Here is a 115,343-nt window from a genome sequence, read left to right on the forward strand (position 1 = left end):
AGCAGAGCAAAAATAAGATGCTCGTCCTCAAATTTCACTTCTGTTTTCTGTGGATGGATGTTGACATCTATTTTCTCCGGATCAAGCTCCAGGAACAGGAAAAACGAAGGAACATATCCAGGTTGAAGAAGTCCTTCAAAGGCTTCCTGTACTGCTTTATTGAAGTATGGACTTCTGAAATATCTTCCGTTAACAAAAAGGAACTGTTCCCCTCTTGCTTTTTTAGCGCCTTCAGGCTTGGCAACAAAACCATGAAGTTTACACCAGATAATATCTTCTTTAATGGGAATTAAAAGCGGCTGTAATTTTCTTCCGAAAACATCCACAATACGCTGCATCTGACTTCCTTTTCTCAGTCTGAAAACAGCTTCATCATCATGGAACAGTGAAAACTCAAGGTTCTCATGAGCGAGTGCAACGCGCTGAAATTCATCAATTACGTGTCTGAATTCAATATTATTATTTTTCAAAAACTTCCTTCTTGCAGGAACGTTATAGAAAAGGTTTTTTACCAAAAAGTTTGATCCGTCTGCTGTCTGAACCGGGTCCTGAAACTGGAAAACACCTCCTTCAATATAGATATTAGTCCCGATGGAAGTATCTTTCTGTTTCGTTCTCAGTTCAACCTGGGAAACCGCTGCGATAGAAGCCAGTGCTTCACCGCGGAAGCCTTTTGTGGCAATCTTAAAGATATCTTCTGTTCCTTTGATTTTGGAGGTAGCATGTCTTTCAAAAGCCATGCGGGCATCTGTTTCAGACATTCCTTTTCCGTCGTCCACCACCTGAATAAGGTTTTTTCCGGCATCTCTGATGATCAATTCAATTTTCGTTGCATCGGCATCAATAGCATTTTCCAAAAGTTCTTTCACGATGGATGCAGGCCGCTGCACCACCTCTCCTGCTGCAATTTGGTTGGCTACATGATCCGGTAAAAGCTGAATAATATCTGACATAAAAACGTAAATCAACTTACAAAAATAGTTAATGGAAACGGGAATTAAAATACTAAAATCGTGATTTAATATTTAATTATCAACATTTTTACCTATTTATCCCCAACCGATTTTTTTAATGTTTGTAATGAAGGACGTTAGCTAGTTGATCCGTCTCACCCTGAAACTTTCATTTTAACAGTCATCAAAATATGATTAAAAATAACAGAAATACTGACCCAGAAGTTGATTTTTCAGAAAAACACCCTTATTTCATAATAAAATAAGGGCATTTACAGCTAGTTTATACAAAAAATTAATAGTGTGTTTTCTATTTTAATCCTCAAAGACAAGCTTTCTTTTCTTCTCTCTTTTTGGAATACCATGGATTTTCTCATACAGGTAAGCAAAAATATTAGGCTTTCTGTAAATCCTGTTGTATCTGTACTTCGTGTTGAAGTGACGGATATGAATTTTATAAGCATCGTAACCGATAACAATCAGAAGACATATACTGATGACATAGAAGACTCTGAATTCCAGATAATAATATGTTAACCCTGAGAATACCGCTCCCATCACATAGGCAAGCATGATACTCATCAATAGTTTTGCTCTGCCAATCAGTTCACCGTTTCTCCTGTATTTTTTTTGGGTAAACATGGATACCAGAATTCCCAGGTCGGTCGTTGTTCCCGTAAGGTGGGTCGTTTTTACAGAGAAATTGGAGATACTTGCCGTTAACCCATTTTGAAGTCCGGTCGCGAAAAGCATTAATGCTACTAAGTATTCTGTTTCTTCTAATGTTTTCTGATAGTAAAACTGCCCGTATATTCCTACAAAAAGCAAACATATAATTTCCAGCACAATGGGCATAGAATGGGCAAAATATTTACTTTTCTTATTAAAATTGATGACAATAAAGTTGGACAGAAAGCTTCCGAAGAAGAACAAAAAGATCCATCCTCCCACAACTCCCACCTGCGTCCAGTTTCCTTTACTGATTTCTGCAGCCAAAATAGCGTAGTGTCCCGTTACATTCGATGTAAAAGAGAGGAATATCAATAGGGATGCGATATTTATAGTACCTGCCGTAAAGGCAGTCAGCGTCCCCAACCTGATATTGTCTCCCAGTGTCCTGCTGTTACTATAATTTCTTAACATTTTTAATCGTTTTTAAATTGTGTTTAATTGTTAGACCTCTACAAAGATCTCTGCCAGTCTTCCTCTTTCCGGAAGTTTTTCTCTTACTTCAACAGTAATTTCATGAGATTTCAGCTCTTTGCATTTTTTGATATAAGGAATCAGATCGAATTTGCCTTTTCCTTTGCTTTTGATAGATGAAGCATAGTAAGCTTCCTCAATATTTTCCGCCTTTACATACTGGTTGAATGTTCTTTGGAAACTTCCTGTAAAGACATCACAGATGATTTTATTAACCAGATGAGGATATTTATTACTGATAATTCCAAAGGCATCGCAGAATTCTGCAGGCCTGATTTTATTGAATACAGATGTTTTGGTGCTGAACAAAAGGTCTCTGATAGAATCTCCGGAATCATACCCGGAAGTCAGGAGGATATTATATTGGTTTTGATCTTCAGCGGCATCTTTCTCTTTAAGTACTTTTTTCAATATATTCAATGACTCAAGAGAGTAATCTGTTGCAATTAAAATTGTTTTAGTCATGTTCTTATTATTTTGTATTGTGTTTATCTTTTTTGATGATACAAAACTAGAACGACCAAATTAGAAGATCTTTGGAACGGAATTAAAATGTGATTAAAGAGATTAAAATGAGATTAGAAAATTGTTAAGGGGATTTAATATTGGAAAAAATAAAAATCAAAAAACGGAAATAACAGCCTGTTTTTCAGAACCAAACAGACTAAAACAGGTAGAAAAAATGCTGAAATAGCAGTTCTTACTTATCTGTCACTTCGCCTTTCTGCATCATGCTATAGAAGTTCGGGAACTTCATCTGTACCGTTGTTCCCTGGTTTTCGTGCGAACTTACGATCAGTTCACCGTGGTGCATTCTTACGATGTTTCTCGCCAATGGAAGCCCGATTCCGTAGCCTTCGTAATTATTGGTATTAGAAGCTCTGAAGAAAGGATCATAGATTTTGTTCATTTCCACTTCCGGAATTCCGATACCATTATCTTTTACAATGATGTACACATCCGAATTGGTAGCTCCCAGAGAGACTTTAACCTGCTGGAAATTAGAATATTTACAGCCATTACTGATGATATTGGCCACCGCAAGATGCAATAGCTGCTCATTCCCCTGTACCTTTAATTTCTTCGGATTATCGGGAAGCATACTGATATCCAGATAGATATTATTTCGGGAATCAATTCTTCTGAGGGTTTCAATAACGTCCCAAAGCAGCTGATCAATTCTTACTTTATCCATTTTCTGGATTTTCCCATCAAATCCGGTTTGGGCAATCATTAATAAAGCTTTGATCTTTTTATCCAATTTTTCGGCTTCATCCAGAATGATTCCTAGGGTCTCTTTGTATTCATCTGCCGTTCTGCTGATAGAAAGGGCAACATCAGCTTCGCCCATAATAGAGGTAAGCGGAGTTCTTAACTCGTGAGAAACATTTCCGATCAGGTGATTCTGGGTTTCGAAAGAAGTTTCAATGCGGTTGAGCATATCGTTGAAAGTATCCACAAGTTCGTTAAGTTCTTTATTATCAGGCTGAGACTCCAGTCTTAAGTGAAGGTTTTCAGAACTGATCTCTTTTACCTTTCCAGTGATTTTTAAAATGGGTCTGAATAAAGTTTTAGATAAATAAAAAGAGAAAATCATACTAAAGAACAGAGACAGCACAATACAGGTAAGCAGCGTTCGCTTTAAAAAACCCAGATAATAAACGACATAATGGTTTTTCGCAGAGGCGATTGCAATATAATCTTTATCATCATATTTGAAGCTCTGTCCTATATAATAGAATTCTTCATCATTATAATTGGACTCTCCTTCTTTGATAATATTTTTAAAGAAATAGGCAGGAATATGAACTTCCTGAGATATTTTTTTGAAATTGGAGTCTGTAGGAACGGCAAAAACATAGTCTTTTTCCATGGGAAGTTCCTCATCATTCAGGCTGCTGAGAACATAGTTTTCCGGAAGGTCGAGATGATCTTTGCTTTTTTCGATCTGAACAATCGTTGCCGTCCTGATCTTCAGCAGTTCATAAAATCTCTGGTGTGAAAAATTAACGATAGAAAAATACACCAAACCACTGAACAGCAAAATGATGGCGGTAAAAACCAACATCAAAAGTACCATCGTTTTGGTTTGATTTGTAATGACTCTATTAAACATTCATTATGTTTTTTTCAATACATACCCCATTCCTATGACGGTATGAATCAATTTATTATCATCCTGGCTATCCAGTTTCTTTCTTAAATAATTTACATAAACATCTACCACATTGGTTCCCAGCTCGTAATTTACGCCCCAGACGGCATCCAGAATTTCTGCTCTTGAAATTACTTTTTCAGGATTATTCAGGAAATACAGTAGTAATTTATATTCTGTGGAAGTAAGGGAAATATCTTCCCCTGCACGGGTTACTTTCTTGGTATAATCATTCACCATCAGATCCGAAAACTGAAAGACATGTTCATTATCCGGCTCCGGTTCAGCAATTTCCAGTGGACCGTTGTTATTGCTTCTCCTTAGTAAAGACTTTACACGGGCTACGAGTTCAATGAATTTAAAAGGTTTCACCAGATAATCATCTCCACCACTTTCCAATCCGAGAACAATGTTTTCAGAAGTTCCCAAAGCAGTCAGAAATAAAATCGGAACACTTTGATTGGTTTTTCTTATTTCTTTACATACGTCCAGCCCATTCATTTCCGGAAGCATAATGTCTAAAATTACCAGATCGAAATCATTAGCCTGCACCAGCTGCACTCCTGTACGACCGTCAAAGGCAACAGAAATTTCATATCCATTTTCCTGAAGTCCCTTTTTAATAAAGGACACCACACTGGTTTCGTCTTCGATAAGAATAATTTTTTTCATAGATGAAATAAGGAGTTTTACAAAAATAGGGAAATTTTCCGGGGGAGAAAAAGTGAAAGAATCTGAGGAAGCGAGAAACAAATAATAATTTTCAATGAATTGATTCCCTCCTGTATCAAAACTCTATGGAATAATATTACCTTTGTTTTTAATATAACGGTGAAAAAATAATCAGGTTAAATTGCACACAGTATGAATGACTTTTTAATAGGTATCGGTAAGAGATTAAAGGATATTAGAAAAAAGAATAATTTAACTATTAATGAACTGGCTTTCAAAGCCAATGTGAGCAACGGTCTTGTTTCCAGGATTGAAAATGGAAGAACGATTCCTTCTCTTCCTGTTTTATTGGATCTGATTCAGTCGCTTGAGATTGATGCCAGTTATTTTTTTGAAGGGGTTGAGAAAAAATCCAACGCCAAATTCATCTATGTTCCCAAGGAAAGCCAGCAAGTCATTGAAAAAGAAGTAGAAGCTGAGGGATTCAAGTATATGCATATCTTCAGCAAGAGTCTTCATTCTTTAGGTTTTGAAGCCGTGTTACTAACTCTCGAACCCAATTCTAAAAGAGAAAAGGTCATTACGGATGCCTGGGAATTCAAATATATTCTGAAAGGAGAAGTGAAATACGTAATTGATAATGAAGAAATTATCCTTAAAGAAGGGGATTCACTTTATTTCAACGGTAAGTTTCCTCACGTTCCGGTAAGCATCAGTGATGAAAGCTGTGTGATGCTTGTTCTTTATTTTTATACTGCTTAGCTGCATTCTTTTTTAACGCAAAGCTTTTTATTATTTTGCTTTTGTCATTCTGACGAAGGAAGAATCTCTTATTTGCATTCAATAACGCGAGATTCTTCATTACATTTCATTTCATTCAGAATGACAATTGTAGTGCAGATTCCTTACAAATACACCTATAATAATGAAGCTTCATCAACGATAACGCCATAACCTTTGCACACTTATAATGTGGTATTATAATTATTAAACTTTGCGTTTAAATCTTATTCCAATTTTTACATCATTCTTCAGTTTTGGATTTCCGAAACACACAAAAGTTTACAAATATGCAACTTTTGTTTTTCTGTTTTCTTCCAAGATGAACGAAATATGAACTAAAACAGACCAATTTTCAACTGATTTGAGTTCCTTTTATTATTAGGAAATATTTACTAAAAACGTTGAAACAGTCACTTTAAAGCTTGTTTTATCGAATTCTCAAAGGTTAACTTCTATTGGTTTTAAAGTAAAAAAAGCGTAACAAACATGGTTTATTTGTTAAACAATACTTAATACAAAATATTTATATATATTAAAATTATTAGCGTGATTTGCATAAAAAATTTAATATATGTAAAAATGAAAACAAAATTAGAGAAATTACTTACCCTTGTTTTTGTCTGTTTCATTGTCTTTGTTTCAGCGCAAAAACAGTTAATTATAGGAACTGTTCTTGACGACAGCCAGCCTCTCCCCGGGGCCACAGTCAAAATAAAAGGCTTATCTAAAAATATAACGACTGATATTGAAGGAAAATTTACCATCAACGATATTAAAGAAGGTCAATACACATTGCAAATCAGCTATATAGGATATGAATCTTCAGATATTACTATTGATCTGAAACCAGAAGAAACGATTGACTTAGGAATTATCAAACTCTCCCAACCCAGAAAAAATATTGATGAAATTGTCGTTACCGGAACGTTAAAAAATACGGAAGCGAGAGCTTTAAACCTTCAGAAAAATGCCATTAATATTACCAATGTGATCGCTTCAGACGGAATTGGAAAGCTCCCGGACAGAAATGCAGCAGAAACCGTGCAGCGTGTGCAGGGAGTTTCTATTGAAAGGGATCAGGGAGAAGGAAGATTTGTTTCCCTGAGAGGACTTCCCCCATTCTGGGCATCCACAACCATCAATGGAAACAGACTTCCCACTGCAGAGGAAGAAACGACTTCCAGAGCAACGGCATTCGACTTCTTTCCTACGGAACTGATCTCCTATGTACATGTAAACAAGTCTTTTACCCCAGATATGGAAGCTGACGGAATAGGCGGTGGTGTCAATTTTATCACGAAAACTCCACCCATGAAAACAGAGTTCAAAGCAACGGTGGGAAGCGGTTATAACGCAAAGTCTGACAAAGGAGTTTACAACCTTGGATTTTTGTATGGAGGAAGAACAAAGGATAAAAAATTCGGGTATCTATTCAACTTTGCGCATTTTATCAGAAACTGGTCTACAGATAATTTTGAAGCAAGAAGAAGTGGTGACGAAGGGGTTTTCAGGCTGGAACTTCGTGATTATAACGGAGTCAGAAAAACAACGGGAATCAATACCGCTTTTGAATATGTGTTGTCTCCAAAAACAACCTTCTATTTAAAAGGAATGTATGGTACTTTATCGGATGATGAAACCCACTATAAACACAGAATCCGTTTTGATAAATTCAGCAGTACTAATAATACGGCAAGAGTGGAGCTTCAGAATATCCACAATTTACTGATAACGGAACTTACTTCTGTTTCTTTGGGTGCCCTTCATAACTTAAATAAAGGAAAAATCGACTGGGATTTATCTTACTACGACAACCAATTCAAGTACGGAAATATTCCTGATAAACAGAACAATTCTTACTATGTGATCAAGTACACTCAATCTGGTGTAGGTATCAATCCTGATTATATTTCCAATCATGGAAATGGCCCCAGAGCCTATTGGAAAGCTGACGGTGGTAAATTAGATTATAAAAATCCTGATGCGTTATTTGGTTTCTACAGTGATCCGAACTTTAAAATGGATGCTTCACAGATGAGATTTACAGATCTTGAATTTTATAAAGTTTTTGTAGAGGAAAAGGATAAAATCGTAGCGGCATTCAACCATGAGATCAATGCTTCTGATAAACTGACTTTAAAATATGGTTTTAAATACAGAGATAAAGAGCGTAATGCAAAATTCTCTGATATTTTCTACAACTGGAGCAGCGGAACAACACCTCTTCTGTCGGATTATTCTCAATACATCACGACACAGCCCAACGGACCGAAATATTTAAGTGAAATGAATGCCCACATCGGCAACACATTTGGTCCGGTACTTTCTACCACAGGAATGAACCAATTCTGGTATGATCAGCAGGGTAATCTGAAGATCAATACTGCTGATTCTGAAGCATTGGAATACAATAAAGCATTAGGAAGAAACTTTGATGTATTTGAAAAACATGCAGATGCTTATGGAATGGCAACCTATAAACTGAATGATAAAATCATCATTTTAGGAGGAATCAGATTATCCAATACCAATACAAAAGTAAGAGGATACAGTGTGAATGATAACGTTCTGACACCGGTAGAAAACACTAAAAACTATCTGGCTGTTCTTCCGATGATTCATTTAAAATATACATTAAATGATAAAACCAATCTTCGTTTTGCTGCGACAAGAACATTCTCAAGACCGAATTTTGGAGATCTTACTCCGAGAGGAACTTATATTGAAGCAGACAACGAGTTCAAAGGGGGAAACCCAAATCTTAATCCGACCTATTCTTTAAATTTTGACCTGATGGGAGAATACTATTTTTCCAATGTAGGAATTCTGAGTGGCGGAGTCTTCTATAAATCTATCACAGATCCTATTTTTCAGGACTCTTTTATCGGAAATTATAACGGAATCAACGGCGTACAATTTACAGCTCCAAATAACGGGAAAGCAGCGTGGCTAGGAGGAGTTGAGTTGGGAATTAATAAAAGATTTGACTTCCTTCCAGGGTTTTTACAATACTTTGGAGTACAATTGAATGCTACCTTCATGACTTCCGAAATGGAAAAGCCAAGCGGAAGAACGGTAGCACTTCCCTACCAGGCCAAAGAGTTGTACAATGCGCAACTTTTCTTTGAGAAAAAAGGGTTCAATGCAAGACTGGCTTACAATTATAAAGGAAAATATGCTGTAGAATATGCTGAGGAGGATATCAACGATTCTTATTATGGTAAATACAGCAATCTGGATTTCGGGGGTTCTTATCAATTTACCAAATATCTGACTTTGTATGCGGATGTGAACAATATTCTGAACAAACCTCTGATTTACCACTTCGGTAAAAGCGAAGACCGCCCGGAGCAGGTGGAATATTATGGAGTACGATTCAACCTTGGAATAAAACTGAATTTCTAAACCATTATCATGGCCAGAACCATCAATAAAAAAACATTAGTAACACTGAAGGCCGCATTTGCTGCTTTCGGTGTTTATTTCTGCATGTACGGTTTCAGGAAACCTTTTACCGTAGCTTCTTTCGAAGGACTTTCTTATTTTGGGGTAGATTATAAGATTCTGATTATCATCGCCCAGGCAGTAGGATATTTTATCTCGAAATTCATTGGAATTAAATTTATTTCGGAACTGAAATCTCAGAAAAGAATTACTTATCTTTTTACTTTCATTGCTATTGCTGAGCTTGCTTTGTTAGGGTTTGCAGCCGTTCCTGCTCCTTACAATATTCTGTTTATGTTTATCAACGGTATTCCACTGGGAATGATCTGGGGAATTGTTTTCTCTTATATTGAAGGACGAAAAACCACAGAAATCATCGGACTATTTTTATGTTCAAGCTTTGTGGTTTCTTCTGGGTTTACAAAATCTGCAGGAAAATTTCTGATGGATAATTTTTCCGTTTCAGAATTCTGGATGCCTTTTTCAGCCGGACTTATTTTCATAATTCCACTGATTCTTTTCGGGTTGCTTCTTGAGAGAATTCCCCAACCTTCGGAAGAAGATATTTTACTTAAAAACAAGAGACAACCATTGAATGGTAAGGAAAGAAAAGCTTTGATCCAACAGTTTTTTGTACCGATTGTTTGTATCATATTTTTATATATAAGTTTAACGGTTTTAAGGGATTTCAGAGACAATTTCAACCGTGAGATCTGGGACGGACTGAATTTTACTTTCGACAGTTCTATTTTCACTTTAACTGAAATTCCTATCGCCGTAATGGTTCTGGTGATTTTAAGTTTTATGGTAAAAGTAAAAAACAATAAAAAGGCATTTGCCTATTATCATTACATTCTTTTTGCGGGAATTCTTACGGTAGGGCTTTCTACGTATCTGTTCCAGCAAGGTTCTCTGTCTCCTTTTTTATGGATGACGGTTTCAGGTTTTGGAATGTACATCTGTTATATTCCTTTCAATGGAATTTATTTTGACCGGATGATTGCCGCTTTTGAAATTAAGGGAAATGTAGGTTTTCTGATCTATATTGTGGATTCCTTCGGTTATCTGGGAAGTGTTTTGATTCTGCTGTACAAAAATTTCGGATCGGCCCAGACTTCCTGGTTACATTTTTATATCAACTTAAATTATATCATCACCATAGCGGTTTTCGTTCTTTCCGTGATTGCTTTTCTGGCTTTCAGAAAAACGTCAAAACCCAACTCTAATTCTAATCAATTCATCAATTTCGATACGTCGAAAATTTTATAAACTATACGACAATGACAACAAAATTTGATTTACTCGTTGTAGGAGGTGGAATTTTAGGAACATTCCATGCTTATCATGCGCTGAAGAAAAATCTTAAGGTAGCTTTACTGGAAAGAAATTCTGTTCCTCAGGGTGCCACGGTAAGAAATTTCGGACAGGTAGTACCTTCCGGAATGGATCTTAAATGGCAGAATTTCGGACGAGAAAGCCTTGCCATCTACCATGAACTTCATGATCAGGCAGACCTTACCATCAGGCAAAATGGCTCCATCTATATTGCTTCCAATGACGAAGAACTTCAGCTGATTGAAGAACTTTATGAAATCAACAGAAATAATGATTATGAATCTGTTTTATTATCAAAAAATGACTGCATCAAGAAATTTGACGGTCTTCGTTCCGACTATTGCAAAGGAGGTTTGTTTTTCCCACAGGAACTTTCCGTAGATTCTGCAGATATGATTGTAAAGCTTCACAAGCTGCTTCAGGAAAAAATGGGATTACAGATTTTCTACAATACAACTGTACTGGAAACCCATGAAGATGATCAGAAATGTACAGCGGTAACTGCAGATGGAACGGAATTTAACGCTTCCAAAATCATAATCTGCGGTGGACACGAGTTCAAAACTTTATATCCTAAAGCATTCAATAACAGCGATCTGGAAGTGAGTAAGCTGCAGATGCTTCAAACAAAGCCTCAAGGAATTTATTCGCTTCAGGGAAATATTCTTACAGGTCTTTCTGTGAGAAGATATGAATCTTTTAGTGAGTGCCCTTCTTTTCAGAAAATCAAGGCCTTAGAAGACCCGAACTCATTCGAAAAGAAGTATGGAGTTCATATTTTATTCAAACAAGCTCTTGACGGTTCTGTGATCATAGGAGATTCTCATGAATATGCAGATGCTAAAAATGCAGATGATCTGGGGTATGATCTTAATATGGAGATTGATGAATTCATGATTCATGAGGCCAAAAAAATTATTGATCTTCCTACCTATGAAATTCAGAGAAGATGGTTCGGAATCTATTCCCAGTGCAAAACAAAAGATATTTTTGAGCACAGCCCATCTGCCAATATTCATATTGTAACAGGGATCGGAGGAAAAGGAATGACGGGAAGCGGTGGCTTTTCCAAATTTAATATTGAAAAAATTTACGCATAACATTTACATGAAAAATATAGAATTATTAGTTCTGGATATGGCCGGAACAACAATTGATGAGGATAATGTAGTTTACAAAACGCTTACCAGTGCCGTGAATGATTATGGCTACAAAGTAAGCCTGGAAAAAGTATTATCCAGCTGTGCCGGAATGGAAAAACTGGAAGCTATCACAAGTCTTTTAAAGGAAATCAATGGGAACGAAGAAGATGCTCCTGCTATTTTTGAGAATTTTTCTGACCAGCTGAAAGAATCTTACCAAAATCTGGATGTAAAACCCATCAACGGAACGGAAGATTTCTTATTGAATATGAAAGCTCAAAATAAGAAAATCGTTTTGAATACAGGTTATACCTCAGAAATCGCCCATCAGCTTTTGGATAAACTCAACTGGAAAGAAAGTATTCATTTTGATGCTTTAATTACCGCTGATGATGTTTCAGAAAGCCGTCCAAGCCCTGAAATGATTCATCTTGCCATGAAGAAATTTAATATCACTGAAGCCTATAAGGTTTTAAAGGCAGGTGATTCTGTGATTGATATTGAAGAGGGAAAAAATGCTGGTTGCGGACTAACAGTAGCGGTTCTTTCAGGAGCTCAAAGTAAATCAGAGCTTGAAAAGGCTGCCCCTGATTATATTCTGAATACGATTTCTGAAGCTGAAGGTATTCTTTAAACACTTTTTCAGATTATTTTTAAATACTTCTTGACACAAATGTTTTCATGGTTTTTCTATTGGAAATGTTTGTGTTTTTACCACCCCCGTCAAATTTCCAATTTGACAAAGGTTTTCACAAAAGTCAAATGGTTTGGCTTTTGTCATTCTGAACGAAATGAAATGTAGTGAAGAATCTAGTGTTTTGAAAATCAATAAGATTCTTCCTTCGTCAGAATGACACTTTTGAAACAGCCTCGATATAGTACATCCAATTGAAGATTTTTAAAAAGCTTTTTTCGGGAACTTTTTAATTATCAATTAATTAACTTTCAGTTCATAAATGTTTACAAATAGTAAACTAATTTTACAATAGTTAAAAAATAAATTACTATTTGTAAACTTTCACAATTCTAAAAACCCTTTTTCCCCATGAAAACAAAACTATTCTCAATGGCTGTTGTAATGAGCTGTTTCCTTGGAGCTCAGACTAAAAAAGTCCTTTTTATCGGTATTGACGGATGCCGTGCAGATGTCATGATGTCTACGCCTACACCAAACATTCAAAACCTCATCAGTCAGTCTATTTATTCTATCGACGGACTTTGTGCCGCCACTACCTGGAGCGGAAACGGATGGAGCACCATGCTGACGGGTGTATGGCACACCAAACACAATGTTCAGGACAATAATTTTACCAGCCCGAACTATGTTAATTATCCGGATTTTTTAACAAGAGCAGAGACTTATAATCCCGCTCTAAGAACCATTTCTCTGGCTCATTGGTCACCGATCAACGATAAAATCATCCAAACTGCAGATGTAAAAAACAATCTGGCAACGGACCTTGCCGTGAAAAATGCAGCCGTTACAGCTTTGCAGAATGATAATCCGGATATTCTTTTTGTAGATTTTGATGATGTAGACCATGCCGGGCATTCTTATGGATTCTCATCCACTGTTTCTCAATATGTCAATTCTATTAAGACTACGGACTCTTATATTGGAGAAATTGTTACTGCAATGAAAAACAGGCCTTCTTATAACAACGAAGACTGGCTGGTTGTATTGACTACAGATCATGGAGCTATTGAAAGTTCTCACGGAGGTGGAAATCTTACCGAAAGAAATATTTTCACGGTATATTCCAATCCTGGATTTACTCCACAGCAGATCAGCAAAACTGTTCTGGAATCCAATAAAACATTTAATCAGTTGAATTTCCCGGCGGGAACTTATGCAAAGCCAGCAAGCCAGACTCCTTTTAATTTTGGAGCTAATCAGGATTTTACGATTGAATTTTGGGTAAAACCCAATGCAGCTTACTCCAGTGATCCGGTGATGATCAGTAATAAAAACTGGGCGAACGGAAAAAATAAAGGATTTGTTTTCTCAGGTTATTCAGGGCAGACTTTCAAAATGAATATTGGAGATGGAACCAACAGGATTGATCTTGTTGGCGGAAAAGTAGAAACCAATAAATGGAAACATATTGCGGCAAGCTTTGACAGAGATGGTCTTGTAACATTGTATGAAGATGGTGTTCCGGTAACTTTTGCAAAAATGAACACCATCGGCAATATTGATTCCGGACTTCCTCTAACATTAAATCAGGATGGAACGAATGCTTACGGAATCAATCTGGCGGCTTCTTATAAAGATGTAAGAATCTGGAAATCTGCTCTTCCCAATGATGTTATCGTGAATTGGGCGAACCAGGATATTACAACTTCGCATCCTTATTATTCTCAATTATTAGCTAACTGGAAGTGTAATGGAACTTCAGGAAATACATTGACAGATTCCAGCCCGAATGCCAATAACATGACTGTGACAGGTTCTCCTACTTATAATGCGGGTACAGTGAATAATTTTAAGGTGTATGATTATACCTCAACAACGAGAGAAACAGATCACTTCCCTACGGTATTGAACTGGCTTTGTATTCCGGTGCAGTCTTCATGGGGAATAGATGGAGTAAATAGAATCCCGGCATGTTCCAAAGAAATATTGGCAGCAAAAGAAACAAAAGCAATCGCTGATGATTTTAAAATTTATCCGAATCCTGTTTCTACCTTCATTGGAGTCCAGTATCAATCTGAAGATAAGGAAATTAAAGCAGAAATCATCGACAGTAAAGGATCAAATGTTTTAACAGCACAGTTAAAGTCTTCAAGAGGTTTTTACGATGAAAAAATCAATATCGGAAATCTTCCAGCTGGTGTGTATTTCATTAAAATCAACGGAAGCAAAAAGTCATTAACCAAGACATTCATCAAGAAATAAAACAGTAAAGCAATTAGATTTAAATTTGATATTAGAACAAGGATATTCCTATCCGAGTTCTAATATTTTTTTTTGTTTATATCCTGAAAATCAACTCCATTCTGACATCTGCACGGTCGTACTCAGCATGACCAATAGGTGTATGGATAAAGCCAAGCTTTTCATACAACTTAATAGCCGGAACCAAAATAGAATTGGTAACTAAAAACACTTTTTCTGCATTTAATTCTTTCGCTTTTTCCACTAAAGCATTTCCCAGCAGATAACCTAATTTTTTCCCTTGGGCTTTAGGACTTACTGCCATCTTTGATAGCTCAAAAACAAGAGGGTTATCCTCTGTTTTTACCAAGGCACAGGTTCCTACAACTTCTCCATCCAGCAAAGCAAAGGCTATATGTCCGCCTTTATTTAAAATTTCCTCTTCGGGATGATCCAGAAGCTTGTAATCTCCTGCTTCCATCACAAAAAACGTTTTGATCCATTCCTCATTCAAAGCTTTAAAAGCTTCTTTATACTGAGGTTCATAGGCTATAATTTTTACTTCATTTTTACTATCATTCATCGCTATAAGGTTTATTAAATTCTGTTTTTTATCATTTTTCCCAGCTTTTCCAGGTCACTATCCACTCTGTCTGTCCATTCTAACGCATAGTTTAAACGCATACAGTTCTGATACTGATTATATTGTGAAAAGATTCTTCCCGGGGCAAAGTTTACTTTCTGACTGACAGCCAAATCATAAAGATCTTCCGTACAGATTCTCTTATCCAGTTCCAGCCAGAGCATAAAACCGCCTTTGGGTTCTGAGATTTTTGTATTATCCGGAAAATATTCAATCACCGATTTCTGGATCTGAAGGTAATTGGCGTATAATTTCTTTCTGAACATTCTCAGGTGATGATCATATCTCCCATGAGCAAGGAAATCAGCAATCACATCCGAGAATAAAGAAGGTCCACTCACCGTCTGAACCAGTTTTTGACGAATAATTTTCTCTTTAAATTTTCCCGGTGCTACCCATCCTACTCTAAAACCAGGTGCTAATGTCTTGGAAACCGAGCCTACCCACATCACAATTCCTGCTTCATCATAAAACTTACAAGGTTTCGGTCTTCCTGCTCCGAAATAGATGTTTCCGTAGACATCATCTTCCACCAAAGGAACATTGTGCTCGGTAAGCATTTTAACCAGCTCTTTTTTGTTCTCGTCCGGCATCTGAAATCCCAACGGATTATTATAATTTACCACAAAACAACATGCAGAGAGCTTGGGAAGCACTTTCTTTAGAGCATCCAGGTCCACTCCTGTAATAGGATGCGTAGGAATTTCTACTGCCTTCAGTCCCAATAATTGAATGGCCTGAAGAATTCCAAAATACACAGGGCTTTCCACTGCGACAGAATCGCCTGGTTGCGTAACGGCCATTAAGCAATTATAAACGGCATTCATCGCTCCGGAAGTGATTACCAGATCATCTTCTGTGATTTTCCCTTCCATGACCATGGACCATTTGGCGATTTCACGACGTAGCACTTCGCTTCCCTGCACAGGTTCGTAATTGGTTCCGCTGTCACTTTTCCTTTTCATCACATCAATCATGCACTTTTTCATCTTGGCTACCGGAAGAAGGCTTTTCCCGGGAATTCCAAGCGCAAATTGTGTAACATCTGTCCCTCCGATACTCCCGAATACCTTGTCAATCAAATCCTGAGGAGTATTTTTACCTTCTGAAACCTTCATCTGTGTCACAGAAGGCAGCGCCAGTTTTCGCTGGGAAGTCTGGCTTACATAATATCCATATTTGGGACGTGATTCTACCAGAGAGCGGCTTTCGAGTTCCATATACGCTTGTTTTATAGTATTCAGACTTACATTGTATAATTTCTGGGCACTTCTCAATGAAGGCAGCCTGTCTCCAAACTGCAGGGTTTCGCTTTTAATCTGCTCTGTGACAGAATTGGCTATTTTAAGGTACAGAACATCTTTAGACATAGAATCTGGGTTTTACGTAAATGTACAATTTTATCCTGTTTTTATTCAGGATTCAACCAACTGATCATACTGTTGATACTGCTTTTTAACTGTTCCGGATCCTTGAAATTGGATGTATTATTATTTTTGCAATATCTTTCAGCGCGGGAATAAAAATTCCTTTTTTCAGTATCTGTCATTCTGTTTTTATCATAGATTTTAAAAGATATTTCATCTTTTTCATTGATGATAAGACTGGCAAAAGCAACAGTTTCTTTTCCATTTTTAGCCAAAAGAAAAGGAAGTCCGAAATTCTGGTCTGCTTGCTTCAAATTCTGCGTTTGCAGAAAAATGTTCTTCAGCTCCAACATATCTGATACATAAGCCTCAGCATATTGAAACTGTTTCTGATGTTGAGTGATTGTTTCCATATTTTCTTCTTTAGCTAAACAAAATTATGGAGTATTTAATTTTGGATACAGATACAGAACTATAGAATATTATGGATACAGATTTTTTATTTGATCTTTTTACTCTCGCAGATAAAGCAGATTTTCTCTTGAAGAAATCCTAATTCACACAATTGACAATAGCATAGAAATAAAAAACAGACTGCTTCTATCCGAAACAGCCTGTTTACAACTATTTAAAGTTTCATGGTTATTGTTCTGCTTTTTTAAGGGCTTCTTTGATTCCTTCCAGTCCGTCACCAAATTGGGCAAGCAGTGCTACAATCTGCGACATTCTATCATTCTCACCCAATCCTTTCAGGGTTTTATTTTTAACAAAGGTTTTCTTTATTTCATTCCAGCGTTCGGTTTCTTCTTCTGAAAGAATTCCTATCAGTTCTTTCATTTTCAACATATTGGCTTCTGCCCCGGTTGTCAGCGTCTGAGATTCATTTTGATAATGATTCAGCACAATCTGAATGACTTCATTATCTTTAAGAATCGGTTGTATCTGTGCAATCAGCTTGTTCATATTACGGTAAGATCCCTGCAATTTGAATGGTGGTTCATTTCTGTAATCGTCTGACATGGCCGCGGATGCGATATATTCTCTGTTCACCTTCAACACCATATTTCTCACCCTGATGGTATTTTTCAGTACTGTTCTGAAATCTGATATTTCACTGGAGCTGAAATTTCCTTTCAGGTTATCGGCAGGATTATCGGTAATCACACAATCATAGAGTTCATACAGGTTTTCCATTCCCGGATTGGTCAGCCTGGTCAGATATTCATTCGACATTAAAGCATTTTCAATAAGGCTCAGGTCAAAAAGGTCTGTTTTCGATCCGGATATTTCTCCTAAATTGTAGGTATCTGAACGGTTGGCCAGCATATCTGGAATTTTAAACTTTTCTCCACTTTCCGTATAGGGGTTTCCAGCCATGACTAGGCAGAATCTTTTGGATCGAAGGTCATAAGTTTTACTTTCCTCATTGTAGATTCCTTCAATCTTTCTCTGTCCGTCTGCAAGAGAGATGAATTTCTGTAAAAACTCAGGATTACAGTGCTGGATATCATCAAGATAAAGCATAACATTGTCTCCCATTTCCAGCGCAAGATTCAGTTTTTCAAGTTCCTGTCTGGCACCTGCATTTCTTGCTTCAGAAGGATCTGTTGATACAATATCGTACCCTAAAGACGGTCCGTTGATCTTCATAAATACGAGCCCCATACGCTCTGCCATATATTCCATCAGGGTTGTCTTTCCGTATCCAGGAGGAGATACCAAAAGAAGCATTCCCATTCTGTCTGTTCTTTTGTCTGAACCTGCTGTTCCCAATTGCTTCGCAAGGTTGGCTCCAATGAGAGGAAAATAGACATCATTGATCAGTTTATTTCTCACAAATGAGCTTAAGACTTGAGGCTTAAAGGTATCCAGCTTCAATGCTTTTTTCTTTTCATCTACCCAACTGTATTTCAATTCCTGAAGACGTTTGTATTTCGGAACGGTAGCGGTATTAAAGTGACTCAGTCTGGATACAAATTCAAAGTAGTTAAGATGATATTCCGTGTCTTTTTCAAGAGATTTCAGCTCTTTTATGGCGACTTCATAAGCAATGTGTTTGATATTTTTCGGATCAAACTTTTGGGTAATGATAAATGCTGCGGCTTCCTGTATGATATTTTCACCAGCCTCCGGATCAAATGCCTGTAATGCACTCTCAGCAATGTAATAACATGCTGAAGGATACTGATATATAGCCTGTATCTGAGTAATGAACTCCAGATCTTTGCCTTTTTCTTTGAGTTCTTTCAGGAACAATTCATACAAAGCAGCAGCTTTTTCTGAGATCAGGAAGCTTTCTTTATCTTCTTTTTTCAGGTATATGGCAGCATTGATATAATCCGTTTCCAGAAAAACACCATGTGCTGATGCAAAAGATTTCATTTCTTCCGAAATTTCTCTGCTTAAGTACTCAAATCCCTGTTTTACAGTGAATGATTGAGTAATAATGGATGCTACCTCAAACTGTTTGGTATAGTATTCTTTCCTTTCACTTTCAAGGAAAAACCAGAAAAGCTGGGCTAAAGTTCTCTCCTGTGCTGTAAACCTCATCAGTCCAAGTTCATTATGGATCTGCTGAAGTTTCAAGACAATAGTTTCAGCATCTTTATCATGAATTCCTTTTACCAGTCCTTCCCCGAAATGTTCTGCAGTAAACTGCTGTACTGCCTTTTCATTTTCAATCTCCGAGGTTATTTCCTTGTGAGCGGAAAATACATTCCAGGCAAGGTATTCAAATCTTTTTACCTTGTTGTTTTCTGAAACAAATTCCTGGTTCCAGACTTCTTTGAATTCACCTGCTGTGAAGTTCAGCGGTTCATAAAAACTTGTTCCGGTAAGATGATAATAATATTGAGCATTCCTCAATACCAGCGTAAGATCCAGCTTCTGCTGGTTGACCGCAAATTTATAGTCTCCCAGTGCAATGACGCTTTCTCCGTCTGCATAGATCTCTTTTTTATCTTTCAGTTTTCTTACGGCTTCCTGCTGCTGGTTTTTTAACAAGGTCTGAATCTCTTCCGACTTTGCCGAGTCTTCCCATTCTGCAAGTTGTCTGGAGAGGTCTCTCACTTTCTCCACCATCAGATCTGCTGCAAAATAGCCATTGATCTCATTTTCAGAGTCAAAAGATTCTGCTTTGGTCTGTACCGATTTCAGGATTCTCTGTGCAGCATCAAAAAGGTTCTGAGTCCTTTTATTTCTTGCTTCGGTAAGCTGTACCCTTTTATTCTGGAAATGTCCGTAAACTTCTTCTCTTTTGGCTCCTATCTGTTGAATGAATTCTTCGAAATCAATAAATTTCGTTTCCATTTCTTCCAACTGGATGGAAAGTTTGGTCAGATATTCATCACATTTCTCAGGAGTTTGTGAAAGCTCCAGAAAATTGATCACAGACTGGTCAAATAAGGTAATCTGAGCCTGGAAATCTGAAGCCAGCTCTTTCCCTGAAATTTCTCTTTTTCTTTTGCTGAGTTCAAGTCTTTCCTGATTCAGTCTGGCAAAAATCAGAGAGATGTTTTCAATAATCTGGGTAGACTGGGAGGTGTCTTCAATTTTAAGGTTATTAACGATATCTACCAATAATTCCAGCTGCCCGGAAAGGGTATTGATATTTTCTTCAATTGTTCTGGCATCAATGGCTTTCTGTAATCCAATGATATTGTCAGAAATCTGCTGTGCTCTTTCTTCGTATGGCAATAATGCACCTTCCTGAAGCAGAAATTCTACGCAGGCATTTGACAGTTCTGTATAACGGTCTGCAAGGGATTTTTCCAATCTATCCAGCAAAGCTGTGTCTGCATATTTAAGCTCTCTTGCTCCTGTCACTTCTCCTCTTAAGGCTCTGATCTGAGAAAGAGCATCAATATATTCTGTAAGCTGGGAATAGTGAAGCCTTTTGGTATCATCAAGAATTTTCTCACAGGCCTGTTTTATCTTTTCTAAAGCTTCTTCTGTATTCTTCCTTTGCTCTACTACTTTTTCGTATTCATTGATGGCCGAATGCGCAATCGCTCTGATCTCCTTCAATGGTACATCAAGCTTCTGAACCTCATCTTCACCAAGAAAATAGTAAGTATCTAGAATAAAAGTAGAGAGCTTTACGATATCATCATACAAGCCACTGTAAGAATCTTTTTTGTTCAGAAGGGTGATCAGCTCCTGACTCTCCGCCATTACTCTTACAATATCTTTATTTCCTATTTTGTACAGTAAACTGTCTGCTTTTTCTATATTGGGCAACAGTTCTTTTGAAAAAGGAGTCTGCCAGATCTGAGACAGATGATGTTTGGTTGTTTCGATGCTTTCTCTGAGGTAGATCAGTTTCCCGTCCTGCAAAAACGTAAATCCACTACAACGAATCGGCGTTTCTATGGTCTGGGTGATAATATTGTAAGAAATAAGCTGATAGTTATTCGTTTTATCATCATAAAAAACATACAAAAAGTTCTCTCCGTTCGGTTCTGTAATGGTTTTCAGATAATAAAGTCTGTTCTGATCCTGAGAAATCACTTTTAATCCTCCGGTCTGAAGGGCATATCCGTTTGAAAATAATACCCCTTGATTTTCCGGAAGCAAAAGCCCTGAATATTTAAGAGCATCTGCTCTGGAAACGGTTTTTTCTTTATGGTTATAAATGAAATAGCGTTCTGTTTCCTGATAAGGCTTTATTTTAAACAAAACAAGATTGTCCAGATCACAGAAATGAATCTCTGCATCATCCAGATTCTGATCTTTGTGAATTACATCTTCGGAATAAATTCCTTTTCCGGTATCCGTATTGTCTTCTACTTTGATGGTAATATCTCCACCGATGCTTTCTACAAAAACTTTATCTGCTAAAGAAATATGAGGATGTTTTCCGGATCTCTGCATATCTCTGGTTGCCTTTGTCCATACAAAGCCATGCTGCTGAGGATATGAGGTTTCGGAGGCACTTCTCGAATCTACATAGATCAGTTGATTCTCTTTGATCAGCCATTTAAAGGCTTTGATATCTGTGGTACTTTCCGACAGTTGAAAAACCATATAAAGATAGTTTTCCGTGAAGGTAAATCTGGCAAAGAAAGTATTTCTGTAATATTTGTAAAGGTTTTTAAACTCGTCAATGAAAACCTCATCATTGATCAGGGTGTGATCCTGAGGTTCAAACCGGTCATTATTGATGGTATATATTGAAAAAACGTCCGAAATATTGATTTCCGTCTGAAGTCCAAGGTGCGCATTAGACCCGAAAATCAGGTGGTCACCCAGTGAATAGATATCTTTGGCAATACAGCTGTGATCCGTAGAAATTCTTTCATTGGCTACAAGCGAAAAATCTACTCCGCCAAATATATTTTTACGGTTTTCATTAAGCTGCTGAAGTCTCTGAATCAGATCATTCTTCTGCTCATTTAAACGGTTCTGAATAATTTCGTAAGTTCCGGAATTAAGTTGTTCTGACATCGTTTTTATTTAGGTTGTCATGGCTGCTGCACGACAGCAGGTCTTTGTATAACTTTTGGTACTTTGAAAATTTTTTTTTGATATAAACCTAATAGGTTTGAGGCTTTAGAGCATCATTAATTATCTAAAGCATTCCTTAATTAAACATGGTTGTTGTTCACCGGTTTGTGCTCCACTCCCAGGTGTTTAGCCATGTCCATCGCTCTTTCCAGAATTCCCTTTTCCTGTTGATTGGCTACGCCATTCAGTTTAAAAATCAGGGAAGCAATGCTCATATTTTTGATGTCATCGGAGGAGATTTTATATTTATCCACCATACCCATTACTTTTCCAATGATGTTTTCTCCGTCACCCAGAAGGTTTTCTTTTACAATCTGTGCATTTTCGCTGTGGCTGATGAATTTATCCAATCCTTTTCCTGCAGAAACTTGTCTGATAACGTTGTCGAAGAAAGTATTATCACCTCCTACGATATCAATTTTTGCAGATTTGAAAGCTTCCGCCAGTACCATAGACTGTGCTTCTGCGATATCTTTCTGAATAGCGATCTGAGCCAGTTCCACATCTTTTTCTTTGGCAAGCTGAAGACGGAATTCCTCGTGATCTTTTCCGGCATCGTTCAGTTTCTTCATGGCTTCTGCTTTCTCTGTGATTCCTGCTGCTTCTGCCAATGCTTTTTCTTTGATGACTTCTGCCTGGGCAATTCCTTCTTTTTTATTGGCATCGGCTTTTTTCTCAATAACAGTAGCTTCTGCCACACCTTGTCTTTCTGCAGCATCTGCTTTCGCATGCATTACCTGAGCTTCTGATAGTCCTACGGTTGCTTCTTCTTTTGCTTTCGCATCTGCAATAATCTTGCGTGCTTCAGCTTCTTTTTCTGCAGCATCTCTTTTCGCCTGTGCTTCAATTACATATTTCTGCGCATCTTTTTCTGCTGCCAATCTGCGGGATTCTGCGGCTCTTGTTTCCTCGATCAGCTTTTTCTCTGCTTCCTGAGTGGCAACGGTAATTTCTACCTGCTTGTTTCTTTCTGCTGTTTTGAAGGCTTCCAGATCTTTGATTCCCTGCTGCTCTTCCACTACGGTTTTCTCCATGGTTAATCGCTCGCGGATCGCATCCTGAATACTTTTCTTCTCTAGCTCTATTGCCTTCTCTTTTTCAATCTGAGCAAGAGAGACAATTCTTTCTCTTTCTGTAGCTTCAAGGGCTTTGTCTTTTAATACTCTTTCTGTTTCTACCAGATCTGCACGTTCTTTATTTTTAGCAGCAATAACGACCTGACGAAGTTTATTTTCTTCTGCAATCTGCAATTTTTCTTCTGTAGCGATACGAACGGTTTCATATCTCAGACGTTCTTCTTCTTCTACTTTCAGAATTTCTGCATTTTCGCGGGCTTTGATATTGGCCACTTCTCTTTTTTGAGATTCTTCTTTTTCTGCCAGCTGTTTTTCAAGTTCCAGAATGGCTTCTCTGGCTTCTACATTTTGTTTTGTAATGGTTTTTTCTTCATCACGACGAACCTGATTGGCTTTAATATTTTGGGTCGCTGTAAGTTCAGTAATTTTCTTAATTCCTTCAGAATCAAGGATATTATCTTTATCTAATTTATCAATTGAGGTCTGCTCAAGGTAGTCTATCGCACAGTCATCCAGCACATATCCGTTAAGATCTGTTCCAATGATATCAAGGATTTCCTGACGGAATTCACTTCTTGCTTCGTATAATTCTGTAAAATCAAATTTCTTTCCTACCGTTTTAAGAGCTTCTGAAAATTTAGCTTCAAACAATTCTCTTAATGTCTGGGCATCTGAAGCACGCTGACAACCAATCGTCTGACCTACATTCACAATATCATCTACTGATTTGTTGACACGGATAAAAAATGCCACCTGAATATCTGCTCTCATATTGTCTTTACAGATCAAGCCTGCTCTTCCCTCTCTTGAAATCTCCAGTTTTTTGACGGAGATATCCATAGATTCCATACGATGAATAATGGGAATGACAATACCGGCATTAAAGAAGACTTTTGTACCTCCATAACCAGTTCTTAAAATAACGATTCCCTGAACGGTTTTTTTATACATCGATAAAATCCAGAAAATCAATCCGATTGTTGCTACGACGGCAACAATAATTCCAGCAATTAAAGGTAAGTTCATAGTTTTATAAGTTTATAGTTTATATAGATGTGTTTTTTTGTTTTATAAGAATTGGAAGATGATTCCGAGGATACAATTCAGCAAGATCAAAAAAATAGTCAGCATGGTTATTAGTTTTTTATTTTAATATCTTATTGATTTCTGTACGTAGTAAATCCTTTTTTCAGGTTCTTCATCTACAATCATAACCCGGGTTCCGTGCTCCAGCCTGCTACCGTCCTGGCTTCTCACCATCAGCGTCATAGGATCGCTTCCGATGAAGACTTCCATCATTCCTATTTTATCATCCTGAATGCTGGATTTTAAGCGTCCTTCTCTTCCTAAAAAGGCATAGGATAATTCCCCTTTATGATTGATCTCTTTAAAAAAGGGATTCAGGGGCTTTAGGATTATTTTGGTTAATAGCATTCCCCCAATCATCATTGGAAAAAGAATCAGTATTCCTGCCCAAGTGGGAAGTGGAATGAAATAATTCAGATAAAATGATCCCAGCCAGGTAATCAGCAATGAAAGCGTAAGAAAGTATGTTACCGGAACAATATCCAGATTCAAAAATTTCAGGAAATGCATCCAGGCTGAAGGATCATGATCAGGAGCGTGGAGATGACCATCCGGAACTTCTATATCTGCATCAGCATCCAGATCGGAATGAATGCCTACATCGATATCCAATCCTGTAAGAATGGTAAAGATCCAGTAGACCACTGATAATCCAAGAAGGACGGTCAGCACCGTATTCACCGGAGAAAATGCTATAGTTAAAAATTCCTGAAAGGTCATATATTAGCCTTTTTTAAGGGTTTCTTTTAATCTGTTTAAAGCTTCTTCAGCTTTTGTATCATTACTGTTTACCATGGCATCGATCTCTTCATCAATGCTTTTTCCTGATTTTGAAAAATCAGAATAGGCTTCTGCAAGGGCTTCCTGCTGTACGACACGATCCTTCAGTTTTTCCAGCATACTCACTGTACTTCCGGTGTCCATCTGGGTCATCTTCTGGTTGATATCTTTCGTGGCTTCACTTACCTGAACTCTTGCTTTCAGGGTTTTCAATTCGTTTTCCCATTTGGCAATGCTTGATTTCAGATGGTTGATATTGCCCTGTAACTTTTCGCAGTCATCAAACAGTTTTTCATGTTCTTTATGAAGAGCTGCTGCATTTTCCAAAGAAGAGGTCTGTTTTTTCAATGCTTCTTTAGCAAGGCGGTCTGCCTCAGCAGTTTCCACTTCTCCTTTTTCTGCTTTCTGAACAATGACTATGGCTTTATTATAATAGTCTTTTGCGGTTTCCTCTGCTGTCTCTGCTTCATTCTTTTTGCGTATGGCAAGAGCTTTCAACTGGGCAAGAGCTTCTATACTTTTTCCCAGCTGTTCTTTCATTTCACGGATACCCTGTTCCGTTAAATTGATCGGGTCTTCAAAGCTGTCGATCACAGAATGGATTTCTGCTTTTCCTATCGTTAACAATCTTTTAAAAATGTTCATTTTAAATATCTTTTGTGAATTACTTACTCATTTCAAGCATTTCTGTTGTAAATTCCCCCACAAGGATCCCTAAAGAGTTGATGGAAGCCATCACTTCGTTTTGTGCCATATTATCGGTTGGTAGTGTATCTCTGAAAATCACTCTTCTTCCGGTTGCGTCCAGTACAAATGCTCCGTGAACGATGTCTCTGTTTTTCTGAAGGAGTCTCAGAAATATTTTTTCGGATGGATTTTTGATTTCAAAAAGGAACTGTTCCATGATCAGAATAGAGTCTGATATTATAAGGATCATGTTTTTTATCCCGTTGGATTCTTTTTCGATGATTAAGATTCTCTGAGCCTCATCTTCCAACGTGATGTTAAACTCATAATCTAACAACCACTCTTTGACCGTTCTGAATATTTGATTTCTCATGATGGCTGGTTTAGTGTTTTATTTTTCGTCTACACAAATATAAAATAAAATTTTCAAATTGCAAATATTATTAGCAAATAATTGTTTCAGATTCTCTATCTTTGCAAAAAAGATTAGACAAAATGAGCTTCTTTGGAACTAATATTAAAAAAATAAGACAGGTGAAAGGACTAAGCCAAAAGGCTTTTGCTGATTTATTTGATTTAAACAGAGGAGTGATAAGCTCTTATGAGGAAGGACGTGCCGAACCTAAGATAGAAACTATACTAAAGGTAGCGAATCATTTTAATCTTAATCTTGATAAATTACTGACAGAAACCCTTCAGGTAAACCAGTTAGTAAGCGTTTCTGATATAGACCAACTGATGCTTTTCCCGGAACTGGCTATTCAAAACAGCAAAGGAGCAAAGACAAACACAGAAGAAAATAATCCAAACACGGCAATATTGCAAAAAATATTAGCATCCGTTGATATGGTCTATGAATTTACTTCTGAAAAAACCTTGCTTCCACAATATGAATACGGCGACATTCTATTTCTGAACAAAGCAGATCCGAAAACAGAACCTATCAGCAACCTTCTTATTTATCAGAACGAAAACCTTATGTATCATACTGATAATCAGAAAACAAATAATAAAGAACAGGAATATTATAAGATTGTAGGATACGTTTCTTTAGGGGAGAAAAATATCTTCACCAGTATTTTTGAGAGGCTGGAAAGACTGGAACGTAAAAAAAGAATCTAGCAAACTCTTATTAAAATAATAAAAACAAAAAAAGCCCTCCGTAATCTCTTACAGAGGGCTTTGTACCCCAGACGGGACTTGAACCCGTACGTCCTTGCGGACACAGGATTTTAAGTCCTGCGTGTCTACCAGTTCCACCACCAGGGCATGGTGTGGGCAAAAAAAAAGATTCGAACCAAGGGTTCCAACCTTCTTACTAACTCCGGAGAGCTTTTCGAATAGTGCGGATGAAGGGACTCGAACCCCCACGCCTCACGGCACCAGATCCTAAGTCTGGCGTGGCTACCAATTACACCACATCCGCTGGTTTTGCTGATCTGAATACTCAGATTCAACCTGATTTCTTACAAATATAAGATTTTTATTTAAAGAACACTCTCTATTAAAACAAAAAACCCTCCGTAAGATATTACAGAGGGTCTTGTACCCCAGACGGGACTTGAACCCGTACGTCCTTGCGGACACAGGATTTTAAGTCCTGCGTGTCTACCAGTTCCACCACCAGGGCATGGTGTGGAGCGAAAAACGGGATTCGAACCCGCGACCCCAACCTTGGCAAGGTTGTGCTCTACCAGCTGAGCTATTTTCGCATAGTGCGGATGAAGGGACTCGAACCCCCACGCCTCACGGCACCAGATCCTAAGTCTGGCGTGGCTACCAATTACACCACATCCGCTGGTTTTTTATATTGTAAGTTTTAAAGAGCTTGCTTCGTTTTTGTGAGTGCAAATATAGGACAATTTCCTTTACTACCAAACTTTTCAGGAAAAAAAAATAAAATTTCCATATTTTTTTTTCATGCCTTCTTTTATTACATTTCATTTTCATACTTTTACATCGTTAATATTTACGATATGGAATTACAAGGAACGGTAAAGAAACTTTTTGATGCTCAAACATTTGCGAGCGGGTTTCAAAAAAGAGAAATGGTTATTTTGACCCAGGAACAGTATCCACAGCCGATAAACATAGAATTTTTATCTGATAAAATCAGTTTATTAGATAACCTTAAGGAAGGAGAAAACGTAAAGGTAGGAATCAACATCAGAGGGAGAGAATGGGTTTCTCCGCAGGGTGAAACTAAATACTTCAACTCTATTACAGGGTGGAGAGTAGAGAAAGTTTTTGACAATGGTTCTGAACCTACTCAGGCAACGCCTCAGCAATCTGCTTCTCCTGTTTCTAACGAGAATCCGTTTGCCGGAGATGACGATGATGATTTACCTTTCTAATTAAAGAATAAAAGATCAAATATAAATCCTGCTTTTTGAAGTGGGATTTTTTTTCTAAAAATGGTCCGATTAGACGAAAACGAGATTTCATTTCCCGACCCTGAGCTGTATGATGGCCATGAGGGAGTGGTTGCTTTTGGCGGCGACCTGTCCGTAGAACGTATATGGTTTGCCTATCAGCTGGGTATTTTTCCCTGGTACAATCCCGGAGAAGAAATTCTTTGGTGGTGTCCGGATCCAAGGTTTGTTCTTGTTCCTGAAGAATTAAAGGTTTCGAAATCCATGAGAAAGATACTCAACAGGGATGTTTTTACTTTCTCTGAGAATAAGAACTTCAGAGAAGTGATCAAAAACTGTCAGCAGGCTATCCGAAAGGGACAGTCAGGAACGTGGCTTTCTGATGAACTGATGGAGTCTTTTATCCAGCTGCATCAATACGGTTTGGCCAAAAGCATTGAGGTGTGGCAGAATGAAGAACTTGTAGGAGGTTTTTATGGGCTGCAGATTGGAAACGTTTTCTGTGGGGAAAGCATGTTTGCAAAAGTAAGCAATGCTTCTAAAGCTGGGTTTATCCACTTTGTAGAAAGCCATAAAGATAATCTTGAATTAATTGATTGTCAATCTCATACCGAACATCTGGAGAGTCTGGGAGCAAAAATGATTCCCAAAAAAGAATTTCTAAAAATCTTACACGAAAATAATGAACGCAGATAAAGAAAAATGGGTTCTTCTGGTTATCCTGAGTATTATCTGGGGATCATCCTTTATTTTGATCAAAAAATCGCTGGAGCACTTCAATCCGTTTCAGGTTGGGTCTTTAAGAGTTCTTATTGCCGGCATTATTCTGCTTCCGGTGGCTATCTCCAATTACAAACTTTTCCCTAAAAAGCATTTAAAATGGTTAATTCTGGCTGCTTTTACCGGGAATTTCATTCCGATGTTTCTGTTTCCGATCGCTGAAACGGAAATAAGCAGTAGTATTGCAGGGATTATCAACTCCATGATGCCCATTTTCGTGATTATTGTTGGAGCTTTGGTCTGGAAGTTTGAAACAACAAAAAAACAGATTGTGGGCACGTTAATAAGCTTCACTGGAGTCTGTATTCTGGCGTTTGGTGGTGGAGACAGCGGAGATTTGAAAATGATTCCGATTCTGTTGCTTTTATTGGCTACTCTGTGCTATGCATTGAGTACAACGACTGTAAAATCAAAGCTGATGGAGGTATCTTCCACCGTTTTATCTGCTTTTGTATTCTCTTTTGTTTTGTTGCTGCCTTCCATTATTGCTCTTACAGGTACAGGATTCTTTTCGGAATTCAGTTTTTCGAAGGATAATCTGATGGGGCTCATGTTTGTCAGTCTGTTATCTGTTTTCGGAACCGGGCTGGCCATGATGATGAATTATCGTTTGCTGAAAGTTTCATCTCCCCTTTTTGCTTCCACGGTGACTTTAGTGATGCCTATTGTGGCTATTATCTGGGGCATAATAGATGGTGAGCAACTCACTTATTTACAATTTATTGGAGCTGGAATTATAATTGCCGGACTCATCTTTTTAAGAACAAATCCAAAAAAGTAAAATCGTATTATAAATTAAATTATATTTGGATGATTTAACTTATAACTATGAAAAAACTTCTACTTTTTGGTTCTTTGGCCTTATCTGCAATTTCATGCTATAGCTCTGATGATACCCCTTTTGATAACAGTGATCCGTCCAATCAAAACGTAATTCTTCCCACGAAGATGACTATGGATGGTATTGTAATGAAAATCAATTACAACGGCACTAAAATCATCAGTATGATTAACAACATTAATTACGGACAAAGAGTGGAGTTCTCTTATACCGATGATTATGTTTCCGGGATTAAACATTACGAAAATAATGTCCTTGAAAGTACTGTAGAATATGGATATTCTAATGGACGCATGGCTTCAGCTGTCATAAAGGAATACTCCACTACCGGAACTGTACAGAATACGGTTACATTTACTTATAATTATACCAGTAATACCGAAATCAATGTAAAAAGACAGACCAATTCAGACGTTGGAGGATCCTCTACCATTAACAGTGTTTTTACTTACAGCAATGGAAATATGGTAAGCAGCGTAGGCTCAGGAACCGGAACCGTCAATGGAAATACAGTTAATTATACGGAAAAAGAGACTTATACCTATACTGACAAAAATTATCCTTTCAAAAATGTAAAAGGTTTTGACAAAATCATATTCAACGGAAATGAGAGCAGTGATGGGATAAGTATGCTATTTTCGAATATTAAGAACAGCTTAAGCACTTATAAAGGAGAATTTACCAATACTACAGCCGGAGGAGGAATAGCAACCGGAACGACGTCTCACAAGTATACAACTACTTTTAATACTGCCGGTTATCCATCAGAAGAGAGCAGACAATCTCTTGATATGAACGGAAATGCAAACACCAGTGCTCCGGACAAATTTTTCTACGAATACAATTATCAATAAAAAAAACCTGCATTTCTGCAGGTTTTTCTCTTATTTTAGATTACTCTAGTTCTTTTTCTTCACTTTACTGGCTTTTACCTTCTTCACTTCGTCTTTAATGAAAGGATATTTTTTCTGCATATCCTTAGCTAAAGAAGGATCAAGTTCCAATGCTTTTTGAAGAGATTCCATTCCTTTATCCTGGTCTTTCAGATTGTAAAAACAATTGCTCAGCTGATAAAACAACTCTGCTCTGTAATGCTTTTTAATCGCTCTGTTCAGCACAGTTACCGCGTCTTCATACTCTCCTACCAACATCAAAACTTCCGAATAGGCATACCAGTTGTAGAACCTTGAAGGCTCTGCATCCACCAGTTTTTTAAGACAGGAAAGACTTTCTTCAAACTTTCCTGAATCGATGAATAAAAACGCCAGTCTTTTCTGATAGTCAAGATTGTTTTCATTCAACTGGGTCGCTTCTTTAGCAAAATGCAATGCTTCAGACATTCCGCCCATTTCTTCGTAAAGATAAGACTGTTCCATCATCGCAAGATAAAACTGAGGGTCTTCTCTTAAAGATTTCTGGAATGCATTTAAAGCTAAAATAGGCTGTTTCAAGGCCTTATTGCATAATCCGATCTTATAAAAAGTAAATGCCTTTGTGTATTCCAGCTCCAGCATCTCTTCATACGTTTCGATGGCTTTCTGGTATTGTCCCAAAGCTTCATAACAGGCTGCTTTATTGGCATATACTCCTACAGAGTTTGAGTTGATTGCCAGTAAATAGTCGTAGCCTCTTATCGCTTCATCATAATTTTTTCTGTTGAAATAGAATTGTCCGTATTCAAACCAGGCGGTTTCAGAATAAGAAAATTCGTCTAAATATTCATTAAGAAAGGCAATAGCCTCCTCACTCTTATTCAGGTCACTGAAGCACACCATACAGTTTTCCAGTGAATATTCATCCATAGGATCTTCCTTCAGTGCTTTTCTGTAATGTTTAAGAGCGTTAAAAGGATCTCCGAGATTCACATATTCATCCGCAATAAAGTTGTGGAGAAAGTTTTCTTCTTCCTCTAATGTTAAAGCTTTTTTGCAGATTTCAATGGATTTTCTGGGATTTCCTAAGTTCGAATAATACTTGGCATAACAAACCAAAAAGTCTGTATTCTCCATAGAAGCGCCTTTCAGTTCGTCAATAAGTTCTTTCGCCGTATTATACTCTTCCCACTCCAGAAGGATCTCAAGTTTTTTGATCTTGATATCCAACGAATTAGGGTGAAGCTTTAGCCCATAATTAACAGCCATGTCAGCGTAATTAAAATCACCAAGCTCCAAATAATAAACAATAATGTCTTCTAACTCTTCTGTATCAAAGTAGAATTCTTCATTGTTTTCCATCATTTCCTCGAACTTTTTTACAAGTTCATTTCCAAAATACTCTTCCAATAGTGTCCTCTTTGTCGGCCCAACGCTTGAATTTGCTTACAAACCTCGGCAAACGTTTAGTTAATAATACATCTGAAACTGATATTCAAATATTTATGCAAAGTTGCAACTTTTTTTTGAATTTTCCATTTCATTAATTTCTATTATAAAAATAGTAAAAAAAGAAAACCGATAAAAGGATTGTGGATAAAAAAACGGAGATTGTGGTTAAATTCTTACAACAAGGCGTTTTCCGCTTTGTAACTCAGCATTCCATACATCTTCGATATTTTTTATATCAACGTCCTGAGTTTCCATTTTAATTTTTCCTTCTACGGCTGCCTGAAACATTTCCGGGATAATTTCTGAAAAAAGAAGGGCCGATTCTTCTTTTGTCCAGCTTCCCAATCCTGATCCTGAAATCTGAATATCTGTACCTCTGAGGATCTGGGAAGACAGCTGAATGGTATCTCCGCTCATTCCTCCTATCGTTACAAGCTTTGTCTTATGGGAAAAGGTTCCGTCTCCTTTAAAAGCAGACAAGATCATTTCTACAGAGTGTCCCCAGATATAATCTATGATAATATCCACCGGAGTTTCCTTATGAATGTCTTTTATTTTTTGTTTAAAAGCATTGGCCTCCAGCTTTAGAGAAACGACCTCATCAGCCCCCAGCTCAAGTAAAGACTGCAGAGACTCTTCATTTCTTCCGGTAACAATAATCTTCTGTGCTCCATATAATCTGGCGATCTGAACAGCAATTCTGCCTGTAATTCCTGTTGCCCCGTTGATCAGAACGGTGTTGCCCTGCTGTATTCCCACTTTGAATTTTAGTGCCATTGCTGATCCCATCACTGCATTTGGTAATGCAGCAGCCAGAGAAAAATCCAGTTCATCAGGAATTGGAATGATCATCTTTTTATCGGCTGCAGCTTTTTCAGCGACTGTTCCTTTTTTGCTGAAAAAATAAACCTTACTTCCGTTTTCAAGGTATCCTGCTCCATCTGTCCCGATAACCGTTGGCTGTTGTTCCTGATTTTCAGTTGAGTAATGATTTCCTCCTGCCCTCGCTCTGTCGAGATTTTTAATCGATGCGGCTTTTACCGAAATCAAAATTTCATTTTCCTGTACTTCAGGTTCCGGGAAATCTGCATATTGAGGAGTGCTTCCTTTTTCAAATACTACGGCTGCTTTCATTCTTTTAATTTTATACAAAATTATGAGGAATGACTACTGTCGGACGATAACATTTGTTATGAGTTTTCAGGAAAGGAAGCAGGAAGTGGGAGGCTGGGAGTTTATAAATCCAGTAATAGAGTTGAAACGCTGCGGTCGCTAGGAAACATAATATTGTTATTATTATTTGTTCGCAAGGGCACTTCGTTCAGCAAAGAATAGCGACCATTGCTTAGTGGAACGCCTTTGCGAGCATTTTCAATAATAAAGATTATTCTTTGCGGACGTTGCGTTAAAAAATTAAGTGAATTTTGCGGAGGACGCAGGGAACAGGATATTGTATATTATTTTTGTTCGCAAGGGCACTTCGTTCAGCAAAGAATAGCGACCATTGCTTAGTGGAACGCCTTTGCGAGCATTTTCAATAATAAAGATTATTCTTTGCGGACGTTGCGTTAAAAAATTAAGTGAATTTTGCGGAGGACGCTAGGGAACAGGATATTGTATATTATTTTTGTTCGCAAGGGCACTTCGGTCAGCAAAGAATAGCGACCCTTGCTTAGTGGAACGCCTTTGCGAGCATTTTCAATAATAAAGATTATTCTTTGCGGACGTTGCGTTAAAAAATTAAGTGAATTTTGCGGAGGACGCTAGGGAACAGGATATTGTATATTATTTTTGTTCGCAAGGGCACTTCGTTCAGCAAAGAATAGCGACCCTTGCTTAGTGGAACGCCTTTGCGAGCATTTTCAACAATGCATATTATTCTTTGCGAGTTTAGCGTTTAAGATGAGTCTGAATTTATGCAGTTCTTTTTAAGCTTCTGATTTCCATTTTCCAACCTCTTAAAGTCCATCTTTCAATATTTTGCTTTTGATCCTGCTGAGATGCACGGTAGTAATTCCGAGATAGGATGCAATATAATGTTGTGGAACTCTTTTGATAATCTCGGGTTTTTGTTTAACCAGGTTCAAATATCGTTGTTGCGGAGTATCTTTAATAAATGAAAAGAAGTGTTTCATATAATCGAATACCCTTTCAAAAAGAGCATCCATAAAAAGATTTCTGAGTTCAGGGTTTTCGTAGACTTCTTCCAGAAAAGCGTCCACATCAGGTTTATTAATTTTGTATAAAATACAGGGTTCTATGGTCTCAAATGAAACCATGCTTGGCAACCCTTTTTTAAAGCTTTCAAGAGAGGAAAACATTGTGTTTTCAAGGAAAAACTGAAAGGTAACATCTTTTCCGTCATTATTATACCAGGCTCTTACCATTCCTTTTTCAATATAGTAAGCATTGCAGGAAACCTCACCTTCTCTTAAAAGTAAAGTTTTGGCAGGAACTTCCATACGCTGGAAACTGCCCAGAAACTTTCTCCATTTTTCTTTGGGGAAAGGAAATCTGTTTTTGATATGTTCAAACATTCCTGATATAAAAAAAGAACGGACTGTTTGTCCGCTCTTCCTGTATTTATTAGATTAAACTCTTGATTTTAGCAATAATATCATCTCCTAACTGATCTGCTTCTTCCTGAGATTTAGCTTCAGTATAAATTCTGATGATAGGCTCTGTATTGGATTTTCTAAGGTGAACCCAGTTGTTTTCAAAGTCTATTTTAACACCATCAACGGTAGAAACTTCTTCACTCTGATATTCCTGCTCCATTTTGCTTAAGATCGCATCTACGTCAATCTCCGGAGTCAGCTCTATTTTCTTTTTACCCATAAAATAGGCTGGATATCCAGCTCTTAATTCAGAAACGGTCTTGTTTTCTTTGGCTAAATGCGTTAAGAATAATGCTACACCTACTAAAGAATCTCTTCCGTAATGCAATTCCGGGTAGATAATTCCTCCGTTTCCTTCTCCTCCGATGACAGCATTTTTCTCTTTCATCAAAGTAACAACATTTACTTCTCCTACAGCACTAGCAAAGTATTCTGAATTGTGGGTTTGTGCTACATCTCTCAATGCACGGCTTGAAGAAAGGTTGGAGATTGCTACTCCATTTTTATTTTTCAACAGGTAATCTGCAACGGCTACCAGGGTGTATTCTTCCCCGAACATTTCTCCTTTTTCATCAATAAGGGCTAATCTGTCTACATCAGGATCTACAACGATTCCTAAATCTGCATTTTCTTTTTTCACAAGATCACAGATATCTCCCAAATGTTCTTTCAAGGGTTCAGGATTGTGTGGGAAATGTCCTGTAGGTTCACAATATAATTTGATGGTTTCACAACCTAATTTATCTAAAAGCATTGGAATAGCGATCCCTCCTGTAGAGTTTACGGCATCAAGAACTACTTTAAAATTCTTTGCTTTGATTGCTTCCACATCTACCATCGGTAAATCCAGAATCTGCTGAATATGGATATCAAAAGCATCATCTCTTGTTTCATATTTTCCAAGATCGTCCACTTCTGCATAATTGAAATCTTCACTTTCCGCCAAAGCCAGTACTTCAGCTCCGTTTTCACCACTGATGAATTCTCCTTTTTCGTTTAAGAGTTTAAGAGCGTTCCATTGTTTAGGGTTATGAGAAGCGGTAAGAATGATTCCTCCGTCTGCATTCAGTTCAGGAACCATTACTTCTACTGTGGGTGTTGTAGAAAGACCCAGGTCTACCACATTAATCCCTAATCCCTGCAATGTAGCTGTAACTAAAGAAGAAACCATCTGGCCGGAAATTCTGGCATCTCTTCCGATGATAAGGGTAAGATCTTTTTTGTTTTTATTATTCTGAAGCCAGGTTCCGAATGCGGATGCGAATTTTACCACATCCAGTGGTGTTAAGTTATCATTTACTTTACCACCAATGGTTCCGCGAATTCCGGAAATAGATTTTATTAATGACATGATGTTTTTTTAATTTATTTTGTTCTTACTGAATTTTCCAACGCAAAGATACTTAAAAGACCCTTCAACTTATAGAACCGGAATCTTTTTTTGGACTTTATCATAGGTATTTTTCACAACTTTCGGTGGTGCAAAACGATACCCTATGTATAACAGCCCATAAAGGTTATTATTCTCTACGGTTTGATTATTTTTCTGATCGTAGGCATAATTTTTAAAATTCATTTTCCCCCCGAACAGAAACCGGTCGGTATTATAACCTATATGAAGACCTCCCTGCATTCTTATAGTGGCATATTGGGCATTTTGTTTTATTGATCCGTTATCAAGCTCTCTGTAACTGGAAAATTTTCCTCCGACCCCGACAGCCAGATAAGGAGAGATATTGACATTTTTTCCAATGACCCAATTGTAGAAATATCCTATATTCCCGCCAATATTATATTGTGTTTCTTTGCTTTTTACCTCGTTAATTGTGTTTCTGAAAACGGTAAGATCATAATCCAGAAAGGGTATCCAGCTTCCACTGCTTTTCCTTTGCCATTCTCCTTGTGTATAGATACTTCTTGCTGAAAAATTCTTATTGAGAATATAAGATGTAGATCCACCAAAAGTCTGTACTCTTAAATCCGGAAACTGAATGTAGGGATCTATTCCTTCCTGCCATTCGGGGGACAGATCTTTCATGTTTTCCACATAGAAGCCTTTTACATTTTTATAATAGACATTCTGAATGAATCTTCCCGGAAAAAACCTGAAACTTAAATCGGTATAAGAGCTTTTCCCTTTCATTTCATCATCATTATTTCCATCTAAAAACCGGGGCGCAAAAGATATTGTTGCACTTATTATTCTATAATCGATGGAAAAGGAAGTTTTCGTTTTATTGTTGATGGACAGAATTGTCTCGTTGGTATTCTTCCCTTCTCCTTCTGAAAAAACATAGCTTTCGATGTTGGTATCAAGGTTCACACGAATCATCACCTGGTCTGCATAAGACTTGGTATTTGCGGTATCTGACTGTGCTTTTACCTGAAGAGCTGATAAAGAAAATAATACGAATAATACTGCCTTTAAAAAATTCAAATCGAATAATTTACATTAGAAAATGAAATTACTACATTTTTTTCAATTATCCGGTAAACCCAATATTAAGAACAGCCGCAATCTTTATCGCAGTTGGTTCTTTTGGAACTGAATTTCTTTGGCGCGAAATTCTTTTTAAGTACTTTAAATAAAGAGTAACAGGCGAATGCTACAATTAATACAATAAGTACGTATTGAATGATTAATGATGAGTCCATTACTTTAAAATCTGATATACTATCATCGACACAAAATATGCCAAACCTGTCATCATAACTACCTGAAAGCTGGTCCATTTCCAGCTTTTGGTTTCTCTGTAGACTACTGCAAGTGTGGAAACACACTGCATTGCAAATGCGTAGAAAAGAAGAACCGAGATTCCGGTTGCAAAACTGAAGACTTTTTCTCCGTTGGGTTTTACATCTCTTCTCATTTTATCTATTACTTTCACTTCGGGAGCATCATCTTCCAAACTATAAAGGGTAGACATTGTTCCTACAAAAACTTCTCTTGCTACGAAACTGGTAAGGATTCCGACCCCCATTTTCCAGTCGTAACCAAGCGGAGCAATTACAGGTTCTATTCCTTTACCCATCTTAGCAAGGTAAGAATGATCAAGATGAACATCAGTCGCTACAAATTCGTTTGTTTTCTGGCTTGGCCCGAAATAGCTTAAAAACCAGATGATGATACTTACGATGAAAATTATTTTTCCGGCTCCGGTAATGAAGTCCCATACTTTTCCTAAAACCATTTTAAAGTCATATCCGAAAAGTGGCTTTTTGTAAGCTGGAAGATCCATTACAAGATACGTTTTTCCTTTACTTTTAATAAATCTTTTTAAGATTGCTGCAGAGAATAAAGCGACTAAAAATCCAAGGAGATACATTCCCATCAGGACCAGTGCTTTGTATTTGATTCCTAAAAATGTTCCTTCTGAGATAATCAGTCCGATAATGATGCTGTACACAGGAAGCCTCGCAGAACAAGTCATAAATGGTGTTACCAATATCGTAAGCAATCTTTCTTTTACGTTTTCAATATTTCTTGTAGAAATTACGGCCGGAATAGCACAGGCAGTTCCTGATACAAGGGGAACGATACTTTTTCCGTTAAGCCCGAAAGGACGAAGCAATCTGTCCATCAGGAATACGACTCTTGCCATATATCCTGAATCCTCTAATAAATAAAGGAAATACAAGAGAATTCCGATCTGTGGTGCAAAAACCACAATTCCTCCAATTCCGGGAACAATTCCGTTTGAAATCAATGAATTAATTGGTCCTTCCGGAAGATGTTCGCTTGTAAACGCTGCCAGCCATGAGAAGGTTTCTTCGATCCAGTTCATCGGGTATTCCGCGAGGAAGAAAACACTTTGGAAAATAACCAGCAGGATTGCTAAAAAGACTACATAGCCCCAGAATTTATGAACTAAAACTTTATCCAGCTTTTCGGTTAATAATTCTTTGAACTGAGTTTTTTTAGAAATGACATCAGCCAGTATTTTGTCTACGTTCTGATATCTTCTAACGGTTTCCTGAACCTGTAATCTTTTAGGGACCAAACTTTTAGAATCAGGTTCATTGAGCTGTTCCATTACTCCGCCGATTCTTCCAAGATCAGTTCCCAATGAAAGGCTCATCCACGCTTTATATTCGTTATCGAAACCTTTATGTGCTGCCAGTTTCTGAATAAAGTCTCTATGTTCGCCCGGTGTTTCAAAAGAAAGTTGATCTGTTTTTACAAATTCGTTGTTATAAACAGCTTCTCTTACTGCGTCAATCCCGATCTGTTCTTTGGCATTGGTCTGAATAATTTTTATCCCCAATGCTTCGGAAAATTTTTGAATATCTATGGTGATTCCCCTTCTTTCTGCCTGATCAATCTGATTCACTATCAGAATCGTTGGAATTCCGAGATCCTGAATCTGCTGAAACAGCAGCAGCCCTCTTTTTAAACTTAATGCTTCAAGAATATAAACAACTCCTGCATAGTTTTTCTGCTCATCAATAAGATATTTGGAAAAAATAGCCTCATCTTCTGAACTCGGGTATACACTGTAAGAACCAGGAAGGTCGATAACCTCTACTTCTTCGTTTTTGTAAATATATTTCCCCGAATGACTTGCAACGGTAACGCCGGCGTAGTTTCCGGTTTTCTGCTTTTTGTTGCAAAGCGTATTGAAAACCGTTGACTTTCCTACATTAGGATTTCCGACTAAAAGTATCTGTTTTTTCTTGTTTTCCTGCATTAATTCAATTCTTCAACAATGATGTAATCTCCTTCTTCCTCACGAAGAGCAATCCGGCTTTTTTCTGCCCCAAATTCTACATACATTGGCCCGCTGAACGGTGCCTGATACAAAATTCTGAAAAGAGTCTCCGGAAGAAGTCCCATTTCAATAATTTTATTGGGCATTTTAAGATGGTCGTTATCATATCCCAATATCTTCCCCATTTTGTTTTTAGGGAATCCACTTAATTTATGTAATCCTTTCTCTTTCAAAGCCTAATTTTTAGTCCTGCAAATATACGCTATTTAAATTTAATCTAAATAACGTTTTGACATAAAAGAAATCACCCCAAACACATTGCTGTATCTGGGGTGATTCAAAATATAATTTAGTTGATATGAAGTCTTATTTTTTCTTCTTGTCAAAAGGCTGATCTTTTTCTATGGGATTATCATTGGATCCGAAGAAATCTTTCACCTGCTTTTCCAGCCTTTTCATGAAGTCTCCTACTGTTCCGTCTGTTCCCGGCATGGGTCTGCTCATATTTTCTGCAGTCATGTACGGTCTTGATTCTGCGAACGGATCTGCTTTGTATCCTTCGTAGGATTTAAGAAATTTTTCTTTGGATGTAGGTGTTATTGTATTGCTCATCATGCCCATCTTAGCATTGATCTTATCGGCATATGATAATTCTTCATAGTTTTCGATCTTTTTGTTTCCGCTCAATTGCCATGAATAGTTCTTATCAGTGTCTTCGATTTTTACAATTAGCCCCGGAAGTCCTTTAAACTTATAAGGTCCATCCTGAAAAGGAATGTCAGAACTAAACCAGGCTGTCCACTTTCTTCCTCCAAATTCTGTAGTTGCTTTCTGAGCATTGTATGCTCCTATTTTTTCTTTATCAGGTAAAATGCTCCATTGTAATTTCGGTTCGTCTTCGTATGAGAATAGGTTTCTGCTGATTCTATCTACATACTGAACCTTCATATCCGGATAACTTTTGATAATTTTATAAGAGAATTTTGGCCACTTTATAAATTTAGTCATGTCCTTGAAAGACTTGGTTTTCTCCATTTCTTCTATCTGAACTTTAATGATAGAATCCTGAGCCGGCATTGTATAATCCTGATAGATTGATTTCTTTGGGGTAATATCAAGAATAGTAATAATCTTATCCATTCTTGCCGAATCTTTCTTCGGCTTAAAAGTCAGTTCATAAAAGAAACGGTTCGCTGTTTCTTTAGATTCCTGAGCTCCTGCAAACGCAAACAGAGTGATCAAAAATATGGAGAATAACTTTTTCATTGTAGCAAGTTTATATAATTAGTAATCATATGTCTTCTTTTGTTACAGTTTATTTCAAATTTTATTTTCTGGTAAAAAATATTCTTCCGTTTCAATCTTTACTACTTAAAAAATTATGATTCTGTTAAAACAGTTTCATTTTTAAAACGCTTACCTTTAAGTTTCTAAAAAACAAAATATTATGAACACCTTATCTCAATTAAAATCCGAACTGGAAGGAGAATTTCAAACCACCAAAAAATTTATTGAACTATTTCCTGAAGGAAAAAACGATTATGCTCCGCATGAAAAAAGTATGAAACTGATGCCGCTTGCCACCCATCTTGTAGAAGTTTTTGAATGGCCCAACACTATTTTGAAAACTTCCGAGCTGGATTTTGCCAAAGGAGACTACAAACCTACCGTTCTTTCTACAAAAGATGATCTGATGAAAAAACTGGAAGATGATTATCAGTCCGCAAAAACAGCATTGGAAAACAGTACGGAAGACGATCTGAACCCCAGTTGGACGATTAAAAATGAAGGCCATGAACTGGCAAGCTGGAGCAAGTACGGCGCGATCCGGCATGCTTTAAACCAAATCACTCATCACAGGGCTCAACTGGGAGTGTATTACAGACTAAACAATATTCCTTTGCCGGGAAGCTATGGGCCTTCAGCAGACCAGCAAAGCTTTTAATTTCAGTATATCTCAATAAAAAGACCAATCCTGATGGATTGGTCTTTTGTTTTATTTAAAATTAAATTTTACAGTAAACATCACCTGGCTAGGGCGGAGCTGCATACTTGTTTGTGTGATATTTGTATTATCAATATCTATTCTTTCAAACACTCTCTTATTTGCTATATTCATCCATTTTAGCTCAAAATCAATTTTCTTTTTAGCCCAGGAGAACTGATATGAAACGTCAAAGAAACCATTATTATATTTTATATCTGCAGATTTTGAATTGATCTGATCCCAATAAAATCCTATGGTATGGTTTTCTAACGGATAGAAAAATACATTAAGATTGTGGTTGTATCCTTCTGACTTTCCTTTATTATCCGTAAGGAAAATATTAGATGTCTTATTCCATGTTTTAGATGCGTTAAAATCTACACTCATCCATGAGAAATAAGTATTGTTAAATTTAATTCCTAGTGTATTTCCATTCGTTTTATTATCAATATTATCAGTGTTTCTGATGGATTGAGATTTAGAAATGGTATTGTTATAACTTAATGATGCATTGGTTTTAAATTTCGGAAAATATTTTCCTATTTCTGCATAATAAGTATTGCTGGTCCTTTTATTTTCTCTCTCCAAATATTCTGTTACTCTGAAGCCTGATTCATTAACGATACTTGAAGCAATAAGGTTATTTTTTGCATCACTTATTCTATATCCAACGTTAAAGAAAAGGTTATTTAACGGATTTCTGTACTCCAATCTTGTGCCTGCATTTTTAGTAGTAGTCTGAGGGATCGGGTTTTTAGGGTTCATCACATTGAATCCTCCTGGACTTGTGAGAATATATCCTGCATAAGCTGTCTGAATATCTCCGAAGTTATTACTAATTCCTCCATTCACACTCGCTTTGAAGAATGAAGCAAATGAATATTGAGCAAAAACATTAGGAGTAAATGTTACTTTACTTAATGATTTTGAAACATTTCTAAATGCATCTTCAGCCTTAATATTATTGAAGTTTACAGGGAAACTTGAAAATAAACTCCATGACTCAGATTTATAATTGATTCCTACGGAAGCCGATGGATTAACTCTCGTAAATTTCAGATCATTTTCATAAGCTAAATTTGCAAAATCCGGTTTATTATCTACAGTACTTCCATCGAAATTTGTTGTCAGATTATCAGTTGAAAAATCAAATCCAACCTGTGGTGTGAATGTCCATCCTTTTGAAGAGAAACTGATATTTGCAGAATGCGATGTATCTAAAGATTTAATCCTGAAATATTGTAAAGCAGTACTACCCGGTGTGAATTTAATGGTTGTAAAATCATTGCTCCCAGGTTCTTTATATGGAAACTGTAAATAATTGGCAGGAGAAATTTCTAAAATCTGTTTATCATTCTGATAGCTCAGATAGGATTTGAAATTTACCATTTTTTCTTTCCATGGAATAATTGTACTTAAGGAGTTCTGGAAAGATGTTGTAGGTGATTCCAATGCTTCGTTTCCTATCCTGTAACCCTGCTTATCATTTCTTTCTGCAAAAGCTCTATCTGCATTCCAGAATTGAGAGAATGTGGTTGTGTTTTTGAAGAATCCTTTTTTTGCATTTTTAGTAAAGATTAATTCTCCTTTTAATTTATCTGTATAGAAATTATTCAGGAACCTTGTCATATATTGTGTACCCTGTTGAATATCTCTGGTAACACTATTAGACTCTCTTTCCACTGCATTATTGGTATAGTTTGCATTGGCTTTCAGTTCCCATTCCTTCTTTTTATCAATATTGGTAAGATAATTTGCTGACAAATAATGAACACTGTTCATCAAATATCTTTTTACCGGAAGATCAGGTGTTGTAGCATTCTCTACATTGAGCCAGTTATTTTGGGAGATATTACTTCTTCTTCCTTCCCATGAACTGCCGAATGCTAAAATATTCCCTTCATTTTCTACCTGCTCACCCATGTTATTGGTTTTATAATTGACAACCCATTGGCTTTTCTGCCCGAAAAACATGGGGGTTAATTTTACATTCCAGAGGAAAGGTTCTAAACCAACTCCTACTTCACCTCTCCCGGTCATGGTGACAGAGTTTTTCAGTTTGATATTGATGGCTGCCTGGTCTGAAGGTACTTTATCCTGAAGGATTTTTACCGGCTGGTGGTTCTCCAGAACTTCTACTTTCTGTACGGCATCTTTAGGAAGTGAATTGTTGATGGTACCGTAACCTCCTTCCATAAGGTCTTTTCCGTTTACATAGAATTTGTTGATGGCATTTCCCTGGTATAGAATTGTTCCGTCTTTATTTACTTCAATTCCCGGAATCTTTTTCATTACATCTGCAAGGGTTCTGTCATTTTTACTATTGAAAGCTTTAAGATCGTAAGAAATGGTATCACCTCTTGCGGTGATCATTTTGGTTTTCAGCTGTACTTCTTTAATTTCTGTGGCTTCAGACTGCATTTTAAAGTTCAGGGTCTGGTCACTATTATTAATCTGCTTTGTAAGAGGTTTTTGATTGAAAGCTTTCACTTTCAGATCCACGTTGGATTCAGCGGAGGTAAAAGTTACTTTATACTCTCCTTTGGAGTTTGTAATGGCGTAAGCAAGAATCGCATCTTTACCTGGCTCTTCTATGGTTACACTGGCGCTTGGTATTGCTACCCCGTCATCATCAGTAATTTTTCCTGAAACCGTTTTCTGCGCGAAAGTAAGCACAGTAAAGAATAGCATCAGAAACAAAGAAATATTTTTTTTCATACCCATTATTTGCTCAATTAGTTAATCATTGTAGTTTTTTGTTACACTTTTTATAAAGATGAATTTTGTTGTTAAAGGTTAAATCACTATCACTACAAAAATAGTGATAATTTTCAAACTTTTATATCTTTTGAAAAAAATAAATATTTTAAAACAAAATCCGGAAGGATTTGCCTTTTTTATTATGAATATATATTTCATCACAAGATTCTGTTTGGCATAACAATTCTGCAAAAGAATTGAGAAAACTATTTTTTTAATTTATGGAACATAGTCTGAATAAATTTTGTCATAATTAACTATATAAAGAACAATTTTAAATAGAACAAAGGATATTAATAATCACACTCATTCTAAATAGGAAAATCTGATTTGAATCATAGATTAAAAAAAAATTAAACACTGGTACATCAATATATATTTAATAATTTTGTAACATAAAATTTATAAAATGGGAATTATTTTAAAGCCTATAGATGTTGTAGAAGACATTTCTAAAGAAGATTTCTACGAAAAATATCTGAAGCCAAGAAGGCCCGTTGTCATCAGGAATATGGCAAAAAAATGGCCTGCTTATCAAAAATGGACGATGGAATATATGAAGGAGGTTGTAGGAGATGTGGAGGTCCCTCTATATGACAGCTCAAAGGCCGATCCTTCTGCTCCCATCAATGCATCAGCAGCAAAAATGAAGTTTGGAGATTATATAGATCTTATCCAGCGAGAGCCTACTGATCTAAGAATTTTCCTGTTCGACCCCATAAAATATGCTCCAAAATTATTGGAAGATTATATTTCTCCTAAAGAATTAATGGGGGGCTTCCTTGATAAATACCCTAATATGTTCTTTGGAGGAAAAGGTTCTGTAACCTTCCTTCACTTTGATATTGATATGGCTCATATTTTCCATACTCATTTCAACGGAAGAAAACATATTCTTCTTTTTGATTATAAATGGAGAGAAAGACTGTATCAGATTCCCTATGCTACGTATGCACTGGAGGATTATGATATAGAAAATCCGGATTTCACAAAATTCCCGGCACTGGATGGTGTAGAAGGCATTGAATGCTATCTGGAACATGGTGATACTTTATTTATGCCTACAGGCTGGTGGCATTGGATGAAATATCTGGACGGAAGTTTCTCGATTTCCCTAAGAGCCTGGGACAAATCATGGGCTGTAAAAGCACATTCTCTATGGAATCTTACTGTACAACGTAAATTTGATGACATCATGAAGTCTAATTTCAAAAAGAAATATATGGACTGGAAAGAGAAAATGGCGATTAAAAGAGCAGAAATAGCTTTGAAAAGAGGCTTACCAAGATAATAAAAAAGACGTTTCACTTGAAACGTCTTTTTTATTTTACTTACTCAATATCAACAACTTACAAAACTCTATAAACTGGATACTGCCTGAATGTTTTTTCTTCAAAATAAGGAGAGTGCTTGTATACCCAATCGAGCTGGGCATCTCCGTCTTCAGACAGTTTTTTATCAGATACTTTGGCTGCCTCAAAAGCTTCTTTGAGTTTTTTATCCTTTTTCAGGAGTTCAGCAGCTGTATCTTCAAAAATATAAGCGGAATAATATTCTTTCTGTGCCAGAATTCCATCAAAGAAATTCCAGTTGAAAAATGAGTCTAATGCTTCAGGTTCAAGGGTTTCTATAATATATTTTACAGCAGGCTGATCGGTTGAAACCAGATAATCTCCGGCAATAAATTCCCTATTTTTCTGTGTAGCATCAACCGTTGTTTCAAAATGCAGGTAGTGCCCTTCATAAGGGTTTTTAACGGTTTTAAAATCTTTAATTTTATAAGACTCAACCATTAAAGTACTGTCCTTCTGTATCGGTTTCATCTGAATATTATTTCTTTTAAACTCTTCAATCACCCGGTACTGCGACTGCGGAATTACATAATATTTCGGAATGGTAATATATCCCGTAGGGATAGCTGTTGTAAAGAGTTTTATATTCTTTGTAAAGGGCTTATTTCGGTCATAATACAGCCTTGGCTTTCCTGAAACTTCACTAGGTTTGTACTTTCCTTCGTAGCCTTTAAAATCCATCATTGAAAATTTTGTGGAGTCTATTTTCCAACGGATTCCGTACGGTTTGCCTGCCTGATACTGTTTTAAATTTTCTTTGCGAAGCTGCTTTATTTTTTGATAATCTTTATCTAAATTCTGCAGATTCACCAGCATATATTTGTACGTAGCATCTACCCTTTTGTCATAAGGTTTCAGCATATGGGTTTCGGGAACGGTTCCCAAAGAATTAAAAAGCGAAGTATATCCTGTAGAGTATCTGGGAGAGTCTTCAAATGAGGCAAATCCGACTTCCGGAACGTCTCCGTGAATGTTGACGTAGGGCGTACTTTCATACCCCAGTTTTTTCATATCCTCAAGATTTTTAGCCTGATAATTATTATAGAAATAATTTCCAAGAGTATTTCCCAGACGTTCTTTAAATGTAGAAATATAGGTGAAAGTATATTGATAATCTGCTCCGTTGCTGACATGGTTGTCGATAAAAACATCAGGCTTTAACCACTGATAGATTTCCTGAAAGCTTCTGGCATTTTTAGAATCTGCCTTGATAAAATCTCTGTTCAGGTCATAATTCCTCGCATTGCCTCTGAAACCATACTGTTCCGGACCATTCTGATTGGCTCTTGAGTAAGAACCTCTGTTGAGCATGCCACTTACATTATAGGCAGAAATAGCGGCAATGACAAAATTCTGTGGAGTTTTAATCTTTTTAGTAGCAAGATCTCTCATCAACATCATGGTAGCGTCTATTCCGTCCGGTTCTCCGGGGTGAATACCATTGTTAACAAATATAATGGCTTTATCTTTTCTTAATTTCTCAAAATCTTTTTCAGGAAAAGGGTTATAAACTACCACATAAATAGGTTTTCCGTTGTCATCTTCTCCTTTTTTAAGGTATTGGATGGTATTAAAATTTTTCGCGAGTTCATGGTAATACCTATTCATTTCATCGTAGGTAACCGTCTGATTTCCATTTCCTTTTTCAAAAGGGGTCTGAAATGATTTTTGAGCTAAAAACAAGGTAGAACTCAGGGTGAATAAAAGATATTTCAGTTTCATTGAAGTCATATTTTCAGACTTTAAAAGTAGTTATCTTTTGGGAGAAATGAGAATATGTTGATGGGTAAAATGTTTTTAAAATTAAAACCTAACAGGTTTTGAAAACCTGTTAGGTTTGTTTTCAATAGTATTAATTTCTGCCTTTTTCTTTGGGATATAGAGAGGGAAGCGGATCGCTTTGCCAGAATTGCTTGGAGTCAATATCCATGATGGATAAAGATCCTGTATAGGCTGCTCCGGTATCCATATTCCAGATATTGGCTTTATTGGCTGGTATTTTAATCCCAATATCAAGAGTAGGCGTATGCCCAATGAATATTTCTTTGTATAAAAGCAGTCTTTTAGGATATAATTCAGAATTTTTCGATAGTTTTTTATCCATTGCCACGGCAGTTTCCCAAAGCGTTCTGTCCCAGCGGTAATTACTGGAATAGACTTCTTTTTCAGGACCGTGCATGGAAGAATATCCGGCATGAATAAACAGCCGGTTCTGATCATCAATATGATAATTTTTCATTCTTTGAAAGAATTCGAGATGAATATCCAGATCTTCAAGAGCATAATCAGCATAACTTTCTACCGTACTTTTTCCTCCGTTAAAAAGCCATACATCGGGTTTTTGCCCAAATGCCAACCAATCTTCACCCCATGCATCATGGTTTCCTTTGATGAAAATACATTCCTGTCTTTCGGAAAGTTCCAGTAAGAACTGTATGATTTGTGAAGACTCGCTCCATCCGTCCACATAATCGCCGAGGAAGATCAGCTGATCATTTGTGGTCACTCCTGCTCTTTCAAGAACCTGCAACAAGGCTTTAAATCCTCCGTGGATGTCTCCTATGACTAATGTTCTGCTCATTTTACTTTGAAATATATTTTGCATCTACAAAATCTGTAAGCCATACTCCATTTGCAGACTGGTAGAAAGACAATCCTTCCTGATGCATTGTTCCGGTTCTGATGGTCAGAATCACAGGTTTGCCGTGTCTCATCCCGACCTTTGCAGCGGTCTCTTTATCAGCACTTAAGTGTACATGCTGACGTGTTCTTTTTTCAATTCCTTTTTCTAAAATGGAAGAAATATTGGCTTCTGCTGTTCCATGGTACAGAAATTCCGGAGGCTGCTTGGCTTCCAATGCCAGGTCAATATCAATAGAGTGTCCCTGACTTGCTCTGATCTTCGTTTTATCTTCGTTTAAAGCAAAACGCTTTTTGTTGTTCGTTTCTACCACCTCGTCCAATTCTTCGGAGGTAAAATATATTCTTCTTTTGGCTGATTTCGATCTCAGCTCTTCTACATCTGCCCAGCCATTTTCATCCAGTATAAGTCCTATACTTTCCGGCTGATGCCTCAAAATCAGGCTTAAAAATTTACTTATCTTTTTCTTTTCTATTTCGTTCATGGGTTGTGTTTTAATTCATTAATTTTTGGTGTAATTTCTCACACAATACCTCAATATCATGTTTCCTCACGAGCTCTGCAACCCATTCTTCAGGAATATTTTCATATCCGTAATAAATTCCGGCAATACCTCCTGTGATAGCTCCCGTTGTATCGGTATCTTCCCCGAGGTTGACCGCCTTTAAAACAGCTTCAGAATAGTTTTCTGAGTTTAAAAAACACCATAGAGAGGCTTCCAGGCTGTGAAGAACATAGCCGCCACTCTTAATTTCATCTTCAGGATATTTTGAAATATCATTTTTTAAGATCCTTTTGAATAGTTCAATTTCATCAGGATTAAATCCTTGTTCTTCAGCATATTTCAATGCAGTATTTTGTGTATGCATATATGCTTCTCTTTTGCTCTTTCCTTTCAACAATTGAATGGCAAAAATGACATAAATGAAACAGGCAAAAACAGAGCGGAAATGACCGTGAGTTATTGCGGAAACCTCTTTTACCATCAGATAGAGTTTCTGAATATCATTTTCCTTTTTAAGATAGAAAGCGAGGGGAAGAATTCTCATTAAAGAACCATTTCCATTGTCTTCTTCAAAAATATTTCCTGAAAATCTGGCACTTTCACCTTTGATTAATCTTGCCAGAGAATGTCTTGTCGTTCCTCCAATGTCAAAAAGCCTTCCATGGGCAGTCCAGTGACCGTATTTATTCCACTTAACAAAACTTTGTCCGATTTTTTCCAGATCATAGCCTTTGGTAAGCTCTTCTGCAAGGCAAAGTGTAAGAGAACTGTCATCACTCCACGTTCCTTTGGGTTGATTCCAGGACATGTATTCCAACATTTTTGTTACAGGATTTCTTTTCAGATCTTCCCTCTTTTTAAACTCTACAGGAACACCCAGTGCGTCTCCAATGCAGACACCCATAATTCCCGCTTTTACTTTGTTTTCCATCAGGCTAAATTGACCAGTTTATCAAATAATAATTTCATTCCCTGCGTAGCTGTTTCCTTCATTACTACGGCTCTCTGTCCATATCCAAATCCTGTTTCATTAGGATTAATGACGATTAAAAGACAGTCGTCTTTGATATCATGAATCAGTCCGGCTGCAGGATACACCTGTAACGAAGTTCCTACTACCAACAGAATATCTGATTCCTTTACAATTTCTCTTGCCGTTTGATACAAAGGAACATCCTCTCCAAACCAAACGATAAAAGGTCTTAATTGAGCTCCGTCTTCTGCCTGATCTCCTATTTTAATATCATCTTTTTGTTCATAAATCAGGCTTTTATTATTACTCGAACATGATTTGAACAATTCTCCGTGAATGTGAAGGATGTTGGTAGATCCTGCTCTTTCGTGAAGATCATCAATATTTTGGGTAATAATCTGGACATCAAAATATTTTTCCAGCTCAGCCAGCAATTGATGCGCTTCGTTGGGCTGTACTTCATGCAGCTGTCGTCTTCTCTGATTGTAAAATTCAAGGACTAGTGCTCTGTCTTTTTTCCATCCTTCCGGACTTGCCACATCCGTTACATTATGATTTTCCCAAAGACCGTCTCCGTCTCTGAAGGTTTTTATTCCGCTTTCGGCACTGATTCCTGCGCCGCTTAATATGGTTAGTTTTTTCATGGTTTTTTAATTTTTTCTTTTACATTCTGAAAAATAATAATGATCAAAATGATGATAAAAATAGGAATTAGTAATATCCACACTAAAATATCTCCTACTCCTATGGCTTCTTTTATTCTAAATTTTTCTTTCGTTTTGTAGTTAATAAAATCTACAAAATTTTCTTTATTCGTAAGCTCTTTATCATATCCCAGCCAGTCAAAATTGGTGATAAAGTCTCCAAAAATATACAGATCAGGAGATTTAGGATGTGATAAATTGAAAAAATAAAAGGTTTCAAAATCCTGCCCAACCAGAGGTTCATATTCGATATTATACTGAAAACAAAAAAGATTTTCAGTGCTCAGTAAGCCTCTTTGCTTCAGAGCTTCTTTCAATTGACTTTGGTATTTTTTCAGCTTTACAATATCATTTTCCACAGGGAAAACATTTGATCTTTTTCCTGCATGTTGAAGATAATAAATATAATTTTCAGGAAACTGCAGATTCAATTCTTCCTGAAGAAAAGCAATTTCTTCATTTGCCAATCCTACGTTAGGATCTTCAGGTTGATCTACGAATCTGAAATTATATTTTTTCACAGTTGTAAAAGGTCTTTATAAATCTTTTCATTTTCATCATCAAAGCAAACAAAAATAACTTTCTCAATACTATCTGAATGAAATTTTCTGACTTCATCTACCGCGATTTTTCCTGCCAGTTCTTTTGGAAATCTATAGACTCCTGTACTAATATTAGGAAAAGCAATCGTCTTCACACCAAGGCTTTCTGCTAAATTCAAAGAATTACGATAACAGTTTGCCAGAAGAATGGATTCCTTTTCTTCGTGACCGTTCCAAACTGGTCCTACTGTATGAATAACATATTTTGCAGGGAGATTTCCTGCATTTGTTACTACCGCTTCTCCTGTTTTGCATTTTCCTTGTCTATTTCTGATCGCAACACATTCTTCCAATATCTGAGATCCTCCCACTCTGTGAATGGCTCCATCTACACCGCCTCCACCAAGTAAGGATGAATTGGCAGCGTTAACAATTGCATCAGCTTGGATTTTTGTAATGTCTCCTTTTATTAGCTCTATTTTCATTGTATTTCTTCAAATGGTTTCAGCATTTCTTCTTTCTTGGTAAGTACAGCGAAAACCACTCTTTTAAATTTATTTTTATATTTTCCCTGAAGATGTTTCCTGAATAATCCTGCAATTTCTTTTGGATCATTTTTAAAAACACCGCATCCCCAGGCTCCTAAGATTAAGACCTCATTTCCCTGATCTAAGGCCAGCGAGAGCATTTTATCCATTCTAAGATCCATTGCATCGAAAATTTCATGTGCCCTTTCCGGTTCCTGACGTTTTACCACCCCTGCATTGACTGCCGGAGACGTGATGAAATTACACAGAACAGGTTTAGGAAGTAACTCTCCCTTATCTTTCCTGAAAACAGGAACTTTAGGACTGTAAATCATTGTATCGGTATAAAAACAGGATTCCATCGCACGATGAATCATGTAATAATCCCATGCCTGAAGTAAGCTTTCATACAGTCCGGAAGTTCTTGCCAGACTTTCTTCCTGTGCTTCCGCTCCATTGATAAATCCTCCACCCGGATTTTTTGCTGATGCAAAATTCAGACACATGATCTTCTCCTGATTTTCTTCTTCGGCTAATTGTAAAATTGCTTTTAAAGAACTGCATTTCCATATTTCAATTTTTGTTTCAAAAATGATTTCCGGCAGCGGAGATTCTTTCATTTCAGAAAGCTGTTCCGGGCTGAAAAGAACCGTTTCTTTTTTACTGATTTCCAGCTCGTTTTCTATATTTATTTTTTCGTTGTTTTCGTTTATATAATATTTTTTGGCAAGGATATCTAAGGTATCTTTTGCCATTCCTTTATTTGTCATCGTTAGTTTTTTAATGTTTGACATCAGCTCTCCCAACTCCGTATTTCCTGCTTTTTCAAAATCATCTCCTATAAATACCTGGGTTACTTTGATGTTTCCTACAATAGCTTTATTAAAACTCTCCAGTTCTTCTGATGGAACCCATAGCTCGTTGTGATTTCTTGCTCCCACATTCTGAGCAGGATATTGAGTTGCCACTTCTAAGTACATCAAACTGGGTTACAAAACCAAGATAGTTTCCGGCTTCGTCTCTTGTGTTCCATTTTTCTGCAATTTCTGAAGCATACTCTTCATTGAGAACAGGATAAAAAATGGGCTGCCATTCCAGTCTTGGAGGAAATTCTTTAAATCCGCTTTCTATAATCAGGATCATTTCTTTTTCTCCTACTGGTCTATATAATGTTGTTGTTTTCATGGTTATTATTTTTATTCAAAATCATAGACATATACTTGCACCTCTTTTACAAGCAATGTTCTTTCAATAATAGGTTCAATTTCTTCCCATTTTCCTCCTGCCAGTCCACATCCTATTCTCGGCATATGAACGCTTGCATTCAGCAGCAACGCTTCATTGGAAAGTTTTTCGAGAGCTTTTTCAATAGCATCATATCGAACAGGAACTCCATGACTTCCTATTTTTATTCCTTTTTGGCCGATTATATTGGCTACATATATGTATTTTTCAACCTGGACCAACTGAATTTTTCCTAATGCAAAATCATTTTTACTTCTGAATCGATGCCAGTCTCTGTATTTCTTTTCAGGTTCTTCCCATCTTTTAGAAACTGCCAGTACAAATCCTTTTCCCCAGCCTCCGATATCATTACAGATATGGGCGATGATTTTTGTTCCTTTGGCTTGCGGGGCTGTTGCATCTCCTTTCAAATATTGTATCGTTTTCATGGTTCTTAATTTTCAATCATTTATCATTCTTCTATTCTATCATTAAATATAAAATTAATGCTTTTATCTTATCCTTTCCTCTTCTTTTTGAAATTAAAAAATTGACTTAAAATCTTTTGAATAAGGAGAATAGGATCCGTAAACAGTATTCAATTCAATATCTAAGTTTTCCAATTTAAATTGCTCATCAATCTGATCTAAGCAGGTAATAACAAGATTCTTTTTAACCGGAAATACATATGCTCCATCCAGTTTTAAGGCATAATTCAGCAGTTTGTAATCTATTTCTCCGGTTCTTAGCTCCTTTTGATATTCATTGAATGTACAGGTTTCTTCTTCATTGTTTTTCAGATTCATTTCCTTTTCATTGCTCATCCAGCCGTTTCCGTGACGGGTAGAATAGCTTCTGGTGACATAATACATTTCAACGTCTTCAATTTTTAAAAGCCTACAGATCTCAAAGGCATTTTTTGAAGTGGTATGCGCATAAGTCACATTGGGAAAAACACCATGATCCATATCGAGTAAAATACCCTGACTTCCTTCGAAAATAAGGTGATCAAACGAAGCCAGGTAGTTATAATCATTTATTTTCCAATCAATCATTTCAATAGCATCTAAGAAAGGCTGCAAAAGTTCTGTAATCTCATTTTCATCTACAAAACCATAGTAATAGGCTATTCCTTTCAGTTTTTCCATCAACATCTCTTTGGGTGCTATGAGGTCTATGGCAAATAGCTTATAGGGACTTTCGTTTCTTTTCATCGTGGCTCCTACTCCTTTTCCACAGGTTCCATGTTCCAGATTACGGGCATTTGTTCTGTTTTGCCATACATCAAAAGGAGTGGTAACTTTTGCTAATGGATGGACATGCAGCTCAATGTTTCCGTTTTTTGCTTTTAATTCTTCTCTTTCATTCAGTAGAAAAATCGGATGAATCGTACAATGCTCGGTAAAGTAAGAAGGCAGACCGCGAAGTGCACCACTTGCAAAACTGGAATGTACATGCTTTCTTTCATCCATCATTACGGTATGGGCAGCCTGCTGTCCTCCTGAAAATCTGATCACAACAGCCTCCGGATTCTGAGAAGCCAGAAAATCTGTGGTAATCCCTTTTCCTTCATCACCAAAACCAAGTCCTATTACTATTTGCGCCTTTTGCATGTCTTTTAATTTTTGAGGTTTCTAGTATTGCCATTCCTATTTTATGATGACATTGACAGATTTCTAAAGCATCTGAAACTGATCTAATCCTCCCGTTCCTGTTGTTCCGTAGCTTTGATTTTTAAATTTATCACAGATGATGTTTTTTATAACATTCGGAATTTCCCTGTGATCTGCTATGGAAATACAGTTTTGTCCTAATAATTCTTTCCATCCTCTGTCTGCCCTCAATGCCTGATCGGAATGCAGAACACTGATGTGGTATACTTCATATTTTTTCTTTGCTTCTTCCAGCAGTTCAAAATGAGTATAGGTTTGCTGTCCTTTTCCCATAATTTCTCTGATGGCGGATGCAGAAAGTGTTTTCAAACAAGGTTCATCACCTACGGTAAACAGTAATCCTTTCTGTCCTCTTTTTTCAAAAGCATCGGTTCTGGTGTGAAATGCTGCAAAATACCACGCTAAAAGATAGCTTTCACCTGCATTTCCACCACCTCCGGACTCAATATAAGTTCTTGTGAGCCACATATCCAGCTCTTCATCTCCTGATTCGAACTGTCCCACCTGAAGCGGATAACCATCACATTCATGATCTCCAATTCCAAGGAATAATAAGGCCGGATCGGGAACACCTCCCTGAATAATTCCTCCCATGAGTTTCGGTAATCCTTCTCTGATCAACTCATGAGGTATATGTCCCATACTTCCTGTAACGTCCAAACCTAAAATAATCGGAACTGAATGAGGGTGAACTTCTGAATCTCTGGATTCTCTGAAAGAAATTCCGTGAGGATTCATCGATTCATGAGCCATTCTTTTGGCATTCTGGGTAAAAATTTCCCCTGCGGATTTTGTTCTGTAACCTGCTTTGCTTGCTCTGTCATAACGAGCGTCTAAATCGTATCTTGTACTTCCCATGACTACAATGTTTTTCCAAATAAATATTCAAATCTCTTTTGGGTTACTTCGAGCTGAATATTCAGATTTCTGATTGTTAATGATAATTCCATGTCTTTCTGAACGAATGCTTCGGGATTGAAATCCGCAAAAGTCAGACTGTTTCTGTCTAAAGGACTGATATCAATAAGCCCTTCCTGTTCGCGCTCGAGTCTTTTAATTTTTAATTCGATATCTTCCACTCTGCGTCTGTAAATCAATTCGGAATCTGCTCCGATGATTTTTGCACGGTCTTCTCTGATCTGATCATTATTTCTTTGTAATGATTCGATAAATCTGGGTTTTAATTCATCTTCCATGATCAAATATTTTTATTTGCGTTAATATTACACTAATTAAACAAGATATAGCAATGCCTTTTTCTGATCCGGTTGATTTATACTTTTAAATACATTATATCTGTTCTCAAAACATATTTCAATCCATTAATCAGCGTTTTTCCTTCATGTCTTAAAGGATGATGAAAAATAAGAGCTGTGCCTTTCTTCGGAGCTACTGTAAACAGGTTTTCGAATTCTGTTTCTCCTCCTTCAAAATCATCATTCAGATAGACCATAAAAGTGTAGAAACTTTTCTCCATTTCATTTCGGATATAACTTCCATCTCTGTGCATTTTGAACTGCTGTCCGGGAGCATATTTATAAACCCTTAGCATTTCATTAAATTTAAGAACCTGATATCCACCACGTTCCTGAGGCAGAAACTCTACAGCCTTGTTAAAAAGCTCTTCAGCAATTGCAGTATTAAAAATCATCAGTCGGTCATTATTTCTGATCCCTTTATTCATCTGCTGGCGCCCAAATACATTGATTTTTGCTTCTTCAAAAACTTTTTCCTGCGAAAGACTGATGTACTGATCACATTCAGCCTCAGTCAGAAAATCTTCAATCAGAAATATCTGTGGGTGTAATTCTATTTTTTCCATAATTAATATTTTGTGCATGGTTTGTGTTTTTACCTTCTTAATTCATCTCTTACCTCCATCAAAGCAAATCCTAATAGGTTTTCTCCGTTCCATAATAAAGGGTTTTCAGCTCTGTTATCTGTTTCCAGCATCCCGATTCCCCAGATTCTATCGTAAGGACTTGCCTCCACTAAAATTTTGTCTCCGGTTGATAAAAGAAAGTCTTTAAATTTCTGATTTTGAGAGAATTTCAAAAGATTTCCCTGAGTTACAATCTGATATTTATGTTCATCCCAAAGTTTAGGGTCAAAGTTTTTCACTTTCCGTCCCAGAGCTTTTGCCTGATTCGGAGTAGCGGCTTTTAAAATTTCCTTTTCCATTTCAGCATCATTAAATAATCTTGCTTTTCCAGCCATCATATAATGTTCTGCTGTTCTATAGGTAATTCCGTTTTCTTCAAAACTTCCCGGAAACCATTGGCTGAAACAGGATTTGGTAACGATATCTTTTGCCGTGTGTCCCCAGAAAAAGAGAAATTTTATCCTTTCCTTTTTTTGAAAGCGTTCTGTAATATTTTGTATGGTGTATTTCATGATTGCGTTATTTTGACACAAATTTAAAACAATATCAGTCTTTGCAGCAAATTTATTTGTGTTAATTTTACGCTAATAAATATAATTAATTGATTTACAGTGATAAAAATTTAATTTTAACAAACACGAATAACACAAATTTTAATCACAAATGACACAAATTTGATGCGTTTAGGCTAAAGCTAATGGAACTTGAGATTCTTCCTTCGTCAGAAATCGAAGATTCGACGTAGTCAATGACAAAGGTCAATAATATGACATTTGATGAAAGCATTCTCTATTAAATAAATTTTTATGGATATATATTAGAGCATAATTCTTGTGCGCTAATTATCTGTGAAAATTAGTGCCAAATTATTAGTGAAATTTGTGTTTAGATACAACTATTTAATTTCAAAATAAAAGCCCTGTTCTTCCAGCTCTTTATATTTTTCTTTATTGAATGTAAAAAGTTTTCCAGGTCTGCCGCTTCCTTCTTTTTTTACGTTGTTGGTTTCGTTAAGCAATCCGTAGCTCATGATTTTTTTACGAAAGTTTCTTCTGTCAATTTCCTGTCCGACAATTGTTTTATAAAGGTTTTCAAGATCTGAAAAAGGGAATTCTTCGTTGAGAAGATTGAAGCCAATCGGCTGGTATTGAATTTTTGTGCGAAGTCTTTTTAAGGCAGTCTCGATGATTATTTTATGATCAAAAGCTACTGAAGGAAGTTTATTGATACTGAACCATTGTGCATCTTCCGCATCTGAATCGGCAAACAATTCATGATAAGAAGGGTTGACAAGCCCTAAATAAGCCACAGAAACCACTCTGTTTCTCGGATCACGACCCAGATTACCAAAAGTATACAATTGTTCTAAAAAATCGGGTTTTATGCCTGCTTCTTCATAAAGTTCTCTTTTTACCGCATCATCTACACTTTCATCATCCAGAACAAGACCACCTGGAAGTGCCCAGCCTCCTTTAAAGGGTTCAATATTTCTTTTAATCAGAAGGATCTGAAGATCTTTTTTATCAAAATATCCGAAAATAACGGCATCTACAGCCACTTTTATATCCTGTAATTTTTTTGGAGACTCCATAAATTGATTTGCGTTACGAATACACAAAGTTACAATTTATGCCTGTATTAAAAAATAAATTCTGTTATAATAAAAGTTCTTACCTTTAAATTATCTTTCTAACCATCTTAAAACTAAATTATTATGAAAAATTTATTAACAATTCTTTCTGCAGCTTTTTTATTAATAGCTTGTGAGAAAGGAAAAACGACAGCAGCCACTGGTTCTAAAAAAACAGATTCAGCATCTACATCTGAATGGAAACCTGTAGATTCTGCAACCGCCATGAAAGACTGGATGGCGTACTCAACACCGGGAGAAATGCAAAAAATGCTTGCAAAGTCTGATGGAACCTGGAACGGAGAAACTACCATGTGGATGGAAAACGGGGCAAAACCTATGATGAGTAAATCTGAGGCTACCAATAAAATGATGTTTGGCGGACGTTATCAGATCACTAATCACAAAGGTGACTTTATGGGAATGCCTTTTGAGGGGATGAGCATCGTAGGATATGACAATTCAAAGAAGAAGTTCGTCAGTACGTGGATCGACAATATGGGAACCGGAATCATGCATAGCGAAGGCGACTGGAACCCTTCCACAAAATCAGTTGAGTTTAAAGGAAAAATGACAGATCCTTCAAGACCTGGAAAAGATTGTGATTTCAGAGAAGTATTCACTTTCGTGGATGATAATACTCAAAAACTGGAAATGTATGGCCCGGATTCAAAAACCGGAAAGGAATACAAAACAATGGAAATAAAATATACGCGTAAAAAATAAATGAATAAAAAAGCGCTTCTGATGGAGCGCTTTTTATTTGATAAATTATTTCTTAAAAGGTTTTTTAGTTTGTTTTAAAACTTTCTTTTCATCACTATCTAATTTTCTTTGCAACTTTTTCACATCCTCTGCCGGAGGTAAATCTTCAGGGACTATTCCTCTGTTGGTCAGCATATTTCTAACAGCAACATTATTATCTATATGTTCTTCTTCAATATTTAGTTGCCCTTTTAAGTTTTTATTTTGAACATTCAAACCTGTCATTTCAGCTGCCAGATCTTTAGCTTTAATACTAATTGTAGGTAAAAAATCTGCGACTGGTCTGCTTTCAGGAACTCTCATTTTTTTCTTTAACATTTGCGTATTTAAACGAAAAAGCGCTTGATCTCCTTTACTTCTTATCACAGCAAATCCCTGGCTATCAACGCCTCTTTCATATAAAATCCCTGAAAGTTGTTTTTCAGTCTGACTTAATTTTTCGCGAGCTTTTATCCTTTCATATTCTAATAATCTCTGTTCTACCAATTCAGCTCTCCTAGTTTGAACCGCAAAATAGTTCTGTGCAAAAGATATTTCCTGCTTTCTACTATCACCATTTTGCGCGATTAAGTAACAACCATATCTTGTCAGTAAAATATCATCTATTTCTTTCTCTGCTCCTTTAGGCATTTGTATCGTTTTCCTGATATCAGGAAAATGATACTCAATTAACTCTCCAACGTTTTTACAAGCATCTTTTGCTTTTATAATTACTTTTTCAAAGTTTTCCCATTTACTATATCCCAATAATATTTGTAAATCTCTTGCACTCCAGCATTCTATCCCCTCTAGTTCAGAGGCTGCTTCTTCAAATTTATAGAATAAATCTTTTATTTCTTCTGATTTCATTTAATAATGTGTTTTTATAAATGTACAAAAAAAACCGCTTCGTTGGAAGCGGTTTTTACTTTATAATAGATTAATAATTAATCATTTAACTTTAGTACAGCCATGAACGCTGATTGTGGTACTTCTACTCTACCAATCTGCTTCATTTTCTTTTTACCTTCTTTCTGCTTTTCCAATAGTTTACGCTTTCTGGAAATATCTCCTCCGTAACATTTTGCGGTAACGTCTTTTCTCAAGGCTTTAATAGTTTCTCTTGCGATTACTTTCGTCCCTAATGCAGCCTGAACAGCAATATCAAACTGTTGTCTAGGGATCAGTTCACGAAGCTTTTCACACATTCTTTTACCGATGTAATAAGCATTAGAATCGTGAATCAATGAAGATAAAGCATCTACCATATCACCATTGATCAGGATATCCATTTTTACAAGCTTGGAAGCTCTGAATCCGATGGGGTGATAATCGAATGAAGCATATCCTTTAGAGATAGATTTTAACCTGTCATAGAAGTCGAATACAACCTCAGCAAGAGGCATATTGAAAATTAACTCTACTCTTTCTGATGTCAGATAACTCTGGTTAACGATTTCTCCTCTCTTTTCGATACATAAAGTCATTACTGCTCCAACGAAGTCAGATTTTGTAATGATAGAAGCCTTGATGAAAGGTTCCTCTACTCTGTCCATCGTTGAAGGATCCATCATTTCAGACGGGTTGTTGATCAGAATCGGAACTTCAGGTTCTTTTTTAGTATATCCAAAATAAGAAACGTTCGGTACCGTGGTAATTACGTTCATATTAAACTCTCTGTCAAGACGTTCCTGAACAATTTCCATGTGTAGCATTCCTAAGAATCCGCAACGGAAACCAAATCCAAGAGCTGCAGAACTTTCCGGCTCGAAAACCAAAGAAGCATCATTCAGTCTTAATTTTTCAAGAGAGAATCTTAATTCTTCAAAATCCTCAGAATCAATTGGATAGATTCCGGCAAATACCATTGGTTTTACTTCCTCAAATCCATCAATCGGAGCATCCGCGGGTTTTTCAAATGAAGTGATGGTATCTCCTACTTTTACCTCACGGGCATCTTTAATACCCGATACAAGATATCCTACATCTCCGCAATGAATTGTTTTCTTTGGAACCTGCTTCAGTTTTAAGGTACCCACCTCGTCAGCTCCATATTCTTTTCCTGTAGCAAAGAATTTGATCTTTTCATTTTTAGTAATGCTTCCGTTCACTACTTTAAAATAAGCTTCAATACCTCTGAACGGGTTGTATACAGAGTCAAAGATCAAAGCTTGTAGTGGTCCGTCAGGATCTCCTACCGGCGCAGGAATTCTTTCAACAATCTGTTCTAAAAGATTATGAACTCCTTCCCCAGTTTTACCAGAAACTCTTAATACATCTTCATATTCGCATCCGATAAGGTTCATGATCTCATCGGTTACTTCTTCAGGATTTGCAGACGGAAGGTCAATTTTATTCAGAATCGGAATGATCGTTAAATCATTTTCCAATGCAAGATACAGGTTACTAATGGTTTGAGCCTGAATACTCTGTGCGGCATCTACAATAAGAAGTGCTCCTTCACAGGCGGCAATAGAACGGGATACTTCATAAGAGAAGTCAACGTGTCCCGGGGTATCAATAAGGTTTAAAATATATTTTTCTCCTTTATACTCATAATCCATCTGGATCGCGTGTGACTTGATTGTAATCCCACGTTCTTTCTCCAAATCCATATCATCCAGCGTCTGAGACTGTAATTCTCTTTGGGTAACGGTATTCGTGTACTCCAATAGACGGTCTGCCAGGGTACTTTTACCATGGTCGATATGAGCGATTATGCAAAAATTTCGTATGTTTTTCATTTAAGAATCTTGTAGTTTGCAAAGATAAGAAAATGCAGGAGAATTTTTCATTCTTAATTCTTTCTTTTAACTGAAACACAGATAACAATAAGAAGAGAGGTAAAATTTTCCTTCTTTTCAAATATTATTTTGTTTTGCCAAAGTCTTCCGGTAACACATAATTTCCGGTAAAAGGATCAAGATAAACTTTAGGTCCTACCGTATTCTTTCTTTTGCCTGATAAACTGACATCTATCACCGCACCAATAACACCACCAATGAGACCACCTGCAGCTGCACCAATTGTCACCCCGGTTGTTGCCGTTTCAGGAAATAATTCTGCTCTTGTTACCTCTATAAAAACGCCATTATCATCTTTGAAAATCTCAGTGTATCCCACAGGAATATTTTTGTAAGCAATTCCCTTATAAACAAAAGCATAAAAATGTCTTATTGCCGTTTTTTCCTCTCCTTTTACAGCCTTTGTAACAATTCCTTTATCATTAGCCTGCAAGGTAAATCCGGGTTCAGGATTGTGAGTAAAAAAGCTGTAATAGTCTTTGTAAACCCCTTCTTTCAGTTCATTTGCTTTTAGAATACTCAGTTTTTCTTTTAATACAGAGGTATAGTCAGGAAAATCATTTTCTGAAATACTGAGTTCCCAAGGGGTTGCTTTATAGGAATCTTTAAAAAGATCCGTAAGAATTAAAGTCACTTTCCTTGCCAGACTTTGGGCCAGATAAGGTGTGGTACGTGATGAAACGGTTGCCACAGTGTCTATTCTATCCATAAAATGATATCCGTCTTCTTTCTTAATAAATGTACTTGCCTTTAATTCAAGCTTTCCTATAGAATACTTTTCCTTTTTATCTTCTGAAATACTTAAATTTTCAAGCAAAAAAAACATATCATTATTTCCTCGGGTCGGATTGTACTTATAAAACCAATCCTGTATGTCTTTGCCGGCATTATTTTCGAAAACAACTTTCACCTCGTCCTTATGATACATAACCATTCCGATTTCCTGATGGGCCCTTTGATCTATCACCGTAAAACTTTTGATAGAGTTTTTGCTGTCTTTAATAGATTTTGAAAGATCAATGGTTTCTATTTTCTGACCCCATAATACGATCGAAAACAATAAAAAGAAAAGTATTTTTTTCATAGATAAACTTTGTGGTAAAAATAATTTTTTTTGTGGTTAAATTAAACGGCTCTCACAGAAAAGATCTGTAAGAGCCGTCCAACATTAAAAAAATAAACTATTATGGGTTCTGTTTAGTTCCGGAAGCATTGTTATTATTTCCGTGAGGCTTTCTTTCATCCATTTTATCCTTCATCATCTTTTCGGATTGAAACAGTTTCAGAACTTTTTGGCAGGGAATTACCTGCTGCATTTTATCTGCATATTTTTTTCTGTTATCCAATAGCTTCTGCCCTACTTCAAAACTTTGCTGCAACTTAGCTTTCGCTTCGTCATCTGATAAAGTTTCGGGATCAAAGTTGGAATTAAACTGACTTTTTATCTGCTTCTGGCTATCCAGATATTCGTTATACAATTGTGTAAATTCGGCTTTATCATCTGGATCGACATTCAGATTATCCATGATCATATTGTTCCTGAATTTCTTCAGGAGTTCTTTTCTCTCTTCGGGAGAAAGATTATTGATGACTTCTTTCCTTTGTTTAGGATCCATCTTTTTCCAATCATAATCTGTTCTTTGGGCATTTAATCCAAAGCCATAAATAATCAAAAACGTCAATAATATCTTTTTCATTTTCTTTTAATTATAAATATCCAAATAAACGTCCTGAGTCGAATTACTTGCTAACTCTGCAATTTCAGAATTAGAAAACGAGTCCAGATATTCATTCATTCGTGTTTCTTCTTTTTTCTTTACAGTTTTCACCGGTTTAGGGCTCTCTGTTGTTTTTTTAGTTTCGCTTACACTTTTGGAAGTGTAAACATTGTTATTTTTTTGATTTTCAACTGTTTGATTATTATTTTCAACAGAAGTTAAATCAGATTTTAAAGTTTCATAAGCCAGCTCGCTTTCTGTTTTGGGCTCTCCGTTATTGGCAACATAGGTTGTTTTAGAGTTCAGGATTTGTTCCGTGGAATCGTTGTCTGAATTAAAAACATAAGTTGCTCCAAAAATCAAAGCCAGTGATGCCGCTGCTGCATACATCCAGTTCAGCTTAAAGACAGGTGCTTTTTTACTTGTCTTTATATCATTCATAACGCTCTCCTGAATATTTTCAAACATATTATCAGGAACTGTGTAAATGTTTTTACGCTCTAATTTTTCTATGTCGAACTCTTTCATCTTTGTTGGTCAAAAATTATTTTTCGTAATTTTCTTTAATATAATCTTCTATTTTCTGTTTGGCATAATGATAATTCGTTTTCAACGTCCCTACCGACATATCTACAATTTTTGATATTTCTTCGTAAGGTAAATCATCATAATACCGCATCATAAATACCAGTTTCTGCTTTTCGGGCAGGCTCTGTATAGCGTTCTGCAGTAAAATCTGTATTTCTTCAGCATCACCTTCTGTATTATCTGCAACAAGATTCTGCATATGATACTCGGGATCCTCATCCGTCTTCTGCATTTTTTTCATTTTGTTAACCTGCTGTAGCGCTTCGTTGGTAGCGATTCTGTACAACCAGGTATACAACTGGCTATCATTTTTAAACTGATGAAAATTCTGATATGCTTTAATAAAAGTTTCCTGCAAAGTATCCTGTGCAAGATCTCCGTCCACAATAATTCTTCTTATGTGCCAGTACAATCTGCTTTGATAGGCGTCCATCAAGGCACGAACCCCTTTATCCTGGGTCCGTGGATTCTGCATCAACGAAATAATTTCCGCGTCCTTAATCTTCATAAGATGCCTTCATTGTTTTGGATTACAAAAATAGCTGAAAGTTAAATTAAAAATTCAATTTTCAATGTAAATATTAAAAATAATATGAGACACTTACGCAATAAACGTGCCTCTATTGAAGTATAGGATTTCTGAAACCATCTTCCTTTCCCGGCTCAGCTTAAAATCTTATATTTGTTATATGCAAATTGTAATCATCGGTTCCGGGAATGTAGCCTATCATATGGCAAAAGCTTTCACTTTGAAAAGTATTCCTCTGGCCCAGCTATTTGGGAGGAACGAAAAAGAATTAGGTAAAATTTCTGAAGAATTAAATATTCCTTACTCTACAGATCATCTGGAAGAAGCAGATCTTTATATTCTTTGTGTAAGTGATCATTCTGTAGAAGAAGTCTCAAAAATTATTACAAAAAAAGACTGCTTGGTTGCCCATACCTCAGGATCTCTTCCAAAAGAAGTTCTGGCTGGTGAGTATAGGAAATCCAGCTTCTACCCTTTACAGACTTTTTCAAAATCCAAAGAACTGGAATATGAAAAAATCCCGTTTTTCATAGAGGCGGAAAATGAAAAAGATCAGAAAATATTATTTGATCTTGCTTCAAAGATTTCGGAAAGAGTGATGGAAAGTAATCATGAAAAAAGAAAATATATTCACCTGACGGCTGTTTTTGCCTGCAATTTTGTGAATCATCTTTTTTCAAGAGCTAAAGAAATTTCAGATTCCCAGGATATTCCGTTTGATTATTTCTTACCCCTTATTGATGAAACGGTTCAGAAAATTCATGAAATTGAGCCCAAAATGGCACAAACCGGTCCGGCAGTAAGAAATGATGTAAGGATTTTACAGCTGCATGAACAGTTATTAAAAGACGAAAGTCTTGAAATTTATAAAACAATGAATCATTCTATTCAGAAAATGTATGAGTTATAAAGAGAAATTAAAAGATATTAAAGCATTTGTTTTTGATGTTGACGGAGTTTTCACAGACGGAAGTGTTTATCTTCTTCCCGGAGGAAATATGTGCAGGGTAATGAATGTTCTGGACGGATATGCGGTAGTAAAAGCTTTAAAAAACAATTATTTAATCGGTGTTATTACCGGAGGAAATGATGAAATGGTAAAGCACAGAATCAATTATCTGGGTATTCAGGATTACTATCCGAAATCTCACAATAAAATAGATGATTTCGAAGACTTTAAGAAGAAATACAATCTTAAAAATGAAGAAATTCTGACCATGGGTGATGATCTTCCGGATATTCACATCATGGAAAGTTCAGCCATTGCGGCATGTCCTGAAAATGCAGTTCCTGAAGTAAAAGGAATTTCCGATTATATTTCCCCTAAAAAAGGAGGAACAGGTGCAGTACGTGATGTGATTGAACAGGTAATGAAAGTTCAGGGGAACTGGCATGACGATAATACTCAATCTGTATAAATATCTGTATGAAATTACTTTTAGCATCACAATCCCCAAGAAGAAAAGAACTTCTTTCCAGCCTTGGTTTTGATTTTGAAGTCGTAAAAATAGACTGTGAAGAGATTATTCCGGAAAATATTAAAATAGAAGATGCTGCGGCTTATCTTTCTGATTTAAAAGCTTCAGCCTTTAGAAACCTTGAACCTGGTGAAGTACTTCTGACTGCTGATACGGTAGTCGCTATCGATAATCAGATCCTTGGAAAACCTAAAGATGAACAAGACGCCTTTACCATGCTTCAAAGTCTTTCGGGAAGAACGCATCAGGTCTACACGGGAATTACCATCAAAACAGCGAATAAGTCTTTCACTGAAACAGATGTTGCGGATGTTACTCTCGACAAACTTTCAGAGGAAGAAATAAACTATTATATTCAGAATTATAAGCCTTTTGACAAAGCAGGAAGTTATGGTGTTCAGGAATGGCTGGGAATGGCAAAGATCACAGGCCTTACAGGAAGCTATTATACCATTATGGGACTTCCTACCCATCTTGTTTATAAAATCCTGAAAGAATCTTCTCTTACTTAAAAGATTATCAGGTTCAAAACGCTCCTTAAAGAAGAAATAAAATATTTCCTGACGAAATATAAATATTATTCATTATAAAATTTTATTATTTTTACAAAATCATCAAACTGCTGATAATAAAAAGCAGATTAGCGAGTTATATTGAATAATGAAAAAGAATATATTATTCCTTTTAGTCATATGCCTTGTTGCTTCCTGTTCTACCAGAACGAAAAAGCCGGAGCAGCGTTCAAGAGTATTGAAAGGATTTTCCACATATTATAACACATTATTTAATGCAAAAGATGCATTAAACAGTGAGTTTACCACCAGAGACAAAGGGCATAAAGACAACTTTTATGCTCCCTACATTCCTATTCTGACTTACGAAGAACAACCTTTGGGAAGTGATCTTGGACAGACTGAGGCTTTTGCTGAAAATTCCATGAAGATGGCTGAAGTAGCCAACAGACCTTCAGGAAGAGGTAATTCAGGAGTTCCGAATATCCCTGGAGGACCTCCGGGAAATGGGCCTTCAAGACCTGACGGAGAACAGACTAAAGGAGCTACTACACTGGAAATTGCAGAAGCAAAAGCTTTAAAAGCAATCAATAAATATTCTGTAACCAGAAATGGTGAAGAGAAAAATAAGCAGATTTTTGATGCCTACATGATTCTTGCCCAGGCAAGAATTTATAGGGGTAAATCTCTGGAAGCACTTGATGCTCTGAATTATGTTTTCACCCGTATGAAAGATGATAAGAGGATTCCACTCGCAAGAATCTATCAGGGACTTGCTTATGATCAAATCAAAGATTATCATAGGGCACATGAAACATTTGCCAAACTGAAAAGTGAAGATATCAGTAAAAGTTATGCAAAACTTCTGAGTATCTACTACTCTGAATCTTTGCTTGATGCCGGTAAGAAAGAAGAAGCTGCCAAAGAACTTGATAATGCTTTTGAACTGAACAGCAACAGAAAACTGAAGAGCAGAATCGCTTATCTGAGAGGTCAGGTGCTGGAAAACCTGAACCAGAATGATAAAGCAAGAGAAAGCTATGCTGCAGCGTATAAATATGCCAGTGATTTTGAATTTGAAGTAAAATCTCAGGTGGCTATCGCCAAAACTTTTAACGGTAAAGGTGACTATGCGGGAGCCAAAAATTACCTGGAAGGAATCAGTAAAAAAGGGATGTATGGCTCCAGAAAAAATGAATTTTACTATGCTTTGGGATTAATGGCCAATAAAGCAGGTAAAAAGGATGAAGCTCAGCAATTCTTCAGAAAATCTCTTTTTGAAAAGGTGTCGGATCCTCAGATCCGTGGATTGGCTTATTATGAAATAGGAAAAAGCTACCTTGACAAAAATGATTATATCGGAGCCGGAAGTTATTATGATTCAGCCCTTGCTGTAATGACTTATGAACCATCAAAAATCCTGTTAAAAGATCAATCTGAGTATATTAAAAAGATCTCCAAAAACTACTATCTGATCAAAAAGAATGACAGTATTCTTTCTCTGGCAAAAATGAATGATGCTCAGAAAACAGATTATTTCACAAAATATATTGCCAAACTAAAGATTAAAGAAGAGAAAGAGGAACAGGAAAGAAGACGTGCAGAAAGAAGTAAAGGTTTTGATACTGGAGATTACAGTGCCAATTCTATTTTTGCCAATAGTGGCAATTCTTTTGAGGATTTTGGCGTAACCACAAAAGGATTTTATTTCAGCAATTCGGGAACGGTAAGCAAAGGGACCTCTTCATTTAAGCAGATCTGGGGAGACCGTGCTCTTGCTGATAACTGGCGTTCTTCCAAGAAAATGGCCTCTATTGAAGATATGAAAAATGAAGCGTTGGGAGTAACTTCAGCACCTAATCCAAGACGTTTTGAGCCTGCGTACTATATTGAACAGATTCCTACAGATCAGGGAAAATTATCGCAGTTAAAAAAGGATAGAGATACCGCTTCATTAGGTCTGGGAATTATGTATCAGAATTATTTTACCAATACTCCACTGGCTACAAAAACGCTTTATGATCTTGTAGATGTAAAACCGGAAGAAAAAGTAATGCTGCAGGCACTGTATGAGATTTTTGCCATGAATTATGAGAAAAATCCACAGGCTTCTGAAAGAGCAAAACAAATTCTATTAGCTGATTATCCTTATACTTCTTACGCTGAATTTGCCAGAAATCCTAAGAATAAATCATTTGTAAAATCAACCGAAGAAGTTGAAAACGAATACAAAAAGGCATATGCACTATTTGAATCCGAAAAATTTGCAGAAAGTAAAGATATTATAGATCAGACGATTCAGAAGTTTCCGAAAGACGCACTGGTTCCTAAGCTGTATTTATTAAATGCTTTCAATGCAGGAAAATCAAGTGGAAAAGAAGTTATGATTCTGCAGCTGGAGCAGATTGCCCTGAATTATTCCAAAACACCTGAAGGGGTAAGAGCCAAAGAAATGCTGAATTATCTGAAAAGTGACCTCAGCTTCCAGGCAACGGATAATAAAGGAAATACTATTCCTCAGCAGCCGTCAGGAGCACCAGTACAGCCTAACTCCCAAAATACGGGACTTCCACAAATGAACAGCGGAAAAGTACAGAAGCTGGATACGACGCAGAACATTAATACGAATACTGCTCCACAAAATCCTAAAAAACCTAATGAGACAAAATCAGGATCGAAGATCCCACCCAGACCTCAATAAAATAAAAAAGCGAAGATTTATTCTTCGCTTTTCTTTTTCTTTACTCCATGGAAATCTTTGAGATAAAAAGGCTCAAAATAAGCCATATCTTCAAATTCTTTGTTTTGAATTTTCTCCAGAGTCTTTCTGATGAGATATTGTGCAGAAGGATAAACATCTTCTTTAAAAACAGCTTCAGGGAGATTCAGAATCTCTTTTGCTTTTTTAGCACCATCCCCCACAAACAGAACTTTTTTATCTTTAAATTCTTCAAAAGAAGTCTCATCTAAAATCTTCGCTTCTGTCTTGGATAACTCCTCCCCTGTTTTACCGTCATAAACGGCCGTATAAACCTCCATTCTCCTTGCATCGATCAAAGGTATTATAAAATCGTAGTTATCGCCTAAAAAAGGCTCTATCATACTTTCAAGAGAATTCACTGCTATCAAAGGAACTCTGAGTCCATAACAAAACCCTTTTGCTGAAGCTGCTCCGATTCTTAAGCCGGTATAAGAACCAGGACCTTTACCTAAAGAAACGGCCTCGATATCTTTAAGTGAAATCCCCGCTCCTTCCAATGCCCATTCTACATAGGTGTGAAGACTTTCGGATTGTTTATAGTTTTCAGAAACTTCCTCGCAAAGGCATAATAGCTTCTCATTGTCTGATATGGCTACTGAACAGTTCTTGGATGATGTTTCCAGATATAGAATTTTCATTTTTTTGTTTTAAGCTAAACAGCAATATTGCAAAAGCAAAACCGCATTTAATTTTCTGCAAATTTACTCCATTATTTTGGACTATTTTCTATAAATCGTTCTTGGCTCAGCCTGAGCACTCGGATAGATGGTCATATCTGAAATGGTAACATGTTTTGGTGCGTTCACACAGTAAGCAATAGCATCTGCAATATCTTCCGCTTTCAGGGCATCATAGCCTGCATAAACCGTCGAAGCTTTTTCACTGTCGCCTTTGAATCTTACCAGGGAGAAATCTGTTTCCACAGCGCCCGGCTGGATGTTGGTTACTTTGATTCCAAATTCCGTAAGTTCCAGTCTCATTCCTTCCGAAATAACGTCTACTGCTTTCTTCGTTGCACAGTACACTACTCCATTCGCATAGGTTTGTCTTGCTGCTACAGAACTGATGTTCACTATATGACCTAAATTTTTAGTTTTCATAGTTGGAATGATCATTTTGGAAACATAGAGTAATCCCTTTACATTTCCGTCAATCATAGAATCCCAGTCATCGGTCTTGCCAGCAGAAAGCGGATCTAACCCATGGGCATTACCAGCATTATTAATCAGAACATCAATCTCTTTCCAGTTTTCGGGAAGGGAATTAATAGCTGTTTCCACTTCTTCAAGATTCCTTACGTCAAACAATAAACTAAATATTTCGGTATATCGAGAAAGTTCTGTTTTTACAGCTTCAAGCACCTCACTTCTCCTTCCACAAATAATAATTCTGTTTCCTTGTTTTGCAAGAAGCTCTGCTGTGGCTTTACCTATACCGGAAGTGGCTCCGGTGATCAATATTGTCTTCATAAAATTGGTTGTTACATGTCTGAATGTACTACTCTATCAATGTCATGATTCTGGAGCATTCAAACATTGTTGTATTGATTTATTAATTTGCATCAAAGGCCTGAAAAGCATCTTTGATATGGTCTATGATTAAGTTTTTGTTATCATCGGGAAGAACGGAAATAATATCAAATCTGACTTCCTGATCTTTATTAAATTCCTCCATATAATGATCGGCTGCAGAGACAATAGATTTTATCTTTGTTTTGGTGACAGCCTCCTGAGGAAGCATAAAAGCATCGGTAGATCTTGCTTTCACTTCCACAATAATAATCAGGTTATCTTTTTCAGCAATGATATCAATTTCATTTTGTTTAAAACGAAAGTTTTTGGCCTTGATTTTATAACCGTTTTTCTGAAGATAATCAGCAGCGAGATTCTCTGCTATTTTTCCAAAATCATTATGATGAGCCATAGTATGTATTTAAGAGTTTGGAGATAGGAGAGTAGTGTGGCTTTAAAAATCTACTTTTACTTTATCATTCACTTTCATTTTCACGTTGGCACCAATTAAAAGTGGCCTGTTGTCCTTAATGTGTCCATTCGGGAAGGCAAATACTACCGGGAAGTTATACTTTGAAATTCTGTCAGAAATAAGCTTATACACGAACTCATCAAAACTATCTTCAAAGCTTTGATTTTCCTTTTCATCTCCCATATTGGTCATTCCACCCACAATCAATCCTTTGATTTTATTGAAGACACCAGCCAGCTCCAGACTCATAATCATACGGTCCAGTGCATAGAAGTTTTCTCCGATATCTTCGATAAACAGAATCTTGTCTTTAAAGTCGAATGAATATTTGGTTCCCAGAAGGGCGTAGATAAGGGCTAAATTCCCTCCAACCAATTCTCCCTGAATATTCCCTTTTTTGTTTAAAGGGTGAGATTTAAGGCTGTATTTGGGCTTTTTGCCTTTAAGGATATCAAAGATCAGATCATAGCTTTCATCTGTCACTCCAAAACTGGATGTTTTAATGGTCTGTCCATGGATGGAAACAAAACCTTTTTTCAACAGATAACTTTGGATCACAGTATTATCGGAATATCCGATGTACCATTTCGGGTTTTCTGTAAAGTTTTTCAACTTCAGGTGCTGAATAAGATGCTGGCATCCGTAACCACCCCTGGAAGCCCATACAGCTTTTATTTCCGGATCATTTAATGCCCAGTTGATATCTTTTGTTCTTTCCTTTTCTGTTCCGGCGTAATTATATCCGTTTGAAAATTTTGTGTAGAGATGTTCTCCGAGAACGGGTTCAAAACCTCTACTTTTAATCATTTCTATTCCCTTTTCCAGTTGAGTTGCATCTACTGCTCCTGCAGGGGAAATAACAGCTATTTTGTCTCCTTTTTTAAGAGATTTTGGAAAGATCATTTTTTTCATTTTGCTTTTTGATATTTTACTTCTTTCTTTTCTGCTTCCTCTAATTGTTTTTCAAATTGGTTGAACTTTTTAAAACTCTGCAGGAAAATAAAGAAACTGAAGATAATAAGAATACAGCCAACCACTCTTCTGATCTGGTTGGCCAGTTTTTGTGTTAATTTATCGTGAAATTGCTTGGCAAGAAATATCTTGGCAAGATCTATAGACAGGTAAGTGGCCAGTACTATGCTGATGTATAAAATAAAACTGCTGGTGTCCGGATATTGATTCCTTACGGAAATTACCGTTACCAGCCAGAAAAGGATGACTCCAACATTCAGAAGATTAAAGAAAAATCCATTGAAAAAGGTCTTAATATAATTTTGACCAATGATCTTTTCTTCTCCGGGCATGTGCATTTTGGTTTTGGTCACCAGCATCACAATTCCGTAGATGAAAATAAGAATAGAGGTGATCCTGTAAAAACCGGGATGTTTATCAATTAAAGAAACAATATCTGTACTGGCATAGTACGCCGCTACAATGCATAATAAATCTGCAGTAATCACACCAAGATCTAGTGACAAGGCATGTCTGGGGCCTCTGGAAAAGCTGGTTTCAATTAACAGGAAAAAAATAGGTCCTATGAAAACCAGGCTCAGCATAAATCCTAATATGATGGCAGATAGTACAAGTTCTAGCATTAAGTGGTGTTTTAAAATGAATAAAAATTCATTTCGTTTAATACAAAGTTAGACTTTATGATTTAATTATTCAATAAAGTTGTGATATATCAAGTAGATTTTAATCAGACTTTAATGTAAAAAATTGGAGAAATAGGAGAGGAGCGTTTGTTATACGTTTTTTGCTAAAAAAATAAAGAGGTCATTTCGTTTAGAAACAACCTCCTTTATATAATAATTTTACTGAATACGTTCAGCTATCTTTTTTTATTTTTCCAAACACTTTTCATTAAAAACAAATTCGAAATCTTTTCTGATTTTAAGACCAAAAATACCCCTTTCGAAGGTATAAATAACCTGATTTTTAAACAGCATTCTTTTATAATCAATCCAAAAACTTCTGGTCATGTAAGAATACTCGTAGGCGTTTCCACTCAAATAAATGTAAGTTGTTTTACCTTTCTGATGGCTGCGTACACTCCCAACCTCTGAAACCATACATCTGAAACAGTATGTTTCCTGGATAGGATTCATTCCTGTAACATAATTGATCAAAAAAAATGCATTCACTATCAGTGGAAATGTCACTCCAAAAAAGTATTTTTTTCCTTGTTTATCAATATTAATAATCTTCCTTTTGATTAAAATATTACATATGACTATAAGAATGATGATAGCCAGTACAAACAGATAAAAATTGATAACAGTATTAAAAATTACTGTTACCAATAATATTACGTTTAAAATACTAAATACAATGTATTTATCTATTCTCGTCATTACTTCACAATCTGGAAGTCAAGCTGCTTCTGAATCAGATTGGCTTTTACCACTTTGATCTGAACTTCATCTCCCAACTGGTACTTATTTCCATGTCTTATTCCGTATACGGCATGGGTTTTCGCATCATACATATAGGAATCATCCACAAGGTCTCTCAACTTGATCAAACCTTCAGCACCGTTCTCAGGAATTTCAACCCAGAAACCAAATTCTGCTACTCCGGAAATCACTCCTTTGAAAGTTTCTCCCAGATGTTTTTCCATGAATTTCACCTGCATGAATTTGATAGAGTCTCTTTCCGCATCTGCTGCCAGTCTTTCCATCGCACTGCAATGTTTTGCCTTTTCTTCAAGCTCACCTCTGTTCGGAGATTTTCCTCCATCCAGATAATGCTGAAGAAGACGGTGGGCAAGCAAATCCGGGTAACGACGGATAGGAGAGGTGAAGTGGCTGTAATACTCAAACCCCAGACCATAGTGGCCAATAGGTTCTGTAGAGTATACCGCTTTACTCATACTTCTCATAGCAAGCGTTTCAATCATATTTTCTTCCCCTTTTCCTTTTACATCATGAAGAAGTTTATTCAAAGATGCAGCCACTTTTTTGGTATTGGCCAAATCCATTTTATATCCGAAAGTAGCAACGAAGTCTCTCAACGATTCCAATTTTGCCGGATCCGGATCATCGTGAACCCTGTAAATAAATGTATTATTGGTGATCTCACCTTTTCTTGAAAGCGATACAAATTCTGATACTTTTTTATTGGCTAAAAGCATGAATTCCTCGATCAGGTGATTGGAGTCTTTACTGATTTTAAAGTATACCCCAACCGGTTCATTATTTTCATCAAGATTGAATCTTACTTCACTTCTGTCAAAAGTAATGGCTCCTTTTCTGATACGTTCATGACGCATTATTTTCGCCAGTTTATCAAGCGTATTGATTTCTTCAGCCAGATCTCCCTGTCCGGTTTCAATACGTTCCTGTGCTTCCTCATAAGTAAATCTTCTGTCTGAATGAATAACCGTTCTTCCAAACCATTGTTTCTGAATTTCAGCATTGTCATTCAGTTCAAAAACGGCTGAAAAAGTATATTTATCTTCGTGTGGACGAAGGGAACAAACATCATTACTCAACACTTCCGGAAGCATCGGCACAACCCTGTCAACAAGATATACCGAAGTTGCTCTCTGATAGGCTTCATCATCCAGAATTGTTCCTGGCACTACATAATGAGATACGTCTGCAATATGAACTCCGATTTCCCAGTTTCCATTTTCCAGTTTTCTTATGGATAAAGCATCATCAAAGTCCTTCGCATCCTTAGGGTCAATGGTAAACGTACAGATATTACGCATATCCCATCGCTTAGTAACCTCTTCATCCGTAATACTTCTGTCGATTTTATCTGCATCAGCTTCTACTTCCGATGGAAATTCATAAGGAAGACCATATTCTGCAAGAATAGAGTGGATTTCCGTTTCATGTTCTCCCGGAGCACCCAGCACCTGAATGATTTCACCTTCCGGATTTTTATCACCTGGTCTCCATTCCGTCATTTTTACAATAACCTTATCTCCATCTTCTGCATTGTTGAACTTTCCTTTCGGAATAAAGATATCCGTGTTGATTGATTTTTTATCGCAAACCACAAACCCAAATTCCTTGTGGGCAACCTTCTGAAACGTCCCTACAAATTCGGTTCTGGTACGTTCCAAAACTTCCAAAACAGAGCCTTCCAGTTTCTTTCCTTTATAATGATAAGTTATAATAAGAACCTTATCTCCCTGCAATGCATCCTTCACATTTTTGGCGTGAACGAAGACATCATCTTCCAAACCTTCCACACTTACGTAAGCATTTCCACTTTGGTTAAAGTCAATAGTTCCGGTAAGTGTTCCTGCGATTTTCAGGTTTACGATATATTTTCCTTTTTCTACTTCTTTGATTTTTTCAGATCCCTGAAGTTTGTGCAGCGCCTGGATCACAAGTTCCCTTTGTCTTGGATTTTTGTAATCTATTCCATCGGCGATCTGCTTATAATTATAAATTTTGGATGAATTTGCATTCATAAAACGGAGGATCATTCTTCCGATCTCCATCATTTTTAAATCATTTTTATGACTTATATATTTTCTTTTTTTTGGCATTTTAATTTTCTTTTAATTGTTTTGGTCTTATCTCCCCTAAGACCTTTTTCTAAATCTTCCTTATTAATTCCTTTGTATAAGGTTATTCAATTTCATCATTAGAATATTTCCGTAAATCATCAGAAATTATCTTTCAGTTTGCTTACAACGGGAGCTTTAGTTTTGTATAAATTTAATACAATTCTGGAGAAGAAAAGAGAAAAACCTTTTATTAAATATATTTCAAATATAAGAAAGGCTTTGGAGAATAATAGAGTGTAATTTCTATTGGACACTGCAAATGTACGAATAAAAAATAAATAAGGCTTGTAAAGTGATTTACAAGCCTTATTATAATTAGCAAACTGCAATTTTGTCAACTCTGTTCTGGTGTCTTCCACCTTCGAAGTCTGTTGAAAGAAATTTATCTACAATTTCAAGTGCCAGTTCTTTAGATATAAATCTTGCCGGCATTGAAATCATGTTGGCATCATTATGTTGTCTTGCCAGTGTTGCAATCTCCGGCATCCAGCATAAAGCGCATCTTATCTTCTGGTGTTTGTTCGCAGTGATCTGAACTCCGTTTCCGCTTCCACAGATCAGAATTCCCAGCTCATTTTCTCCGTTTTCCACAGAGGTTGCCGCAGGGTGTACAAAGTCCGGATAATCCACACTGTTTGTGGAAAACGTTCCAAAATCCTGAACTTCAAAACGTTCTGAAAGGTAGTTCTTAACAATCTCCTTATATTCATAGCCTGCATGGTCCGCTGCGATAGCAATTTTTCTTTTCATAATACTCTTATTAAGCTTTATTAGATTCTATTTCCTTACAAAGGTAAGAATAATAACAATTCGTGTTAGTAAACCCTGAGTTAATTGTGAAAAGGTATGTGAATAACTGTGGAAAACTTTTCTCAACTTTCTATTTTTAAAGATCAATTTATTTCGTAATAGAAAATCTTTTCTCAAACTTTTACCACAACTTTCCAGATGTTTTCTCCAGCTATCCCCAGATTTTTCCATAATAAAATAACTAATAATGGCTTCATCCCAAAGTTATCAACATTTGTTAATAAGTATGTGAAATAGCGGGTTTACAGAGATTTATATTGTGAGTTAAATATGAGTTGAATAAAAGTTGAATGTTATCAATTTTTAGCCTAAAACTTATCCCCGAAACTAACAACACTCAACAACAACTACATTATTCTTTTTTTAAAAGAGAAAAAATTGTTGATTAATGGGTGATTGGCTTCGGGGAAAGTTTTTGAAAACTTTTATTTTAATCAAACTGTTGAAAAAGTTTAAAACCTTACATTTGTGAAACAAAAATTCAATGAGATTTATGAAATTGTTCTTGCGAGATTTTACCGGAAGCTAAAACGGATTTTGAGCACGGCGGTTTCATAGGGCTTAGTAAAAAATAAATCTACTTATGAAAACAATCAATGATCTTAATTTTAAAGATAAGAAGGCTCTGGTAAGAGTGGACTTCAATGTTCCGCAGGACGATCAACTGAAGGTGACAGACAACACAAGAATTGTTGCTGTGAAACCAACAGTGGACAAGATCCTTAATGATGGTGGTTCTGTCATCTTAATCACACACCTTGGAAGACCTAAGGGAGAGGTTAAAGATGAATTTTCCCTTAAACATATTGTTGGCGAAGTTTCTGCTGTTTTAGGACAGGAAGTGAAATTTGTTGATGAGTGTATTGGAGAGAAGGCAGAGCAGGCAGCTGCAGATTTAAAACCAGGAGAGATCTTATTATTGGAAAATGTACGTTTTCATAACGAAGAGGAAAAAGGAGACGCTGCATTCGCAGAGAAGCTTTCAAAGTTAGGAGATGCTTATGTAAATGATGCATTTGGTACAGCACACAGAGCTCACGCTTCCACAGCAGTAATCGCTCAATACTTTCCTTCAACTAAATATTTCGGTTTACTAATGGCTAAAGAGCTTCAGGCAATCGATAAAGTATTAAAGAGTGGTGAGAAACCAGTTACAGCTATTTTAGGTGGTTCTAAAGTTTCAACTAAAATTACCATTATAGAAAATATTCTTCCTGCGGTAGATAATCTTATCATTGGTGGAGGGATGGCATTTACTTTTATTAAGGCTCTCGGAGGGAAAATCGGTAATTCTCTTGTGGAAGAAGATAAACTTCCTTTGGCTCTTGAGATTTTAGGAAAAGCTAAAGAGCACAAAGTAAAAGTATATCTTCCGTCTGATGCCATTATCGCTGAAAGCTTTAGTAATGATGTGGAGAGAAAAGAAGTTGATATTTATACAATTCCTGAAGGATGGATGGGACTTGATGCAGGGAACAAATCAAGAGACCAGTTCAATGATGTATTATTAAACTCAAGAACAATTCTTTGGAATGGGCCAATTGGTGTTTTTGAAATGTCAAATTTTGCTGGAGGAACAGTTGCACTAGGAGAAAGTATCGCTGAAGCAACAAGATTAGGAGCTTTCTCTTTAGTAGGAGGAGGAGACAGTGTTGCTTTCGTGAAGCAATTCGGTTATGCTGATCAGGTAAGCTACGTTTCTACCGGAGGTGGAGCAATGCTTGAAAGTCTTGAAGGACTTGAGTTACCAGGGGTAGCTGCCATCAATAATTAATCGGAAATAAAAGATATTTTAAAGCCTGCTAATATAATTAGCAGGCTTTTTTTATTTCTTAAACTTAAAGAAAATCCTTTATTGATCGGTGTTTTAATATTATTTTAGATATAACTTATAGTTATACAGAGGTGGGTTGAATTCTCTTTCAGAGACTTATGTTTTTCAGGAAATTTGTGATCAGAATATTGTTGTAAAATTTATGAATTCAAGTGATTTTATTTCTGGTTATATTCCCTTTTTACTTTGGTAAATGACTATTATTTTTGCAATACTATTGATGTAAAAAGTGGTATTTTTTCTATGAATTATACCTTGTATTTCGAGGAATATAGAAGAAGCAGTTGATATGTTTTTATGAAAATTATTAGAGGATTTGAAGGAAGATTTATGATTTCTTCTTCCCATTGAAAGGTGATTCTAATTATTTTTTAAAATTATTTTGGAGAGATAGGCTTAACTTTATCTGTTTTAGGAAATAGTATTTTAGATTGTTTTAGTATTTAAATTTCTACTAGAAAATGGTGGATATAATTTTTTGAAAACTTTAAATTTCTAAATTCAATGAATTATTTATTTCACATAATAGTGATTGTGTTGTATATTGCTGATTATTAGATGTTAAACTTATTTTCAATCTATTTTGTCCTTATTATTTTCATGTGATAATCTTACTAAAACAAAAGAAATCCATAGGTAACTATAATAAAATGAGTAAGTTAATTCCTTTTTTGATTTTTTAAGATCTTTTTCCAGGATAAACATTTACCTGTTTTAATTTTTTTTCTTTCAATTGAAATTCTCAGCGATTATTAAATTTACAGTTTTCAGTTTTCTTTAAAAAATAGTACTGAATCAATTTTTAATTTTTTGAAATAGAGAAAAATTATTTTTATTAAAAATGATAGAGTGGAGTAGGGGAGCTTTTTTTATCCTGGAAGAATTACTTTAGAAGGAAATAGATTTTCTATTTCTTTGTCATCAGAAATATATTTGCCAGGTCAGCTTTAATTTTTTCTTTTTAATAAAAACACCAAAAACCGACCTTCATAAATAGCTTAAAAATCGATTTTCTATCTTTTTTAGAGTATTGATACCTTATTTTATTTTGAAGTTAAATTGAAGCTGTTTTTGGGATAATTTATCTTGTTAAAACTAAATTTCTTCTTTTTTTTCGCTGGTTTTTATGGTTTTATTGAAAACTGAATGAGAAAGTTCAATAAAAGCTTTACGTACATAAATTACGGAGTAGATGATCTATATTTTTCTTTATTATTAAAATGGAGTAGGGGAGATATTTTTTTATTGATAGGTAAGGAAGGTAAATTTCTATTTTATTTTTAAGACTTTACAAAATAGATGTAGGATTTAAAATATAATTGTAGTCCAGAAAAAAGAAAACTCAGGAGAAAAAATCCTGAGTTTTTTATTTTTTAAGCTAAAAATACCAAAAATCGACCTTCATAAATGGGTTAAAAATCGATTTTCTATCTTTTTTCGATAATATATATCAAACTTGAAAATTCGTTGGAAAATAATGCTTTTACGTTCGAAATTGTTCCGTAGACTACTGCTTTTACCCAAAATAGAGGTGATTTTTTATATTTTTCGCTCAACATGGAGATGTAATAGGAATCAAGGACCAAAGGTTTGATCTTTCTCATTTTCCAGTCAGGATTTTTGGAAATTAAATTTTCCATTCCGTTTTTTGAAAAATGATAGATATGTCTTGGAACATCATACGCGGCCCAATATTCTTTATAATGTTTCGCATCATAGGAAGTTGGGTTGGGAACTGCAATGACAAGAATTCCTTTTTCTTTTAATTTTTCATGAAATGTGCTAAGCATTTCGTCCTGGTTTTCGATGTGTTCAAATACATGCCAGAGTGTAATAGCATCTAAGGTATTGTCTTCAATTTTATTAATATTATCTAAAATGGAAGCTTTTGCTATTTTTCCCTGTGCTGCTTTTCTGGCATCAGCATCAGGTTCAAAGCCGAAAGTTTCAAAATCATTTTCTATATATTTTACAAACTCTCCGGCACCGCATCCGTAGTCGAGTACTCTTGATCCTTTTTTTATTCTGTCTACCAGTATATTTTTTTTATACTGCAGATTAAAAGACTGGAGGAATTTATAAAGCTTTTCTTTTAAACTTCCGGAATCCTGGTGATGAGAAATATAATCTTCACTTTCATAATATCTGGAAATATTGGATGGAATAGGAGTGGTTTTGAATACTCCTTTTGTTTCAGTCTCTTTAATTTCAAATATTTCCTGTGAAAGAAAATGATCTTTTATTTTCATTGAAGTAAATATCTTTTATATGATAAAAAAATTAAGATATTCAGAAGTGTTTTACGCTCATAAATACCTTAATTTTTATTTTTATTTTCTAATGTTTCACGTGAAACATTTTTTTTAACGCCCTAGGTAAACTAATAAAACATTAATATCAGCTGGGGAAACCCCACTTATTCTTCCTGCTTGGGCAATAGTCTTCGGACGAACGTTAGACATCTTCTGTTTTGCTTCTGCAGAAAGGCTGGAAAGCTTCGTATAATCGAAATCTTCAGGAATTTTAATGTTTTCCAGACGATTTAACTTAGCAACGTTTTCTTTTTCTTTCTCAATATATCCTTTATACTTAATATTGATCTCTGCCTGTTCTCTTACTTCATCATTATATTGAGTAGAAACTTCTTTAATAAAATCAATTTCATCCAGTTTTTCTAATGTCATATTAGGTCTGGTAAGGATTTGAGCTGCTCTGTAAGCCTGATCTACAGGGCTGCTTTCAATAGATTGCAGAACTGGATTGATAATACCTGGTTTTAAAGAAGTTTCGCGAAGAAACTCTTCAAGTGACTGGCTTTCAGATACTTTGGTTTCAACGCGTCTTAATCTGTCTTCTTTTGCCAATCCTAGCTGGTATGCTTTCTCCGTTAATCTGATATCAGCATTATCCTGTCTTAAAAGAAGTCTGTATTCTGCACGTGAAGTAAACATTCTGTAAGGTTCTTCCGTTCCTTTTGTGATTAAGTCATCAATCAATACTCCAATATAAGCTTCATCTCTGTTTAGGATAAAATCTCCCTTTTCATGAACTTTATTGTGTGCATTGATTCCGGCAATTAATCCTTGTCCTGCTGCTTCTTCATATCCGGTTGTTCCATTGATCTGTCCTGCGAAATATAAATTATCAATTAATTTCGTTTCGAGGGTATGCTTCAACTGGGTAGGAGGGAAGTAATCATATTCAATGGCGTAACCCGGACGGAAAACTTTTACATTTTCAAATCCTGGAATATGTTTCATTGCTTTGATCTGTACATCCTCAGGAAGAGAAGAACTGAATCCGTTTACATAGATCTCTACAGTTTTCCATCCTTCCGGTTCTACGAAAAGCTGGTGTCTGTTTCTTTCTGCAAAACGATTAATTTTATCTTCAATACTTGGGCAGTATCTCGGACCTAAACTCTGGATCGTACCATTGAACATTGGACTTCTGTCAAAACCTTCTCTTAAAATATCGTGTACCGTTTCGTTGGTATATACGATATGACAGCTTAATTGTTTTGTCAGTTTTGGCGTATCAAGATAACTGAACTTTTGAGGATTTTCATCTCCTTTCTGTTCTTCCATTTTCGAATAATCCAAACTTCTTCCATCTACTCTTGGTGGAGTTCCGGTTTTCATTCTTCCTGCTTCAAATCCTAAAGTGACCAATTGCTCTGTAATTCCAAAAGCTCTTGGTTCACCCATTCTTCCTCCGCCTAATTGTTTATCTCCAACGTGAATTAATCCATTAAGAAAAGTTCCGTTCGTAAGAACTACAGATTTTGCTTTAATCTCAATTCCTAAAGAAGTAACAACTCCTGCTACTTTATTATTTTCAACAATCAGTTGTTTTACCATATCCTGAAAGAAATCAAGATTGGGAGTATTCTCTAATGCTAAGCGCCATTCTTCAGCAAAAAGCATTCTATCATTTTGGGTTCTCGGAGACCACATCGCAGGACCTTTTGAAAGATTCAGCATCTTGAATTGGATGGCAGATTTGTCTGCCACAATTCCGGAATATCCTCCCATTGCATCAATCTCTCTTACGATCTGTCCTTTTGCGATTCCGCCCATTGCCGGGTTGCAACTCATCTGTCCGATGGTCTGCATATTCATTGTAATAAGCAGGGTTTTTGAACCGAGGTTAGCTGCTGCCGCTGCGGCTTCGCAACCTGCGTGTCCGGCACCTACTACTATTACATCATATATTTCTGAAATCATTTTTATCTCGCTTGTTTTAAGCTTTAAACCTTATCTTTATAACCAATGTTTCACGTGAAACATTTTTGGAGAATGCACTCTAGGTAAACTTATATTGTTGCTAGAATAGAGTACTTTAGATATGGGACTTTAAGTGATTGTTCAATTCTAAAACTTTAAATCCCTGTATTTATCCAGGTATAAATCTTCCATTCTCCGCATCTCTTTTTCTTCCTCTTCCGTCTTGTCTTTATACCCTGCAAGGTGTAAAATACCGTGGGCTAAAACCCTTCTTAATTCTTCTTCATAATCTCGGGAAAGGGTAGAGGCGTTATCAGAAATGCGCTGCAAAGATACGAAAATCTCAGCGCTTATTGTCTTGCCTTTTACATAATCGAATGTGATAATATCTGTATAATAATCATGCTGCAAATAATCCTGATTGATCTTAAGAAGATATTCATCATCACAGAAAATGTAATTGATTTCTCCTAGTTTTTTTCCTTCTGAAAGAATAAGATCTTCCAGCCATTTTTTGTAATCTGTACTTACCGACTCTGGTAAGTTTTCGTAAAAGAACTGTATCATTTTTTTTAAAACCAGTGTCCTAATATAACACTGAATATACCTTTTTGGTTATTTTTTAGAGAGTGGCTGAAGTTTACTTTTATCTGCCCGAAAGGAGATTTGTAACCTGCCGTAATTCCCAGTGAACTATAATTTACTTTAACTGCATCCTCAAACTTGATATCGTTTGATAAGTTAGCAAAGGTAAAGTTTCCGCTGATAAAATAGTTTTTATTAAACTTAAACTGGAGATCATTGGATGCCAGTATGACATTGTTTGTGTAAAGCTGAGCAAAGTAGAAGCCTCCAAAGCTTTTAAAATTCATTAGATTCTGCTCAAAAATTCCCCCTAATCTATATTGGTAATAGGCGGGAAGGTTTTCACCAATGGTAACTCCTCCAAACAGATTCAGACGATAACTGAATTGTTTGCCAAGGGGAATGTTTAGCTTAAGATCTGCTTTGATCTGAATGATTCTTTTATCGACTTCAGATTTTAACAGGTCTACAACCTTTCCTTCTGCAGCAAAATAAACCCCTTTTGTCGCGAATTCCTTATCATCCTGAGTATCGGTTTTAATAAACACATAAGGATTCAGGAAACGGCTGTATCGCCTGTTATCTCCATTACTGTTTTCTGCTTTAAAATAATCGTGACTAATACCGCCGCCAATAGCAAATTTGTCCTTCCAGGTGGATTGTATGTAGGCTTCATTTCTGATCCATTCCCAACGGTCTACTACGTAATTATCTATATTCTTTATATCAAAGCTCATCCCGGAAGAATAAAGGCCAACACCTGGTATATATCCGTTATCCACAAAATAGTTCAGATAATATCTGAGACGATCTCCCACAACGACATCCAGCGAAAGGTTGGAATTTTTGAATAAAAGTCTTTTGGCAGAATAATTCAAAAGAAGTCCTGTTTTAAAAACTTCGTCATAATGCAATCCGAATTTTAAAAAATGACGGGTATCATCTTCAGTGACGTAAAGCTTCAGGTAGTTGGCGTCATTCTCCTGAACGATATCATAATTGATAAATTTGTAGTTGTTGGTGGCAACCAGTTTATCAATCATTTTATTGATACTTCCATACGTCTGAAGAGAGGGGAGACGTAATCCCATCTTACCCAGTGTGTAGTTTTTACCATAAATTTTACTTCCTTCAATAGAAATACTATCAATTTTATAGACGTTGGAATAGATTGGATTCACCTGTTGTCTGAGACGGTCAAATGGTCTCTTTGGCAGCTGGTCTAATACCTGGGAATATTTTAAACCTTCCACATATCCGCTATCCAGAATTTTCTTTTTATCATCATAGCTTGTTGCAGACATTCCTTTCAGGTTGGGTTTTATATTGATGTCTGTATATTTATATTGCTTTCTGGTATCTTTCTTTATTCCGAAATCGATAACCTGGTTCAGAATGGCTATAATATTGTTTAAATCCTCTCTTTTGGAAAGATCCTGGTTAAGATCCACCCCGATAACGATATCAATTCCTTTGTCCTTTAAAGGCTTTGAGGGATAGTTTACCGTCATCGCTCCGTCAATATAAATGCTGTCCCCGATTTTTACCGGATCCATTAAAGAAGGGAATGCGGAACTCGCCATAATAGACTGTACCAGATCTCCCTTTTCAAAGATCTGCATATTGCCGCTTTCAAGATTAGTAGCGACGCAAAGGAAGGGAATAGGCATTTTGGAAAAGTCCTCAATATTGGAAACATTTTTGAAAAGTTCTTTCAGAAGATAAACGTTTCTTTGTCCGGTACTGATTGAGGAGGGAAGTGTGATTTTTCCGTTTTTAAGCGGAATGGATAAAAGATATTTGTCTACAGATTTATTAAAAAAGCTGGCTTCCTGCCGGGACTTTGGATCCATAATCAGAGAATAGAAATCCGTATCCATGACTATTTTTTCTATTTCTTTCCCGGAGTAGCCGGCGGCATACAATCCGCCTACGATGGCTCCCATGCTGGTTCCGGAAATATAGTCTACTTTCACTCCTAATGAATCCAATACTTTAAGAACTCCTACATGTGAAAAACCTTTGGCACCACCACCGGCAAGCGATAGTCCGATTTTCGGGTTTTTCGGAATTACCAAATCTTTTTTTACCTGAGAATGGATCAATAACAATTGGAATATGGAAAGCAGAATCAGGAGTTTTCTCATAGTTAATCTTTTATATAAATCCGTTTCACCCGGGGTGAAATGGAGGTTAATACTTCATAGGTTATCGTTTTGCAGTATCCTGCGAATTCTTTTAAGCTTGGTTTGGCGTTGAAAACAGTTACCGTATCACCTTCTTTTACATTGGGAATATGGTCTACATTAATCATCATCATATCCATGCAGATATTTCCGACAATAGGTGCAAGAGTCTTATTTACCCCTACATTTCCTACCTGATTTCCGATCAGTCTTGGAATTCCGTCTGCATATCCCACAGGAATCGTTGCAATTCTTGTAGGATGATCTGCTTTATATCTTCTGCTGTATCCTACAGATTCACCATTTTCAACGGTTGATATCTGTGAAATTACGGTTTTAAAGCTTACCACAGATCGTAATTGTTTCTGTATTTCAGAATCTGCTGATTCTCCCAGCATACCGATACCGATTCTTACCATGTCGTGCTGATGATCTTTATAGCTTGTAATTCCTGCCGAATTCAGAATATGACGGATAGGAGTGTAGCCTAGCTTTTCAATAAGGTAACTTGAATTTTTTTCGAAAACATCAAGTTGTTTCAAAGTGAATTCTTTTTCTTCAGGCATATCAGAAGAAGATAAATGACTGAAAAGGCTTTGAACCTTTACGTTTTTCTGACTTAAAGTTTCGCTTAACTGATCCAGCTCAAAATCTTTGAAACCAAGACGGTGCATTCCTGTTTCCAGCTTAATATGGATGGGATATTTCTTATCATATCCGGATTTCTGAACGGCTTCATAAAATAGTTCCAATACTCTGAAACTATAAATTTCAGGTTCCAGGTTGTATTCTATAATAGTCTGATAGCTATGCTGCTCAGGATTCATCACAATAATAGGAGTAGTAATCCCTTTTTTACGAAGCTCTACACCTTCATCTGCATAAGCTACTCCAAGGTAATCGATATGATGATGCTGTAGAAATTCTGACACTTCAAAACTTCCCAGCCCGTAGGCATTGGCTTTTACCATAGCCATCATTTTAGTTCCCGGCTTCAGCAGCGATTTGTGATAGTTGATATTATGAAGAATCGCATTAAGGTTTACTTCAAGTACTGTATCATGTTTTCTGAGTTCAAGAATATCTTTCAGTTTTTCAATTTCAAATTTTCTTGCTCCTTTGAGTAAGATGATCTGATTTTCTATGTCACTAAGATGTTTACTTTCAATGAGCTCTTTAGTGTCAATAAAAGTATAAGTTTTAGCTTTAAATAATTCACTAAAGTTTGATATTTCATCACCGATCAAGAATACAGAATCAAAATGCTGTTCATTCACCAGTTCAGAAACTTCTTCGTACAATTCTTTGGCGTTGGAGTTTACTCCTACAATATCTGTTAAGACCAGTGATTTTTTAGATTTGTTGTATTCATTTAAAAACTGCAGGGCAGTCTTCAAAGAATCGAGGTCAAGATTGAAAGAATCGTTGATGACAATATTACCCTTAATTCCTTCAATGGCTTCAAGCCTCATTTCAACGGCTTTTAAAAGGTTGATTTTTTCAACGATCTTTTTATTTTCGATATTCAGTTCCTTTAGCACGGAGATAAGCGCCATAGCATTGGTTAATGTCGCTTCGTCTCTTTGGTGCGCCGGAAAACTGATTTCTTCACCCAAATATTCAACAATGATGTTTTCATCTTTGGAAATATTGTTTTTGATGAAAACCTGATTCTCTTTTTTAAAACCGTAAGAAATCAATTTTTTCTCAGAATAGGAATTTTTAATTTTTTGATCAACCAAAGAATTATCTCCATTATAAATGATGACTTCGGAATTTTTGAAAAGAATTATTTTTTCATCTATCAGTTCTTCTTCGGAAGAAAAGTTGGCAGCATGGGCTGTTCCGATGTGGGTAAGCAGTCCGATCTGAGGATGGAAAATATTTTCAAGTTTTTCCATTTCATGCGGTTTTGAAATTCCCACCTCAAAAATTCCCAGCTGATGAGAACTGTTGATTTGAAGAAGAGACAAAGGAAGACCAATCTGGGAATTAAAACTCTTAGGGCTTTTTACCGTAGGAAACTCGTTCCATAAGCACTGATATAACCATTCTTTTAAAATAGTCTTACCATTACTTCCTGTAATTCCGATGGATTGTAAATGAGAATGTTCGAAATGATACTTTGCTAATTTTTGAAGAAACTCTATAGAATTTTCAACAATGATCCAGGTAATATTTTCAAACTCCGGATAATGATGTTCAGAAATAATGACATTGATACCTCTTTCCATCGCAGATTCAATAAATTTTTCTCCGGAATTTTTCTGAGTATTGATGGCAATAAAGGCTGTATTCTTGATAGAATAAATAATTCTGCTGTCGTAAGCTATATTTTTGATCAATAAATTTCCGTCTCCAATGATCTGTGCATTGGTGATCTCTGCAATGTGTTGTACTGTATAATTCATTGGTACCCTTTCTGCTTTATTTTGAGCGAAACTGCAAAAAGGTAAAACTGCAAAAGAAATGAAGATATTCTATCCTCTTCTTTCCTTTTTTAATATTTTACAATAAAGCTTTTCCGCTTTTCATTTTTATATTAAGTGAATATATTGTCGGCTTAATGCAAACAGCTTTTCTCTGTTTTGCCCTTATCCTTTATTATTTTCTTTTTGAAAGTACTTCGTCAATAAAAACACGGCGGCTTACTGCTTCATAGCTTTCTGTTTCTCCCAATTCTACTAGATTATCTCCCTGAGAAGTTCTCATGGAATAGTTGGCCAGATTACCTGTTCTCTTACAAATAGCATGCACTTTTGTAACATATTCGGCAGTCGCCATCAAATTAGGCATTGGTCCGAACGGACGGCCCAAAAAATCCATATCCAATCCTGCAATAACGACTCTGATACCGCTATTGGCAAGCTGATTGGCAACATCCACAATGCTTTCATCAAAAAACTGAGCTTCATCAATGGCTACTACATCACAATTGGAAGCCAACAGAAGAATTTCATTTGGGTTTTCTACTGCTGTACTACGGATTTTATTCTGATTATGAGAAACTACATCCTCTTCAGAATACCGTATATCCATTTTAGGTTTAAAAATTTCCACATTCTGTCCTGCCATTTCCGCTCTTCGCAATCTGCGGATCAGTTCCTCGGTTTTACCGGAAAACATAGAGCCGCAAATCACTTCCATCCAACCACTTTGTTTGGAATGATTAATTGTATTTTCTAAAAACATTTGTTAAATTAGCCGTATATTTTTAACATCAAAAGTAAGCAATTTTAATAAGAATCTTATTATGCAGAATATCCAAGATTTAAAGGAAAAGATTTTTTTTGAATCCATGAATATCATTGATAATCTGGACAAAATAAGCCATATAGACGAATTACTTTCCAAGCAAGATCTTGTAGATGAGCTTGCTAACAGGATTTCTTTTTTGAAACTGCTGGAAAAAAATATTGAATACTTCGTAGCAGACAATACGGCGCAGAATCAAGACCATCAGTTTGTCTCTTTTGCTTCAGGAGAAGCAGATCATCCTGATACCGGAAATGAAGGGATGGAAGAGGAAGCTATTTTCAATAATGAACTGAACGAAATTGATGAAAATGAAGTTTTTTCAGACGAATCTGAAGAAGAAGAGGCTGTTTTCAACAATCAGTTAAATGAAATTGTTGAAAATGAATTCCATGAAAATATCGTAAGCTTTGTAGAAGAAAACAAGGAAGAAAATTTACCGGAAATTATTCAGGAAAAGACTCCTGAATATGAAAATCTGGAAGAAGAGGCCGTTTTCAATAATCAGCTGAACGAAATTGATGAAAATGAAATTTCAGAGGAACAGAGAGCAGTTTTGAGTTTTGTGGATGAAGATAAAATTCTTGCAGATTCTACACCGGATTCGGATGAAGATCTTAATGAAGATCTGTTTTATAATGAAGTCACAGAAGAAGAAACCAGTTTCAATACTCAGCTTAATGAGATAGAAGAGCAGGAAGAAGAAACTTCTGAACCGGAATCTGAAAAAGAAACTGATTTTGCAGTTGTAAATGATGCAAAACCTCCTGTAACGGAAACAATTCCGAGTATTTTTGATACGGAAACGCTGGATGATGAAATCCTGATTGAAGAAAATGAAGAACAGTTTGTAGCTTCAAATGTATCTATAGAGCAGGGAGAAATGGCTACAGAAACTTCCAATGTGGAAAATATTCTGAGTGAGATTAAAAATGACCATTCAGAAGAACCTGTAAAAGAAGAAAGCATCCTTGCTGAAGTCTATGACAGAAGAAAAATTGTGGAAATAGATAAACCTGTTCCCGAAGAAACAGATAAACATCGTTCTGATGAAAGCTTCGAAAATTTAGAAGAATACCATCGGGAGAAAAAAATAAAATTAGCCAATATCAAAGGAATGAAGGCTGTTCAGTCACTTTTTGATGACGACCATCTGGAGCTTCCCAAAGAAGAGAAAACTTCTCCGGTTATAAAAGAAGATAGCGGAAGTATTCTGAAATCCAATATTCCGACCAATTTCATGGAAGCAGACAAGCTGAAACCTGAATTTAAACTGGATCTGAATGACAGACTTGCCTTTACGAAGATGCTTTTTGAAGGAAGCCAGGCAGATCTGAATGATACTGTTTATCAGCTGAATCAATTCAGAACACTGGAAGAAGCCAAAGAATATCTCAGCGATCTGTATTACGACAGGAAATGGAATAAGGTGGATGAATATGCACAGAGACTTTGGATATTGGTGGAAAATAAATTCTTATAATTTTGAGCGGAATCCTATATTTTGTTCCCACACCTGTCGGGAACCTGGAAGATATGACATTCAGGGCGGTAAATGTCCTGAAAGAAGTAGATTATATTTTATGTGAAGACACCAGAACTTCCGGAATACTTTTAAAACATTTTGAGATCTCCAAGCCTTTAAAATCCTATCATTTACACAATGAGCACCAGGCAACGGAGAAAGTGATTACAGACCTTAAAAACGGCCAGAATATCGCTATTATTACAGATGCGGGAACCCCTGGTATCTCAGATCCCGGATATTTGCTGGCCAAAGCAGGAGCAGATAATAATATTGACATGATCTGCCTTCCCGGAGCAACCGCTCTGATTCCGGCACTTGTGGTTTCGGGACTTCCTAATAATGAATTCCTGTTCGCAGGATTTCTGCCGCAGAAAAAAGGAAGACAAACCAAGCTGAAACAGCTTGCTGAAGAAAAAAAGACCATCGTTTTGTACGAAAGTCCTCATAAGATCAATACCACGCTGGAGCAGATCAAAGAATTCTTCGGAGAAGAAACCAAAGTAAGCTTAAGCCGTGAAATCTCTAAGAAATTTGAAGAAACCAAACGCGGAACAATCAATGAATTAATTGAGTTTTCCAAGAGTAAAACTTTAAAAGGGGAGATCGTTCTTATTGTCAATAATTCTATTTAATTTTCTTTGAAAAAATTAGTTTTTGTATTGTGTTCTGTAGTCTGTACAGCACAGACTAATCAATATATGAAGGTAATCCTGTCAAAAAAAACAGGGAAGGAGATCAGTTCTTATTCAGAAGGTTATGGAATATTTTATGATACTGGTGATAAGAAACAGGGCATTGTAGATTCTTTAGGAACGATTACATTTCAGTCTTCAGACAAAGGAGGTATTCTGCATGTTTTCAAAAACCGGTTTATTCTTTATTCTGAGGAAGGAAATGGTAAAAAATCAGCAGTTATTGACGAAAAAGGAAATGAAATTATCCCTTTAAATGATCAGGAATTTAATACACCATGGTGGAGTGAAGATTGTATCATCTCATCAAAACAGAATGCTGAGGCTGTATATGATTTTAACGGAAAGGAAATTATTCCCTATTCAGAAAAGATCCGTTTTTCAGGAAAGAACAGACTTTTTGTTTTAAAAGATAAAAAATGGTTTCTGTATGACCTTAAAGGAAAGCAGCTCAGTAATCGTGAATTTAAGGAAGATTATAGCTTTGAACAGGGTAGGACACTGATTATCAATGAAGATAATGAAAAAGAAATCATTGGAAATAACGGCCAGACTCTGCACAAATTTTCAAAGCAAGTGATTGATATTAATGCCTATCCTTATCTGATTACTCAGAATAAAGCTACAGGAAAATATGGCTTGATTGATACAGACGAAAATACGATTGCTGAAGAAATCTATAACGATATTACCCCGGAATATTTTGGTAAAAAGGAATATATCTATCTTACAAAAAACGGAAAAACTACAGTTTTCAGTAAGAAAAGCAGAAAGCTGTACGCCCAGACTTTTAAATATCTAAATCCTTTACTGGATAAATATTTCAGTGTCTATAATGATAAGGTAAAGAAATCCGGGATTATAGACCTGGAAGGGAATATTATTTATCCTCAGGAATATGATTTTATCCGAAGTTTTACCATTTCCGGGAAAGATTTCATTTATCTTAAAAAAGGAAATGAAGAGAAGTTTCTCGATAAAGATCTTAAAAATATCGTGGGTGAGGGGGTTCAGATTCTTGGTTTTTATCCGGATAATCTTATTGTTGGGAAACAGGATCGTTACTTTAGGTTTACAGTGAAAGATCAGTCATTATCTGAGTTGAAAAATATCAGCCAGATAAAAAGTGAAGATGTTGACTATTTTAATCCCCTTAATCAGTATTCAAAACCTTTGGTCTGTAGAAATACAGATAATTTATATGGGATTCTGGATGGGAAAGGAACAGAAATTGTACCCTTTGTTTACGAAGATATTATAACATTCGGGAATGCTGAAAACGAAATTGTTGTTAAAAAAGAAGGAAAATTCGGAGTTTCCAATTTTCAGAATGAGCCTTTGAAAGACATTATTTATGAAAAATATTTCTGGCAGAAAGAAGTGTTGAGACTAGACAAGAGTAAAAAGACAGACTTTATTTACTTCACCAGATTTAGAAATAATTTCGGTCAACTTTAAAAAAAATCCTGATAATCATCAAAAAAATAGTAGTATTTTGACAATTTCAATGGGTTGAATAACATTTTATAATATCTTTGCAAACCGTTTAATTCCGGAAAGGAATTATAGAAACATGAAGAGGCAGCTGTCACAAGCTGAACGAGTTATAAAAAGAAAATAATTGTCAATAGATATGAAAATATTAGAAGGAAAGGTAGCACTAATTACCGGAGCTACAAGAGGAATCGGTAAAGGTATCGCTGAAATGTTTGCTCAGCAAGGGGCAAAAGTAGCATTTACCTACGCTGGCTCTGTAGACAAAGCAAAAGAATTAGAAGCGGCTTTAAGTTCTGTAACCCAAATCAAAGGATATCAGTCTGATGCATCAGATTATGATGCAGCGCAGAAATTGGTGGAAGAGGTAATGGCGGAGTTCGGACAGATTGATATTTTGGTAAACAATGCAGGGATCACAAAAGATAACCTGTTATTGAGAATGTCCAAAGAAGATTGGGATAAAGTAATCAAAGTAAACTTAGATTCAGTTTTCAACCTTACAAAAGCGGTAATCAAGCCGATGATGAAGGCAAGATCAGGATCTATCATCAATATGACTTCTGTAGTAGGGGTGAAGGGTAATGCCGGACAAGCCAACTATGCAGCTTCTAAAGCCGGGGTGATCGGATTTACAAAATCTGTGGCACTGGAGTTAGGATCAAGAAATATCAGATGTAATGCGATTGCACCTGGATTTATCGAAACGGAAATGACTGCTGTTCTGGATGAAAAAACAGTTCAGGGATGGAGAGAGGAAATTCCGATGAAGAGAGGAGGACAGCCTGCAGATATCGCCAATGCATGTGTATTCTTAGGCAGCGAAATGTCTGCATACATTACCGGACAGACATTAAACGTTGACGGTGGAATGTTAACTTAGAAAATGAAAAAAGTACAGAATATCGTATTATTCTTGTCGATTATAATAGGCGTCGGTCTGGCATACATGAGTTTCTTTAATGTATATCAGACCGATGATTATTTTTGGTCCTTTACTACCAGAAAAATGGGACTGCTGCAAAGTTTTATCAATACCTATACAACATGGGGCGGAAGATATTTCGGATATTCTATTAATATGTTTAATCCTGTCTTTTATGACAGTAAAAATATTGTTCCGAAAATCTATCCTGTTTTTTTAATGCTTTCCTTTATTGGAGTTTCCGCATTAAACTTTAAAGAATATTTCAACTATTCTTTCAAAGAGTCTATTAAAAAAGGCTTTCTTTTATTTTTCTTTTATACCATACTTCTGGTAAGTCTGCCTGAACATTACTTCTGGATCACAGGTTCCAATATCTACTTCGTTCCTGCAATTTTAGCGGGTATTTTACTCTATTTTACTAAAAAAAATAAAGATACGGGAAAGAATATCTGGTTTTATCTTTCCATGCTGCTTGTCGCAATGCTGATGGGTTCTAATGAAATTCTGGCATTGATTGTATGGGGAATTCTGTTGGTGTCTTATTATCAGAAACGTAATAAGAAAAACCTGACTTTGGTATTGACTGCAAGCGTCTTTTTATTGGTAAGTTTTCTTGCACCTGGGAACTTCAACAGAATGGGGGAAAGCGAACAAGGAATTATAAAATGGGTAAAAAGAATAGGCCTTTTTGGAGCTAATACACTCTATGTTGCAGTCAAAGTACTTTTAATACTACCTCTTTTTATTAAAGTTTTTGAAGAAGAACTCAAGAAAATCACGGCTCAGATACTGTTGAAAAAAGCTGTTTTATTCTGGTTGGTTTCATTGATACCTTTGTTATTTACAGGGTATATCCTAACCTCTATTGCAAGACAGTTTGAAAGTATCATCTTTTATTTTTTAATCAGTTTTTCACTAATCGTCTATTTCAAATTTGAGAAAATTAAAAATTTTTGGTGGATTTCCCTTTTCATTATTTTCCTTCCTGAGCTCAAAGTTTTCCCTGAGAGATATTCTTATTTTAATATTGATCTTAATGGTGAAAATATAATTATGGAGCTTCTGACTACAGATCTTAAGGAATATGAAAGAGAGATGAATGAAAGGGTTGATATAATTAAAAACTCTTCTCAGGATTCTGTGGTGGTAGACAAAATAAAAGAAGTTCCAAGAATTTTACATATGGATGAAATGGCTTCTGTAAAAGAGGACGAAACCTATGTAAATGATCAGCTTCAAAAATATTTTAATAAAAAATACATCAGAACAAAAGAATAAATAAAGGCTTTAGATACGCAATCTAAAGCCTTTTGTTGTATTTCTAGTCCTTAAAAACCTGGTTTTCCTGTTCCTGAACCCTGATAAAAGTAGTTCTTTTAGAAAGTTCCTTGAGTTTTGAAGCTCCTACATATGTACATGTGGATCTCACACCTCCCAATATATCTTTCACAGTATCTGCTACCGGCCCTTTATACGCTACTTTCACTGTTTTCCCTTCAGAAGCACGATATTCTGCCACACCGCCGGAATGCTTGTCCATGGCTGTTTTGGAACTCATTCCATAGAAAGAACGATATTTTTTACCGTTTTCTTCAATCATTTCTCCGCCACTTTCATCATGTCCGGCAAACATTCCTCCCAACATGACGAAATCTGCACCTCCGCCAAAGGCCTTCGCTACATCACCGGGAACTTTACATCCGCCATCAGCGATGATATGCCCGCCTAAACCGTGAGCAGCATCAGCACATTCTATAATCGCTGAAAGCTGAGGATATCCCACTCCGGTTTTTACTCTGGTGGTACACACTGATCCGGGGCCAATACCTACTTTTATGATATCTGCACCTACCAGAAGAAGCTCTTCCACCATTTCTCCGGTAACCACATTTCCGGCCATAATAATTTTGTCCGGAAAATTGGCCCTAGCTTTCTTCACAAATTCAACGAAATGTTCAGAATAGCCATTGGCTACATCGATACATAGAAACTCAATTTTTGGGTGCTTTTCGAGAATCTGCTTTATTTTCTCCTCATCTGCTTTTCCCGTTCCGGTACTCAAAGCAATATACTGATGAATACTTTCAGGCTGACTGTCCAGAAACTGGCTCCATTCCTCCGGGGTATAATGTTTATGAACCGCTGTAATAATTTTTTCTTTAGCCAGTTCAACGGCCATTTCAAATGTCCCTACTGTATCCATATTAGCGGCAATGATGGGAACTCCTGTCCATTTTTTCCTGGTATGTTTAAAGGTAAATTCTCTCTGTAAATCAACTTCCGAACGGGATTTTAAAGTAGAACGTTTAGGGCGGAACATTACATCCTTAAACCCCAGTTTTATGTCATATTCTATGCGCATTTTGTAATTATTTGTCAGAATAAAGGTAGTGAATAATATGAAATAGTGTATTTTTGAAACAATGGATTTTCCTGTAACATTTCATATTTTCGGCAAAACGATACTTGCGCATCCGCTTTTTGAGGCTGCCGGGATGTTTCTGGGTATGAGATATTATTTTTATCTGAAACGTAAGTCTAAAGAAAAACTTTCCTTCAATACTTCTGCGGCAGTTTTAATTGGTGCTACTGCCGGAGCTTTGATAGGTTCCAAGTTGATCGGTAATCTCGAAAATCCTTATGCATTAATTGAAAATTTTTCTATCAGAAAGTTCTGGTCAAACAATACTATTGTAGGAGGGCTGGCCTTTGGTTTATTGGGAGTAGAGCTCGCAAAAAAGATTGTGAACCATAAAGAGAGTACGGGAGATCTTATTGTTTTTCCCCTGATATTGGCCATGATGATAGGCAGAATAGGGTGTTTTCTTACAGGGGTTTATGAAGAAACGTATGGTATTGCTACTGATTCTGTTTTGGGAATGCATTTGGGAGACCAATGTCTCAGACACCCTGTTGCTTTGTATGAAATAGCCTTTTTAATGGTTCTTTGGATAGGATTAAGGTATATTCAGAATCTTAAAAAATACCCTTCCGGTTTTATATTTCAGCTGTTTATGCTCAGTTATTTTACATTCAGATTCCTTTTGGACTTTATAAAACCAAGGGTAGAAATCATTGCCAATATGGGTACAATTCAAGTGGTGTGTATCTGTGTAATTATTTACTACATTTATAAAATTAAAAATACCGGATCTTTATATTTAAAATATTCAAGATGAAAACATTAACTATTTTAGAAGGGAATCTCAATCTGGCTGGGGTAGTGATAATGATTATTGGTGCTATTATTTTGGTAGCAGTGGTTTTTTCCATGATCGTCGCTTTTATTACAAAACTTATTTATGAAAGGAAAGGAGACCGGAAATTCACCAGAAAACAATTTATCCAGACCATGCTTATATCTCTTCTGATCTGTGGATTAATCAGCGGTTATATTTGCGGAGGACTTTAAAAAATTTGCTATGCCAGTAAGAAATTATACGTATTACGATTATACAATCAGTCTTTGCCCGGAATGTCTTAAAAGGGTAGGTGCCAAGATCATTATTGAAGATGAAGCTGTTTTTATGACCAAAAGATGTCCTGATCATGGATTTTTTAAAACAAAAATAGCTTCTGATGTACAGTATTATAAAAATATAAGAAACTATAATAAAGCCTCTGAAATGCCTCTTCATTTCGGAACAGATGTGGAATATGGCTGTCCTTATGATTGTGGACTGTGTGTAGATCATGAACAGCATAGCTGTCTTTCTATCGTAGAAGTGACAGATCGCTGTAATCTGACCTGCCCAACCTGCTATGCGATGTCCTCACCCCATTATGGAAGTCACAGAAGCCTGGAAGAAATTGAGGCTATGTTTGATATTATCGTAAAAAATGAGGGAGAACCGGATGTAGTGCAGATCAGTGGAGGAGAACCTACAATCCATCCGGAGTTTTTCAAAATTATGGATATTGCCAAATCAAAACCGATCAAACATCTGATGTTGAATACCAACGGAATCAGAATAGCCAATGATCCGGGATTTGCTGAAAAGTTGGCGACGTATGCTCCTGAGTTTGAAATTTACCTTCAGTTTGACTCATTTAAACCTGAAGTCCTGGAAGATTTCAGAGGGAAGGATCTTACTTCAGTCAGAATGAATGCACTTGAAAAACTCAATGAACTTAACCTTTCTACGACACTGGTTATCGTTCTTCAAAAAGATAAAAATATCGATGAAATAGGAAAAATTATAGAGTTTGCCCTGAAACAGAAATGCGTAAGAGGAATTACCTTCCAGCCAGTTGAAATTGCAGGAAGAAACCGGGAAGACTCTGCTTATGAAAAAATTACCTTGACTGAGGTAAGACAGGAAATTATCAATCAGTTTCCCCTGTTACATTCTGATGATATTATTCCTGTTCCATGTAACCCGGATGCGCTGGCTATGGGATATATCTTGAAACTTCAGGGCGAAACAATTCCTTTAACCCGATATATCAATCCTGCAGATCTTCTGAATAATGAATCACGGAATACCATTGTTTACGAACAGGATAAGGGGTTGCATATGCAGCTGCTGGATATTTTCAGTACCGGAATTTCCGTAGATAAAGTTCAGCCTAAAGTCAATCAGTTACTGTGCTGTCTGCCGGAAGTGTGTGCTCCGGATCTCGACTATGATAACCTTTTCAGAATAATTATCATGAACTTTATGGATGCTCACGATTTTGATGTAAGAGCGGTGAAGAAGTCATGCGTACATATTGTCAATAAAGACCTGAAGTTAATCCCTTTTGAAACGATGAACCTTTTCTACAGAGATGAAAAAAAGGCTTATCTGGAAGAGCTCAGAAAAGAAGATAAAGTATTATTTTAGCCATATAAAAAGCAAAGCGTGAAATCTGATTTCACGCTTTTATTTTTTCCTTGTTATTTTACTTCTTTTACATCTTCAAAAGTCATCACTTCTTCCAATGTTTTCATGTATTCATAAGCTGTCAGGTCAAACTTTACCGGAACAATAGAAATATATCCGTTAGCCAATGCCGTTTCATCAGCATCCTCAGAATCGTCCATATTGTTGAAATAACCTGTTAGCCAGTAATATTTTTTACCGTGTGGATTGATTCTTTCATCAAAGCTTTCTTCCCATTTGGCATGAGCCTGCTTACAGACTTTTACGCCTTTTATTTCTTCCGCCGGGAGTTTTGGAATATTGACATTCAATACAATTCCTTTTGGCATTGGATTTTCCAATGTTCTTCTTACAATATTCTGAATAAATTCTTTAGCCTGAGTAAAATCTGCTTCCCAGCTAAAATCCAGTAATGAGAATCCAATAGCAGGAATTCCTTCCACACCAGCTTCTACCGCAGCAGACATAGTCCCCGAATAAATTACATTGATAGAAGAATTTGCCCCGTGATTGATTCCTGAAACCACAATATCCGGTCTTCTTTTCAGGATCTTATCAAGAGCCATTTTTACACAGTCTACAGGAGTTCCGCTGCACGAAAAATCAGTTTGCGGGCCATCAAGGGTAACTTCTTCGTAACTTAGGGTAGAGTTGATGGTAATAGCGTGGCCTTTTCCACTTTGGGGAGAGTTGGGTGCTACAACCACTACTTCTCCGATTTCATTCATAAAACTGACAAGATTTCTGATACCGGGAGCTGTAATTCCGTCATCATTAGTCACCAGAATAAGTGGTCTTTCCATAAATTATCTTTAATTTTTTTATTTAAATAGAGTGAGTTTGTTCATTTTCAGAATTGAACAAATAGATTTTCAACACATCAAATGTAGGTAAAAATCAGACGCCATAAAATACCAGATTGGGATTGGCTGCTGTGAAATGAGAATAAGATTCTCATACTATGGCCTGTAGAATGAAGAGGTGAACATAGATAAGGAAAATCACAAAGCGCAGAGAATAAAACTGAAATGAAGGAAATTTAAGATGAATTTTATTTCATCAAACTCAAAACTTTACAGGTATTTCCCCTATAAAATTTCTTGGTATCCGGGGAATAACACCTGTAAAGCCTGATAGTTTTAATGTTAAGTGGTTGTACAAAATAATAAACTAGTCGAGAGGTTTTCTGCCGGAAATGATATTATAAAGAATAACAATAATGGCGATCACCAGTAAAACGTGAATTAAATAACCTGTACTCATTCCGGGAACAACTCCTAGCATTCCCAATAGCCAAACAACGATGCAGATGACTGCTACTAACCATAATAAACTTTTCATAACTTAATATTTTGAATTTGTATGGTTAATTCTCTGCATATTTTATGCCTTTATTATATGAAATTGATTTTTGTGGTATGTGTAATTGTTTTTTAATTAAAAAAGTAAAACTTAAATATGCCTGAGAAAAGAGCGATCTGTATCATTTTGTCATCAAATAGCCTGATAATAGGAAATGGCTGACACTGTCTCGGTTATTTGCAAATCTCTTTAAATAAAAATCGTCAAAACTGTCGATATTTGTAAATAAGGTATTAAATTTGATCATTTGTAACAGTACCAGACTTACTGCTACTAATTATTATACTTATTTTAAAAAAATTAATAAATAAAGACAGTTTATGTGGAAAAATTTCAAACTGAATAAATTTTTACTCCTGATTCCATTAACCAGTCTAATGTTTTGTTTCAACTCGCCACAGAATGACGATGAAAAGATGCAGACGATAATGGTGAGCGTAAAAAACACACTTTCTTATCTGCATTATAGCCCGAAATCTATCAATGATGCCTATTCGAAGGACGTTTATAAGCATTATTTCGAATTGGTAGATCCAGCCAAAAGATATTTTCTTCAATCTGATATGGATGAATTCAGCAAGCATGAAACAAAGCTTGATGACTATATCGGACAAGGTGATCTTACATTCTATAAGCTTACGATTGACAGGCTATACCAAAGAGTGGATGAGATTGATAAAATCACACAGGATATTTTCAGTAAGCCGATTAATCTTCAGGAAGATGAAACGCTTACTCTTGAGCCCAAACTGAAAAAAGTACCTGCCAACAAACAGGAACAGTATAATGAATGGAAAAAATTCATCAAATACAATATCCTTCAGGAAGTTGAGTCGATGAACAGCAAAGAAGAAGCTCAGAAAGAAAAGAAAGACTCTGTTCAGAAATACAAACTGAAAGATACGATCAAGTTTAAGCCACTTACTCAGGACGAGAAGATCAAAAAAGCGACTGATGAAGTAAAAGACCTTGTAAAAGATACTTTCACGAGATTCAAAAAGAGAAAGAAAATGGATTGGTTTACTGTGTATATGAATGCTTATACAGAAGTATTCGATCCACATACCAACTACTATTCTCCAAAAGATAAAGAAGATTTTGATACTCAGTTTACCGGAAAAGTAATCGGTATCGGGGCTCTGATCCAGGAGAAAAAAGGAAATCTTTACTTAGGAGCGCTTACTATTGGAGCACCGGCATGGAAGTCGAAACAGCTTTCTGAAGGTGATAAAATCCTGAAAGTAAGATCTAAACCAAAAGAAGATGCCGTAAATGTGGTAGGAATGCTTTCTGATGAAGCAGTACGTTTGATCAGAGGTGAAAAAGGAACTCCGGTAACCTTAACGGTTCAGAAAAAAGACGGTACCATTAAAGATGTAACGATGATCCGTGAAGAAGTTGCTATTGAAGATACATTTGCAAGAAGTATTGTAGTGAATGCTCCAAATGGTAAAAAGTATGGTTTCATCAACCTGCCAAGCTTTAATGCTGATTTTGAAAACGCCAAAGGAAGAAACGCTTCTGATGACATCAAAAATGAAATTATTAAGCTTAAAGAACAGAATATTCAGGGAATCATTCTTGACCTTAGAAATAATGGAGGAGGTTCTTTAACTGAAGTAGGAGATATCATGGGACTTTTCATGGAAGCAGGTCCTTACGTTCAGGTGAAAGACGGAAACGGAAAAATCCAAACGCTTAAGAATAAAAACGAAACTCCGATCTGGACAGGTCCGTTGGTTATTATGCAAAATGAACTTTCCGCTTCAGCTTCAGAAATCCTTGCAGGAGTAATGCAGGACTATGGCAGAGCGATGATCATCGGATCTCCACAATCTTTCGGAAAAGGAACCGTTCAGACTTTTGTGGATCTGAACAGATTCCTGAACACAGAAGATGATTTCGGATCTCTTAAACTGACAATTCAGAAGTTCTACAGAATTACCGGAGAATCTACACAGAGAAAAGGAATCGTGTCTGATATCCAGATGAAAGACTTCTTTACGTATGCTGAAGTAGGAGAGCGATATGATGATTATGCATTGGCCTGGGATAAAATTCCTCCTACAAAATTCCAGAAACTGAACTATTTCAATATCCAGGCACTGGAAAAGGCAAGTGCAGACAGAATGGCTAAAAACAGCAATTACCAGTTGTTATTGGAATCTGCTCAGTGGAGAGAAAAGCTGGATAAAGAAGAAAATATCACATTGAATATTACCAAGTTCAATGAGCTGATGAAGAACAGAAAATCTCAGATTGAAAAGTTCAAAGCATTGACAAAATTTGAAAATGGTCTTCAGTTCATGATGTATCCAAGTGAAATTGAAAGAGAGAAAAAAGACGAAGCTTTCAAGAAAAAATCTGAAATGTGGATCAAGAATCTGAAAAAAGATCTTTACCTGCAGGAAGCAATGAATATTGTATCAGATATGGGGGCTAAATCCTAAACATAAAAAACCGCTAATCTTTTTGGTTAGCGGTTTTTTATTGAATAAAGTAGATTACTTAATTTCTACACATCCCACTCTTCCTCCGGCATTTCCGGTAGGCTGGGTATGGAAATCATCTGCTGCAGCGTGTACAATAAGACCTTTTCCAATAATGTTTTTGGACTCATCTGTACAACCCAGACACCATTTGTCTGTCTTGAAAGTCAATGTCGCCGTTCCGTTCTGATCAGCAACCAGGTTTCCTATATCTCCCATATGGAAATGTTCAGCACCCCATTTACCATGATCATTCTTCGAAGGATTCCAGTGACCGCCTGTAGAAGTTCCGTCTGCTGCAGAGCAATCTCCTTTTTCATGAATGTGTACTGCATGGATTCCGGGAGTAAGGTTGGTAATATCCAGCTTCATGGTTACTTCATTTCCATTTTGAGTAAACTTCGCCGTTCCTCCTGTCTGTGTTCCGCTTTTGGCATTTACAGAGTACGTTTTTGTGGTTCCGCATGAAACGGCAAAAGCTGCAAATCCCGCCAATAATGCTAATGTTTGTACTTTCATTTGTTCAATGATTTATAGTGATTTTACGATAAATTTAAAAAAGATTTTCCAAAGGGCTTTATGATCTCACTCTTTTTTGAAAAACTTAATTGGAATGATTGCTTTAATACAGCCTGTTTTATCCTTAAATTCTGAAACTTAGCTCTGGAGGCTAACTGTATTTAAAACGAGGTAAAAAAAAGCTTATTTTAGTGGATAGAAAGCCACTTATAAATCAAATCCAGGAGGCGCAAAGAAATAGAAAATGATTATTCTGTATACGTTCATCAATGAAACAAAACATCAGCCTCTTCTGGACAGGTATCTGCCTGCTTTTTCTATGGAAATCAGACAGGATATCCTGAGGTACAGGAGGTGGCAGGATTCACAGCTTTCTTTGCTGGGAAAAGTCCTTCTGCAATATGGTTTGAAGACTTACTATAATATCTCTGAAGCAGAAATAGGAACTCTTCCGAACAAAAAGCCTTATTTAAAAGGACTTGATCTTCATTTTAATATCTCGCATTCCAAGGATCTTGTGGTCTGTGCTATTGCAGAATATCCTTTGGGAATAGATGTGGAATTTAATGATCCTGAAATGAATTATGTGGATTTTGAATTTCAAATGACTGCTAATGAGTTCAAGGAAATTCATGATTCTGAGGATAAAATAAAGAGTTTCTTTATGTATTGGACGAGAAAAGAAGCGGTAATAAAAGCCCATGGAGCGGGAATGATGTTACCTCTGGATTCTTTTGAAATCTTGCATAATGAATGTATTATTGAAGATGAAAAATTCTTTACCAGAGAGATTTTTATCCATGAAGATTATCACAGTTATATGGCTTCTTCTGATCAGAAAATTAAAGATATAACTCCTCTTATTAAGTACTTTGAAATAGAAATTTAATGTAAAAGAGAAAACGATTTCTGATAATAGCAATAAAAGACAACATCATTCCGGTCCGGAGAAATATCTTTGTGAATTAACACCTTTGAAGTGGAAGAATATAAAAAACGGATTGTAAAAACCATTCAATATATTGATCGCCATATTGATTCGGATCTTTCTCTGGAAAAAGTTTCAGAGGTAAGCGCCTATTCTCCTTTTCATTTTCACAGAATCTTTAAGCTGGTTACAGGAGAAACCCTTCAGAATTATATCATCAGAAAGAAAATAGAGAAAAGTGCCCTTCACCTGGCGGTTCATAAAAATATGGACATCAAGGAGATCTATTGGGATCTTGGTTTCTCCAATCATTCTGTTTTCTGCAAAACATTCAAAAAATATTACGGTCTCGCTCCAACAGAATTCCGCAGATCGGCTCCTGAAAAATTTCACAAGATTTTACAAATACAAAGCAAGAACGGACAAGTTGATACGGTTTTCAGCCAATACATTTGCAATATTGAAAACCTGTTAAACTGGACTAAAATGCATTTAAAAATCGAAGTAAAAGAAATGCCGGAAATGAATCTGGTCTCCGTTATGAGCCTTGGAATGGCCAACGTAGAACCTTCTTTCAACATCTTAATAGACTGGGCAAAGAAGAAAAAACTGTTTCCCCGCGAAAATCTTAAAATGATTTCTGTTTATCACGACAGCTGCAAAATAACGCCTCCCGATAAGGTCAGAATTCATGCCTGCATGCTTTTGGATGAGAAACTGACTCAGCAGGAAGGAGAAGTCTTTGCAGAAACTTTAGAGGGCGGAAAATACATTGTAGGAAGCGGTGAAGTTACTCTCGCCGACTTTGAGCAGTGCTGGGTTTCTTTGTTTTTATGGATGAATGAAAACAATTACACTACAAGAAGAACCTTTCCCTATGAAATCTATCACACCAATTTTAAGGAACATCCGGAAGGGAAGATGATCGTGGATTTTTGCATTCCGATTCATTAATTACCATTCGGTAGCAAAAGAATGCCTTTCAGTAATAAATTTTTTACAGAAAGGCATTTCCCGTACTATTTTTGACCCAGAAAACAATAAAAATGAAAACACAAGGACAAAACATACTGTTTCTGATTCTTCTTCTCACCTCCATTATGGGATATTCCCAGGTGAAAATCTCAGGAAAAGTATCCTTCAAAAACAAAGGAGTAGCTGAAGTAAATGTTACGTTGAAAGATACCTATGATGGTTCAACAACAGATGCGCAGGGTAATTTTACGTTCGAAACTTCAGAAAAAGGAGCTCACACAATTACCTTTACCCATCCGAAATATGAAAACGTAGAAAGAACCGTTTCTATTGAAAATCAGGATGTTTATTTGAATATTGATCTAAAAGAACAGATTAGTGAAATAGATGCAGTAGTCGTTTCTGCAGGATCTATTGAAGCCAGCGATAAGAAAAGAGCAACAGCATTGCTTACTCCCATTGATATTTATACCACAGCAGGAGCAGACGGACAGATATCTTCGGCTTTGACCTATCTTCCTGGAGTTCAAAAAGTAGGAGGAACGGAAGGGTTATTCATTCGTGGGGGTACAGGAACAGAATCTAAAATCTTTATGGACGGAAGTCTTATCAATAATTATTTTTCTAATTCTGTTCCGGGGATTGCAGGAAGAGATCAGTTCAATACTTCTCTTTTTAAAGGAAATATCTTCTCAAGTGGCGGTTATTCTGCCTTGTACGGGCAGGCTCTTTCAGGAGCATTGATGCTGGAAAGTGTAGATCTTCCGGATGAAACTTCCTATAACTTTGGGGTTTCTCCTATTTTTCTGAGTGCAGGATTTCAGAAGTTAGGAGATAATAAAAACTATTCCTACGGAGCTACAGCAGGATATTCGCTTTTAAGCCTGATGCAGAAAGTCTTTAATTTTAATACCGATTTTGTTCAAGCACCACAAGGTTTAAACGGAGATCTCAATTTCAGATTTAAAACAAAGTCGGGAGGCTTTTTCAAATATTACGGAATGTTCAACTCCAATAAAATGGGGGTGAGATCAGAAAGCCTTGAACCTGGATCCGATTTCAGCCTGGTAAAACTTAATGGTAAAAATACTTTTCATAATCTCTCTTTTAAACAGAAATTCGGAAAATATCTTTTGAATGTGGGTGGTTCTTATTCTTACAACAGATCGGATCTTCATTTTTCAACAGAAACCAATGATGTTGAATCCAACAGAAGCCAGCTTCTGACTGATGGAAATTATCTGAATTTCAAAGCTGTTCTTGAAAGAAAGATAAACAGAATCAGTGCCGTACGAGGAGGAATTGAGCTGAATAATACCGATGAAAATCTGAATTTTGAAGCAGTACAGAAACATTATAAAGATTTGATCTCCTCTGCTTTTGTGGAAACTGATCTCGGTTTCAGCAATGCTTTGTCAGCGAAAATAGGGATAAGAGCAGAACATTCTTCATTTTTAGGGAAGGATAATATTGCACCTCGTTTTGCAATTGCATACCGTCTGGCAAAAGACTGGACCACTTCGTTAGCTTACGGGATTTTTTATCAGAATCCGGAAAGTAAATACATCAATGGACCTGCTAATCTTGGCTTCCAGAAATCACAGCATTATATTTTTCAGGTTCAAAGAGCTTCAGAAGGCAGAACTTTACGTTTTGAGGCATTTTACAAGAAATATGACCAGTTGATCAAGACGTTCAATATTATCCAGAACAAAGAGCAAAATCAGCAGATTCAGAACGCTTTAAATAATGGTGGCTACGGATATGCAAAAGGACTGGAATTTTTCTGGAGAGATAATAAAAAGACCTTTGAAAATATCGATTACTGGATCAGCTATTCTTATCTGGATTCCAAAAGAGATTTCCTGAATTATCCGGTAAGCCTGCAGCCAAGTTTTGCGGCAGAACATACCCTTTCAGCAGTAGCAAAAAGATTTATTCCGGAATGGAAACTTGGGGTCAATTTATCTTACACCTACGCCAAAGGACGTCCCTATTATGACATTGCCTCCACATTTAAAGATGGAAAAGCTGTAAATTTTATCCGGGATGAAGGAAGACTTAAGGATTACAACGCATTGAATTTCAGCGTCAATTATCTTCCGAATATCGGTAAAAAAGATGCAAAAGCTTTTCCGGTATTTGTATTGAGCATCAGTAATATCTTAGGATCAAAAAATATATATGGCTATAATTTCTCAGCCAACGGTTCAAGAAGTTCTGCCATTGTTCCGCCAGTCAACACTTTTGTTTTCATCGGAGCATTTATAAGCTTCGGAGTAGATAAAACAGATGATGCCATCAATAATAATTTATAAAAAACATATCTTAGAACAAACAAACATAACTCACTTTTAAAATTTGATATCATGAAAAAATACCTTTTAAGCTTTGCTTTAGCTTTTGTGAGCTTAACTGCTTTTGCACAAGCAGATTATGACAAAATAATGTCTGAAAAAATAGCCAGAATAGAAACCTGCAAAACCTCAGAAGATTTCCAGACTCTGGCGAATGATTTCCAGAGAATAGGAAGTAAAGAGAGCACAAAATGGCTTCCGGCTTACTATGCAGCATTTTCTTATATCCAAAAAGGAAGAACCCTGATGAGAGACGGAAAAATGCAGGAATTGGATGGTATTGCGGATCAGGCTGAAAAACATCTTTCAATGGCTCAGAATCTTGCAGGAACTGATAATGCAGAAATTCACCTGTTGAGAAAAATGTCTTATTCTCTGAGAATGATGGTGAATCCTGCACAACGTTATATGACAGACGGGGCAAGAGCTGCTGAGGAAATGAATATTGCAGAAAAATTAGATCCTTCAAATCCTAGAATTGCATTAATCAAAGCGGAAGATGTCTATTTTACTCCTGAACAGTACGGAGGCAGCAAAACCAAAGGATTGGAGATGTTTAAAGAGGCTCAGGCAAAGTTTAAAACCTACAAGCACAAAACAGCTTTAGATCCTAACTGGGGAAGGGGAGAAGCCGATTATTTCTTAAGCTTACCGGCAGAAAAAGCAAAATAGTTTTCTCTGTATTTCATACCTATCAACCTTCATTCGTGAAGGTTTTTTTATACCATTCAGAAAAGAAAATCTGCCCTTCGGTAACAATTAATTTTTGATACCTTTAATAAAAACTAATTTTGAGTCAAGAAAACAGATCATGAAGCGTAAATATTTTACAACCTTACTTTGGACATCATTGGGAACTACATTGTTTTTCTTTTTGTTTTTTAATGATGAAAAAACTTTGCAGACTTTTTTGATTACGCTGCTCCTTTCCACCATGTACTCGTTTGTTCTGGGATTTGGAAACGGATTTATCAATGAATTTCTCAACAGAAAATTCCCATGGTCTGAAGCTACCCGCACGAGAGCGGTCTTAAGTATCATTTCCATTATTATCGGAAACTTTATTCTGGTGTATTTCTGTAATTATATGAACTATGTAGTGATCCAGAAAACAGCAACCACAGAAGTATTCTTTTCCTCCAAATATGGCGTTACCAATTGGTTTATGATCAATATTGCCCTTCTGATTTCTGCTTTCCTTCATGCAAAAGGCTTTATGGAAGAACTGAAGAAAACTTCCAAAAAAGAAGTGGTGGAACAGAAGCTTATCGCCAAGTCCGCCAATGCCCAGTTTGAAAGTTTAAAAAATCAGCTGGATCCGCATTTCCTTTTTAATTCATTGAATGTTTTAAGCTCACTGATTGATGAAAATCCAAGACAGGCACAAAAGTTTACCGCTTCAATGTCAAAGATTTACCGATATGTACTTGAACAAAAAGATAAAGAACTGGTAACCGTTGAAGATGAGATAGAATTTGCAAAAACCTATTGTGAACTTTTGAAAACAAGGTTTGAAGACAGTGTAGATTTTACCTTCGATGTTGCTCAAGAGGATTATCAGAAATATGTAGTTCCATTGGCTTTGCAGCTATTGCTGGAGAATTGTATCAAGCATAATTTTGCTACATCATCAAAACCTCTGGTTATCAGAATTTTTTCGGACGGAAATACCCTCTGCATTGAAAATAATCTTCAGGTAAGAGAACAGATCAAAGAAAGCTCGGGAATTGGGCTGGCAAATATTGTACAGCGTTATTCCCTTCTTACAGAACGAAATGTATTCATCGAAAAATCCGAAGATCATTTTAAAGTTAAACTTCCGGTGCTGATGGCTAAACCACAAGTTTCCACCTCAAAACCTGAGGATGATTCTGCCGCCTATAAACGGGCACAAAAGAGAGTAAAAGAGATTAAGAGTTTTTATATGAACCTGATTTCTTACTGTACGGTAAGTGCCTTTTTAATCTTTATTAATCTTTTTACCAGCAGCAGAAATCATTGGTTCTGGTTTCCAGTACTGGGATGGGGAATTGGCGTTGCTTCTCACGCATTTCAGGTGTTTGGCGTTGGAGAATCCTGGCAGGAAAAAAAGATCCGTGAAATTATGAACAAACAAAAAAAATAGAACCATGGGAATTTTTAACGAAAACAATATTGAATATCAACGGGCAAGAAGACAGGTAGAAAGGCTGCGTGGGTTTTACGGACATGTATTCGCTTATATCGCAGTGAATGCTCTGATTGTTGTCTATAATTGTATGCACCTGAAACCTGGTGAAAGTTATTTTCAGTTCAAAAACTTTTTTACTGCTACTTTCTGGGGAATAGGGCTTGCAGCACATGCAGTTACCGTTTTTCTACCTGGTGTTAATTTTATCAGAAAATGGGAAGATAAGAAGATCAAAGAACTGATGGATAAACAAAAAGATCACTAAAAGGAATAGCGTTTAATCTTAAAAACCTTCTGAAAAATGAATACTTTATCAATTCTATTCTACATTTCAATGGCCGCCTGGTTTCTCACGGAATTCCTTTACAAGAACATGCTGAAGTCCGGCAAAGAAGATCAAAAGAATAAGGATAAATCTACACTGAATATTTTATGGCTGGCCATTCCGTTTTCTATTGCAAGTTCAGTATTTATGTTTTACAATACTCATTTTCCGATAGTTAATGGAATTTGGATTCTCTATCTTGGCGAACTTTTTATTCTTATCGGGATCATTGTCAGATACATCATCATCAGATCTCTGGGAAAATATTTTACAGTAGATGTAACCATCAGACAGGATCATAAAATCAAAAAAGAAGGGTTTTATAAATATCTGAGACATCCTTCCTATGCTTTTTCGCTGCTTACTTCTCTCGGCCTTGGTTTGTATCTCAATAACTGGTTGTCATTGATTTTTGCTTTTGTTCCTCCGTTTTTAGCCTTTGCCTACAGAATAAAAATTGAAGAGCAGACGCTGATAGAACAGTTCGGGGATGAATATATTGAATACAGAAAAAGCACCAAAAAATTGATCCCTTTTATCTATTAATTACAGGATTTTACGATTCGGATAGCATAATCTACCATTCGGTAATATAAAATTGATTGATGAACCTTTCCTGAACTACCTTTGATTCAAGAAAAGACAAATCAACCTTTAAAACAAATCATTATGGAAATTTTACCTGACAAAGAAACAATTGCTTACAGAAAAGCTTCAAGAAGAGTGAAAGACCTGAAAGAATTTTATGGAAACCTTACTTCTTATGGTATCGTCATTCCTTTCCTTGCAATACTGAATCTGATGACTGCTCCCGGATATTTATGGTTTCTATGGCCTGCACTGGGATGGGGAATAGGGATTGCATTTCATGCCATCAACGTATTTGGAATTGGTAAAAGCTGGGAGGAAAGAAAAATCAGAGAGTTGATGGAGAAGGATGAAAAGCAAAAAATTAAAACATTTTAAAAGTTAATAAATTAAAACTTATAAATCATGGATTACGAAACTGCCCACACAAGAACCCACAACATCAGAAAATTCTATAAAAGCCTTTTTATATTTGCCCTATTCGCCGTTCTGATCATTCCTGATGATATTTTTGGCGAAAAGATGATCAGCTTTCATTGGTTTGACAGATATACAATCCTTGGAATCTGGGGGTTTATTATTCTCGTAAAAGCGATAAAACTTTTTCTTTTTGATTCCGAATGGGAAAAAGATATGATTGAAAAAGAACTCAGAAAAGAGAAAAAAACGATACACTATTAAAATCTGTCCACTTTTATATAACTTTATTTCCTAAAATCTGAAAACCAAAACTTAAACTCAATGATCAAAACTGTCATTATCGAAGATGAAAAACCTGCTTCAAGGAAATTAGAGAGAATGTTGAATAACTTTCCTGAAATAGAGATCGTTGCCAAAATAGAATCAGTGGAAGAAGGTGTTGCCTGGTTTTCTGAAAACGAACATCCGCAGCTGATCTTTTCAGATATTGTTTTGGGTGACGGATTGTCTTTTGATATTTTTGAAAAAGCACCTACCAAAGGTTTCATTATCTATACGACAGCCTTTGACCAATATACCCTGAAAGCTTTTAAACTGAACAGCATTGATTATCTTTTAAAACCCATCCTTGATGAAGACCTGGAAGGAGCAGTGGAGAAATTTAAATCTTTCATTCCTGCCAATGACACCAATGGTTCTCAGGATATCAAACAGTTAATCCGAAAAGAAAAATCTACCCTTTCCAGAGTGCTGGTAAAAATAGGGTATAACCTTAAGATTATTCAGACTCACGAAATAAGCTGTTTTTTCAGTGAGAATAAAATCGTTTATCTTCAGACTGAAGACCGTACCTATCCGTCAGATTTTACGCTTGATGAGCTGGAAGATGTTCTGGATACAAAAAAGTTTTTCCGGGTGAACAGACAGTTTATTATCAGTTCAGATTATATTAAAAACATTCATACTTCGCCCTACTACAAAGTGGACCTTGAGTTTCAGCCTGAAGAGGAAATAACGGTCAGCAGAGATCGTGTAAAAGATTTTAAAGACTGGCTGGTCAGTTGATAACGACAAACTTAAAAAACAAACACCATGGATCTTATATTATTATTCTTTAAACTATTCCTGGCCCTATTTTATCCCTGAAAATCCATCATCAGGAATTATAGAAATCACTGGCAGATTGTACAAACTGGTGAAAAGCTTCTGTAATTTCTTTTGAATGCTTATGGGTAAGCGGAAATGGAACCATATGAGAGTATTCAAACGGGAAATCTTTGATTTCAATGTCTATATTAATATTCCTGTAGCCGCCCTGCAGTGTATTTAATGCTTCTATCGGAGGCGCAACACTGTCTTTTTCCAACACATAGGCTTTAATCTGAGATTGGATTTCCTGAATTCTTTCCTCTCTTTCCCTCTGAAAATAATTGTAGCGGAGCATTTTCTTGAACCAACTTTCCTGTGGATGTAAATCTTCATTCTGATAATGTTTCAGACGTGGATCCGATTTAAAATCAGAACTCAGCAATTCCGTAAAAACAGACTGCATTTTCACAGTGGCCTGAGTATCCATGATGTATTTGGAGATCGGAAACATCCTGTCGATCGTCATTCCTCCACAAAAACAGAATACTTTTGATTGGGTAAAATAATAATGGGGATCAGCCATTTTGATAATTAACGCAAGAAATGATCCTATAGAATAGCCAAATAAATCCAGATTTGCTTCTGGAGAAATACTTTTGATTTTACCCTTTTTAATATCCTTTACCACTTCTGTGATATCAGAATAGGTTTGGAGGCCGGACCAGAAAATTCTTTGAGGATGAGCTTCCAGTCTGGAACTTATGGCAGCATTCACATAAGAGTAATTCATGTTTTCCGGATACTTTTTCTTCCTGAAATGAACGACTTCCATCATATGGTGACGGTCACTCCAGATAGGATCTGCACGGTCCATATGAAATGCAATAGGAAATAAAATGATGGCCTTTTGTGTTCTTTGAGCCAGTTCATAGGCCCATGGCAGGTATTTATCCCATTTCTTTTCATTCAGTCCATGAAAGAAAAACAAAGCTCCTTCGGCTGTTTCTATATCTGCCCGCTTCAGGATATGATATTCAAATCTTTTATTGCATTCAATATCAAAATCTTTGATATCTACAGCGGGTTGGTTGTACAAGAGATAACCATTTTTGTTGATTTCGAGTGTTTGCTGATGTTTGTTGCAATGTTGATTTTCTGAGCCGTAAAGAAGGTCACAAACCTTCGATTCAAAAGGGATTGATTCAAAGCTTAGATTCAATTCTTTAATTTCAACCCTGCCTTTTCCGGAATCAAAATGATTTTTCAAAACTTCATACAATTCATAATATTCCATAGCAAGACGATTGAAGGGTTCATATTTAAAACCATCAAGTTAGAGAATTATTGCGGTAATGGATTGATTTTTAAGGTTTAAATATATTCCAGGCATAAGAGAAATACAATAAACCCCGAAACAGTCTTATTCCGGGGCCGTGATATGGAGATTGATGATGATGTTTATTATTGAGTTTTTTGTATCCGATAATTTTTATTTCTTTTAACTATCTGTAATCTATTCTGTTAGATTCGGTGTCTTCAAGTTGTTTAACAATTGATTCAGGTATTTCATCACTGTCAATGGGAAAGCTGATGGAATCAGAAATAAAGGTTTTTCTGTCCGCTTTTCTGAAGATTTCAAACAAAGCAATCGGCTCCTGATTGAAGCTAATGCAGGTGCTTATGAAATGGATTTCGTGGAGCTTATAGTCCGGGTTTTTAAGTTTTTCTTTAATATCCTTTATCCTTGAAATGAAATGTCTCTGACGGATAAAAGTATTGCTGTTCATGATGATGAAAACATAATCAGAATAGGCTGTTACCTTTCCGAAATATTTATGGTGATCACCACCGCTTCTTTCAATAAAATATTCTCCGGTGGTTTCAGACTTGTAAATTTCCATGGCAGAGCGCCATATACGGTCTTCTTTTGCCATCAAAGGATTGTCGGGTAGATTCCTGTTGTAAGAATACCAGCAGCCTACTAAACGGTCTAAAAGTGTGGTATTCATATTGGCATTATTCATATCAATCCTCAGATCATTAAAATTGAATGCTTCCGTATTTGAATTTATAAAATCTATGTAATTGGAATACCCCAAAACCTTGACAATTAAACTCAGTTTGGCAAGGTTAGGTCTGCTTAAAACAGCATTGTCATTCTGTCTGAATTTTTTCAGTTTATTGATGATCAGATGTTCGTACAGATAATTCGTTCCCAGAAGATCTGGTTCTTTTTTGATCTCTTTTTCTGAATGATCATTGATAATCAGCTCATTCAGTTCATTGCTTATATAAGACCATTCAGTTTTGGTAACATCTTCCCAATGGTTTTTCTTTAAAAATTGCCGGCTTAAGAAATTCATGAGTTTCTCAAGATGCAGGATATCCTCCTTTTTCATGGTGTTGATTTGTAAGACTAATTTAAGACTTTTATCAAACCAAAAAAGATTTTTGAAAGACTTTTATATTGTGTAATCCATTGATATTTGAATAGAAAACAAAAATCAAAACAATGGAAACAAAAATGCTATTAGTAGATGAGTCCCTTTGGAACAGGATACAGGAGTTTTCTCTGGATGCTCCCGGTGTCGAGTTCCCTTTCTCAAGAAAACTCGCAAAAGAAGAACGCTGGAGTCTTGATTTCGCCAGAAAAGCAATTGAAGAATACAAAAAGTTCGTTTATCTCTGCTGTATTCTTCCGCATGGAGCTTCTCCAAGTAACATCGTTGACAAGGTTTGGCATATGCACCTGATCTACACCCAAAATTATTGGGAAGAATTCTGTCCCCACATCTTAAAAAGGCCACTTCATCATCATCCATCCAAAGGAGGCTCTGCGGAAAAAGAAAGACATCAGAACTGGTTTGAAGATACTTTAACAAGTTATCGGCAGATTTTCCGGCAAGAAGCACCCGAAGAAATCTGGAGAGAGAGTAGTAAAAAGTCAAAAGTACAATCCTGGCTGAAAAAAATGGCCTTCTTTGCTCCCATATTGGTGTTACTGCTTTTATTTTCGTGTACAGAAGGAGATGGTTTTTCCGGATTAATCGTCACAGGAGTTGTATTTGGGATTATTTTCATTCTGGGAACTATCGTTTCAATCATAGGAGATCAGGAAGTTTCTGACCCTAACAGAAAAGATAAGCAAAATAATGACGGAGGAAGTTGTGGCGGATCAAGCTGCAGCGGAGGTGGCGGTTGTGGAAGCGGCTGCGGTGGTTGTGGGGGATGCGGAGGCTGTGGAGGATAATAAAATTAATCATTATGAAAAAACTCATCATTCATTCACTGCCGGTAGTGATAAGTCTAATAGGGCTTATGGCAGTCCATCAGACATTTAATCCTGTTACTCTTAAAGGTCCAGACTTTCTGAGGTTCTATCTCATCCTGCTTCTCGGATTTTATGCTTCGCTTTTTATGCTGAATTTTTTGAAAGAAACCATTTCGGGAGCGACATTTTATTTCGCAGGATTTATTTTCTTGTTGGGAATTATCAAGCTTATCAGAGGTATCATGTTGGGAAAACCTGTTGGGTTTCTTGTTATGATCTTAATAGCAGAAGGTATTGTTACATTGATTTTTATCTCAGGTTATGTCAATGAAAACATAAAGTAAAATTTATTTTTAAAAACAAACCCGAAACAAAATGTTCCGGGCTTTATCATGTATTGTTGATATTAAATATCTTTCTTTTCTTCTTTTACAGGCTGATAGCCATATTTTCGAACCATAACGGAAGTCAGAACGACTAAAATAAGACTGATCGCGATATTGGAATTTTCCGGATGTACAATGGCCTGATAAAGATTATAACCGAAAATAGAGGATACAACAGCAATCAGAATATTGTTTACATAAGCGTACTGGTTTTTTGAAGATGTTTTCATAGTAGTATTTTTTTTTGTTATTTACTGAGTAAGTATGACAATTTAAAAAACGTTACAGAAAAATTTCAAAAAAATATTTTCTTTAAAAAAAAAACATCTCAACTACCCGAATCCCGAATCCCGCACCCCGTAACCCGAATCTCAAAAACTCTTACGAAATCACGCCGCTGCCGATCAGTTCCTCATCCATATACCATGAAGCAAACTGTCCTTCAGCAATAGCAGACTGAAGTTCATCAAATTCAATATAAAAAGCATTCTCAAACTGATACAGGGTTGCTTTCTGCAAAGGCTGTCTGTATCTGAATCTTGCCATTACTTCCATAGATCCTCCGTTCTGAAGTCTCAAATCTTCACGAACCCAGTGCAGTTCAGAATTATCTATTTTCAAAGCTTTTTTGTGTAGTCCCGGGAAATGGCTTCCTTCTCCTAC

106 protein-coding genes and 5 tRNA genes (2 of these 111 cut by a window edge) are annotated in these 115,343 nt (G+C 36.3%); 40 read left to right on the top strand and 71 right to left on the bottom strand.

The features are described 5' to 3' along the window. The 5 genes from mutL to DDF69_RS03530 form a co-directional block, all read right to left on the bottom strand. Positions 1–953, bottom strand: partial view of a DNA mismatch repair endonuclease MutL gene (gene mutL, locus DDF69_RS03510; protein ID WP_114819558.1) — the 5' portion only. 844 nt of this gene lie to the left of the window's left edge; only the first 953 of its 1,797 coding nucleotides appear in the window; the start codon lies at positions 951–953; its stop codon lies beyond the left edge, outside the window. Positions 954–1,268: 315 nt separating this feature from the next. Next, a complete protein-coding gene (locus tag DDF69_RS03515; protein ID WP_114819559.1) occupies positions 1,269–2,096 on the bottom strand; it encodes a YoaK family protein in 828 nt (275 codons plus the stop codon). A 30-nt stretch (positions 2,097–2,126) separates the two neighbouring features. After that, entirely contained in the window at positions 2,127–2,621 is a 495-nt protein-coding gene (locus DDF69_RS03520) for a hypothetical protein (protein ID WP_114819560.1), read from the bottom strand. A 235-nt stretch (positions 2,622–2,856) separates the two neighbouring features. After that, the gene (locus tag DDF69_RS03525) at positions 2,857–4,272 is read right to left on the bottom strand and encodes a sensor histidine kinase (RefSeq protein WP_114819561.1); all 1,416 of its coding nucleotides are present in this window, start codon (positions 4,270–4,272) and stop codon (positions 2,857–2,859) included. Positions 4,273–4,275: 3 nt separating this feature from the next. Further along, on the bottom strand, positions 4,276–4,983 hold the full coding sequence (locus tag DDF69_RS03530; RefSeq protein WP_114819562.1) for a response regulator transcription factor: 708 nt from the start codon (positions 4,981–4,983) through the stop codon (positions 4,276–4,278). Positions 4,984–5,175: 192 nt separating this feature from the next. Between DDF69_RS03530 and DDF69_RS03535 the strand changes: the two genes are divergently transcribed. The 6 genes from DDF69_RS03535 (at position 5,176) to DDF69_RS03560 (ending at position 14,586) form a co-directional block, all read left to right on the top strand. Further along, entirely contained in the window at positions 5,176–5,745 is a 570-nt protein-coding gene (locus DDF69_RS03535; protein ID WP_079243618.1) for a helix-turn-helix domain-containing protein, read from the top strand. A gap of 600 nt (positions 5,746–6,345) precedes the next feature. Next, positions 6,346–9,171, top strand: coding sequence for a TonB-dependent receptor (locus DDF69_RS03540; RefSeq protein WP_114819563.1), 2,826 nt, complete (start codon positions 6,346–6,348; stop codon positions 9,169–9,171). Positions 9,172–9,180: 9 nt separating this feature from the next. Next, on the top strand, positions 9,181–10,479 hold the full coding sequence (locus DDF69_RS03545) for a DUF5690 family protein (protein ID WP_114819564.1): 1,299 nt from the start codon (positions 9,181–9,183) through the stop codon (positions 10,477–10,479). Between the two features lie 11 nt (positions 10,480–10,490). Continuing rightward, complete coding sequence (locus DDF69_RS03550) at positions 10,491–11,645, top strand: TIGR03364 family FAD-dependent oxidoreductase (protein WP_114819565.1); 1,155 nt, start codon at positions 10,491–10,493, stop codon at positions 11,643–11,645. Between the two features lie 7 nt (positions 11,646–11,652). After that, on the top strand, positions 11,653–12,321 hold the full coding sequence (locus DDF69_RS03555) for an HAD-IA family hydrolase (RefSeq protein ID WP_114819566.1): 669 nt from the start codon (positions 11,653–11,655) through the stop codon (positions 12,319–12,321). A gap of 411 nt (positions 12,322–12,732) precedes the next feature. Continuing rightward, positions 12,733–14,586, top strand: coding sequence for a LamG-like jellyroll fold domain-containing protein (locus DDF69_RS03560; protein ID WP_114819567.1), 1,854 nt, complete (start codon positions 12,733–12,735; stop codon positions 14,584–14,586). A 76-nt stretch (positions 14,587–14,662) separates the two neighbouring features. Here the strand turns inward: DDF69_RS03560 and DDF69_RS03565 are convergent, their stop codons facing one another. The 8 genes from DDF69_RS03565 to DDF69_RS03600 all read right to left on the bottom strand — a co-directional run bounded on the left by DDF69_RS03565 (position 14,663) and on the right by DDF69_RS03600 (position 26,082). Further along, positions 14,663–15,148, bottom strand: a complete 486-nt coding sequence (locus DDF69_RS03565) for a GNAT family N-acetyltransferase (RefSeq protein WP_114819568.1) — start codon at positions 15,146–15,148, stop codon at positions 14,663–14,665. Between the two features lie 14 nt (positions 15,149–15,162). After that, entirely contained in the window at positions 15,163–16,578 is a 1,416-nt protein-coding gene (locus tag DDF69_RS03570) for a PLP-dependent aminotransferase family protein (protein WP_114819569.1), read from the bottom strand. Between the two features lie 41 nt (positions 16,579–16,619). After that, positions 16,620–16,988 carry a hypothetical protein gene (locus tag DDF69_RS03575; protein WP_114819570.1) on the bottom strand — a complete coding sequence of 123 codons (369 nt, stop codon included), beginning with the start codon at positions 16,986–16,988 and terminating at the stop codon, positions 16,620–16,622. Positions 16,989–17,217: 229 nt separating this feature from the next. Next, positions 17,218–22,020: a DNA repair ATPase gene (locus DDF69_RS03580; protein WP_114819571.1), complete on the bottom strand. Its 4,803-nt coding sequence runs from the start codon at positions 22,018–22,020 to the stop codon at positions 17,218–17,220. 140 nt (positions 22,021–22,160) lie between these two features. Next, on the bottom strand, positions 22,161–24,182 hold the full coding sequence (locus DDF69_RS03585) for a flotillin family protein (protein ID WP_114819572.1): 2,022 nt from the start codon (positions 24,180–24,182) through the stop codon (positions 22,161–22,163). Positions 24,183–24,305: 123 nt separating this feature from the next. Next, positions 24,306–24,962 carry a hypothetical protein gene (locus DDF69_RS03590; protein ID WP_114819573.1) on the bottom strand — a complete coding sequence of 219 codons (657 nt, stop codon included), beginning with the start codon at positions 24,960–24,962 and terminating at the stop codon, positions 24,306–24,308. A gap of 3 nt (positions 24,963–24,965) precedes the next feature. Further along, a complete protein-coding gene (locus tag DDF69_RS03595; protein WP_114819574.1) occupies positions 24,966–25,667 on the bottom strand; it encodes a PspA/IM30 family protein in 702 nt (233 codons plus the stop codon). A gap of 19 nt (positions 25,668–25,686) precedes the next feature. Next, complete coding sequence (locus DDF69_RS03600; RefSeq protein ID WP_114819575.1) at positions 25,687–26,082, bottom strand: YbjN domain-containing protein; 396 nt, start codon at positions 26,080–26,082, stop codon at positions 25,687–25,689. A 122-nt stretch (positions 26,083–26,204) separates the two neighbouring features. Between DDF69_RS03600 and DDF69_RS03605 the strand changes: the two genes are divergently transcribed. Continuing rightward, positions 26,205–26,831 (top strand): helix-turn-helix domain-containing protein, encoded by a 627-nt coding sequence (locus DDF69_RS03605; protein WP_114819576.1) that lies wholly within the window; start codon positions 26,205–26,207, stop codon positions 26,829–26,831. Between the two features lie 63 nt (positions 26,832–26,894). On the opposite strand, the gene DDF69_RS03610 is transcribed toward DDF69_RS03605, so the two are convergent. From DDF69_RS03610 to DDF69_RS03630, 5 genes are all read right to left on the bottom strand, one after another. Continuing rightward, positions 26,895–26,978: transfer RNA gene (locus DDF69_RS03610), tRNA-Leu, on the bottom strand. Positions 26,979–27,053: 75 nt separating this feature from the next. Next, a tRNA-Leu gene (locus DDF69_RS03615) sits at positions 27,054–27,135 on the bottom strand. Positions 27,136–27,255: 120 nt separating this feature from the next. Further along, positions 27,256–27,339 (bottom strand) — tRNA-Leu (locus DDF69_RS03620). 6 nt (positions 27,340–27,345) lie between these two features. After that, positions 27,346–27,421: transfer RNA gene (locus tag DDF69_RS03625), tRNA-Gly, on the bottom strand. 4 nt (positions 27,422–27,425) lie between these two features. Continuing rightward, positions 27,426–27,507, bottom strand: a tRNA-Leu gene (locus DDF69_RS03630). 178 nt (positions 27,508–27,685) lie between these two features. Between DDF69_RS03630 and DDF69_RS03635 the strand changes: the two genes are divergently transcribed. The 4 genes from DDF69_RS03635 to DDF69_RS03650 are packed head-to-tail and all read left to right on the top strand — an operon-like array spanning position 27,686 to position 30,556. Next, positions 27,686–28,063 carry a DUF3127 domain-containing protein gene (locus DDF69_RS03635; RefSeq protein ID WP_114819779.1) on the top strand — a complete coding sequence of 126 codons (378 nt, stop codon included), beginning with the start codon at positions 27,686–27,688 and terminating at the stop codon, positions 28,061–28,063. 60 nt (positions 28,064–28,123) lie between these two features. Further along, on the top strand, positions 28,124–28,777 hold the full coding sequence (gene aat, locus DDF69_RS03640; RefSeq protein WP_114819577.1) for a leucyl/phenylalanyl-tRNA--protein transferase: 654 nt from the start codon (positions 28,124–28,126) through the stop codon (positions 28,775–28,777). Continuing rightward, complete coding sequence (locus DDF69_RS03645) at positions 28,764–29,642, top strand: DMT family transporter (protein ID WP_114819578.1); 879 nt, start codon at positions 28,764–28,766, stop codon at positions 29,640–29,642. Before aat ends, DDF69_RS03645 begins: the two co-directional genes overlap by 14 nt. Before the next feature lie 47 nt (positions 29,643–29,689). Continuing rightward, positions 29,690–30,556: a hypothetical protein gene (locus DDF69_RS03650; RefSeq protein WP_114819579.1), complete on the top strand. Its 867-nt coding sequence runs from the start codon at positions 29,690–29,692 to the stop codon at positions 30,554–30,556. A 45-nt stretch (positions 30,557–30,601) separates the two neighbouring features. Here the strand turns inward: DDF69_RS03650 and DDF69_RS03655 are convergent, their stop codons facing one another. The 8 genes from DDF69_RS03655 to DDF69_RS03690 all read right to left on the bottom strand — a co-directional run bounded on the left by DDF69_RS03655 (position 30,602) and on the right by DDF69_RS03690 (position 40,619). After that, a complete protein-coding gene (locus DDF69_RS03655) occupies positions 30,602–31,984 on the bottom strand; it encodes a tetratricopeptide repeat protein (RefSeq protein WP_114819580.1) in 1,383 nt (460 codons plus the stop codon). 207 nt (positions 31,985–32,191) lie between these two features. After that, on the bottom strand, positions 32,192–33,160 hold the full coding sequence (locus tag DDF69_RS03660) for a zinc-binding alcohol dehydrogenase family protein (protein WP_114819581.1): 969 nt from the start codon (positions 33,158–33,160) through the stop codon (positions 32,192–32,194). Positions 33,161–33,984: 824 nt separating this feature from the next. Further along, complete coding sequence (locus DDF69_RS03665; protein WP_114819582.1) at positions 33,985–34,563, bottom strand: Crp/Fnr family transcriptional regulator; 579 nt, start codon at positions 34,561–34,563, stop codon at positions 33,985–33,987. A gap of 49 nt (positions 34,564–34,612) precedes the next feature. Next, positions 34,613–35,995, bottom strand: a complete 1,383-nt coding sequence (gene glmM, locus DDF69_RS03670; protein WP_114819583.1) for a phosphoglucosamine mutase — start codon at positions 35,993–35,995, stop codon at positions 34,613–34,615. A gap of 69 nt (positions 35,996–36,064) precedes the next feature. Further along, positions 36,065–37,081, bottom strand: a complete 1,017-nt coding sequence (locus DDF69_RS03675; RefSeq protein ID WP_114819584.1) for a DUF4421 family protein — start codon at positions 37,079–37,081, stop codon at positions 36,065–36,067. A 217-nt stretch (positions 37,082–37,298) separates the two neighbouring features. Further along, the gene (gene feoB, locus DDF69_RS03680) at positions 37,299–39,332 is read right to left on the bottom strand and encodes a ferrous iron transport protein B (RefSeq protein ID WP_114819585.1); all 2,034 of its coding nucleotides are present in this window, start codon (positions 39,330–39,332) and stop codon (positions 37,299–37,301) included. Further along, entirely contained in the window at positions 39,332–39,586 is a 255-nt protein-coding gene (locus DDF69_RS03685; protein ID WP_114819586.1) for a ferrous iron transport protein A, read from the bottom strand. Before DDF69_RS03685 ends, feoB begins: the two co-directional genes overlap by 1 nt. A gap of 133 nt (positions 39,587–39,719) precedes the next feature. Beyond that, positions 39,720–40,619, bottom strand: coding sequence for a GLPGLI family protein (locus DDF69_RS03690; RefSeq protein WP_114819587.1), 900 nt, complete (start codon positions 40,617–40,619; stop codon positions 39,720–39,722). A gap of 181 nt (positions 40,620–40,800) precedes the next feature. Between DDF69_RS03690 and DDF69_RS03695 the strand changes: the two genes are divergently transcribed. Beyond that, on the top strand, positions 40,801–41,298 hold the full coding sequence (locus DDF69_RS03695; RefSeq protein WP_114819588.1) for a DinB family protein: 498 nt from the start codon (positions 40,801–40,803) through the stop codon (positions 41,296–41,298). Between the two features lie 51 nt (positions 41,299–41,349). Here the strand turns inward: DDF69_RS03695 and DDF69_RS03700 are convergent, their stop codons facing one another. Next, on the bottom strand, positions 41,350–44,058 hold the full coding sequence (locus tag DDF69_RS03700) for a TonB-dependent receptor (RefSeq protein ID WP_114819780.1): 2,709 nt from the start codon (positions 44,056–44,058) through the stop codon (positions 41,350–41,352). Positions 44,059–44,509: 451 nt separating this feature from the next. On the opposite strand from DDF69_RS03700, the gene DDF69_RS03705 reads away from it, so the two are divergent. After that, the gene (locus DDF69_RS03705; protein WP_114819589.1) at positions 44,510–45,391 is read left to right on the top strand and encodes a cupin-like domain-containing protein; all 882 of its coding nucleotides are present in this window, start codon (positions 44,510–44,512) and stop codon (positions 45,389–45,391) included. A 58-nt stretch (positions 45,392–45,449) separates the two neighbouring features. On the opposite strand, the gene DDF69_RS03710 is transcribed toward DDF69_RS03705, so the two are convergent. The 16 genes from DDF69_RS03710 to DDF69_RS03785 all read right to left on the bottom strand — a co-directional run bounded on the left by DDF69_RS03710 (position 45,450) and on the right by DDF69_RS03785 (position 57,714). Beyond that, positions 45,450–47,174: a hypothetical protein gene (locus DDF69_RS03710; RefSeq protein WP_114819590.1), complete on the bottom strand. Its 1,725-nt coding sequence runs from the start codon at positions 47,172–47,174 to the stop codon at positions 45,450–45,452. Between the two features lie 130 nt (positions 47,175–47,304). Continuing rightward, on the bottom strand, positions 47,305–48,033 hold the full coding sequence (locus tag DDF69_RS03715) for a metallophosphoesterase family protein (protein WP_114819591.1): 729 nt from the start codon (positions 48,031–48,033) through the stop codon (positions 47,305–47,307). A 1-nt stretch (position 48,034) separates the two neighbouring features. Then, a complete protein-coding gene (locus tag DDF69_RS03720) occupies positions 48,035–48,577 on the bottom strand; it encodes an RNA 2'-phosphotransferase (protein ID WP_114819592.1) in 543 nt (180 codons plus the stop codon). A 10-nt stretch (positions 48,578–48,587) separates the two neighbouring features. After that, entirely contained in the window at positions 48,588–49,529 is a 942-nt protein-coding gene (locus DDF69_RS03725) for an ADP-ribosylglycohydrolase family protein (protein WP_114819593.1), read from the bottom strand. Next, a complete protein-coding gene (locus DDF69_RS03730; protein WP_114819594.1) occupies positions 49,529–50,215 on the bottom strand; it encodes a Sir2 family NAD-dependent protein deacetylase in 687 nt (228 codons plus the stop codon). The genes DDF69_RS03725 and DDF69_RS03730 overlap by 1 nt, the downstream gene beginning before the upstream one ends. Continuing rightward, on the bottom strand, positions 50,212–50,796 hold the full coding sequence (locus tag DDF69_RS03735) for a hypothetical protein (protein ID WP_114819595.1): 585 nt from the start codon (positions 50,794–50,796) through the stop codon (positions 50,212–50,214). Before DDF69_RS03735 ends, DDF69_RS03730 begins: the two co-directional genes overlap by 4 nt. Further along, positions 50,793–51,302 carry an O-acetyl-ADP-ribose deacetylase gene (locus tag DDF69_RS03740; protein ID WP_114819596.1) on the bottom strand — a complete coding sequence of 170 codons (510 nt, stop codon included), beginning with the start codon at positions 51,300–51,302 and terminating at the stop codon, positions 50,793–50,795. The genes DDF69_RS03735 and DDF69_RS03740 overlap by 4 nt, the downstream gene beginning before the upstream one ends. Further along, entirely contained in the window at positions 51,299–52,324 is a 1,026-nt protein-coding gene (locus tag DDF69_RS03745; RefSeq protein ID WP_228411916.1) for a TIGR02452 family protein, read from the bottom strand. The genes DDF69_RS03740 and DDF69_RS03745 overlap by 4 nt, the downstream gene beginning before the upstream one ends. After that, entirely contained in the window at positions 52,227–52,529 is a 303-nt protein-coding gene (locus DDF69_RS03750) for a hypothetical protein (RefSeq protein WP_228411917.1), read from the bottom strand. Before DDF69_RS03750 ends, DDF69_RS03745 begins: the two co-directional genes overlap by 98 nt. Before the next feature lie 11 nt (positions 52,530–52,540). Beyond that, complete coding sequence (locus tag DDF69_RS03755; protein ID WP_114819597.1) at positions 52,541–53,017, bottom strand: macro domain-containing protein; 477 nt, start codon at positions 53,015–53,017, stop codon at positions 52,541–52,543. 93 nt (positions 53,018–53,110) lie between these two features. Then, the gene (locus DDF69_RS03760) at positions 53,111–54,181 is read right to left on the bottom strand and encodes an adenylosuccinate synthetase (RefSeq protein ID WP_114819598.1); all 1,071 of its coding nucleotides are present in this window, start codon (positions 54,179–54,181) and stop codon (positions 53,111–53,113) included. Positions 54,182–54,244: 63 nt separating this feature from the next. Further along, a complete protein-coding gene (locus tag DDF69_RS03765) occupies positions 54,245–55,099 on the bottom strand; it encodes a hypothetical protein (protein WP_114819599.1) in 855 nt (284 codons plus the stop codon). 2 nt (positions 55,100–55,101) lie between these two features. Next, positions 55,102–55,437: a hypothetical protein gene (locus DDF69_RS03770; protein WP_114819600.1), complete on the bottom strand. Its 336-nt coding sequence runs from the start codon at positions 55,435–55,437 to the stop codon at positions 55,102–55,104. 77 nt (positions 55,438–55,514) lie between these two features. Beyond that, positions 55,515–56,063 carry a 2OG-Fe(II) oxygenase gene (locus DDF69_RS03775; protein ID WP_114819782.1) on the bottom strand — a complete coding sequence of 183 codons (549 nt, stop codon included), beginning with the start codon at positions 56,061–56,063 and terminating at the stop codon, positions 55,515–55,517. Between the two features lie 29 nt (positions 56,064–56,092). After that, the gene (locus tag DDF69_RS03780) at positions 56,093–56,635 is read right to left on the bottom strand and encodes an NADAR family protein (protein ID WP_114819601.1); all 543 of its coding nucleotides are present in this window, start codon (positions 56,633–56,635) and stop codon (positions 56,093–56,095) included. Positions 56,636–57,018: 383 nt separating this feature from the next. Continuing rightward, a complete protein-coding gene (locus tag DDF69_RS03785; RefSeq protein WP_114819602.1) occupies positions 57,019–57,714 on the bottom strand; it encodes an NUDIX hydrolase in 696 nt (231 codons plus the stop codon). Between the two features lie 123 nt (positions 57,715–57,837). Here DDF69_RS03785 and DDF69_RS03790 point away from each other — a divergent pair, with 123 nt between their 5' ends. Further along, positions 57,838–58,479 (top strand): DUF1579 domain-containing protein, encoded by a 642-nt coding sequence (locus tag DDF69_RS03790; RefSeq protein WP_114819603.1) that lies wholly within the window; start codon positions 57,838–57,840, stop codon positions 58,477–58,479. A gap of 45 nt (positions 58,480–58,524) precedes the next feature. On the opposite strand, the gene dinD is transcribed toward DDF69_RS03790, so the two are convergent. The 6 genes from dinD to DDF69_RS03820 all read right to left on the bottom strand — a co-directional run bounded on the left by dinD (position 58,525) and on the right by DDF69_RS03820 (position 64,115). Further along, on the bottom strand, positions 58,525–59,367 hold the full coding sequence (gene dinD, locus DDF69_RS03795) for a DNA damage-inducible protein D (protein WP_114819604.1): 843 nt from the start codon (positions 59,365–59,367) through the stop codon (positions 58,525–58,527). A gap of 77 nt (positions 59,368–59,444) precedes the next feature. Continuing rightward, on the bottom strand, positions 59,445–61,241 hold the full coding sequence (lepA, locus tag DDF69_RS03800; RefSeq protein WP_062672783.1) for a translation elongation factor 4: 1,797 nt from the start codon (positions 61,239–61,241) through the stop codon (positions 59,445–59,447). A gap of 124 nt (positions 61,242–61,365) precedes the next feature. After that, positions 61,366–62,385 (bottom strand): hypothetical protein, encoded by a 1,020-nt coding sequence (locus tag DDF69_RS03805; RefSeq protein ID WP_114819605.1) that lies wholly within the window; start codon positions 62,383–62,385, stop codon positions 61,366–61,368. 100 nt (positions 62,386–62,485) lie between these two features. Beyond that, positions 62,486–62,998, bottom strand: coding sequence for a hypothetical protein (locus tag DDF69_RS03810; RefSeq protein ID WP_114819606.1), 513 nt, complete (start codon positions 62,996–62,998; stop codon positions 62,486–62,488). Positions 62,999–63,004: 6 nt separating this feature from the next. After that, the gene (locus tag DDF69_RS03815; RefSeq protein WP_114819607.1) at positions 63,005–63,547 is read right to left on the bottom strand and encodes a hypothetical protein; all 543 of its coding nucleotides are present in this window, start codon (positions 63,545–63,547) and stop codon (positions 63,005–63,007) included. Between the two features lie 16 nt (positions 63,548–63,563). Next, positions 63,564–64,115: an RNA polymerase sigma factor gene (locus DDF69_RS03820; RefSeq protein ID WP_034694015.1), complete on the bottom strand. Its 552-nt coding sequence runs from the start codon at positions 64,113–64,115 to the stop codon at positions 63,564–63,566. A gap of 181 nt (positions 64,116–64,296) precedes the next feature. On the opposite strand from DDF69_RS03820, the gene DDF69_RS03825 reads away from it, so the two are divergent. The 4 genes from DDF69_RS03825 (at position 64,297) to DDF69_RS03840 (ending at position 68,827) form a co-directional block, all read left to right on the top strand. Further along, a complete protein-coding gene (locus tag DDF69_RS03825; RefSeq protein WP_114819608.1) occupies positions 64,297–65,046 on the top strand; it encodes a Rossmann-like and DUF2520 domain-containing protein in 750 nt (249 codons plus the stop codon). Beyond that, positions 65,036–65,554: a KdsC family phosphatase gene (locus DDF69_RS03830; RefSeq protein WP_034694018.1), complete on the top strand. Its 519-nt coding sequence runs from the start codon at positions 65,036–65,038 to the stop codon at positions 65,552–65,554. Before DDF69_RS03825 ends, DDF69_RS03830 begins: the two co-directional genes overlap by 11 nt. An 8-nt stretch (positions 65,555–65,562) precedes the next feature. Then, on the top strand, positions 65,563–66,126 hold the full coding sequence (locus DDF69_RS03835) for a Maf family protein (protein ID WP_114819609.1): 564 nt from the start codon (positions 65,563–65,565) through the stop codon (positions 66,124–66,126). 148 nt (positions 66,127–66,274) lie between these two features. Continuing rightward, positions 66,275–68,827 (top strand): tetratricopeptide repeat protein, encoded by a 2,553-nt coding sequence (locus DDF69_RS03840; RefSeq protein WP_114819610.1) that lies wholly within the window; start codon positions 66,275–66,277, stop codon positions 68,825–68,827. A gap of 17 nt (positions 68,828–68,844) precedes the next feature. On the opposite strand, the gene tsaB is transcribed toward DDF69_RS03840, so the two are convergent. The 8 genes from tsaB to rpiB all read right to left on the bottom strand — a co-directional run bounded on the left by tsaB (position 68,845) and on the right by rpiB (position 76,148). Further along, positions 68,845–69,525, bottom strand: a complete 681-nt coding sequence (gene tsaB, locus DDF69_RS03845) for a tRNA (adenosine(37)-N6)-threonylcarbamoyltransferase complex dimerization subunit type 1 TsaB (RefSeq protein WP_114819611.1) — start codon at positions 69,523–69,525, stop codon at positions 68,845–68,847. Between the two features lie 81 nt (positions 69,526–69,606). After that, positions 69,607–70,356 carry an SDR family NAD(P)-dependent oxidoreductase gene (locus DDF69_RS03850; RefSeq protein WP_114819612.1) on the bottom strand — a complete coding sequence of 250 codons (750 nt, stop codon included), beginning with the start codon at positions 70,354–70,356 and terminating at the stop codon, positions 69,607–69,609. Positions 70,357–70,438: 82 nt separating this feature from the next. Then, positions 70,439–70,810, bottom strand: a complete 372-nt coding sequence (locus DDF69_RS03855; protein ID WP_114819613.1) for a YraN family protein — start codon at positions 70,808–70,810, stop codon at positions 70,439–70,441. 42 nt (positions 70,811–70,852) lie between these two features. Then, entirely contained in the window at positions 70,853–71,782 is a 930-nt protein-coding gene (locus tag DDF69_RS03860) for an LD-carboxypeptidase (RefSeq protein WP_114819614.1), read from the bottom strand. Further along, the gene (locus DDF69_RS03865) at positions 71,779–72,465 is read right to left on the bottom strand and encodes a LysE family translocator (RefSeq protein ID WP_114819615.1); all 687 of its coding nucleotides are present in this window, start codon (positions 72,463–72,465) and stop codon (positions 71,779–71,781) included. The genes DDF69_RS03860 and DDF69_RS03865 overlap by 4 nt, the downstream gene beginning before the upstream one ends. A 246-nt stretch (positions 72,466–72,711) precedes the next feature. Continuing rightward, a complete protein-coding gene (locus DDF69_RS03870) occupies positions 72,712–73,173 on the bottom strand; it encodes a hypothetical protein (RefSeq protein WP_162800867.1) in 462 nt (153 codons plus the stop codon). 50 nt (positions 73,174–73,223) lie between these two features. After that, positions 73,224–75,377, bottom strand: coding sequence for a ribonuclease R (rnr, locus tag DDF69_RS03875; RefSeq protein WP_114819617.1), 2,154 nt, complete (start codon positions 75,375–75,377; stop codon positions 73,224–73,226). A gap of 336 nt (positions 75,378–75,713) precedes the next feature. After that, a complete protein-coding gene (gene rpiB / locus DDF69_RS03880; protein WP_034694035.1) occupies positions 75,714–76,148 on the bottom strand; it encodes a ribose 5-phosphate isomerase B in 435 nt (144 codons plus the stop codon). Between the two features lie 643 nt (positions 76,149–76,791). Between rpiB and DDF69_RS03885 the strand changes: the two genes are divergently transcribed. Further along, a complete protein-coding gene (locus DDF69_RS03885) occupies positions 76,792–77,982 on the top strand; it encodes a phosphoglycerate kinase (RefSeq protein WP_114819618.1) in 1,191 nt (396 codons plus the stop codon). Between the two features lie 1,487 nt (positions 77,983–79,469). On the opposite strand, the gene DDF69_RS03890 is transcribed toward DDF69_RS03885, so the two are convergent. The 6 genes from DDF69_RS03890 to DDF69_RS03915 all read right to left on the bottom strand — a co-directional run bounded on the left by DDF69_RS03890 (position 79,470) and on the right by DDF69_RS03915 (position 88,231). After that, the gene (locus tag DDF69_RS03890) at positions 79,470–80,291 is read right to left on the bottom strand and encodes a class I SAM-dependent methyltransferase (RefSeq protein WP_114819619.1); all 822 of its coding nucleotides are present in this window, start codon (positions 80,289–80,291) and stop codon (positions 79,470–79,472) included. Between the two features lie 114 nt (positions 80,292–80,405). Further along, positions 80,406–82,268 carry a tRNA uridine-5-carboxymethylaminomethyl(34) synthesis enzyme MnmG gene (gene mnmG, locus DDF69_RS03895; RefSeq protein WP_114819620.1) on the bottom strand — a complete coding sequence of 621 codons (1,863 nt, stop codon included), beginning with the start codon at positions 82,266–82,268 and terminating at the stop codon, positions 80,406–80,408. 147 nt (positions 82,269–82,415) lie between these two features. Then, complete coding sequence (gene ybeY / locus DDF69_RS03900; RefSeq protein WP_034694045.1) at positions 82,416–82,835, bottom strand: rRNA maturation RNase YbeY; 420 nt, start codon at positions 82,833–82,835, stop codon at positions 82,416–82,418. Between the two features lie 5 nt (positions 82,836–82,840). Then, on the bottom strand, positions 82,841–85,000 hold the full coding sequence (locus DDF69_RS03905; RefSeq protein ID WP_114819621.1) for a patatin-like phospholipase family protein: 2,160 nt from the start codon (positions 84,998–85,000) through the stop codon (positions 82,841–82,843). A gap of 2 nt (positions 85,001–85,002) precedes the next feature. Beyond that, entirely contained in the window at positions 85,003–87,450 is a 2,448-nt protein-coding gene (locus DDF69_RS03910) for a bifunctional UDP-N-acetylmuramoyl-tripeptide:D-alanyl-D-alanine ligase/alanine racemase (RefSeq protein WP_114819622.1), read from the bottom strand. Positions 87,451–87,643: 193 nt separating this feature from the next. Further along, positions 87,644–88,231 carry a thymidine kinase gene (locus DDF69_RS03915; RefSeq protein WP_034694049.1) on the bottom strand — a complete coding sequence of 196 codons (588 nt, stop codon included), beginning with the start codon at positions 88,229–88,231 and terminating at the stop codon, positions 87,644–87,646. Between the two features lie 61 nt (positions 88,232–88,292). Here DDF69_RS03915 and DDF69_RS03920 point away from each other — a divergent pair, with 61 nt between their 5' ends. From DDF69_RS03920 to DDF69_RS03940, 5 genes are all read left to right on the top strand, one after another. Continuing rightward, on the top strand, positions 88,293–89,777 hold the full coding sequence (locus DDF69_RS03920; protein ID WP_114819623.1) for a hypothetical protein: 1,485 nt from the start codon (positions 88,293–88,295) through the stop codon (positions 89,775–89,777). Between the two features lie 2 nt (positions 89,778–89,779). After that, positions 89,780–90,454, top strand: coding sequence for a 16S rRNA (cytidine(1402)-2'-O)-methyltransferase (gene rsmI / locus DDF69_RS03925; RefSeq protein WP_047377914.1), 675 nt, complete (start codon positions 89,780–89,782; stop codon positions 90,452–90,454). A 6-nt stretch (positions 90,455–90,460) separates the two neighbouring features. Then, positions 90,461–91,972, top strand: a complete 1,512-nt coding sequence (locus DDF69_RS03930) for a WG repeat-containing protein (protein ID WP_162800868.1) — start codon at positions 90,461–90,463, stop codon at positions 91,970–91,972. Positions 91,973–92,147: 175 nt separating this feature from the next. Continuing rightward, entirely contained in the window at positions 92,148–92,891 is a 744-nt protein-coding gene (fabG, locus tag DDF69_RS03935; protein WP_041461954.1) for a 3-oxoacyl-[acyl-carrier-protein] reductase, read from the top strand. Positions 92,892–92,894: 3 nt separating this feature from the next. Next, a complete protein-coding gene (locus DDF69_RS03940) occupies positions 92,895–94,214 on the top strand; it encodes a DUF6056 family protein (RefSeq protein WP_162800869.1) in 1,320 nt (439 codons plus the stop codon). Positions 94,215–94,257: 43 nt separating this feature from the next. Here the strand turns inward: DDF69_RS03940 and DDF69_RS03945 are convergent, their stop codons facing one another. Continuing rightward, positions 94,258–95,298, bottom strand: coding sequence for a GMP reductase (locus tag DDF69_RS03945; RefSeq protein WP_114819626.1), 1,041 nt, complete (start codon positions 95,296–95,298; stop codon positions 94,258–94,260). Between the two features lie 61 nt (positions 95,299–95,359). Between DDF69_RS03945 and DDF69_RS03950 the strand changes: the two genes are divergently transcribed. The 3 genes from DDF69_RS03950 to DDF69_RS03960 are packed head-to-tail and all read left to right on the top strand — an operon-like array spanning position 95,360 to position 97,762. Then, positions 95,360–96,115 (top strand): prolipoprotein diacylglyceryl transferase, encoded by a 756-nt coding sequence (locus tag DDF69_RS03950; protein WP_114819627.1) that lies wholly within the window; start codon positions 95,360–95,362, stop codon positions 96,113–96,115. Further along, positions 96,112–96,348 (top strand): hypothetical protein, encoded by a 237-nt coding sequence (locus DDF69_RS03955; protein ID WP_114819628.1) that lies wholly within the window; start codon positions 96,112–96,114, stop codon positions 96,346–96,348. The genes DDF69_RS03950 and DDF69_RS03955 overlap by 4 nt, the downstream gene beginning before the upstream one ends. Positions 96,349–96,358: 10 nt before the next feature. Further along, a complete protein-coding gene (locus tag DDF69_RS03960; RefSeq protein ID WP_114819629.1) occupies positions 96,359–97,762 on the top strand; it encodes a radical SAM protein in 1,404 nt (467 codons plus the stop codon). A gap of 53 nt (positions 97,763–97,815) precedes the next feature. On the opposite strand, the gene surE is transcribed toward DDF69_RS03960, so the two are convergent. Both surE and DDF69_RS03970 read right to left on the bottom strand, forming a co-directional pair. Next, positions 97,816–98,604 carry a 5'/3'-nucleotidase SurE gene (surE, locus tag DDF69_RS03965; protein ID WP_110008969.1) on the bottom strand — a complete coding sequence of 263 codons (789 nt, stop codon included), beginning with the start codon at positions 98,602–98,604 and terminating at the stop codon, positions 97,816–97,818. Between the two features lie 367 nt (positions 98,605–98,971). Then, positions 98,972–99,142 carry a lmo0937 family membrane protein gene (locus DDF69_RS03970; RefSeq protein WP_110008970.1) on the bottom strand — a complete coding sequence of 57 codons (171 nt, stop codon included), beginning with the start codon at positions 99,140–99,142 and terminating at the stop codon, positions 98,972–98,974. A 341-nt stretch (positions 99,143–99,483) separates the two neighbouring features. On the opposite strand from DDF69_RS03970, the gene DDF69_RS03975 reads away from it, so the two are divergent. Then, entirely contained in the window at positions 99,484–101,613 is a 2,130-nt protein-coding gene (locus tag DDF69_RS03975; protein ID WP_114819630.1) for a carboxy terminal-processing peptidase, read from the top strand. A 54-nt stretch (positions 101,614–101,667) separates the two neighbouring features. Here DDF69_RS03975 and DDF69_RS03980 read toward each other — a convergent pair whose 3' ends face one another. Next, on the bottom strand, positions 101,668–102,171 hold the full coding sequence (locus tag DDF69_RS03980; RefSeq protein ID WP_114819631.1) for a superoxide dismutase family protein: 504 nt from the start codon (positions 102,169–102,171) through the stop codon (positions 101,668–101,670). A 244-nt stretch (positions 102,172–102,415) separates the two neighbouring features. Here DDF69_RS03980 and DDF69_RS03985 point away from each other — a divergent pair, with 244 nt between their 5' ends. The 10 genes from DDF69_RS03985 (at position 102,416) to DDF69_RS04030 (ending at position 110,999) form a co-directional block, all read left to right on the top strand. Further along, positions 102,416–103,060 carry a 4'-phosphopantetheinyl transferase family protein gene (locus tag DDF69_RS03985; protein ID WP_114819632.1) on the top strand — a complete coding sequence of 215 codons (645 nt, stop codon included), beginning with the start codon at positions 102,416–102,418 and terminating at the stop codon, positions 103,058–103,060. Between the two features lie 90 nt (positions 103,061–103,150). Then, on the top strand, positions 103,151–104,053 hold the full coding sequence (locus DDF69_RS03990; protein ID WP_114819633.1) for a GyrI-like domain-containing protein: 903 nt from the start codon (positions 103,151–103,153) through the stop codon (positions 104,051–104,053). Positions 104,054–104,145: 92 nt separating this feature from the next. Further along, a complete protein-coding gene (locus DDF69_RS03995; protein ID WP_114819634.1) occupies positions 104,146–106,392 on the top strand; it encodes a TonB-dependent receptor in 2,247 nt (748 codons plus the stop codon). Between the two features lie 51 nt (positions 106,393–106,443). After that, the gene (locus DDF69_RS04000; RefSeq protein ID WP_114819635.1) at positions 106,444–107,103 is read left to right on the top strand and encodes a hypothetical protein; all 660 of its coding nucleotides are present in this window, start codon (positions 106,444–106,446) and stop codon (positions 107,101–107,103) included. A 139-nt stretch (positions 107,104–107,242) separates the two neighbouring features. Continuing rightward, the gene (locus tag DDF69_RS04005) at positions 107,243–108,556 is read left to right on the top strand and encodes a 2TM domain-containing protein (RefSeq protein WP_114819636.1); all 1,314 of its coding nucleotides are present in this window, start codon (positions 107,243–107,245) and stop codon (positions 108,554–108,556) included. Between the two features lie 4 nt (positions 108,557–108,560). Then, positions 108,561–108,866, top strand: coding sequence for a 2TM domain-containing protein (locus tag DDF69_RS04010; RefSeq protein WP_114819637.1), 306 nt, complete (start codon positions 108,561–108,563; stop codon positions 108,864–108,866). A gap of 36 nt (positions 108,867–108,902) precedes the next feature. Further along, positions 108,903–109,472 carry a methyltransferase family protein gene (locus DDF69_RS04015; protein WP_114819638.1) on the top strand — a complete coding sequence of 190 codons (570 nt, stop codon included), beginning with the start codon at positions 108,903–108,905 and terminating at the stop codon, positions 109,470–109,472. Positions 109,473–109,595: 123 nt separating this feature from the next. Continuing rightward, entirely contained in the window at positions 109,596–109,892 is a 297-nt protein-coding gene (locus DDF69_RS04020) for a 2TM domain-containing protein (RefSeq protein WP_114819639.1), read from the top strand. Between the two features lie 27 nt (positions 109,893–109,919). After that, positions 109,920–110,195, top strand: coding sequence for a 2TM domain-containing protein (locus DDF69_RS04025; RefSeq protein ID WP_114819640.1), 276 nt, complete (start codon positions 109,920–109,922; stop codon positions 110,193–110,195). A gap of 60 nt (positions 110,196–110,255) precedes the next feature. Beyond that, entirely contained in the window at positions 110,256–110,999 is a 744-nt protein-coding gene (locus DDF69_RS04030; protein WP_081906405.1) for a LytR/AlgR family response regulator transcription factor, read from the top strand. A 91-nt stretch (positions 111,000–111,090) separates the two neighbouring features. On the opposite strand, the gene DDF69_RS04035 is transcribed toward DDF69_RS04030, so the two are convergent. Both DDF69_RS04035 and DDF69_RS04040 read right to left on the bottom strand, forming a co-directional pair. Further along, positions 111,091–112,317 carry a DUF6051 family protein gene (locus tag DDF69_RS04035; RefSeq protein WP_114819641.1) on the bottom strand — a complete coding sequence of 409 codons (1,227 nt, stop codon included), beginning with the start codon at positions 112,315–112,317 and terminating at the stop codon, positions 111,091–111,093. Between the two features lie 208 nt (positions 112,318–112,525). Beyond that, positions 112,526–113,422 (bottom strand): hypothetical protein, encoded by an 897-nt coding sequence (locus tag DDF69_RS04040; protein ID WP_114819642.1) that lies wholly within the window; start codon positions 113,420–113,422, stop codon positions 112,526–112,528. A gap of 113 nt (positions 113,423–113,535) precedes the next feature. Here DDF69_RS04040 and DDF69_RS04045 point away from each other — a divergent pair, with 113 nt between their 5' ends. Beyond that, complete coding sequence (locus tag DDF69_RS04045; protein ID WP_114819643.1) at positions 113,536–114,273, top strand: glycine-rich domain-containing protein; 738 nt, start codon at positions 113,536–113,538, stop codon at positions 114,271–114,273. Between the two features lie 14 nt (positions 114,274–114,287). After that, entirely contained in the window at positions 114,288–114,638 is a 351-nt protein-coding gene (locus tag DDF69_RS04050; RefSeq protein WP_228411918.1) for a hypothetical protein, read from the top strand. A 62-nt stretch (positions 114,639–114,700) separates the two neighbouring features. Here DDF69_RS04050 and DDF69_RS04055 read toward each other — a convergent pair whose 3' ends face one another. Beyond that, positions 114,701–114,910, bottom strand: coding sequence for a hypothetical protein (locus DDF69_RS04055; RefSeq protein WP_114819644.1), 210 nt, complete (start codon positions 114,908–114,910; stop codon positions 114,701–114,703). A gap of 151 nt (positions 114,911–115,061) precedes the next feature. Beyond that, positions 115,062–115,343 carry the 3' end of a tRNA 2-thiouridine(34) synthase MnmA gene (gene mnmA, locus DDF69_RS04060; protein WP_114819645.1) on the bottom strand. The gene runs 906 nt beyond the window's last position, so 282 of the gene's 1,188 nt are visible here — the last part of the coding sequence; its start codon lies off the right edge, out of view; the stop codon is at positions 115,062–115,064.

The organism is Chryseobacterium sp. KLBC 52 (assembly GCF_003347605.1).
Taxonomy (GTDB): domain Bacteria; phylum Bacteroidota; class Bacteroidia; order Flavobacteriales; family Weeksellaceae; genus Chryseobacterium.

What these genes read in the sequence shown, in the direction of transcription:
- DDF69_RS03515 (WP_114819559.1), bottom strand. Translation starts at nt 2,096, where the DNA reads ATGTTAAGAAATTATAGTAACAGCAGGACACTGGGAGACAATATCAGG.
- DDF69_RS03520 (WP_114819560.1), bottom strand. Translation starts at nt 2,621, where the DNA reads ATGACTAAAACAATTTTAATTGCAACAGATTACTCTCTTGAGTCATTG.
- DDF69_RS03525 (WP_114819561.1), bottom strand. Translation starts at nt 4,272, where the DNA reads ATGTTTAATAGAGTCATTACAAATCAAACCAAAACGATGGTACTTTTG.
- DDF69_RS03530 (WP_114819562.1), bottom strand. Translation starts at nt 4,983, where the DNA reads ATGAAAAAAATTATTCTTATCGAAGACGAAACCAGTGTGGTGTCCTTT.
- DDF69_RS03535 (WP_079243618.1), top strand. Translation starts at nt 5,176, where the DNA reads ATGAATGACTTTTTAATAGGTATCGGTAAGAGATTAAAGGATATTAGA.
- DDF69_RS03540 (WP_114819563.1), top strand. Translation starts at nt 6,346, where the DNA reads ATGAAAACAAAATTAGAGAAATTACTTACCCTTGTTTTTGTCTGTTTC.
- DDF69_RS03545 (WP_114819564.1), top strand. Translation starts at nt 9,181, where the DNA reads ATGGCCAGAACCATCAATAAAAAAACATTAGTAACACTGAAGGCCGCA.
- DDF69_RS03550 (WP_114819565.1), top strand. Translation starts at nt 10,491, where the DNA reads ATGACAACAAAATTTGATTTACTCGTTGTAGGAGGTGGAATTTTAGGA.
- DDF69_RS03555 (WP_114819566.1), top strand. Translation starts at nt 11,653, where the DNA reads ATGAAAAATATAGAATTATTAGTTCTGGATATGGCCGGAACAACAATT.
- DDF69_RS03560 (WP_114819567.1), top strand. Translation starts at nt 12,733, where the DNA reads ATGAAAACAAAACTATTCTCAATGGCTGTTGTAATGAGCTGTTTCCTT.
- DDF69_RS03565 (WP_114819568.1), bottom strand. Translation starts at nt 15,148, where the DNA reads ATGAATGATAGTAAAAATGAAGTAAAAATTATAGCCTATGAACCTCAG.
- DDF69_RS03570 (WP_114819569.1), bottom strand. Translation starts at nt 16,578, where the DNA reads ATGTCTAAAGATGTTCTGTACCTTAAAATAGCCAATTCTGTCACAGAG.
- DDF69_RS03575 (WP_114819570.1), bottom strand. Translation starts at nt 16,988, where the DNA reads ATGGAAACAATCACTCAACATCAGAAACAGTTTCAATATGCTGAGGCT.
- DDF69_RS03580 (WP_114819571.1), bottom strand. Translation starts at nt 22,020, where the DNA reads ATGTCAGAACAACTTAATTCCGGAACTTACGAAATTATTCAGAACCGT.
- DDF69_RS03585 (WP_114819572.1), bottom strand. Translation starts at nt 24,182, where the DNA reads ATGAACTTACCTTTAATTGCTGGAATTATTGTTGCCGTCGTAGCAACA.
- DDF69_RS03590 (WP_114819573.1), bottom strand. Translation starts at nt 24,962, where the DNA reads ATGACCTTTCAGGAATTTTTAACTATAGCATTTTCTCCGGTGAATACG.
- DDF69_RS03595 (WP_114819574.1), bottom strand. Translation starts at nt 25,667, where the DNA reads ATGAACATTTTTAAAAGATTGTTAACGATAGGAAAAGCAGAAATCCAT.
- DDF69_RS03600 (WP_114819575.1), bottom strand. Translation starts at nt 26,082, where the DNA reads ATGAGAAATCAAATATTCAGAACGGTCAAAGAGTGGTTGTTAGATTAT.
- DDF69_RS03605 (WP_114819576.1), top strand. Translation starts at nt 26,205, where the DNA reads ATGAGCTTCTTTGGAACTAATATTAAAAAAATAAGACAGGTGAAAGGA.
- DDF69_RS03635 (WP_114819779.1), top strand. Translation starts at nt 27,686, where the DNA reads ATGGAATTACAAGGAACGGTAAAGAAACTTTTTGATGCTCAAACATTT.
- aat (WP_114819577.1), top strand. Translation starts at nt 28,124, where the DNA reads ATGGTCCGATTAGACGAAAACGAGATTTCATTTCCCGACCCTGAGCTG.
- DDF69_RS03645 (WP_114819578.1), top strand. Translation starts at nt 28,764, where the DNA reads ATGAACGCAGATAAAGAAAAATGGGTTCTTCTGGTTATCCTGAGTATT.
- DDF69_RS03650 (WP_114819579.1), top strand. Translation starts at nt 29,690, where the DNA reads ATGAAAAAACTTCTACTTTTTGGTTCTTTGGCCTTATCTGCAATTTCA.
- DDF69_RS03660 (WP_114819581.1), bottom strand. Translation starts at nt 33,160, where the DNA reads ATGAAAGCAGCCGTAGTATTTGAAAAAGGAAGCACTCCTCAATATGCA.
- DDF69_RS03665 (WP_114819582.1), bottom strand. Translation starts at nt 34,563, where the DNA reads ATGTTTGAACATATCAAAAACAGATTTCCTTTCCCCAAAGAAAAATGG.
- glmM (WP_114819583.1), bottom strand. Translation starts at nt 35,995, where the DNA reads ATGTCATTAATAAAATCTATTTCCGGAATTCGCGGAACCATTGGTGGT.
- feoB (WP_114819585.1), bottom strand. Translation starts at nt 39,332, where the DNA reads ATGCAGGAAAACAAGAAAAAACAGATACTTTTAGTCGGAAATCCTAAT.
- DDF69_RS03690 (WP_114819587.1), bottom strand. Translation starts at nt 40,619, where the DNA reads ATGAAAAAGTTATTCTCCATATTTTTGATCACTCTGTTTGCGTTTGCA.
- DDF69_RS03695 (WP_114819588.1), top strand. Translation starts at nt 40,801, where the DNA reads ATGAACACCTTATCTCAATTAAAATCCGAACTGGAAGGAGAATTTCAA.
- DDF69_RS03700 (WP_114819780.1), bottom strand. Translation starts at nt 44,058, where the DNA reads ATGAAAAAAAATATTTCTTTGTTTCTGATGCTATTCTTTACTGTGCTT.
- DDF69_RS03705 (WP_114819589.1), top strand. Translation starts at nt 44,510, where the DNA reads ATGGGAATTATTTTAAAGCCTATAGATGTTGTAGAAGACATTTCTAAA.
- DDF69_RS03710 (WP_114819590.1), bottom strand. Translation starts at nt 47,174, where the DNA reads ATGAAACTGAAATATCTTTTATTCACCCTGAGTTCTACCTTGTTTTTA.
- DDF69_RS03715 (WP_114819591.1), bottom strand. Translation starts at nt 48,033, where the DNA reads ATGAGCAGAACATTAGTCATAGGAGACATCCACGGAGGATTTAAAGCC.
- DDF69_RS03720 (WP_114819592.1), bottom strand. Translation starts at nt 48,577, where the DNA reads ATGAACGAAATAGAAAAGAAAAAGATAAGTAAATTTTTAAGCCTGATT.
- DDF69_RS03725 (WP_114819593.1), bottom strand. Translation starts at nt 49,529, where the DNA reads ATGGAAAACAAAGTAAAAGCGGGAATTATGGGTGTCTGCATTGGAGAC.
- DDF69_RS03730 (WP_114819594.1), bottom strand. Translation starts at nt 50,215, where the DNA reads ATGAAAAAACTAACCATATTAAGCGGCGCAGGAATCAGTGCCGAAAGC.
- DDF69_RS03740 (WP_114819596.1), bottom strand. Translation starts at nt 51,302, where the DNA reads ATGAAAATAGAGCTAATAAAAGGAGACATTACAAAAATCCAAGCTGAT.
- DDF69_RS03745 (WP_228411916.1), bottom strand. Translation starts at nt 52,324, where the DNA reads ATGTACTTAGAAGTGGCAACTCAATATCCTGCTCAGAATGTGGGAGCA.
- DDF69_RS03750 (WP_228411917.1), bottom strand. Translation starts at nt 52,529, where the DNA reads ATGAAAACAACAACATTATATAGACCAGTAGGAGAAAAAGAAATGATC.
- DDF69_RS03755 (WP_114819597.1), bottom strand. Translation starts at nt 53,017, where the DNA reads ATGAAAACGATACAATATTTGAAAGGAGATGCAACAGCCCCGCAAGCC.
- DDF69_RS03760 (WP_114819598.1), bottom strand. Translation starts at nt 54,181, where the DNA reads ATGCAAAAGGCGCAAATAGTAATAGGACTTGGTTTTGGTGATGAAGGA.
- DDF69_RS03765 (WP_114819599.1), bottom strand. Translation starts at nt 55,099, where the DNA reads ATGGGAAGTACAAGATACGATTTAGACGCTCGTTATGACAGAGCAAGC.
- DDF69_RS03770 (WP_114819600.1), bottom strand. Translation starts at nt 55,437, where the DNA reads ATGGAAGATGAATTAAAACCCAGATTTATCGAATCATTACAAAGAAAT.
- DDF69_RS03775 (WP_114819782.1), bottom strand. Translation starts at nt 56,063, where the DNA reads ATGGAAAAAATAGAATTACACCCACAGATATTTCTGATTGAAGATTTT.
- DDF69_RS03780 (WP_114819601.1), bottom strand. Translation starts at nt 56,635, where the DNA reads ATGAAATACACCATACAAAATATTACAGAACGCTTTCAAAAAAAGGAA.
- DDF69_RS03785 (WP_114819602.1), bottom strand. Translation starts at nt 57,714, where the DNA reads ATGGAGTCTCCAAAAAAATTACAGGATATAAAAGTGGCTGTAGATGCC.
- DDF69_RS03790 (WP_114819603.1), top strand. Translation starts at nt 57,838, where the DNA reads ATGAAAAATTTATTAACAATTCTTTCTGCAGCTTTTTTATTAATAGCT.
- dinD (WP_114819604.1), bottom strand. Translation starts at nt 59,367, where the DNA reads ATGAAATCAGAAGAAATAAAAGATTTATTCTATAAATTTGAAGAAGCA.
- lepA (WP_062672783.1), bottom strand. Translation starts at nt 61,241, where the DNA reads ATGAAAAACATACGAAATTTTTGCATAATCGCTCATATCGACCATGGT.
- DDF69_RS03805 (WP_114819605.1), bottom strand. Translation starts at nt 62,385, where the DNA reads ATGAAAAAAATACTTTTCTTTTTATTGTTTTCGATCGTATTATGGGGT.
- DDF69_RS03810 (WP_114819606.1), bottom strand. Translation starts at nt 62,998, where the DNA reads ATGAAAAAGATATTATTGACGTTTTTGATTATTTATGGCTTTGGATTA.
- DDF69_RS03815 (WP_114819607.1), bottom strand. Translation starts at nt 63,547, where the DNA reads ATGAAAGAGTTCGACATAGAAAAATTAGAGCGTAAAAACATTTACACA.
- DDF69_RS03820 (WP_034694015.1), bottom strand. Translation starts at nt 64,115, where the DNA reads ATGAAGATTAAGGACGCGGAAATTATTTCGTTGATGCAGAATCCACGG.
- DDF69_RS03825 (WP_114819608.1), top strand. Translation starts at nt 64,297, where the DNA reads ATGCAAATTGTAATCATCGGTTCCGGGAATGTAGCCTATCATATGGCA.
- DDF69_RS03830 (WP_034694018.1), top strand. Translation starts at nt 65,036, where the DNA reads ATGAGTTATAAAGAGAAATTAAAAGATATTAAAGCATTTGTTTTTGAT.
- DDF69_RS03835 (WP_114819609.1), top strand. Translation starts at nt 65,563, where the DNA reads ATGAAATTACTTTTAGCATCACAATCCCCAAGAAGAAAAGAACTTCTT.
- DDF69_RS03840 (WP_114819610.1), top strand. Translation starts at nt 66,275, where the DNA reads ATGAAAAAGAATATATTATTCCTTTTAGTCATATGCCTTGTTGCTTCC.
- tsaB (WP_114819611.1), bottom strand. Translation starts at nt 69,525, where the DNA reads ATGAAAATTCTATATCTGGAAACATCATCCAAGAACTGTTCAGTAGCC.
- DDF69_RS03850 (WP_114819612.1), bottom strand. Translation starts at nt 70,356, where the DNA reads ATGAAGACAATATTGATCACCGGAGCCACTTCCGGTATAGGTAAAGCC.
- DDF69_RS03855 (WP_114819613.1), bottom strand. Translation starts at nt 70,810, where the DNA reads ATGGCTCATCATAATGATTTTGGAAAAATAGCAGAGAATCTCGCTGCT.
- DDF69_RS03860 (WP_114819614.1), bottom strand. Translation starts at nt 71,782, where the DNA reads ATGAAAAAAATGATCTTTCCAAAATCTCTTAAAAAAGGAGACAAAATA.
- DDF69_RS03865 (WP_114819615.1), bottom strand. Translation starts at nt 72,465, where the DNA reads ATGCTAGAACTTGTACTATCTGCCATCATATTAGGATTTATGCTGAGC.
- rnr (WP_114819617.1), bottom strand. Translation starts at nt 75,377, where the DNA reads ATGCCAAAAAAAAGAAAATATATAAGTCATAAAAATGATTTAAAAATG.
- rpiB (WP_034694035.1), bottom strand. Translation starts at nt 76,148, where the DNA reads ATGAAAAGAAAAATTGCTATCGCAGCGGACCATGCAGGCTATGAATAT.
- DDF69_RS03885 (WP_114819618.1), top strand. Translation starts at nt 76,792, where the DNA reads ATGAAAACAATCAATGATCTTAATTTTAAAGATAAGAAGGCTCTGGTA.
- DDF69_RS03890 (WP_114819619.1), bottom strand. Translation starts at nt 80,291, where the DNA reads ATGAAAATAAAAGATCATTTTCTTTCACAGGAAATATTTGAAATTAAA.
- mnmG (WP_114819620.1), bottom strand. Translation starts at nt 82,268, where the DNA reads ATGATTTCAGAAATATATGATGTAATAGTAGTAGGTGCCGGACACGCA.
- ybeY (WP_034694045.1), bottom strand. Translation starts at nt 82,835, where the DNA reads ATGATACAGTTCTTTTACGAAAACTTACCAGAGTCGGTAAGTACAGAT.
- DDF69_RS03905 (WP_114819621.1), bottom strand. Translation starts at nt 85,000, where the DNA reads ATGAGAAAACTCCTGATTCTGCTTTCCATATTCCAATTGTTATTGATC.
- DDF69_RS03910 (WP_114819622.1), bottom strand. Translation starts at nt 87,450, where the DNA reads ATGAATTATACAGTACAACACATTGCAGAGATCACCAATGCACAGATC.
- DDF69_RS03915 (WP_034694049.1), bottom strand. Translation starts at nt 88,231, where the DNA reads ATGTTTTTAGAAAATACAATTAATCATTCCAAACAAAGTGGTTGGATG.
- DDF69_RS03920 (WP_114819623.1), top strand. Translation starts at nt 88,293, where the DNA reads ATGCAGAATATCCAAGATTTAAAGGAAAAGATTTTTTTTGAATCCATG.
- fabG (WP_041461954.1), top strand. Translation starts at nt 92,148, where the DNA reads ATGAAAATATTAGAAGGAAAGGTAGCACTAATTACCGGAGCTACAAGA.
- DDF69_RS03940 (WP_162800869.1), top strand. Translation starts at nt 92,895, where the DNA reads ATGAAAAAAGTACAGAATATCGTATTATTCTTGTCGATTATAATAGGC.
- DDF69_RS03945 (WP_114819626.1), bottom strand. Translation starts at nt 95,298, where the DNA reads ATGCGCATAGAATATGACATAAAACTGGGGTTTAAGGATGTAATGTTC.
- DDF69_RS03950 (WP_114819627.1), top strand. Translation starts at nt 95,360, where the DNA reads ATGGATTTTCCTGTAACATTTCATATTTTCGGCAAAACGATACTTGCG.
- DDF69_RS03955 (WP_114819628.1), top strand. Translation starts at nt 96,112, where the DNA reads ATGAAAACATTAACTATTTTAGAAGGGAATCTCAATCTGGCTGGGGTA.
- DDF69_RS03960 (WP_114819629.1), top strand. Translation starts at nt 96,359, where the DNA reads ATGCCAGTAAGAAATTATACGTATTACGATTATACAATCAGTCTTTGC.
- surE (WP_110008969.1), bottom strand. Translation starts at nt 98,604, where the DNA reads ATGGAAAGACCACTTATTCTGGTGACTAATGATGACGGAATTACAGCT.
- DDF69_RS03970 (WP_110008970.1), bottom strand. Translation starts at nt 99,142, where the DNA reads ATGAAAAGTTTATTATGGTTAGTAGCAGTCATCTGCATCGTTGTTTGG.
- DDF69_RS03975 (WP_114819630.1), top strand. Translation starts at nt 99,484, where the DNA reads ATGTGGAAAAATTTCAAACTGAATAAATTTTTACTCCTGATTCCATTA.
- DDF69_RS03980 (WP_114819631.1), bottom strand. Translation starts at nt 102,171, where the DNA reads ATGAAAGTACAAACATTAGCATTATTGGCGGGATTTGCAGCTTTTGCC.
- DDF69_RS03985 (WP_114819632.1), top strand. Translation starts at nt 102,416, where the DNA reads ATGATTATTCTGTATACGTTCATCAATGAAACAAAACATCAGCCTCTT.
- DDF69_RS03995 (WP_114819634.1), top strand. Translation starts at nt 104,146, where the DNA reads ATGAAAACACAAGGACAAAACATACTGTTTCTGATTCTTCTTCTCACC.
- DDF69_RS04000 (WP_114819635.1), top strand. Translation starts at nt 106,444, where the DNA reads ATGAAAAAATACCTTTTAAGCTTTGCTTTAGCTTTTGTGAGCTTAACT.
- DDF69_RS04005 (WP_114819636.1), top strand. Translation starts at nt 107,243, where the DNA reads ATGAAGCGTAAATATTTTACAACCTTACTTTGGACATCATTGGGAACT.
- DDF69_RS04010 (WP_114819637.1), top strand. Translation starts at nt 108,561, where the DNA reads ATGGGAATTTTTAACGAAAACAATATTGAATATCAACGGGCAAGAAGA.
- DDF69_RS04015 (WP_114819638.1), top strand. Translation starts at nt 108,903, where the DNA reads ATGAATACTTTATCAATTCTATTCTACATTTCAATGGCCGCCTGGTTT.
- DDF69_RS04020 (WP_114819639.1), top strand. Translation starts at nt 109,596, where the DNA reads ATGGAAATTTTACCTGACAAAGAAACAATTGCTTACAGAAAAGCTTCA.
- DDF69_RS04025 (WP_114819640.1), top strand. Translation starts at nt 109,920, where the DNA reads ATGGATTACGAAACTGCCCACACAAGAACCCACAACATCAGAAAATTC.
- DDF69_RS04030 (WP_081906405.1), top strand. Translation starts at nt 110,256, where the DNA reads ATGATCAAAACTGTCATTATCGAAGATGAAAAACCTGCTTCAAGGAAA.
- DDF69_RS04035 (WP_114819641.1), bottom strand. Translation starts at nt 112,317, where the DNA reads ATGGAATATTATGAATTGTATGAAGTTTTGAAAAATCATTTTGATTCC.
- DDF69_RS04040 (WP_114819642.1), bottom strand. Translation starts at nt 113,422, where the DNA reads ATGAAAAAGGAGGATATCCTGCATCTTGAGAAACTCATGAATTTCTTA.
- DDF69_RS04045 (WP_114819643.1), top strand. Translation starts at nt 113,536, where the DNA reads ATGGAAACAAAAATGCTATTAGTAGATGAGTCCCTTTGGAACAGGATA.
- DDF69_RS04050 (WP_228411918.1), top strand. Translation starts at nt 114,288, where the DNA reads ATGAAAAAACTCATCATTCATTCACTGCCGGTAGTGATAAGTCTAATA.
- DDF69_RS04055 (WP_114819644.1), bottom strand. Translation starts at nt 114,910, where the DNA reads ATGAAAACATCTTCAAAAAACCAGTACGCTTATGTAAACAATATTCTG.